Consider the following 115,343-nt stretch of genomic DNA (forward strand, 5'->3'; position numbering starts at 1 on the left):
GGGTTCTACCATTCTAAAGTGATACTGATTGATGATACAATCTGTGACATCGGTACGGCAAACTTTGATAAACGAAGTTGTTTTTTAAATGGGGAAATCAACTGTTTGATTTATGACCGGGCATTTATTGAAGATGTGGAAAAGGAATTGGCAGTGGATGTTGCTGAATCGAAGCTAATGAACGGGGACAAGCTTTCTTCCATGAATGTTGTTCGTGCAGCAAAAGAATCGCTGGCTTCCATCCTTTCTCCTTTTCTGTAACATCGATTAAGGAGAAATCAAAATGAAAATAAGATTTGGGTTTGTATCCAATGCAACCTGTTTATGGGAGGCATCACCAGCGAAGACGGTTACGTTCAAGCGTTATAGCGAACTAGGTCCGGAAGCGGGAATGGACCGGCTCTTGAGTGTGACAAGGCAAAACATTGAAAATACCTTAAGGGTGCTTCAATATAACACGGCTCACCAAATAGAAGTCTACCGGATGTCCAGCTCAATTGTTCCTTTAGCCACGCATCCAGACGTGGAATGGGATTTCGTCACTCCATTCAAAAAGGAGTGGAAGCAGCTTGGCGAATGGGTTACCGATCATAAGATGCGGGTGAGCTTTCATCCCAACCAGTTTACGCTATTCACGAGCCCCAAACCAGGGATTACACACAATGCCGTAAAAGATATGGAGTTCCATTACAACATGTTCGATGCAATGGGAATCGCGGACTCTTCATTCATCAATATCCATGTCGGCGGGGCTTACGGTGATAAGGATTCAGCGTTAATAAGGGTACATGATAATCTAAAGCTGCTTCCAGAGCACGTCAAAGCCAGGATGACCTTTGAGAATGACGATAAAACCTATACAGCATCAGAAACGCTATGTGTTTGCAAAAAGGAGGGCATCCCGCTTGTATTCGATTATCACCACCATCTGGCAAACCTGTCAGATGAGCCGCTTGATGAGCTGCTTACCGAGGTGTTCACGACTTGGATCAATGCCGGAGCGGTTCCAAAAATCCATATTTCTTCTCCGAAATCACCGGGTGAATTTCGCTCGCATGCCGATTATATCGATATGGAATTCATCATGCCCCTGTTCAAAGCACTCAGGGAGCTTAGGCAAGATGTCGATTTCATGATTGAAGCCAAGATGAAGGATCGAGCCATGCTGCAGCTTATTGATGATTTGGCTAAGGTGCGCGGTGTAAAAAGGGTGAGCGGCGGTTCCGTCGAATGCTGATGACAAAAAAGCGGCTGTTTCCTTGGAAACAGCCGCTTTCACTGATTACATTTTTTCCGGTGCTGAAACGCCGATTAGTTCCAACGCGTTCCTTAGAGTGATTTGGACGGATTTGACCAGTCCAAGACGTGCCTGACTTCTTTCCATCTTCTCGACATCGAGGACCTTATCCGCGTTGTAGAAGCTATGGAATGTAGAAGCTAGGTCGAAGATATAATTCGTCATGCGATGAGGCATCCGTTTTTCGGCTGCTTCAGCAATCGCCTGCGGAAACTCGCCCAGTTTCTTCAACAGCTCGACTTCTTTTTCCGTGGAAAGGGCCGAGAAGTCCGTGATTCCTTCATAGCTGACTCCTTGCTCCACACCTTGGCGCAAAATACTTGAAATGCGCGCATGTGCATATTGGGCATAGTAGACAGGGTTATCATTGGATTGTGACACGGCAAGATCCAAGTCGAAGTCCATATGCGTATCGGCGCTTCTCATCGCAAAGAAATAACGTGTGGCATCAAGGCCAACCTCATCGATAAGATCACGCATCGTGACGGCTTTACCGGTACGCTTGCTCATTTTCATCTTCTCGCCATCTTTGTACAGATGTACAAGCTGGATGATTTCCACTTCAAGCTGCTCGCGTTTGTAGCCTAATGCTTCGATTGCCGCTTTCATGCGCGGGATATAACCATGGTGGTCAGCACCCCATATATTGATCAATGTATCGAAGCCGCGCTCCAGTTTATTACGGTGATAGGCGATATCAGGTGTCAAGTAAGTGTAAGAACCATCTTGTTTGATGAGTACGCGGTCCTTATCATCACCCAATTCGGTTGAACGGAACCACGTTGCCCCATCTTGCTCATAAACATGGCCCCTCTCCCTCAATACATTGAGGGCTTCATCGATCTTGCCATCTTGATAAAGCGAAGTCTCGGAGTACCATACATCGAATCCGACACGGAAATTACCTAAGTCCGTTTTCAGTTTTTCCATCTCGCATTTCAACCCGTATTCACGGAAGAAATCAAAACGCTCTTTTTCATCGGCGTTTACATATTTATCGCCATATTCGTCGGCAAGCTTTTTACCGAAGCCCTTGATATCTTCCCCGTGATAACCGCCCTCCGGCATTTCCTTTTCAAGACCGAGTGCCTGAAAATAGCGTGCTTCTATCGAAAACGCCAAATTATTGATTTGGTTGCCTGCATCATTGATATAATATTCACGTGAAACATCATAGCCTGCTTTGGAAAGGACATTACATAATGTATCGCCTACTGCCGCACCGCGCGCATGACCAAGGTGAAGGTCACCTGTCGGGTTTGCGGAAACGAATTCCACTTGGATCTTCTCGCCTTTTCCAAAATCGCTTTCCCCATATGCTTCTTTGGCTTTTAAAATGGCAGGAATCAATTCCGTCAAATATGAATTATCCATATAGAAGTTGATGAAGCCTGGCCCTGCAATTTCAATCTTTTCAATCGATGCCTTTGAGTTGTCGAAGTTCTCAATGATCGCTTCCGCAATCATCTTCGGTGCTTTCTTGGCAATTTTCGTTAATTGCATCGCCATATTCGTCGAATAATCTCCATGCGACTTATCTCTTGGCAGTTCCAATACTACATTCGGGATCTGTTCTTCCGCTGCCAGGCCCGCTTTGATGACGGCAGCTTTGATTTCCTCTTTCAGCTTTTCCTGTACTTCATTAACTATGTTCATGTGCTATGCTTCCTCCTTGTAGGAAATCGTCATTTCATATTGACCGGGTTCGCTTCCCTGCATATGTAATGTATATTTAAGGACAAGCTTCCCTTGTTTGGCCTGCTCATCCCATTGGTGATCAATTTTTTTCGTCGTCGTCTGTAACCCTAACCTGCCATATATACTTTCATAATGTCCATTTGTCGCTCCCTGCAAGCGGAAAAGCTGCCTCATTTTAATGGCGCCATTTCGCAGCAGGATCGTTTCGTCCATCTTATGCTTGATGGTCGTTTGTATTTGACCAGCTTCATTTTCCTCTTTATATTGCAAATACAAATCGGCACCCTTGTACATTTTTGTACCGAATGTAACCATTTCATACGTTTCCGTATTAGAGCCATGCTTGATTTTCGTTTGCAAGGTCACTTTAATCGCTTGCTTATCTATATCATGAAGAGTCAACTCTACACTTCCTTCATCGCTTCGTCCTTAACTTCATAAGTATAAATATTCTTCAAGGAAGTTTCAACTTGCATCGGAAAATAAAGTGCAATTCCAGAAAACGGGAGGGAGGAATTTCCTGAAAAGTGATTTACTCTCGTGAAACATTCACTTTATGTATGGGGAATTTATCCTTTTTAGTAGAAATTCTAAAAAATCTAAAAGCAATCGGATTTTCACTTAGGTTCCATTGCCCTGGATTTCCTTCACCAACCCTTGATACGGAATTCGTATAGCGGCATGAAACGAATAATGGACAATCCTGCAAAATTGGTATCGGCACGCTATATTTTTTCATGCATGCACAGTTTCGTGCAAACAGGCTTCGGTCAAATTCAGCTACTTCCCACCAAGCTGTTTTGCTTCATATAAACAAAAGTACCCTACAGGATAGACTTTTTTGAAAGGGCCTATTCCATAGAGTACTTTTATGAATGTCAGGTGCTTAGCCTTTTTGAACCCAGCCTAAGATCATTTCGCGGATCAGCTTGCTTGCTGTGTTCGCTGTTTGCTCGGATGGATCATAAATCGGTGCCACTTCCACTAAATCACAGCCGACGACATTGATTTCCGAGCGAGCTATCTCATGTATTGAAGCCAGAAGCTCTTTTGATGTGATGCCGCCGCAATCTACCGTGCCCGTTCCCGGCGCATGTGCAGGGTCGAGGACATCGATGTCGATCGTTACATAGACAGGACGCCCTGCCAACTGTGGCAATATTTCTTTCAGCGGCTCCAGAACCTCGAATTTAGAGATGTGCATGCCATTTTCCTTTGCCCATTGGAACTCTTCTTTCAAACCGGAGCGAATGCCGAATGAGTATACATTCTTCGGACCGATAAGCTCTGCGGATTTACGGATGATCGAGGCGTGGGAAAGCGGTTCCCCCTCATAATCCTCACGTAAATCGGTGTGGGCATCCATATGGATGATGGCCATGTCGGGATATTTTTTGTACATGGCTTTTATGACAGGCCAAGTGACAAGATGCTCCCCGCCCATTCCCAATGGGAATTTACCGGCATCCAAGACGCCGTCGACAAACTTTTCAATCATATCGATGCTGCGCTGCGGATTGCCGAACGGCAGGGGAATATCGCCTGCATCGTAGAATTTAACTTCTTCTAGTTCACGATCCAGGTATGGGCTGTACTCCTCCAAACCGATCGAAACTTCGCGGATCCTGGTCGGGCCAAAACGGGAACCAGGACGGAAGCTTACTGTCCAGTCCATTGGCATGCCGTATAGTACGGCTTCCGATTCCTCGAAATCAGGATGGCTTTTAATGAATACATTGCCTGAATAGGCTTCATCGAATCTCATGGTCCAGGCCCCCTTATTTCACTAAATCTTGAACGAATTTAGGCAGAACGAAAGCTGCTTGATGAAGTTCTTTTGTATAATATTTCGTTTCGATTTCATGGAAGCGTTCTTCCGCCACTTCCAATGGATTATATTTTTTCGATCCGATCGTAAACGCCCAAAGGCCGCTCGGATACGTCGGGATATTCGCTAAGTAAAGGCTAGTGATCGGGAATATTTCTTTCACATCACGTTGTACATCACGGATTAGATCCGCCTTGAACCAAGGATTATCGGATTGTGCCACAAAAATCCCATCTTCTTTCAACGCTTTGGAAATTCCCGCGTAAAAACCTTTCGTGAACAAGTTGACAGCAGGTCCGACTGGTTCGGTCGAATCAACCATGATCACGTCATATTCATTTTCACTTTTGGCGATGTGCATGAAGCCATCCCCCACTTGGACGTCCACACGTGGATCTTCTAGCATGCCGGCAATCTCAGGCAAGAATTTCTTCGAGTATTCGATCACTTTTCCATCGATGTCCACTAAAGTCGCTTTTTTTACGCTTGGGTGTTTAAGGATCTCGCGGATGACTCCTCCATCCCCTCCGCCTACAACCAAGACGTTCTCTGGATTGGGATGGGTGAATAAAGGAACATGGGCTACCATTTCATGGTAAACGAATTCATCACGCTGTGAAGTCATGACCATGTCATCCAGCAATAGCATATTGCCCCACTCTTCCGTTTCAATCATATCCAGCTTTTGAAACTCAGTTTGCTCCGTATGTAAGGTACGATTCACTTTCATCGTAATGCCAAAATTCTCTGTTTGTTTTTCAGTAAACCAAATGCTCATTTATTAACTCTCCTTTTCCATTTCATATTGTCAGTCACCTAATAGGTTCCCCAAATTCGGTATAGTCATTAGCTAGAAAAATTATAGACGAATCTAGCAGAATTGCAAGATAAATTTCCTAATTGGCTTTCTTATGTTTAAAAAATTCTTTTTTTTCCATAATAGTAATAGATACTAAATTTTTCCTGATAAGAGAGGTGAAAGCAATGGAATTGATTCCAAGCGAACGATTTAAAAAGACGACCAAATATGTAAGGGCCATCATTTTCCTTGCCGCAATCGGGCTCACCATACTCTTTGTATTGCTTCTCTCTTTACTCGCTTATGCCAAAATATTAGGGCCGCCGCCATTGGCCGTGCCGCAATCCACCCTCTATTATAGCGAGGATGGGAATGTGATCGGTGAAACGGATAATGGCCAGAAGCGCTACTGGGCAGGGATGGATGCCATTTCACCCCAGCTCATCAAAGCGACTGTCGCTGTGGAGGACCGCCAATTTTACACTCATAATGGATTTGATATGAAGCGGATCGGCGGAGCCATTCTTGCGGACATCCGGGCAATGTCCAAGGTTCAGGGTGCAAGCACCATAACGCAGCAATATGCACGGAATCTGTTTCTTGGCCATGATAAAACATGGTCCCGCAAATTCAATGAGGCCTTCTATACAATCCGTTTGGAAATGAACTATTCCAAAAAGGAAATCCTCGAAGGCTATTTAAATACGATTTATTATGGCCATGGCGCATATGGGGCCCAGGCTGCAAGCCAGTATTACTTTGGCAAGGATGCCCTGGACCTTAATCTAGCTGAGGCCAGCATGCTGGCAGGGATACCTAAAGGGCCATCAAACTATTCGCCATTGGATAACCTCGAAAAGGCGAAATCAAGGCAAAGGGTTGTCCTGCAGGCCATGAAAAACAAAAGCTACGTTGCAGAAAAAAATATCACCGAAGCCCTGCAAGCCCCGCTTACATTAAAAGGCGAGCATGGAACGGTCACCAATAAAACCGCTCCCTATTTCCAGGATGCGGTCAAGCAGGCTTTGAAATCACAGCTACATTTGGATGACAGGACGATCGAGCTTGGCGGGCTTAAGGTGTATACGACTCTCGATGAAGCCCAGCAGAAGGTTGCCGAAAATGTTGTTTCCAGTACTATACCCGATTCGTCAGGCATTCAAGCGTCGATCGTGGCAATGGATCCAGCTACAGGAGAAGTGAGGGCATTGGTCGGTGGACGGGATTATGGGGAGTCGCCTTTCAATAGGGCTACACAAGCCGTCCGTCAGCCAGGCTCCACGATGAAGCCGCTGCTTTATTATTCTGCGCTGGAGAATGGCTTCACGCCCTCTACCACCTTAAAAAGCGAGACGACTACCTTCACGTTCGATGGTGGTCAATCATCCTATACACCGCATAATTACAATCATCAATATGCGGAAGGCGAAATCACGATGGCCCAGGCCATTGCTCTTTCAGATAATATTTTCGCCGTGAAAACACATTTGTTCCTTGGGGAACAAACCTTGGTCGATACGGCGCGCCGCTTTGGCATAACGGCAAAAATGGCTGCCGTGCCATCGCTGGCACTCGGCACCTCTGGTGTGCGGGCGATTGAAATGGTCAATGCCTACAGCATAATCGCTAACGGCGGCAAGAAGGTTAAGCCCATTTTCATTAAAAAGGTTGAAAACCAAAAAGGGGAAGTCATCTTTGCGCAAAATAAGAAGCCGGAACAGGTTCTCGATCCGGATAAAGCGTTCGTGATGACCCAGATGCTAACCGGGGTTTTCGATGAAACCTTAAATGGCTATACCAAGGTTACCGGCAGCACCATCAGCTCCCAGCTGAACCGCCCATACGCCGGCAAATCAGGCTCTACCCCGACTGATAGCTGGATGATCGGATACACACCGGAACTTGTCGCAGGAGTCTGGACTGGCTATGATCAAGGGAAAAAAATCGAGAATCCCGCAGAGAAAAGCTATGCAAAGAAAATCTGGGCGGCCTACATGGAAAAAGGCCTGCAGGGAACACCGGCCAAACCGTTTAAGGAAACGAAAAACGTAGTCGGGGTCAAAGTGAATCCAGCAAGCGGCAAATTGGCAACAAAGGATTGCCCCGTCTCAAGATTGACTTATTATGTGAAGGGAACGGAACCTATCGAATACTGTGCAGAGCATTTTAAAGGCGAACAGCCTGCACATGTCCCTGACGAATCAGAACAAAAAAAGAACCCCTGGTACAAAAGGATCCTGAAGCCTTGGCATTAACGAAAAAACCCGAAGCGGCTAGCGGCTTCGGGTTTTTTCTGTCCTAGTTCCACAGTGTCTAAACTGCTGTCTTTAAGTTTACTGATTTTATCCGTTTCCTACAAGTGCAATTTTCACTAAACTTCAATCACACATGCAAATCATATTCAAACCGCCAATGACTCCTTGAGTTTCGCCGAAGAACGCTCCCACATTCCTGCATCATGGTTTTTCAGGAAATCTGCCAGGATACGTTTTGATTTATCATCCATGTCCTCGACGATGATATGCCGTTTAAGCGATTTATCCATCCGGTTAACATGCTCCGGAAGGGATTTGTAGCCACGTCTGATCGAACGGTCGACCATCATCTCACAGGCAGTCACACCTGCATAATGCGGACCGTTTTGAGTGGCTTCGATCGTCACCCAAACAAGCCAGTAAGGCTTTGCATTCGGGACCTCTTCTTTCGTTTTCAGGAATTTGATCCCTTTTTCCACGACACTTCTTGCATGCATCGCACCGATATCCACTTCGGCTTCTCCTGCATCGACATCAATGATGATCGGTGAAATGTTATCAAGGGTCAAAACCCCGGCCCCGTATCCGCCATGACCCTCAGTAGGATCATTTTTGATGATATTGAAGCCTACCTTTTTCTTTGGTTGCTCTTCCATATTCATATCCTCCTTTATGTTTGTCATTCTTATCGGTTAAAAAAACAAAAGTGAAAAAAATTGACTCAATGTATCTCCTACAAATCTGATGCCCGTATCCAAAATCGGCCTGATTGTATAGTAGCTCAGCGGCGTGATGATCAAGATCAAAAAAATCAGCGACCCATATTGTTCATACTGGGTCATTTTTGCCCGCAGGTCCGCCGAAACAATATCCTGGATGATCCGGTATCCATCAAGCGGCGGCAGCGGTATCAGGTTGAATACAAACAATAGGACATTCAAGTTGATGAGCACATTCAAGAAGGGCTGGACGAAAAAAGGCAAATCAGGTCCAACGCCTGCTGCAAGCAATCCGTAAAAGATCACAAATCCCAAGATGGCAATGATCAGGTTACTGAACGGACCGGCAAAAGAGACAAGCACTCCCGCCAACTTCGGATTCTTGAAATGAAAACGATTGACCGGAACAGGCCTTGCCCAACCGAAACCGGCGATCAATATCAGCAACGTGCCGATCGGATCCAAATGGGAAACTGGATTCAACGTCACTCGTCCTTCATTCTTTGCAGTCGGGTCACCGAACTTATAGGCCACATACGCATGTGAAAACTCATGAACCGTAAATGCGATCAACAATGACACGATGACATAAGGAAGTTCTTCCAAATCGTAATGCAGAAACCGTTCTAATTGATCCAATAGCTTCTCCCCCAATATATATTACCGTTAGTATACATCAAAAGACCAAGAAGTGAAAAAAACTCTGACTTCCGTGTCTTGCAATTCTTTTTTTGTTGTGAAACACTTACAAGATAAGAACGAAAGGGGGGATCATGATGCCATATGTAACAGTCAAAATGCTTGAAGGACGCACGGATGAACAAAAAAAGGCTTTAGTCGAAAAGGTGACCGCGGCAGTTACGGAAACAACCGGAGCACCGGCAGAAGCCGTGACGATTTTCATTGAAGAAATGTCAAAAAACCACTTGGCAGTAGCCGGTGTCCGCAAAAGCGACCTATGAGTTTTACATAACGGGGAAAGCTAAGTCATTCATTTAAAATGTACCCTGCAGGATGGACCCTTTGAAAAAAGATCCATCCTGCAGGGCACTTTTGTTTAACATAGGGGAAAACACGTCGATTGGACTAGGAGAAGCTGTATATTGACCGTTCCTTTTCACTGCAGGCGGTCCCTTTCCGCGGGAGTCTCGCACCCTCCGTTCCAATCCACTCTGAGTGAAAATGATGATGGAGTCTCCATTGCCTTCAGTATTGCTGATTTAATCCACTCAGTTTTAACATGTAGATATAAATTCCATTTCCCGAAATGTTGAACAGACGATAAATTTTAGATTATCTTAATAGGCTACATGACAAAAACGGTTTCATTTACTTTATGAAAGACTCTTTAAATCATTCATATCAAAGATCCTCCTATACAACTCCGCAACAAAGGTCGGTGAAGATAGTTGAACCTAAAAAAGATGCCGCCTGCAAAATACAGACAGCTTTTTTTATGCCCTTAACAAGGGGTATGCCTCAATTGGGCTTGGCTTTTGTTTTTAACTGGTCAATATATGCATATGCTTCATCAATTTCTTCCAGTGTATATTTTTGTTTGCTTTTCAGTGTGAAAATCTTCTCGGTGACTTCCGCTTTTTCGAGCGTGTCGAAATATAACACCGTTGAAACCAGCTCCAAAAACCGGGCATTCTGCTCATTCATATCAAGTAAGCATGCCTCAAGGGCAGGCATCTCCACTTCCTGTATCGATAGGAAGTCCTGGCCCGCATCGGTTATTGAATAGCAATATTGATAATATCCTGCCTTTTTTTCCCTTACCTCATTCAAATAGCCCATCTCGCAAAGCTCTTCAATCCGTAAGGTCAGCTCCTCCGAATACGGCCCATAAAAATGAAACTGAAACTTCTCGTGGAAAGGAAACGAAAGCTTTTTCGCGATGTACACGATTTTTTGTAATTTTTTCCGACCCGAGATTTCACCGGCAGTAGAAATTGCATTGATAATATTTGCATGATCCTTAAACAAGGCTCGTCACTCCTCACCAAAAATGTACCACTTCAATCCGCTAGCTCCAAAAGCTCACGAATCTGTTTTTTTATATTTTTCTTCGTCGATTCATCACGCAATAGATCTGCTGGATAATACAGCTTATGGTCCGTTCTCCTTTTGCCTGAAATGGCGTCGACGATTTCGGATTCACGCGACAATTCACGGATTTCGCCATTATTTTTCAGCAAGTGAATCGGCAATCTTTCCTCTTCCTCACCCGGCCGGTAAAAATCATACGGCAGATCTGACGAGGAATCGACGACGAGATAATAATCCGGATCGATCCCTGCCTTTTTGAATAGCGTCCTCAATTCCATCAATCTGTTCATCTGATTGTTAGAAGGATGGAATTCGACATATTTAAATAGTTTCCGGTTAACGAAGCGCGTGCATAAATCTTTTAAAATCGCATCGTTCTCTTCTTCCCAAGCCTCGAAATAATAGAGCATCACCGCTTCGTCCATTTTCAAGTAGTCAGCTAAGGTCACTTCCCCCTTGAATAATGAATAAAAATGGTGCGGTTCCTGCGCAAACTCATAACCTGCTTCGTAAAGATGCTTTGCCCTATGCAGGATCTTGGTAAGAATGACCTCTGCACTTCTCGTGACCGGATGGAAATAAACCTGCCAATACATTTGATAGCGGCTCATGATATAATCTTCCACTGCATGCATCCCGCTTTGTTTAATCACGGCATGCTCTTCCCTCGGCCTCATGACACGAAGCAGCCTTTCCATATCGAAGTGTCCATAGCTCACGCCGGTAAAGTAAGCATCACGCTGTAAATAGTCCATCCTATCAGCATCGATCTGACTGGAGATCAGGCTGACCACCAATTTGCCTTTATAGGTTTTTGCAATGACCTCAGCCACTTTTTTAGGAAAATCACGGCCGACCTTAAGGAGGATCTTATTCACTTCCGTGTCGCCGACGATTATCTGTTGGGTGAATTGCTCATGGTCGAGGTCAAATACCTTTTCAAAAGAATGAGAGAATGGGCCGTGACCCAAATCATGCAGCAGGGCTGCACACAATGATAGTAAACGTTCCTCCGGCTTCCATTCCGGCCTTCCTTCGAAAACATCATCGACAATCCTCCGGACAATCTCATAAACTCCAAGCGAATGGCTGAGCCGGCTATGCTCAGCACCATGAAAGGTTAAATACGTCGTTCCCAGCTGCTTGATCCTTCTAAGGCGCTGGAATTCCTTCGTTCCGATCAAATCCCATATAACCCGGTCACGAACATGTATATACCGGTGCACCGGGTCCTTGAATACTTTTTCTTCTTGTAATTTTTCGCGGGAATATTCCATGAACTACCCTCTTTTTTCATAATCTCGATTCATCCATTATAGCGCGTTTTGACAAAAAACCCTAACATTCCCCTTACTAGCAAGCGGGGTCATTTTGTAAGAAAACGGAAGATTCCATTTGGTTTCGTCCTGAAAACAAGAAAATAAAAAATCACCGCAGTAAGTTTCAATCTGGGTGATACAGCCTGTTCCATTTATTAAAAAGCAATCCTGCATGGATATTACTTTAGTTTTTTAGTGATTTTTTCTAGTAACTCGTCTTCTGTCGGTGCTGCAACCGGACGTTTATTGACAAAGGCAAATGATTTCTTTCTGCCTGGACCGCAATAGGATTGGCAGCCCACTTCAATTTTCGCGTCGGGATCAAGCTTTTCAAGACGGGGGACCAGCGTCTTGATATTCACCGCCAAGCAATCGTCGCACACCCTGAATTCATTGGACATCCTCCGGTCACCATCCTTCCCATGACAAACTATTTTTCATCCAATTATATGGCTAAAAGGTATTTTACCGCTTCTACCTATGAATTTCAAGTGGACTTGCCGGGCGAAAGAGCATGGAAAAGATGTAATCAATCAAAAAACTAGTATCCTTTCAACCTTTTTGTATAAAAAATCCAGATTTTGTCCAGAATGCTAGTAGAACACAGCTTAAATCATGGCCACACGATATTTTATATAGTTATTCATTTTAAAAGTTACCAGAAAGGGAGTATGTAGAAATGAAGGTTCGTCAAGACGCCTGGACAGAAGAAGATGATTTACTTTTGGCAGAAACGGTATTGCGCCATGTGCGGGAAGGAAGCACACAGCTGAATGCATTCGAAGAAGTAGGAGATAAGCTGAACCGCACCTCTGCTGCCTGTGGATTCCGCTGGAATGCGGTGGTCCGCCATAATTACGATAAAGCGCTTTCCCTTGCCAAGAAACAGCGAAAGCAGCGGCAAAGGATCCTTGGAAAGGATCAAGCGGCGAAAAAGCGGCTGCTATATACACCGCCGACCCCTACCATTTCCGACATCATGGTTCCCCAAGTACAAGAAGGGGAGCTAGAGCCGGAAACGGAAGCGGTGGCTGGCAGTTATGAAACGGCTGAAGAATTCGTAGTGGCTGAAGCACTGGCGCCTAAGGTCCGGAGCACGCAGGCAGCGACGGACAGGGCCTTGAACCTCGATACCGTCATCGCCTATTTGGAATCTATGAATGGGCATACGGTTCAGACCGAGGTACTAAAAACCGAAAATGAAAGATTGAAGCTTGAAATCAAGGGGCTAAAAAAGCGGAATGAAGAACTGGAGAATAAAATCAGCCATCTCGAACAAAATAGCGGCTTGATGCAGGAAGATTATGAAACTCTGATGAATATCATGAACCGGGCAAGAAAACTCGTCTTGTTAGAGGAAGAAGAACGTCCGGCAACGAAATTCAAGATGGACCGGAATGGTAATTTGGAAAAAATGGCTGAGTGATATGAAGCGCTGGCTGTCTTACCGCAAGTTGAGCCAATTGCAAAAAGACGGATTGAAAAAGGGAGCCTTAAAAGAATGGGGCTCTTTTTCCTTATCAAAGTTTGGGTGAATGCTAAAATCGTATGAAATGAAAAAAGCCGTTCCTGCACGGATACGGCTTTCCACATTCAAACATTTAATAATGAAGCGAACACTTTATCGTTTCGTTCCAGCACTCTTGTCAAATATGCCTCATACAGCGGCCATTCCTCGGCGGTAAGCGTATCGGAGAATATCCGGCCGCTATGCTCCCTCAGCACTGTCAGGAACCTGAGCATCACGTCCTGGACACTCCATTGCACGCCCAGCAATTCTGAAAGAGATGCCATGACGGAAGGGACGATATCGGGATATGCGAACTTCGTTTCTGCATTAGCTTTGGCTGCTTTATAGAATCCTTTCACGAGATTCGCGCGTTCCGCCCCGCTTCCATTGACGCACAAATAGATTTGCACCGCTACCCCATTGCGGATCCTCCGTTGGGATATGCCGGCAAATTTTTGTCCATTGATGCTTAAATCGTAGCTTCCCGGACAATAGGAGCCGACGATCTCCCTTGCCTCCATCGTGACCGGAAAATCGGCAAACATCAATTGAACAAGCTCCCACATCGCATCATAGCCACGGTTGATTTCGATTTTTTGCTCGTTTTCAGGAAAAATAAGAGAGAGATTAAGGACCCCCTCGTCCAACACGACGGCCAGTCCCCCGGAATTGCGGACAATGGCCTTGAAACCGTGTTCCTCCAATTGATCCAAACCCTTTTTAAGGAAAGGCAGCCTCGTGTCCTGGATACCCATGACGACGGTTCTATGGTGCACCCACGCCCTTGCCACCGCCGCTGAGTTACCTGATCCCACGGATGCACATAATGTATCATCCATAGCAAAGGACTCCAGAGCTGGAAACTGGGGACCTACGGAAGATTGATCAATCACCCGCCACTTTTGCTGCATTAGTAATGAACCTGTTTCACTCATATGAATCTTCCTTTACATGTTCTCTCGCTGCCGTTATTGTTACTGGACGACAAACCCCTGCGCGGCAGTAATGATGGCCAGTTTGTACACATCCTCTTCATTACATCCCCTTGAAAGGTCATTTACAGGCCGGTTCAGACCTTGAAGGATCGGACCGACCGCTTCGAAGCCTCCCAAACGCTGAACCATCTTATAGCTGATGTTCCCTGCTTCAAGGCTTGGGAAAATGAATACATTGGCATCTCCTTGAATAAGGGAGTCAGGTGCTTTTTGTCTTGCCACCGAAGGTACGAACGCCGCATCAAACTGGAATTCACCGTCCAAGATAACCTCGGGATCGATTTCTTTCGCTATAGAGACAGCATCGACGACCTTCTGTGTCTCCGGCGAAACGGCAGATCCCTTCGTCGAAAAGCTAAGCAGCGCCACACGCGGATCGATATCGAACATTTGTGCAGTTTTTGCACTTTCGATGGCAATTTCCGCTAGATCCTGGGAATTGGGGTTTATATTAATCGCGCAGTCTGCAAAAACGAACCTTTCTTCCCCACGGACCATGATGAAGACCCCAGATGTTTTTTGGACACCCGGCTTTGTTTTAATGATCTGCAGTGCGGGACGAACCGTGTCTGCCGTGGAATGCGCCGCACCGCTCACCATTCCATGTGCCAGTTTCATGTGGACGAGCATCGTTCCAAAATAGTTCTCATCCTTTAACATTTCACGTGCCTGTTCGACTGTGGCCTTACCGGCACGGACCTTTACAAACGCTTCAACCATTTCATCCATCATGATATAATTCTTTGGATCATATATTTCGACTGCATCGAGGGCGATCTTCAGTTCCTTTGCCTTTTCGGAAATCAAACCGATATCCCCGATCAAGACGGGTGTCACAAGTTTTGCTTTTGCAAGCCTGCCTGCGGCTCCCAAAATCCTTTCATCCAATCCTTCTGGAAATACGATCTTTAAATGATGCCCCATAATTTTTGATTCCAACATTTCAAATAAATTGCTCACTGGCGCTTCCTCCTTTTTAGATACGTTTCCCCTGTTTGATATGTTTAATCATTTTACCATCTTCCCTACCCTATCTTTTTTAGAATACTCCAGCAGGCCGGTAAATTCCAGCCGCAGCTCAAAACGAAAAACAGTGATGACGTTTGCGGGTTGACCTAAATGTCCTTATACTGAAACTATGTTATAGTAAAGCTATATTAAGACTTAGGAGTGATCGTAATGAGTGAAGCAGCACAAACACTGGACGGCTGGTATTGTTTACATGATTTTCGTCTGATAGATTGGGCTTCTTGGAAAACGTTATCAAGTGACGAACGCCAACTAGCCATCTCGGAGTTCCAAGGTTTACTTGATAAATGGAATATGACACAGAGCGACAACGAAGGCAGCCATGCCCTCTATTCCATCGTTGGCCAGAAAGCGGACTTCATGCTTATGTTTGCCCGCCCGACAATGGAAGAATTGAATGCAATCGAAAACGAATTCAATAAAACGAAGCTTGCCGAATATTCGATTCCCGCTTATTCATACGTTTCAGTCGTGGAGCTAAGCAATTACTTGGCTGGAGGAGATGGGGATGACCCTTATCAGAACCCTCATGTACGTTCCAGATTGTATCCGATCCTGCCGAAGGCGAAACATGTTTGCTTCTATCCAATGGACAAGCGTCGGGATGGCGAGGATAACTGGTATATGCTTTCCATGGAAGAGCGCAAGGGTTTGATGCGTTCGCATGGCTTGATCGGCCGCAGCTATGCCGGCAAGGTAAAACAGATCATTTCCGGTTCGGTCGGTTTTGATGACTACGAATGGGGCGTTACACTCTTCGCGGATGATGTCCTTCAATTCAAGAAATTAGTGTATGAAATGCGCTTTGATGAAGTGAGCGCTCGTTACGCTGCGTTCGGCTCTTTCTTTGTAGGCAATATCCTGCCTGAAGAAAACATCGCCTCTTTCCTTTACGTATAAGACACTTTAGCTTCCGGCTTCCGGGAGCTTTTCTTTTTTTTTTTGCCCTCCTTTTTATTTTCCCCGGCCATGGAATAATTCCAGCACCCATCCCATACATTTTCAATAGTGATGAATGTAATTTTTTCCGTCCCATTCCGCATTACCGTCAAACGGACCAAGGCAGTACCTAAATCCAGCGAGGTGAAGGAGCTTTATTTTTATTTATTATTAGCCTTTAAGCGGATATGACTTTACCCGCGTAAGCCAGGAAAGGCAACGTTACGTATCGTTTAAAATTCATTGTGGGTTTTTAAGCCGCCGGGATTGGTACCGGCCGCTATAAATCGCACTGTTGCTTGGAATACCAGGATTTTTGCCACCAAGATCAAAAAAGCCTTGAATTTTAGGAGGGAATGCAATGTCACAAAATAATCCTTATGGTAACTACCCGTATGGAGGATATTACCCAAATGAAAACAGTGAGTCGAACGCACGGCAGCAGACACCTTACCAGCAGCCGCAACAGCAACAGTCCTTCCCGCAGCAAGCCTATCAACAGCCAGCATACCAGCCACAGCAGCCAACCATAGCCGGAACGCCGCAGCAGATCCCGATGCCGATGAATCAATCGACATCCGGACCACAGGTTCCGGGCATGCTTCCAGTCGAAGCATCATACATCGAAAACATCTTGCGGTTGAACAAAGGGAAATTGGCGACCGTTTATACAACATTTGAAAATAATAAGGAGTGGAATGCAAAGATCTTCAAAGGAATCATCGAAGCTGCAGGACGTGACCATCTGATCATAAGCGACCCGCAAACAGGCAAACGGTATTTGATTCCGATGGTCTATCTGGATTATATAACCTTCGATGAAGAAATCGAATATGACTACCCATATGGGGGCGCTGGGCTTGCCACCTATTCGCCAAGATGAATGGAAGGATAGAAAAAAAGGGCCTCAAGATCTTATTGATTTTGAGGCCCTTCTTCATGGAGATGTTTCGCGGTCCCGCCTTACAAGTACTTATAGGCAGCAATCACCATTAATACCCAAGCCGCCAGGAACGATACTCCGCCAAGCGGTGTGATGGCCCCTAATACCTTGATTTGCGTAACGCTTAGAACGAACAGGCTTCCCGAAAACAAGATGATCCCTATCAGCATAAGCCAACCGGACCAATTAACCAGCGGGCTAGAGATTTTACCAGCCAATAAACCGATCACCAATAAACCCACCGCATGAAACATTTGATATTGGACGGCCGTTTGCCATGTTTCCAAATATTTTTCGGGTATCTTCCCTTCGAGCCCATGTGCACCGAATGCACCGAGTGCCACAGCAATAAACCCATTGATTGCACCTAAAATGATGAATAGCTTCACTATTATTTCGCTTCCCTTCGTTATGGTTAAAAATCGAATAAAGACTCTCCGTTAGCTTCATCCATCTTGACCGGCTCTACATTCGGTGTAGCCGACATAATGGGCTGGGACACTGTGATCGGCTTCGAGATACCGGTACTTCCCGTTTTTTCATCCACCATCACTTCACATAAGGCTTTAATGGCAATGACATATCCCTGAACCTTTTCCTCTGAACCTGCCTGTTTTGCCTTTGAAGCAAGCTCTTCGATTTTATCTAGCATTTTTCTTGAATAAATATCCAAATTTACCACCTCGTCACTATACAGGTCAAAACTTTCATCACTAGCATAGCAAAAAACAAGCAAGAAAACATCTTTGCAAAACGATTTCAATCATATTTGCTTGGATGCAAATTCCAGGCATGATTTTCCCGATGAATGAAAAACATCAAGAGAAGGCAAATTTGTGGTTTTGAATTGAAAGGCACGGCACGCCATGCCATTCACCCGCTTCAGTTTTCCATGGGAATCAACGGTTTGTGATTTGCCAATCAATAGGTGTTTCCCCCATTTCAGCTAGAAATTGATTGGTTTTGGAAAACGGTTTGCTCCCAAAGAACCCACGGGATGCAGAAAGCGGACTCGGATGGACGGATGTAATGATTTTATGGCGGCTTTCATCAATTAAGGGGATTTTCGTTTGCGCCGGCTTCCCCCATAAGATGAAAATGATCGGTTTCTTCCGCTCATTGAGCAGGCGAATGACTTCATTCGTAAAAGTTTCCCATCCTTTGCCCCGATGTGAGTGCGCTTCTCCCTCACGGACAGTCAAGACGGTATTCAAGAGAAGCACCCCTTGTTCAGCCCACTCAACAAGGTGGCCATTATCTGGTATTTCAGAGCCTAAATCAGCATGCAGCTCCTTAAAGATGTTCCTTAATGAAGGCGGGATGCGTACCTCCGGCTTGACGGAAAAGCTGAGGCCATGCGCTTGATCAGGTCCATGGTAAGGGTCCTGACCGAGGATGACAACCTTTACTCCTTCATAAGGCGTAAAGTGAAGAGCATTGAAAATATCATTCTGATCGGGATGGATGACTTCTTTTGCGTATTCTTGTTTTATGAATTCCTTAAGCTCCCTGTAATAGGTTTTTTTGAACTCCTCTTTCAATAGAGGCCACCAATCATTTGTTAATATCTGCTTTGCCATATGCACAGCCCCTTTCTTCTTTTAAACTATATTATAACAAACGAAAAACCTTACCCTTTTTGATAGACCGCGATATATGTTTTTATACCCGTTAAGCGGGAAAACAGATAGTTAGCAAGCATTTTAACCATGTTGGAGGATTCCCTATGAAAAAATGGTACAAAAGAAAACGATTTTACCTGCTTGTCGGCATTTTGCTGATCACCACGGCAGTGATCGCCTATAACAGCTACAAGCCCCTTCCCAAGGGCATTTCCTATGAAGGAAAGGTTCATCATGTCGAGGATGTTGATTTCATCTATGACCTTTCCTATCACGATCAAGAAGGGAATCTTAAACATGAGCAGCGAATTTTCCAAACCATCGATAAAGCCATCGAAGAGGCAGATTCTTATATCGTAATCGATATGTTTTTGTTTAATGATTTTTATGATGAAAAGATAAATTTCCCTAAGTTAACCAAGACACTGACGGAAAAACTGGTTGCCCAAAAGAAAAAGAAACCCGGAATTCAAGTGATATTCATTACCGATGAAGTGAATACGACCTATAATGCATACCAGCTGGAGGCTCTCGAAACCATGAAACAAAATGGCATCGATGTCGTCGTGACCAATTTGGACCGGCTTCGCGACCCGAACCCTCTCTATTCCGGTGTATACAGGACGTTTTTCCAATGGTTCGGCGAACAGGGGAAAGGGTGGATCGTAAATCCGATGGCCAAGTCTGCTCCAAAGGTCACCATTCGCTCTTACCTTAGACTGATGAACATTAAAGCCAATCACAGAAAAGTGGTGGCCACCGAGAAAACGGCCATCATTTCTTCTGCCAATCCCCATGACGCAAGCGGATTTCACTCCAATATCGCATTTCAGATGAAAGGGAATATCATCGGCGATTTCGTTGAAGCGGAGGAAGCGGCTTCGAATTTCTCCGGCGGTCCAAAGAACTTCCCGAAATTCAGCGAGGCATCTGCGGAGGAAGGACCGATATCGGTACAATTGCTCACGGAAGGGAAAATCAATACGCATGTGCTTAAATCGATAAACGATACGGTGAAAGGCGACAAAATCCAACTCGCCATGTTCTACATCGCTGATCGTGAGGTGGTCGAAGCGTTAACGGATGCAGCGCAGCGGGGCGTGAAAATTCAAATGATCTTGGACCCGAATCAAAATGCCTTCGGAAGTGAAAAAATCGGCCTCCCCAATCTTCCCGTTGCCGCCGAATTTGAAAAGCTGGGCGATGAAAACATTTCGATCCGCTGGTACAAAACCGAAAAGGAACAGTTCCATACAAAGCTGATGATGATAAAAAAGGAAAAAGAAACGATCGTTCTTGGCGGATCCGCCAATTACACTTCACGCAATCTTGACGACTTCAACCTTGAAGCGAATATAGAAATCCATGCACCGCATGACGCAGACATTTCCTATGATGTCGCCGACTATTTTCAAAGACTTTGGACAAATCGCAACGGAGTATACACTGCCGATTATAGTGAATATCAGAAGGACCTTCCCGTGTTCAAATATTTAACATACCGCATCCAAAAGGTGTTTCGCTTCACCACCTATTGAATGAATTTGTCATGAGATGTTTACGTTCCCCTAAATAAGGTTATATACTACTATAGCTATTTAACAATCATGATAAACAAGATTCCATTTACCTATATTCAAGAGAATCTTACACTAAATTCAAGGAGGAGTTCATATGTATCAAGTACATGTAGTAGAAAACGGTTTACAAGCAAAGGAAAAAATCGACGAGTTAGTTACTTCAGGCTATACGAAGGACGATGTTTATTTGTTCGCTCATGATAAAACGCGTTCGAAGCACCTTACCGAGAATACGAATACGGAAGAAGTCGGAATGAAGGAACAAGGCTTCCTTGACACGGTTGGCAACCTCTTTAAATCACGCGGAGACGAGCTTCGCAATCGCATGAGCAACCTTGGCCTCAGCGACATGGAAGCGGAACGTTATGAAGAAGTGCTTGACGAAGGAAAAGTCGTCATCGTCGCTTCTAAATAATCCGGGACAAACCTTGCCCCATATATTAAAACGGGACCCATCGCTGGGTCCCTTTTTTCGCTATTCATTATCCTAGTATACTTTGGTAGGCAGCCTTTGCGTGAATCATATCCTTCGTACCGTGTATCAGCGCCCTGCCATCCTCGAAAATGACAATGCGCTCTCCATCCTTTTCGCAGGATAGGAGAAAAGGATTGAATCTCACTGCATAGCCGCTTCCATCCAGCTTTTTTGCCAGCTTATCAAGTTGCAGCTTAACTGGTCTTGGCGGCCTGACCTGCACAGTATCCCTCCCGCATAGGACAGCTGTTTTCGTTTCGTTTACCCCGTTTAAGAAAGGGTAAGTTCGCTGGTCGCCGCAAGAGAGGCAATCTTTCTTTTTCGCCTTTGTTAATTTGACGGATTGGTATTGATTCCGCCACAAATCAAACGTAACGAGCGCCGGGCGGACTGCCTCCCAATTCTCTGAAAGGATTTTCAAGGCCTCGGCAGTTTGGTGGGCCGCCACCATCGTGACTGCCGGTGAGATGATGCCACCTGTATCACAGGTCATGCCTTGAATAGGAATCGTTTTAAGCAAGCAGTGCAAGCAGGGCGTTTGACCGGGAAGGATCGTCAAGGTCATGCCGACGCTCCCGACACATGCCCCATATATCCATGGAATGTGAAGCTTTTGGGATAAATCATTAATGATCATCCGTGTTTCAAAATTATCGGTGGCATCCACTATCAAATCGACTTCACCTAGCAGCTGCTCCAGGTTTTGCGCGGTGGCATCTATGATGATTGCATCCACTTCCACCCCATGATCGATTTCAAGTAAATGACGCTTTGCCGCCTCAGCCTTTGGCAGCCTCGCTTCGACATCCCGTTCCGTATACAATTGCTGGCGCTGTAAATTACTGAGCTCCACATAATCCCGATCGACGAGGGTGATCTTCCCGACTCCCGCACGGGTAAGGGCCTCGGCGTTTGCAGTTCCCAATGCGCCTGCCCCAAGAAGCAGAATATGCTTCTTTCGGATGTTCCATTGGCCCCGCTCACCTATCGGGGCAAATAGCGTTTGCCTGGAATACCGTTCTTTCCTTTCCTCCTTCGTATCCAATTCCCTCAGCCTCCGCTTACAGGCGGAATGAAGGCCACTATATCCCCATCCGATAGGATCGTGTCATCATCAGCAAATTCTTCATTGACCGCCGTCATCACGGTTTCGAGGCTTGCCAATTGATAGTCCGCCGTCATTTTCTTTTTCAGCTCGGCCACACTCCAGCTGTTTCCTTCCAAGGAAATGGATTCTTTCCCCAGATCATCCCTTAATTGGGCAAATAAAAGCACTTTAATCATGGATATCTGTCTCCTTCGGTTTTCCTGATGGATACGGAACGGTTTCCAACTGATTCCCGACCCACTTTTCTCCATCTTCCCAATGTTCCTTTTTCCAAATCGGAACGATTTCCTTAATTCTTTCAATCGCATACCGATTTGCCTCATATGCATCATGTCGATGCGGCGTACTAACGGCAATGACGACTGCAATATCGGTAATGTCGAGTTTGCCGACGCGATGGGTGATCGCCGTGTCCGCTTCAGGCCAGCGCTCCTTGATTTCCGCTCCGATTTGCTCTAATTTCTTGATCGCCATTGGTTCATATGCTTCGTAAATTAGAAACAAAGTCTTTTTTCCCTTGGTCATTTCCCGCACCGTCCCAATAAAGGTGGTTACGGCTCCCGCATCTCGTTTAACGACCTTATCAATCACTTCCTGAATGACGATCGGCTCTTTTGAAAGTTTAAAATTCATCTATATCACCCTTTATATTCCCTTCCGTTTGCTTAATATGGACAGCTTCTTGATAATCTTCCCTCGTATTCATATTGAAGAATAGATGTTGAAAACGTTCAGGGTTTTCATGATATAGCTTAAAGTCTTTTTCCTTGATGATTTTCACCGACAGCTTTTCCAAAAAGCGGCTCATTTTCAATTCCCGCTTCATTAAACAGTCCGACAGTATAGGGAGACAGCTTTTGTGATAAACCGCAAAGAGAGGCTGAATCCTGCCCTTTATCTCCGGAATGACTGCATTGAATGCGGGATCATAATGAGAAATGATTTCTTTAATGGCCGCTGCACACACAAAGGGCATGTCACAGGCTGTAAGGAATTGGAGCTGTGTTGCCGATGCGGCCATCCCTGCATGCAATCCGCCAAGGGGGCCATGATCTTTATGTAAATCAGCAATTAGCGGAAGCTGCAAAAAACGATAGTCGTCGAATGCATTCGTGATGACCAACACCTTTTCGGACACCTTTTTCAGCTCGGATGCCACCCTGGAAATGTTCACATCGCCATCAATTTTCAATAATGCCTTATTCTCGCCCATCCGGCTTGATTTTCCGCCGGCTAGAAGCAACATCGTCGATTCCATCCCATTCACACTTCCCTTTTTTCGTTTAATATAGCATGCACCGGTAATGCTATAGCTACTAATTCTCTCAAAAAGCATCCATTGTATGTAAATAGTTTAAAGCAACTTCGAGAATAATGACACCATGGATTGAATGGAATGCATGGAGGAATTCCGTTTTTTCCATACATCGATAATGGAGGGAATCTTGAATAGCAGCCAATAGGGCCGCTTATAGGGGAGATGACTACGTTTTACATAAAATAAATTTTGGTATATTCTAAAAATGGGATATTACCTGGTATGATGATAATATCGATATTTAATTCTCCTGAGGAGGTCACATAATGACTATGAAAAAAGCTATGACGGTTGCTGGATCTGATTCCAGCGGCGGAGCAGGTCTTCAAGCTGATTTAAAGACATTTCAAGAATTCGGCATTTACGGTATGTCCGCACTAACGACAATCGTGTCGATGGACCCTAAAAATGGCTGGTCCCATAATGTTTTCCCTACACCAGTGAATGTTCTGGAGGCCCAAATCGAAACGATTCTATCAATCGGGATCGATGCCATGAAAACAGGAATGCTCGGTTCTGTGGAAATCATTGAACTTGTTGCCCGCAAAATTGACGAGTTGAAATTGGACAAAGTCGTAATCGACCCTGTCATGGTATGTAAAGGTGAAGATGAAGTATTGCATCCTGAAACAGCCGTGGCCCTGCGTGATTTACTCGTTCCGCGTGCAACCGTGGTTACCCCTAACCTTTTCGAGGCTGCCCAGTTAGCAGGGACGGCTCCAATCAAGACGATCGATGATATGAAGGCTGCCGCCGAGAAGATTCACGCTCTTGGTGCCAAATATGTCCTGATCAAGGGCGGAAATAAGCTTGATCTGGATAAAGCCATCGACCTTCTATATGATGGCACGGAATTTGAGATCCTTGAATCCGAGAAAATCGAAACAACCAATACACACGGTGCCGGCTGTTCATCATCAGCAGCCATCACAGCGCAGCTGGCTGAAGGGAAAAGCCCGCGCGAGGCCATCCACATCGCCAAGGACTTCATTACTGAAGCGGTTCGCCATTCCTGGAAGATGAATGACTATGTAGGTCCCGTCAACCATGGGGCATACCGTAAATACGGAATCGCGCAGAACACAGAAAAATAAACCAACACGTTAACTGGCCGCTCCAATTCATCGAGCGGCCTTTTTCGCTTTTTTCACGTTTATTTAGTAAAATGGAAAGCAGGAAAAGCTTATCTAGCCGCCCAGTTAAGGAGGAAAATTTAGAATGAAACCTATAGACCGTACAGAGGTGCAAAATGCCATTGATTCTTTCGCCGGAAAAGATGTATATCTTCACCTGGAAACGACAAATGGTGCCTATGCCACTCATGTAGATGAAGCTTTCTTTTCGGCAGGTGCTTATATTCGCAACGCATTTATCCAATATGAACATGGCAAGATTGTCGGGGACGGCCCCTATCGAATCGGCTTAAAGCTAAATATCGGCTGGGTATACGCTGAAGGCGTAAACCACTTCGAAGTGGATGAGCAGGGAAGATTGCTAGTCGCAGGCCTTGACTATTCCGGAAAGCTTGCCGTCTCCATGCAGCTCAGTCCCACTCCCTTTGAATGATCCTGACATACCATGAATCCCGATGAAAACTCCCATTTACCTTTAACCACACTCAATGTAAGTAGACGGAAGGAGAAATATACCTTGGAAAAAGAACGTCATGTTTTAGTCATTTTCCCACATCCCGATGATGAAGCCTTCTCGGTTTCCGGTACGCTTGCCATCCATAGAGAAGCGGGCACACCAGTCACCTATCTATGCTTAACGTTAGGAGAAATGGGACGTAATTTAGGAAATCCGCCATTTGCAACAAGAGAATCGCTCCCCAAGATCAGGAAAAAGGAATTGATCGATGCAGCAAATGCAATCGGCATCGAAGATTTACGCATGCTCGGCTTGCGCGACAAGACAATTGAATTCGAGGATGATGAAAAGCTGACCGGTATCTTCACAGATGCCATCAATGAATTGAATCCATCCTTGATCATTACGTTTTACCCCGGATACAGCGTCCATCCAGACCATGAAGCGACAGCAAGGGCCGTGGTTCGTGCCGTGGAACGAATCGAGAAAAATGAACGGCCAAAACTCCATTGTGTTGCATTCTCGAATAATTGCATCGAGGAGTTAGGACAGCCCGACATCATACATGACATTACTGCAGCCGAAAAGAAAAAAGTGGCAGCCTTTACGGCCCACCGTTCCCAAACGGAGGCAATGGTGCTTGATTGGAAGGAAAAATTCGAAAACCAGGATGCCGATTTCCTTGAATGGATCCGCAAGGAACGATTATGGACCTATAAATTTTGAAGAAGCCGCCAAATAGGCGGTTTCTTTGTTTATGGCATAGAAAAAACCGCCTGTTTTAGACAGACGGTGAAAAGGGGGATACTTTGGAATAATTCATATAATAAGCATTCCCCTTTTATTTACTATTATACGGTTTTTTTTGAAATTCAAGCGGACAAGTGCTCTTCCGTTTGCATTCTCTTTCTCATCGAGGCTTTTTTGCCATGTACCAAGAAGTAAATTCCAATTAGTATGAAAGCAAAGATCGACATTCCTATGAATAACCCTTTGAACCCGGTAAATGGTATCAGGAATCCCAATAGGAACGGGCCAACCCCTATCCCAAAATCATACATGGTGAAAAACGTGGAAGTGGCAAGCCCCATCCGATTTGACGGAGCCTCCTTGATCGAAATCGCTTGGGAGCTTGATTGGAACGTACCATAGCCCACCCCGATCAAAGCACCGGCTATCAATAGCGTTATTCCATGATGTGATTGACTTAGCAGGACCATGCCGACCGCGTAAAAGACCAAGGCCGGATAAATCACCGAATTTTCACCCTTCATATCAAACATCCGGCCCGTAAACGGACGTGACGCCAGCAGGAATACAGCAAATACCACGAAGAAAAAGCTCGCTGCATCCATTAAATCCATTTCCTTTGCAAAAGATGTTAAATAAGACAGGATGCTCGAATAGGTAAAGCCGGCAAAGCCGATGAAAATGGAGATGGGCAAAGCGCTCTTTTCAAAGTAATCACTGATCTTAAACCCTTTTTGTGATCCGACCCTGCCTTTTTCCCCTTCCGGCACATTCATGAATAACGAGGCGACCAAAGCAAACGCGGCAAATACCGAGGCAGCATAGAAGATGATCGAATAACTAAAATGCTGGGTAATTAGCAAACCAATAAACGGACCGAATGCCATGGCCAAGTTTGTACTCATGGCAAAGTACCCAGTCCCCTCCCCACGCCTTTCATTGGGAATGATATCTGCGGCAATCGTTCCGGTTGCAGTCGTCGCAAGACCAAAAGCGAAACCGTGAACGAGCCGGTCAATCAATAGAAGAAGCAAACCATTGACCATGAAATAGCCAATCGATGCTAACAAAAATAAAATCAAGGACCCAAAAAGCATTTTCCTGCGGCCAATCTGGTCGATTTTCTTCCCGGCAATCGGCCTGACAAGTACAGCCCCAAGGACAAAAATACTCGAAGCGAGTCCCGCCTGCGCCTGAGACGCATGGAATTGATCGATCGTGTAAATCGTCAAAGTCACCATCAACACATAAAAGGTTAAAAAGAGAAAAAAGTTCGCTGACGATACAATCAGAAAATCCTTCGTCCACAACTTCGGTTTGTGATTCATATTTAAATCCTTCTTCCTTACAATTGTTTTAATTTTTCCTTCAAGAACATCAAGGTTCGTTGCGTAACCTCAAGATCCTCTTGGGCCATCCCGCTCATTAACTGGCGCTCGAATTCCTCCACCACTTTCTTGGCCTCATGAAAAGTCCTAACGCCAGACTCCGTTAACTGGATTCTCCGTTCCCGCTTATCTTTCCCGGGTACTTGTTCAATCAAATCACGTTCCTCCAAACGGTTCACCGTCCGTGTCACCGTCGGCTTCTCGACATCGAGATAGTTGCTGATTTCCACAAGCGTCGAACACCCATATTGATTCAAGTAAAAAACAATCAACCACTGAGAATGAAAAAGATCAACCTTAGCCAATTGCTCATTCAACTTTTTGGTAAAAGACCTCGAGAACTGTAAATTATGATGAAAAAAACCATCATGGAAGGGCATAGCTGTTCCTCCTATAAAATAGTTACCTAGGTAACTATACAACATTTCATAAACAAAGTCCAGTCCACTATAGAAGCTTTCCCATTGCAGTCGCTTTACATCTGATATTCGTCGCTATCCTGTTTTTGAGGAATGTCACTCAAGTTTTATGCGGTTTTTCCGTAGTTTTGTGTTAATTATTGAGGATTTGGAGCATTACTTGGGGTTTTCGGATTTCCACTCGAGATTCCGGTGCATTACTCGCCAGTTTGGGACTTTTACTCGCCAATTTGAGGCTTTTACTCGCCAGTTTGGACACTTTACTCGCCAATTGGGATTTTGCACCGATTGTTAGCGGGATTCTTATTAATTTTGCGTTTTTCTTATGAAAATTGGGCCGTTCAGATCCATTTTTTGCTTTGCTCATGCATTCGGGGCGAGTTCTTCGCATAATTACTGCTTTCTTGCGCGATTCCGGTGCATTACTGGCCAATTTGGGACTTTTACTCGCCAATTCGATCACTTTACTCGCCAATTTGAGGCTTTTACTCGCCAGTTTGGACACTTTACTCGCCAATTGGGATTTTGCACCGATTGTTAGCGGGATTCTTATTAATTTTGCGTTTTTCTTATGAAAATTGGGCCGTTCAGATCCATTTTTTGCTTTGCTCATGCATTCGGGGCGAGTTCTTCGCATTATTACTGCTTTCTTGCGCGATTCCGGTGCATTACTCGCCAATTTGGGACTTTTACTCGCCAGTTTGGACACTTTACTCGCCAATTGGGATTTTGCTTCTAGCCGGGTTCTCTTTATTTTGGCATGAAAATAGCCTTGTCGCGGAAGCGCTAAGGAAGCCCTCGCCATTAGGCGGGGGCTTCCCTAGTAATAATAAAAACAGGTCACATGCTTCAGGGCATAATTCCTTTCAATTGCGCTAGAGGCAAACGATAGAGCTTGTCATCTTTGTCATCGGGGTTTCCTCGTCCGTCCGTATTGTTGCTTATGAAGTACAGGAATTCTTCATCGGCGAAGACGTCGCGAATGCGCCCGGCATCCGTAATGATATCCGTCATCTTGCCGCTCTGGATATCGTATCTCTTCAGCGATTCACCTCTTAAGGCCGCGATATATAGCTTGCCATCGAAATAAGCCAGTCCGGAGGGGGCCCAGGTATTTTCGCCTGAATGAATCATGGGTTTGACCATATCCGGTTTTTGCTCATTGCCTTGAATCTCCGGCCAGCCATAGTTTTTGCCTGCATCGATTTGATTTAGTTCATCGTGGGCGGATTCACCGTGCTCACTTTCATACAATTGCCCGGCATCATCCCAGGCCAGTCCCTGCGGATTGCGATGCCCGTACGAATAGACGTATGAATTCGTGAAAGGATTATCGTTCGGAATCGTCCCGTCTAGGTTCATGCGCAGCACCTTTCCGCCTAAAGAAGTAATATCTTGGGCGATTTCCGGTTTTTTCGCATCCCCTGTTGTTGCGTACAGCAAACCATCGGGGCCGAGCTTGAGACGGCCGCCGTGATGGTAGTCCCCGCTTGGTATTCCATCGATTAACGTTTCACGCTCGAGCCACATTTCCTCATTTTTTTGCAAGGAGACGATTCGGTTGACCGAATTCCCGCTTCCATCCTCGTACGTATAATAGGCATAAGCTCGTCTGCTTTCAGAAAAGTCGGGCGCCAATAGGAACCCAAGCAGCCCTGCCTCCGCTTTCGAGGATAATGTTTTCTTAAGCTCGACCGGTTGGCGTGTCAGCTTGCCCTTGTCCCATTCCATTATCGAGCCTGTCCGCTCTGAAACATACAGTGTACTTCCATCCTTCTGGATCGACCATGGCGAATGCAGATTCGTCACGAGCACCTCCGGATCTTCACCTAACGTGCCCGCGACTTCTTTATCAGGCTTGCGCTCGGTATTGCTGTCCTCTTCTTTCGCATTACAACCTGCCAGAGTCAATGCAGCCATAAGGCAATATAGAAGCCATCTTTTCAAACGCCCTTCCCCCTTCGTTTCATGAGTTTAATAGGCTGACTGTTTGAGTACCTTCAAAATTGCCTGCGCTACACCTGATTCATCATTCTTGCCTGTCACTTCATCACACAGTTTTTGGATGTCGAGCGGGGCATTTCCCATGGCAACAGCCAAGCCTACCCGTTCAAACATGGATACATCATTATAATTATCGCCGATGGCCATCGTTTCCTGCATGGAGCCGGATTTTTGCTTTACATATGCTTCAAGTGCCGTACCTTTTTGGGCTTCCGTACTCATGATTTCCACATTTTCACGTCCTGATGAGGTGACGGTGACTCCACCTTGCCCGTTCAATTTTTCAGCAACCCGATTCAATAAATCTAAATTTTTGGAGAAGCTGAGGATTTTATAATATTCCACGTTGGAATGGCTGAATAACTCGGAATAGTCGGAGATTGATGTTACCTGTCCAAGCTGCAATCGCTCTTCTGCGAATTTCCTCATTCTTTCGGCGTCCATCTCTGGATTGGCCGTCACGAAAATGTCCACCAAAACCGATATTGATTTTTCGTAATTTTTGGAATAAATCCCCTGACTCGTATATATTTCGAAATAAATCCCTTGTTCCTCAAGAATTTCAGCGACCATTTTTGCAGTGGCAACAGACATTGGATTCGAAGCGGCAATCTTTCCTTCCTTTGTGAACAAGGCCGCCCCATTCACAGATATCACAGGGCAATCGATATTCGCTTCATCTAAAGCGAACCTTGCTTCGACGTATGATCTCCCAGTGGCGATGATCACTTCCACCCCTTCTCTTTGTGCCTTCTGGATCGCCTCTTTATTTTCCGCACTTACCTTTTGCATTTTGTTTAATAATGTTCCGTCCATGTCAATCGCAATCGTCTTTATCAATTCAACCTGCTCCTTTTTTACAATATAATCCCTATTTTAACCGAAAGAGCGTGGATAAACACGTTTTACAAACTTGGAGCGAGTATCAATCAAAAAAATACAATAAACTGCACCTGATAGGGAGAGGTGCAGTTCATTTTGTTAATGCAGGATCGTTTGGCTGTCAATTTCCAGCGCCCGCTCAATGATCTGTTCATGAATGTCACTACGAATGTCATCTATCGCAGTAAAGTCCATGGCTTTCACATAAATTTTTTCAAGTTCGTCATGCAGCTCTTTTGCTTTGGCTAGGCTTGCCGTCGCTTCATTCATCTTCTCCCTGTACCTGGAGGAAACATCCTTGATCTGATCGGCATAAATTTCATCCGTTCCCGGCAGGATCGCCGTTTTATATATATCGATGATCTCATCACCTTCGCAGCTCGGGAAATATTCATGAGGAGCTGTGCTGTCGAATATGGCGATACCTACCTCCCGGACGATGACCATGTCCAGGCTATGCGGATCGAAACCGCAATGATACACTTCCACATCGAAGCCCCTTTGCTCCGCAGCCTTTGCAATCTTTTTCAGCATCGTCGATTTTCCCGAACCGGGACGCCCTTTTAAAAAGTAGCGTTTTTGTACGCCCTCCGTGATATTCGGTATGAAGTCGACCGCTCCCTTCGGTGTGGCGGCACCTAAAAAACGATGGCGGACATCCGCCTTCTTATTAAGGACGATATCTCGATAAAAGCCTTCTATCAATTTATTGGTCAGCCCATTCAATTTAGCGAAGTCGATGTTTGCCTTATAGATGTCCTCCCATTCATCATGTATTTTCAATGCTTCGGCGAAAAGGGCATAGGCCTTCTCGAAGCTTTTGCTTCTCGCATTCGTCAGCCTGATGATGGACGATCTTTCTGAAGCGAGCTGCTGTGAATTCCAGGCTGACCCCAAATTGACATATTCCTCAATCGCCCCAGGTGCCTTCGGTTCGATTACATGCGGAGCGGTCCCATCCACAAGCCCGATTTTCAAAGCCGGTATGATGACCCCATCGATGGAATCATTATCGGAAGAACAATGTAGATACTCGATATCATAGTTTTTATCCAGCCATTCCTGGCCGATTTTTTTCATGATGGTTGATTTACCCGAACCAGGCCCGCCTTTTAAAATGAATAATCTTTCCAATCCTGCCAAATTCGAATCATATAAGCTATAAAAACCTGCGGCGGTATTGCCGCCGGCGAAATAATGCATCACTTTTCCCGTCACTTTCACACTCTCCCTCACAATAAAAATGTGATCACAAAGACAGCGTATGCAAAAAATGAAAATAGGTGAATGCCCAAGGATTCCATTCCTATTTAATGAGGGCGACGGACTCCGCTTGCGTGACCTCGAGGAAATCTGCCGGCTTCAAGACAATCTGGCTGCCGATCTTACCGGCGCTCACGATGATTTCCGTCAGGTTAAACGCACTTTCGTCAATGAAGGTCGGATATTGTTTTTTCATGCCGATCGGTGAACAGCCTCCCCTTATGTAGCCTGTATTTTTTTGCAGGTCTTTGACGGCGAGCATTTCCATTTTTTTTGCCCCTGCCGCCTTCGCGGCTTTTTTCATATCAAGTTCGGTCTCTACAGGAATGACAAAAACATAAAGCTGCTGCGGGCTGCTATGGGTAACAAGCGTCTTAAAAACGGTTTCGGGCGCCTTTCCGATTTTTTCGGCGACTGTAACTCCATCGATCTTTCCATCACGTGCATCATAGCTCATCATTCCATATTCGATTGAATGGTTATCAAGAATTCGCATTGCATTCGTTTTACCGGCTCCCATATGACATTCCCCTTATCTTTTTTTATCATCTTACCAAAAACAAAGGCACAGTGCTCATGCAGCTGTGCCTTTCCCTCACGTTCATTCCAAATGGCGTCTTTGAAATTCAGCAATACGGCTGTAGTCAGCCTCCAATTGCCTGCTCACGGATAAATAGATCGACATCAGCTCTTCGTAAACTTCAACGTTAGCCTCGATCGGGACAAGCTCATCCGTATCGCCAATCATCCCTTCCACTTCATCGAGGCTTTCGATTTCCCCTAAAGCATAAAGCCCAAGCACGGCTGCGCCTAAGCTCGAACTTTCAAAGCTTTCCGGAATCGTCACATTCTGATTGAAAACATCAGCCATGATCTGACGCCACAGCTTCGAGCGGACAAACCCGCCGCTTGCATGGATCTTCTCGGGTGCACCAGCCAATTCTCTCACAGCAAGGAGGACACTATAAAGGTTATACATCACTCCTTCGAGGACCGCCCGGACCATATGATCACGAGTATGGTGAAGGGCCAGCCCGAAGAAGGAGCCCCTGGCGTCGGCAATCCATAATGGTGCACGCTCTCCAGCCATATACGGATGGAAAATCAGCCCGTCCGATCCAGGTGCAATAGTCGAGGCCATATCCGTCAAAATTTCATACGAGTCACGGCCTGTAGCCTTCGCTTTTTCGATTTCGACACGGCCAAATTGATCACGTGCCCAACGGAAGGTGATGCCCCCATTATTGACCGGACCGCCGATCACCCAATGATTCTCGGTAAGGGCGTAACAGAAGGTCCTGCCTTTTGGATCTGTAAGCGGTCGGTCACTGACCGTCCTTACGGCACCGCTCGTGCCGATCGTGACTGCCAGAACCCCTGGCTTGATGGCGTTTTGCCCTAAGTTGGCAAGTACGCCATCACTCGCACCGATCACAAACGGGGTGCTTGCCTCGATGTTCATGGCTGCTGCCAATTCAGGACTTAAGCCAGAAAGGACCTGTGTTGTCGGAACAAGCGCCGGCAGCCTGTCCGCATCGATCCCAGCAATGCTAAGTGCCTCTTCATCCCAATTCAACTCATTCAAGTTGAACAGACCCGTTGCGGAAGCGAGGGAATGATCCATCACATATTCATTAAAAAATTTATAGAAGATATATTCCTTGATTCCGATGAATTTGACCGTATCGCCAAAAATCCCAGGATGCTCTTGTTTTAACCACATGATTTTCGTGATCGGGGACATCGGGTGAATCGGGGTTCCCGTCCGATGATACAATTGCATCCCCTGTTCCGTAGCCTTCAATCGCTCTGCATGGGCAACACTTCGATTATCCGCCCATGTAATGCTATTCGTCAGCGGCCTGCCGTCCTTATCCATGGCGATCAAGCTATGCATCGCTGAACTGAATGATAAGAAGCCCACTTCATCCTTGCCCACTTCACTTGCTATCATCACTTCAGCTATCGCCATGATGACCGCTTTATATATTTCTTCTGGGTCTTGTTCAGCAACGGACGGTGTCGGGCTTTGGAGGGGATAGCCTTTTGAACAAGTTTGGACGACCTCCCCCGCTTTTGAAAAAAGAACGGCCTTCGTACTGGTCGTGCCAATATCGATTCCCATCATATAACCTGCCATACTAACATCATGCTCCTTCCTCTTAAACATTTGAATGCCATAGTAAGAATGGGATATGTGGAACGACCGATCCGATCGTATCCATGACCATTTGATTGATTAATACCATCATCTTAACACACGCTGCAGAGGAATGACCGGCATTGCACGGACCCTGCACTGCTTTACTAGACTATCCATATCTATCATTTTTTAGAGGCAGCATGTAATTCCAATGATAAATGGAGCATCGGGTTCATGATGAACTGAACCCGATGCTCCATCTATTCTTCACCAATAAGGAGTGACCCTGCTTGAAGCTTGATTTCTTCTTCCAAAGACAGTGGATAAGCAAGCAGAAAGCAGGTGGATGGACCGGATGATTTTTCGATATCGACTATATCGCTTATGTACACGGGAACGCCATCCCCGCTTCGGTCCAATTGCTTCCATTCATAGGCTATTCCTTTCGATCCGACTGGAAGCGCCTCGACTCCTTCCAGCTCACAAAGACCTTTATATAAGGATAGAGGGGCCACCCATTCTTGCTGTTTCAGCACTTCCTCCCCGACGAGCGGCCTGCCGACGAGAGAGATTTTTCGCGGGTGGTTTTGTTGCTTTTCCCGGTCAATCCTTCGCTTGCCAAGCACGATGAGCCCAAGTGCGGATTGAAGCAACGGCATGTTCGTTTCCGTGCTTCCCGTTATCGGAAGCTCCAGCCCCAATTCAGCCATGCCTTGCATGACACCTCTGCTCAGGCCCTCCCAGGCCTCATCGCCGCAAAAATTATGGAGAACGACCGATAACGGATTCCCGCCAGCACTTAAGCACTCCATGACGGCCACCCTGAAGGAAAAATAGCCGACGGTTTCATATGGAACCTGGACAAGATCGTTTTCCTTCAGTCCGATTCCGCCGCTATTGTCACTTGATATGACCAATGATTCCAATTCGGTGAAGGGCAAAATCAAGGAGTCACTCATTATATCGACCCATCCTTAAAAATCGTTTTTCTCAAAATCGGCTCCAAGCGGGGAATTAAAAGGGCCGCCAAAGCACTATTGATCGCCGATGCAGCAGTTAACCCCGGAACGAGCAGCATGTAAAACCCAGGACTGACGAGAAACACAAACGGCAGGCCCAAAATGAAGGAATTACCGATAAAAAAGAGGAAATATGCCGCCAGTTTTTTTCCTTGGAGGAATAAAACGCCAAACATCCATATGAGCACGGCCATTTCAACCATGATCAAAAAGTGAAACGGCCCCAATGGCAGTCCGCCGATGGACGCTGAAATGATATGTCCAAGCCCTGCAACGATCGCTCCTGATATCGGGCCGAGGATGACAGCTGCCAAAAGGGCCGGAAAACTGTCCAAGGCGATACTGCCGATCGGGGAAGGGATTTTGATCATCGCCCCCACGGCGGATATGGCTATGAAAAGAGCGGTTACACTGATTCTTCTTACGTCCATGTTCACTCTTTTTCCTTTCTTTTCCCTCCGCGGAATACATTTGCGCTGCGGATGTATTCCACATCTTTCACCCCAAGCCGGAAGTTGATGACACGTGCTACCGCAAAGAAGTAATCCGATAAACGGTTTAGATATTGAAGCGATAAAGGGGAGACGGCTGCGCCTGACTTGATCAAGGAAACGACCAATCGTTCCGCCCTTCTTGTAACCGTGCGGGCCATATGGATGGTTGCTGCCGCCTTCGATCCGCCTGGCAAAATGAACTTTTCCAATTCCGGCGCTTCGGCGATGAACGCGTCAATCCGTTCTTCCAAATACGTAATCGCCTCATCCGTCAGCTTTTGCGGGGCCTTCTCGGAAACTGTCGCCAGATCGCCGCCGCAGTCGAATAACTCATGCTGGATTTTCTCGAGATCTGCGAGTACATCGGCAAATATTGCGGCATCCAATTCAGTCACCGCAAGACCGATATAGCTATTCACCTCATCGACCGTTCCATAGGATTCGACCCGGATGTCGTCCTTATCAAGGCGCCCCCCGATAACGCTCGTTTGTCCTTTATCTCCTGTACGTGTATAGATTTTCATTCCAATTGCCTCCTTTATTTTATTCGCTGGTTGATTCCATACCAAATGATATCGACACGGCTCGATAAGGATGCCACATCTTGATAGACCCAGCCGCAGGCATCACGCCAGCGACGATTGGTTGCTTCCATCGGCACGATTCCCTTGGATAGGTCAGAGCCGATGACAATGAAGCGGTGGTCATTCCTTTCCTTCTCCCATATTCGCCAGCCGGCGATGATTTCCTGCCATTTTTCGCGAATTGCATCAGCCGCCATCTTTTTGGCATCCTCCTGGATCCATCCATCCAAGCCTTGCCATACGACGGTCTTGCCTTGGAAATCGATTCGTTGTGGCTCATCCTGTTGATAACCGGAAAGCCAAAGGACACCGCTCTCCAGATCATAGAACCGCTTTACCCAGTTTGATTTGCCATTGTAGGCACCGCCTGTAACAAAGTGCAACGCTCACCCCTCCTTAAACTGTTCAGGTCCTCCCAGATCAGCTCATATCCCTTGCCATGTGATACGCTCCAATCAAAAAATTCCTTTTCAAGCGGAGCAAAGCGGACCAATAAATCCCGGATCACCCCGGCATGAGTCATTAAAACATAGCGGTCTTTCTCATCGGCCATCCATTCGTTCCATCCATTTCGCACCCGTTCCGAAAATTCCGGGTAGCTTTCCCCCCCAGGCACCATCGCCTCCATAGGGTTTTCCAGCCAATCCATGTATTTGCCATCACGCTTTAATTCATCATATGTCCGTCCTTCCCAATGACCGAAGTTCATTTCACGGAAGGAGCGGTTTTTGACAAGTGCAGCATCCGGAAACAGAAGTCTTGCCGTTTCCACACACCGAGGCAGATCACTCGTATGAATTTTTTCGTACAAGGGGTAAAATCTCCTTAAAGCTAGAATTTGCTTCTCTCCTTCGACACTTAGAGGTGAATCGCTCCAGCCTAGATAGGCTCTTCGCTCATTGGCCATTGTCAGCCCATGGCGAAGTAATGTAACAGCCACAGTATCAGCCATAACCAAAGCTCAACTCCTTCCACCGATGCACCCAGTACATCTCCCGTAATTCCGCCAAACCAGCTGGTGATTTTACGTTTAATATAAAGCAGGAACAACAGCGCTGCCAGGCTCATAATAACAAATAGAGCGACAAGCTGAACATCGATGACCAAGGCAATCGCCAGGCTTGCAACAGGGTACAGCCCGTATATCGGCAAACTGCTTTTCTTTACCGCACGCTGAAAAAAAGCGCCGAGCCCTTCTTCTTTAGCAAGCGGCATCCGGATCAGTAAATAGCCCATTACGCATTTGCTTAAGAGCGGCAGGGTGATGATCAAGAAATAGGTCCACCCATTGGCCCGTGCGACAATTTCATAGATGAAAAGAAATCTCGCGGCCAACAGGACGATGACGGAGATGACCCCGAAGGCACCCGTTCGCGAATCTTTCATGATTTCCAACCGGCGCTCTTTATCCTGATAGGAAAAAAAAGCATCGCTGGCATCGATCCAGCCATCGAGGTGCAGGCCGCCCGATAACGCAATCGTCAGGAACCAAAGGAAAAAGGCAATCGCAAGCGATGAAAACGGCGTCCACTCCACTAGCACATATAAGGCTCCGCCCATGATCAGACCAAGCAATAGGCCAACCAACGGAAAGGTTTGAATGGCACGGTGTATATATTTCCTTTCCATCGGAAGCTGCTTTCTGATTGGAAAAACCGTAAAAAACTGCAGGTTGATTAAAAAGCCAATTACCACGTTCATGCCTGCTTTCATCCCTTCATCTTCAGTGGAATGCCCGACTCTACAAGATAGGCCTCATCCGCCTCACCGACAATCGTTTGATGGATCGTGCCGAGCATCCTTCCGTATATATGCAGCAATTGCTTTTGGAAAATCGGTTCCTGGGCCACTTCATTGCTGACGATGATCAAGCAGCCCGATTGTTGTCTTAGCTCATCAATGGCGCCGATGATTTTTGCCTGAATGCTATGTAAAAAATTCGCTTCAAGCGGGAGCCCAGAACCGAAAAGTTCATTATCGAGCAAGGTGGTGAGGCAATCGAGCAGGATGATCGAATTAGAATCGACTTTCGCCCCGACTCTCGTAATATCCGTTGCATATTCGGAGGTCTGCCAGGCGATTGGGCTTGTTTGCCTGTCTTTTTGATGCCTCAGGATGCGTTCCCCCATTTCGGCATCACTGACACGCCCGCAGGCGAGGTAATGCAGATTGCCCTCGGTCAGGAGCGCATATTCCAGTGCCTTCCTTTCTGCAAACCTGCTTTTCCCGCTGCGGACTCCGCCCGTTATGAAGCAGAGCCTTGCCTTTTCCACTGCTTCACCCCCTCCAGCAGCGCCTCATTATCACGTTCCCCCTTCACTGCAAACCGGAGCCAGAAGCCGTCCAAGCCGGGGAAATTGTGTGTATGACGCGGAACGATTCCTTTTTTCAATAAAAAAGGAAAAAGGGTTAGCGTTTCATCCTTCATTAAGTAAAAATTGACCGTGCTTGCGGAAACCGTCATTCCAAGCTCGCGATAGCAATGGAACAGTTTCTGCTTTTGTGATTGGATTAATGCTCTCGTTTCGTTTATATATACCTCTTCTTCTAGACAGATCCTGCCCACTTCCAAGGCGACTTGGTTGACGCTCCAATGCGGTTTATAGCTTTTCACGCGCCCTATGATATCCGGTTCTGCAAGTAAATAGCCCAGTCTCAAGCCCGGAATCGCAAAGATTTTCGTCATTGACCTTAGAACAAGCAAATGTGGAAATCGGTTGATTAATGACGCATACGTGAAGGCGTCCTCGGTAAAATCATAAAATGCCTCATCGATGACAGCCAGGCAATCCGCTTTTTGGCATTCGCTGATCAATTCCATCACAGCCCCACGTTCAAATGACACGCCAGTCGGGTTATTGGGAGTGCAGAGGAAAACCGCATCATATTCACGTAATCTCGGAATCAAGCGAGCCACATCCAGCTGCCAATCAGGAGCATCAAGCTGGTGGAAGTCGACCTCACAACCGGCTGCCAAACAAGCTTGCTCATATTCCGCAAAAGCCGGCTGGATGATCAGCACCTTTTGATTGGCCAGCCTGTTCGCCACCAGCATGATGATTTCTGCACCACCGTTGCCTACCAAAACCGAGGACTCGGGAAGTCCCTCTTTCTCTGCAATCGCTTTTGTCAGTTCAACGGCATGGGGGTCCGGGTAATCCATGACCCCTTCAAAAAATCCGGACCACCGTTCCTTGATTCGTAAAGGCGGGCCCAATGGGTTGATGTTTGCGCTGAAATCGATGACAGATCCAGGCATTTCGATTTTCAGCGCTTCGTAAAGATAATGTGGATTAGATCCATGAGATGGTAAAATCAATGGCAGCTCCCCCCAGCCAAAGCATCAGTAAAAATAGAAACGACGATCGATGCATGATGGCAATTGTTTTTGGTATATGTTTTGCCTCCAGCGGAATGAGAGGTACGCCCATGCGCGCCCGGTCAGAAACCACTCCTTTGTACATATTCAGTCCGCCAAGCTGCACACCCAGAATCGCCGCAACGGCTGCTTCACACCAGCCGCTATTCGGACTTGGATGCTTCCGCGCATCACGGAACAAGATTCTCCATCTGGCTTGAAAATCATGATGGCTAGATTTGGAGCATAACAGCATCAACATTCCCGTGAGGCGGCTGGGAAGATAGTTGGCGATATCATCAAGCTTGGCCGAAGCCCAGCCGAATTGGCCGTATTTATCATTTTTGTAGCCCACCATCGAATCGCATGTATTGATCGCTCGGTACACCATGGCAAGCGGCGCCCCGCCAACCGCAGCCCAAAACAGCGGGGCCGTAACACCATCACTCGTATTTTCAGCGACGGTTTCGACAGTGCCCCTGACAATTTCGGATTCACCAAGCTTGTCCGTATCGCGGCCGACGATATAGGAAAGCCTTAGCCGCGCTTCAGGAAAATCCCTTTCATTCAGCGGCTGGCACACTTCCATTCCAGCCTGCTTCAAGCCCTTTTGGGCAATCGTAGTGGAAATCACGACCGCTTCCCAAACGATTCCCGCCAACGGATGGATAAGATAGGCCAAATAGACGGACAAACCTGTTAGCAATATTACTGTCGTCAAGACGACCGCAAGCATGAACAGTCCCTTTCGTTTCTTATGTGTGCCTTCATTAAAGGTGCGATCCAGCTTGCTTATCATCGTTCCGATCCATTTGACTGGATGCGGCCAATTTGGCGGATCTCCTATCATCAAATCAAGGAAAAAAGCAAGCGTAATGGCAAAAAGGTGGTGATAAATCATAATGCCTCATTCCGTTTCCGACTATTCCTGATTGCTTCTGCCGTGCAATCATATACACCGCGGCTGATCAGCTTCCCGAGCGGGGTGATCGTTCCTCCATATTGAAGCGTCGTTCCCCTTTGTGTCGCTGCAACCAAAATGCTATCGGTCGATGTTCCTGTCGCATAGGTGTTCGTCACCTTATCCAGAACCTGCAAATCATGCAGCGCTTTTACTTTTGCCTCGGTCGCGGTCACGATGCTGTGAATGAAGGCTTCTTCTGCCAGGTGGCCATTTACGAATATCCATGTATTGATGGTCCCCGGCGCAGAACTCCAGGAGTGGCGGTCCGCTAATGAAGCGTCGATGGCATTGCCGACTCCAGCCGTCACGATGATGAAAACCGAGAAACCTTCCGCTTTTACTAATTTGAAGGCAGCCGTATCAAGGAAGACTGCCGTCATCATCCCTACCGTTTCCTGCGGATCGATGTTATGGGCTTTTAAATAATCCGCCATTTCCGCAAGATGATCGTCGCAATCATAATCGTGATGGACGTGCCTATTCACGAAATATCGATGCCAGCCCATCCCCGATCCAGTCACTCCAGAGGACATCGTTCTAAGGGGATGGGGGGCATTCAACCGGATCATCTCCCGCCCGACCGTCAAATGGGATTGATTGATTTCGAATGGGTCGTAATCGCCACCATGCTTTTGGGGAACGATGAACATTTGCGGCTTCGGAAGTGCAGGATGCGGATGCTTTTCGATCGTCGTACGATAGACTTCCTGGATCCGGTCCTGTTGAAGCACTTCATTAGGGGCAGCAATGGCTTGAATTTCCCCTTTTGCAAGCAGCAAGAGCCGATCACAATATAATCCAGCCAAATTCAAGTCATGAAAAATCGATATGACGGTCAATTCCTGCTCCTTTGCCATTTTTCTCATCAAATCAAGAAGTTCCTTTTGATACGATAGGTCCAAGTGGTTCGTCGGCTCATCCAGAAAAAGTACTTCAGGCTCCTGGGCCAGCGCCTGGGCAAGCAAGACCCGCTGTCTCTCCCCTCCTGACAGCCGTTCGAAATGAAGATCCTGAAATTCAGCCACTCCCGTTTGTTTCATCACCCGTTGGACAATTTCTTCATCCTCCGCAGACCAGCTGTGGAACCAGCCTGTTTGATGCGCGTACCGTCCAAGCGAGACCGTCTCCTTCACCGTATACGAAAATGCTAATGAAGAATGCTGAGGAAGCACCGCAATGACTCGTGCAAGCTGCTTCGCCGAATAATCCTGCAAATCTTTTCCCTTGATTCGTATGCTTCCGCGCTTGTAATCGAGCACCCCGCTGAGCATGCTCAACAGCGTCGTTTTCCCGCTGCCGTTTGGTCCAAGGATTCCGAACAATTCTCCTTTATGTACTTCGAAAGAGACGGAATCCAAAACGGCCTTGTTATCATATCCGCCTGTTAATCCTTTAACCTCAAGCATCCGTCCTACCCACTCTCCGTCTTTTTAATAAAATGAGGGCAAATGCAGGTGCCCCGATCAGCGAGGTGATGACCCCGATCGGCAGTTCCGATGGAGCGATGATCGTCCGTGCCACAAGGTCTGCCAAAATCAAGAACCCGCTTCCCACCAGCAAGGATAATGGAAGCAGATGTATATGATCCGGCCCCCAAATCCTCCGTACCAAGTGGGGAATCACCAGCCCTACAAAACCGATCGTCCCCGAAACGGCAACGGCCGCTCCCGTCAATATCGAGCCGGCTATCAGGATCGACAACTTCCGCCTCTGCACATCGACACCTAAATGTTTTGCCCGGTCCTCCCCGAAGGTCATCGCATTCAATTCCCTCGTATTCATGATCAAGATCAGCGTACCTATGATAAAAAACGGCAGAATGATTCCGATATAATTCCACCCGCGCATGGACACGCTGCCCATAAGCCAGCCGATGATTTGTCTTAATTCCTCCCCCGTCAACGCAATCATCAACGATATGAAGGCACTTAAAAACGAACTGAAGATGATTCCGGTCAAGATGATCGTTTCGACCTTCATCGAACGATCCATTTTCTTTGCGAATGCCAGCACACAAAAAATCGTGATTACGGAACATAAAATGCTTAATGCAGGAAGCGTGTATAAGCCGATGAACGGGAGTGATATATTCAAGAATAACGTCACTACTGCCCCGACCGATGCTCCTGACGATATCCCGAGTGTGTAGGGATCGGCAAGCGGATTCCGGAGCAGCCCCTGAAATGCCGCACCTGCGATCGCCAGCGATGCCCCGACCAAACCGGCAAGCAATACACGCGGCAAACGGATGTTCATTACAATATTCGTCAGCATCACATCCGGATCAGCGGAAATCGGCAAATGAAAAATCTCCTTGCCGATAATTTGCAAAAGCACGGGAATCGGCACGGACACCGAACCGAATGAGATGCCGATCGTACCGGCAAAAAGTAAAAACAACAACGCAAGCAGATAAGCAAGCGTCCATTTAGTTGTCAAAAATGTTCGGATAGATTGATTTGGCAAGCTCCTCCACTCCCTCTATTAAACGTGGACCGGAACGGGTCACCAAGTCGGAATGCACATCGAAGACCTTGGCATTCTTAACGGCCGTCACGTCTTGCCACCCTTTTCTGCCGATCACTTCATTTACCGGGTCTTTTGTGTAATACCCGTAAGTAGTAATGATGACATCCGGATTGGCTGCAATCATCGACTCTTCATCCATTTTGGCCCAGCCATCCACATCCGCGGCAGCATTATCTGCTGAGATCATAGCAAGCATTTCATTCATGAATGTATTTTTACCAGGTGTATAAATATCCGGTGACGGCGAAACCTCCACTAAAACGGTCTTCCTTTCCGATTGTTTTAGCGATTTGGCTTTCTCGGATATACCCTTCAGCTTCGTTTTCATGCCCGCAATGATGTCTTTTGCCTTAGCTTGCTCCCCTGTTGCCTTCCCGATCATATCGATGGACTCGTACACCTCACTGAAGCTTTGGGCATCATTGACTACAAGCACATCGATTCCGGCATCCTTAAGCTGCTGGAGCCCCGCTTCCGAATTATGGGCACTCGATGCATGGGCAAGAACAAGATCCGGTTTCAAGGAGACGATCAACTCCGTGTTCATTTCCATGCCGCCCACTTTTTCGATATCCTTCGTTTCTTCCGGGTAATTATCATTGTCGGACACGCCAATAACCTTATCACCTAAACCAAGCGCAAAGACCACTTCCGTATTGCTTGGTATCAACGTAACGATTTTCTTTGGTTTTTCTTCTATCGTCACCTTTTCGCCCGTTGCATCTTTAATCGTAACCGGGAAGGCTTGGTGTGTAGCCTGATTCGTCTGCTGTTTTTCTTTTCCTTCATTTGTCGTGCCGCTGCAGCCAACCATCATGCCTGCCGTCAGCAACATCACCAATATCAGGCCAAAAACCTTCTTCACGTTCATTCCCCACAATCGTTTCATATAGTTTTCCTCCACCTTAACCGAAGGGCAAGCTCATGACAAAAAGCATCCCCCGTCAAACGGAGGATGCTTGCATGGCAATATCATTACGGACTCTATACGGTCTGCCACACACCTCCCCATCCGCGTGGGTCACAGGTGTACGAATCTTGGCAGGTCTCCTGGCTCATGGTCATCGTCAACGGCACCTTCCATATCCCAAATAGGGGCATACAGCCGTCAGCTCCCATATACAGTGGCGGGACCGCGCTGGCATTGAACCAGCTTCCCTATTAAGTCATTACGACACCAAATCGTTTATATGTATATACTTTCACTGCTTATCATTATACACCATGAGAGAAGCGATTATTGGGCGATTTTTCGGAAATGCTTGTCCTGCTTCAGTGATTGGAAGCATTTTCAATCAGTGATGCAAATCCGCCGACGGATAAGCCCGGTGAAATCCGAACGCGATGCAGCCCATGCATCCCTTGGTCACTTGTCGCCCCGCCAGGCTCCGTTGTGACTGCCATCTTGTATCCCGCTTCTTCCGATAGCCTGAGGCTCTCCTCGTTATAACGGCCGACTGGATACGAAAGTACTGTCGTCTCCTGGTTCAGAATGCGATCGAATAAATCCTTGGACTGAACCATTTCAGCTTCCTGCTGCCCGGAAGTCATCCGGTTCAGCTCAAGATGGTTGATCGTATGACTCTCGATGGAAATCCCATCCGCACTCATCTCCATCATTTGCTCTTCCGTCAGGTGATGAGCTTTACCAATGGACTTCCCGATCATGAAGATGGTCGCCTTCAAATCATATTCCTTCAAGATAGGAAAAGCCTCCGTATAGTTATCTGTATAGCCATCATCAAAAGTAATCCAGACACACTTTTCACTTGGCATTATATTTTCGCTTAAAACGAGGAAGGCTTCATTAGGCGTTAAAGTCTGGTAGCCATTTTCCCGAAGCCAAGCCATTTGCAGCCGGAATTCCTCCTTCGGCACCCGAAGGTTATTTCCCTCCGAGATACTATGGTACATCAATATCGGAAGCCGAACCGCGGACTCGGCCCTTATCCAGCCACTCGTATCGATTCGCTCCGGACTAGCTCCACCCTCCAGATCTATTTCGGCCTCATTCTCCTCTGCCGCAGCCACCTCAATATTCTCTTCCGTAATCGGCGCAGCCGTCTTTTTACCTACATTCTCTAAAACTCCTTGTGAACAGCCAGCTAAAATGAAGACCCCAAGCAAAGCTGCCATCCATATAAGTCTGTATTTCCTCACTATCATTCTCCTATTTTTTTCTAGCATAATAGTACCAGAAAACCAATGAATTATAAAGTATTCCAATTAACGCAAAATAAGGGAAAATAAATGATTATATGCCCCTCTACGCACTTTTTTAAATAATTATAAGCTACTCACTTGAAAAGTTTGCCTATAACCAATATAATAAACAAGTCGTCGACCTTATAATATGTCCCAGTAGCTCAGCAGGATAGAGCGACAGCCTCCTAAGCTGTAGGTCGTAGGTTCGATTCCTATCTGGGACGCTCAATAAAAACAGGCAAAACCCCTTGTGTATTAAGGGGTTTTGCCTGTTTTTTAAAATATTTTTATTTAAAGTTCGAATTTGAAATTATTCATGATGAAAGTTTCACAAAATAGTTACTTTTTTACTATACATTTTTCTTGGCGTAAACCGCGTCTTTATACTACATTAATACGGCACCTATTAATCGGAAATTAGATTGGGTATTAGGAAAAATTCGGTTGACTATTTTACTTATGCGAACTTCTTGGTTTAAACGTCCCAGCGAGTTCGTACTGCGGATGTGCTGCCTTATTTTTTCTGGATGGTTCATGTATTGAATGTGTCTTCTAAACCCTTCATCCAAAATTTCAAGCACTTTTTCTTAGTTTAATTCCTCCCCGAATTTATCTTTAAACTCTGATTTGAATAGTCGACTATCCTCAATCGTGACGGCCTTCGAATACCCATTTATTCATTAAATGAATGTAGAAATCACTAGCTTGAAGGTCGCGGGATTTTAATTATTTAAGGAACTGGGTCTAGCATTGAAAAACTTCATTTTGCTACCTATTTACTTTCAAAGTGGTCGGGTACTTACAGCAATGAAGGCAGGATGGTTACTATTACCTGAATCAGTCACCAGTGCCATCCGTCACGCCAAGATAGTTATTAGACTATTCTTAATGCTTCTCGTATAGTATATTAATCCAATGGGTTTTCTTTTATTTAAGTAGTTTTCAATACCTTATACAATAGTTCATGAATGAATCGGGAGGAAGATGCAGCATGTCAAAAGAAATTGTGTTTAATCCACAGGTTACACCTCCGCGTGGTCCGTACGCACAGGCGATTAAAGCAGAACCACCATCTATACAGGGACGATCACAGCACTTGATGAGGATTGGAATGTTGTTGGTGCTGGAGATATTCGTGAACAGACGCGCAAAACGATCGAGAATTTGGAAAAAACCCTGGAAGCAGCAGGAGCTACCTTAGCAGATGTAGTAAAAACAACTTGGTATCTTACTGACATCACCCATATGCCTATCGTAGCGGAAATTCGCAATGAGATGTTTGGAGGCGCAATTCCTGCAAGTGATTCTTCTAAAATAGCTGCCTCATGTTTTAGGTTTTTTCTGATGCATTACCATCTTCCTTTTCCCTTCAAAAGTTGATATACCCTATCTACTTTCTCCCTTTTTTAAGAGATGCTATAAGGAGGTTTAAAAAGAAGTGTATGATTAACCCAACTACGAAACTAAGGATACACCCAAATATAGTTGCTTCAGATGAAAATGTTTGATTCTTTATCTCTATTATGTATAAGTACTCTCCGAACAAGGCAGGACTTGAAAAGATATTTGTATAACCCATTAGCATAAAAATTATTGGACTTACAAATACAATAAATAGATATAAAAACGCAAAAACAATCCCACTCGATATTGATTTCAAAATATTTATCATCTAATCCCCTTCCATTCTTTAACTGCATTAATTATATTTCTACCATCAGGAAATCTAGGATGAAGCATAGTTAAATTTACAAAGCTTAGTAATGTAAATATATTTGTAAATTGGTTGTTTATAATAAATATTAAAATGAGTGATAGCAATACAGGAAGCATCGGACCTGAAACTGCAACTAGAATATTTTTGGACTGTTTTGTGAATTTTTCATGAACAACGTAGAAGTATTTAATATTCCATTCGAATCTTAAATGATAAAAAGGTTTAGACTCTGTCACATTAAATATCATAATAGCAACAATATGACCTAGTTCATGTATAAGAAACACTAATAAAAAAGCACAGATAAACTCAATCATATAAGAATAGGTTTCCTTAAATAGAATCCCATAATAATCAAAAATATTATAATAGAAAATCCTGTATATACTAATTGAATATAAATTTCTAATATGAAAGTTTGCTGAATAATAAAGTCGAAAATATTTACACATGCTAATAAAAATATAACAATGAAAATTTTATTAAAATCGTCAATCTTGATAAGAAAACTTACTAGAATGGAGAACATTGTAATAAACATGATTGAAAAAAGGGCACCATATAGATTTCCCATTTCTACTCCAAATAGGAAATAGGATAATAATAGAAAAAGGTAATAGCTAAAGCAATTAACAATATAAATAATTATTACTCTTGTAGTAAAGTAAGGGTTTTTTTGGATATTTAAATTATATATTGCAATTTTATACTCTTTGAAGTGCATTCCAACCGTTAACGGTATCATAACCAAGATTTCTTTTAGCCCAAATTGTGTAATAAAAGAAAAAACCAAAAAGAAGTTATTTGCATCAAATATAAAGTAGGTACCCGTAGCCATCCCAATTAAGATACAAAATACCAATCCTTGTTCTTTAAAGATTTGATTGCGAGTAAAGTTTATCCATTCAACATTCATCTGAAGTGAGTACTCATTATTAGTAAAAATACTTTTACTTTTATAGTTTCTAACTAATCTACTTTCATTTTTTTGTTTTAAAATACTCATCAAATATCCAGTTGAAATCCTTCTAAATATAATTAGTAAGATAAAACTCAAGAATAATAAAAGAGAAAAATAAAAACCGAGATGTTCCTCAAGAAAATTTTTCAAATATTTTTCTCCTAGGCTTATAGAACCAAAAAGGATAGTAATTAATGCTATTGAACTTCCATATAAATTTTCTTTATCTTTATTTATATACTTCATTAATAAAAAATTAGCGAGCATCCAAACAGTCATAGCAAAAATAAATAAGAAGGATATTGTTAATAACAGTAATAATAGGGAAGAAAGATTTATTGTCATACCTTTAATCACCATAGCCAATAATAATGGAAAAAAGGAAAATAACATGATTAATATGGAGAAAAGATATGTATGCACTAAGCTGCCCAATACCAACTCATATGCTTTAATAGAAGTGTTCATATAAAAAAAGATATAATTTCCATGCTTCAATTTGTTTCTTGTAAATACCAAACAAAAACAAATAACGACTGTCCAAACCTTAATAACATTTATAAACATAGTTACTATATTAAAATCAATTTCTATTAATGTTTTTATAGTTAATGTAATATATACTGCATACATCAAAAGTAGGCCTATAATAATTGCCAAAATTAATGTGGTATACTTTTGTATTAACTCTTTTACCTTATGTATAATTCTTGGTGTTTCTATTTTCTGTACTACTTGAATGATCCATGTCATTTATTAACTCCTCTATATACTGATAGTATTCTTTATTAGCGCCTCTATATACTTCTTCTAAAGACAAACCTGTGAAACGTTCTTCAACTTCCTCCCTGTTCATGTTTATGATTATTTTTCCATCTCTTAAGATTATGAGCCTATTAAATAATTCTTGGCCGAAGTCCAAATTATGTGTAGAAAGAAGGATTCCAACACCTTGCGATTTTAGTTTTTCTAATACCCTCTTTAAAATAATAATCATATCTGGATCAAGTCCATTTGTAGGTTCATCGAATACAACATATTCGCTTTTTCTACACAGTTGAGATACTATCTGTATTTTCTTTTGATTTCCATGTGATAATTGGATAATGGGTATATGTAAATATTTATCTAGCTCAAATATTCTAATTAATTGATTCAAAAATTCTATGTTTTCACTTTGATTAAAAGAACTTTGTACTAAATCAAAATACTCCATTGGTGTTAAATAATTCAACAATGAAATATCATCGGGTATATAAGCCATATTCTTTTTAAAAAGATCTACATCACCTTGTGATTGAAAACAAATTTTGTGATCATCCAGTTTAACATTCCCATTAATATTTAATAATCCAAATAGAGATTTTATGATTGTTGTTTTTCCTGCACCATTATGACCTAAAAGAAGGGTTGCTTCTCCTTTTTTTATTTCAACAGGAATATCAATTAATTCAAATGATTCAAACCTTTTTTCTTTTATATATAATGAAATCATAAATTCTCCCCTATTTAGGCTATTGTTTCAACCTTAGGATTGTCAAACACTCGACAACCCTAAGGCTCCACTTAACCACATTTGATTTTAATATAAAGTCCTGACATTTTAAATTCACCTAAAAATTTCGAGCCACTTCCATAGGTTTTACACGCCCAGATTAATGCTGCCACACTAGCAACTCCTAAAATAATAAAAAGAACTGCAATCCAAAATGCATTTTTTTGAGTAGTCACAGATTTTTTTAACTCTTCTTGTGAATGAGCGACATTTTGAAAAAAATTCATAACCAAAAGATATAACTGCATAGATAAATTGTTAGCGAAATTTAGAGTAGATAACATTTTTTCCCTCCTTTCAATTAGGTTTGTTGTGACAGTTCATTAATTATTTTGGTAAGTACATTAATGAATAAATAAATTTAAAGACTCCAAAAATTATAAAGTCTTATGTTAGCAACATATATGAAACTACCAAAATATACATGTAACCACCCAACAGGTATATAGTATCATATTTTACAATAAATTGTTACATAAATGATATATTTTACCTAAATTTCAAATATAATTCCAATACAATTAACAGCTATTAATTTATTTGGTTTTCATAGATTTAGAGTATTCTTCAAATAAATATATCTGGAATGCTTTAGCGTTTTTATATCTCAAGCTTAAGAGAACTATTAATACATTCAACAGATCACGTAAGAGAATATACTGTTACTCGAAATATAATTAATAATTTATTGTTCAAAAATTTGTCCGGCACTTCAATTCTCATATTGTCTTGAAATCAGTTGGGGAAACTCATTACAGGCAGTATATGTTTATACTTTTTTAAAAAAAATGTTTCAACCTGTCCCACCCGGGTATATAAATACTGTAAGACATTCTCAACCAAAGGAGATGATGTGCATGAGTACAATCAGAAGCCAATGGAACAGGGAGAATGACGCAGCGGTGTTTAGTCCCCGTGATCAGCGTTAGAGTCAATTGAAGCGTTAGGTGCTATTCAAAATGGGAATGACTACTTTCTCATTCAAAGGAGGAGGATACTCATGAGTATTTACAACCTATGGAATCCAGAGAATGATGAAGCGATTTTCAGTCCAGGTGATTAGCAGCCATTCAGTACGCTCTAGATTAGGATAAACACCAAAAAATGGACAACAAACTATAAAAATAATTATACGGCAACGTACTGAATGAATTTTAGTCGAAGCAGTAATATGGAAAAAGGATGGAGCCAACGCTTCATCCTTTTTCTTTTATTCCTTGAAACTAGTTTTGCCAAGGTCCGTTTATTGTACAAGCGTTTCCATCTTTTTGTGACATTGTGGGCATTTGTTACACGTGAAACACCATTTTTGTGTTCACATTCAAGTACCTGACTGCTATCCACTTCAAGCATCAGCTTGCCTCAACCCAGGCATTTCGCTCCTGACACATTATCATCTATGAATTTTTGGTCACGATTTTCTAGGCGAAGGCGTACCTATTAATGAAAGCCTGTTTGGAAAGCTTCACTTTTCAAATCGCTGTTAGCATTTGCTCCCCTACCCTGAACCCGCCGGTTTCACCAAGATTCTTGATGAGGTTTCCTTGCTTTCCCAGCCATGAAGCGAGCACGGTTTCCATTGCCTTCATAGATTCGTTCAGAGGCTTTAAATGGAGTGCATGGTCCATTCCCTCCTTGAAATTATGTTATATTAGACGGTAAATAGTTAGTAAGGGAGTTTGAACAAATGTCAAAAAGTGTGGTAATTGCTGAAAAGCCTTCAGTTGCACGTGATATTGCGAATGTATTGAAGTGTAATAAAAAAGGCAATGGATTTTTAGAAGGCGATAAGTATATCGTTACGTGGGCATTAGGTCATCTGGTTACTCTAGCAGATCCAGAGGCATATGATATGAAATTTAAAACATGGAAGCTGGAAGACCTGCCCATGCTTCCCGAAAGCATGAAGCTAGTTGTCATGAAACAAACGGGAAAGCAATTCAATGCTGTCAAAACGCAATTGACTCGCAATGATGTGAATGAAATAATCGTGGCGACTGATGCAGGGAGAGAAGGAGAATTAGTTGCACGTTGGATCATCGAGAAAGCAAAAGTGAATAAGCCCATCAAACGTCTCTGGATTTCTTCCGTAACGGATAAAGCAATTAAGGATGGATTCAATAACTTAAAGCCTGGTAAAGCGTATGAAGACTTATATACTTCTGCAGTAGCACGTTCGGAAGCGGATTGGTATATCGGTCTGAATGCTACTCGTGCCTTAACGACAAAATTCAATGCGCAATTAAACTGTGGACGCGTTCAGACACCGACGGTTGCAATGGTTGCAGCGCGCGAAGAGGAAATTGCGAATTTCAAACCGCAAACCTATTATGGAATTGAAGCCCAAACGGATGGACTTAAGTTAACGTGGCAAGATGAAAATGGAAATAGCCGCAGCTTTAATAAAGAAAAGACCGATGCAATCGTGAAATCACTTGGAAGTAAGGATGCGACTGTTGTTTCCATTGACCGCAAAGCAAAGAAAACATTCGCACCTGGTCTATATGATTTAACAGAGTTACAACGTGATGGGAATAAACTCTTTGGCTATTCGGCTAAAGAAACATTGAACATCATGCAAAAATTGTATGAGCAACACAAGGTCTTGACTTATCCGCGTACGGATTCACGATATATATCATCCGATATCGTTGGTACGCTTCCGGAGCGTTTAAAAGCCTGTGCCATAGGTGAATATCGTCCTCTTGCAAATAAGGTGTTGAATAAGCCTATTAAAGCGTCAAAAGCATTTGTCGATGATAGTAAAGTCAGTGATCACCATGCCATTATTCCGACCGAGGGTTATGTGAATCTTTCAGCCTTCACTGACAAAGAACGCAAAATTTACGACCTTGTCGTGAAACGCTTCTTGGCAGTTTTATTTCCTGCGTTTGAATATGAGCAATTGACGGTGCAAACGAAAATTGGCGAGCAAACGTTTATCGCGAGAGGAAAATCCGTGATTCATTCGGGCTGGAAAGAAGTTTATGCAAACCACTTTGATGATGAAGAATCAGCAGAGGATGTAAAAGAGCAGCTATTGCCTCGTATTGAAAAAGGCGATGTATTAAAGACAAAATTAATCACTCAAACGTCTGGCCAAACAAAGCCACCAGCACGCTTTACGGAGGCGACTTTACTATCAGCGATGGAAAACCCTGCGAAATACATGGAAACAAACGATAAGAAGCTGGCAGACACGTTGAAATCAACGGGGGGACTTGGAACAGTCGCCACCCGTGCCGATATCATCGATAAGCTATTCAATTCATTCTTATTCGAAAAACGCGGCGGCAAGGACATCCATATTACATCCAAGGGACGTCAGCTTTTAGATTTAGTGCCAGAAAAACTAAAATCTCCTGCGACAACAGCTGAGTGGGAGCAAAAGCTCGAGCTAATCGCCAAAGGAAAGCTGAAAAAAGATGTGTTCATCAATGAAATGAAAAATTACACAAAAGAAATTGTCCGTGAAATCAAAGCGAGTGACAAAAAATATAAACACGACAATATCTCAACGAAATCCTGTCCAGACTGTGGGAAGCCAATGCTTGAAGTGAATAGTAAAAAAGGCAAAATGCTCGTCTGCCAAGATCGTGAATGCGGCCATAAAAAGAACGTCGCCCGTGTAACGAATGCACGCTGCCCACAATGTAAAAAGAAAATGGAACTACGTGGGGAAGGCGATGGTCAAATCTTCACATGTAAATGCGGATACCGCGAGAAACTGTCTGCTTTTGAAGCAAGACGTAAGAAAGAAACTGGCGGAAAAGTGGATAAACGTTCCGTACAAAAGTACTTAAAAGAGCAGGAAAAAGAAGCAGAACCGATTAATAATCCTTTTGCGGATTTATTAAAAGGATTTAAAGTGGATAAATGATCATGTTTTGCCCTCCTCTCCCATTTAGGGGAAGGGAGGGCAAAACATCCAATCAAGTTCACTCCGCCAAAAACGAGTCGATAACCAATCTTTCAAGGGATAAGGATGAAGATTAAATCAAAGCTTGCCTATTCTATTAAATGCATGTATTTAAATTACCAAGTCACGCCTATTTTACAGGTGTTAAAAAGAAAGAAACATTTTTATTAGTGGAAAATCCACTTTGGTTAAGTTCCAGCCATGTATTCTCCTTTAGATCAATTTCAAACTGATTAACATCTCCAAAGGAGTCCCCTCCTATAATTTTTTGCAAATCATCAGATATGATTTGGAACCATGGATCTTCCTTTAACACTTCATCATTCCTGGTTTCATAAGTGATGATATACTCTCCGGCTTGTATTTTGTTTACCGACTGTATAGAAACCGGAATGATGTATTTCATAGGAATCACCCTCTTTACTAACTGGCGAAAAAGCTGATTTTTTAAGCTTGATTGTTCCTTTCCCAGTAACTTGTGCTATATTGCCATCATAAAGTCTCAAACCTAAAAAATGATCACCATCGGAAAGTTCAGTCCCATTAAAATAATTATCACCATCGCTTGTCACGTCATAATATCCCACTGGAATATCGTTTCCTACATGGAAGTTGCCTTGTGTGAGTCTGTATTCGATACCTCCGCCCTTGATTTTTTTCATTTCAAGATGTTCGTTTGGCGTAAGAGATTTTATGAATTCCGGTATGGATATGATGGTGAGTAAACTTACAAATATGATAACCAAAAAAAGCATTTGAGATTTTCTCATTATATTAACCGTCCATTACTAATTTGTATAACTTCATCACAAATCGGGAAAACATCATCTTTATTATGAGTGGCAATAATGATGGTTGCTCCTCTCTCCCGTTCTTCTTTCAATATATCCAGTACTCGTTCCACACCTTTTTCATCGATGGCATTAGTCGGTTCATCCAATAAAATAATGTCAGGTTTTTCAAAAATGGCTTGTGCAATATTCAGTCGCTGCTTCATACCCAGAGAATATTTTCTTACTTTCAATGTACCGAACTGATCCAGCGCAAGTCTCATTATGGCGTGTTGTATATCTTCGAGCGACGCTGTTTTCTTAATCGCAGCAAGAATTTTCAAATTAGTCTCAGCATCGAACTGGGGAAGCAATTGGAGATTTTCAATAATAATACCGATACTTGGCGGAAACGAAATATCCTTATGCAATACTTTTTCATTAATGGTTACACTGCCTTCAGTTGGAATAATAAGTCCAGCTATCGCCCGAAGCAACATGGTCTTACCAGAACCATTTTTTCCAACCAAACCGTAGATTCTCCCTTTTTCGAAGGTGTAAGTGATGTTTTGTAAAACTTTATTTTTTTTTAACTTTTTTGATAAGTCATGGACTTCAATCATTTTAATTCCTCACATTAATTCTATTTTTTTTATTCTTATTACGGAAAGACAAAGCAGAAACAAAATAATAACAACTAAAAAAAGCCCCAACTCATGTAATTGGCCTATCGTTTCCTGCAAGGTAGGATTAGCCATCATGCCATTGCGAAAACTCATTGATAGGTTCGGGAAAAACACATGAAATAGTACTTTTTTTTGAACGAAACCTTCAACAATTGTTATCGATAGCAGCACATAACAATTGGTTAATATAAACGCCAATTGGGATTTCATATACAGTTCCAATATCATTTGTATGGATAAAATAGCCATGATTGTTAACACATAAAACAATATACCTTCAAACAGGTGTGTCAATTCAAGTACAGGATCAGAATCCAAGATTGTTTGAAAAAAAATTGTAGCGATTAATTGTGAAAAAACTAAAACCATTACAACCCTCCACATATGGATTACTTTAGACATTAGCCATGAAAACCTACTTTTTCCCCTTAAAATGATATATTTTCCGTAATCAACTAGTGAATCCGAGATGTGCCCTAATAAAATGAAGCTACTTGCAGCTATCGATATATACCAGCCCATTAAATAGGTAACTAAGTGAGGATAATTAACTGGTGTCGGTACCCCATCCAAAAACGGAAAGGAAGAATGAGCTAACCTATCATTCATGAAATATACATATTGGATGAGTGCAACAATAAACAAGATGAACGCTTCATTTCTAAAGTGAATCATTTTTCAGGTAATCCTTTCTTTGAAACATGTTCCACCCAAAAACAAGCAAGACTACGACAATCGTTATTTGCCGCAAATAAATCGTTACTATACTGTTCATATCACCAGAAGCAACTACTAATAAAACGATATTTGCTAGATCTCGAATCGGTGTATACAGCTCTTGATTGACTAACTTATTGAAAAAGAAAGTCAATGTCACAATAAAAAACACAAAAGAGTAAGATAATATATCTGAATTTAGGATCGTTTTAATCGCTATATAAAGAAGAGCTAGCGAGAAATAATAAAAAACAAGACCAAGAAACTCACATAATAGGATCTGAACAAAACTTACATCATTAAAAAAAACACTTCCCAAATAGAAAAAGTTATAGCCACTTAAAATGAAAAGATGGATGGTAACGAAAATAAGAACGGCATAGAAAGCATGTAGAACATCCTTCCGATATTTTGCACCACGCATTACATATCTAACTGTTGCTGCTGCATGACTTGGAGCTTTTTTTACGAACATCAAAAAAGGATAAGTGAAAAATAGCACATGTGCTTCAATTGAATTCGGCGAATACATATTAGAGTTTATTGAGAGAAACCTGTTATAAAGTGGTTGAAGATGAACAAAGTCACTTGTTTGTTTATACCAAAGCACCACCATGAATAGGAATAAACAGAGAGTTGAAAGCAACCATTTAGATTTCATTTATCTTCACCTCATGGAGGTACGTCAAAATATACAGAACAAGAAAGGCAAGAGTTGACGTAATGAAAATGGGTGTTAAAGTCTCTAACCCATATTCGGCAAACGGTTGAAATAGATACATCACCGTTCCCTCATGTGAAATAAGGATATACCAAAATGCAAACGTTACTGGATACGTTATTTTTTTATCGTAAGTCAGCATACTAAAGCATGTACCAGCAGCCCCTATCAAACCCGCAAAAAAAGAGGTTGTTAGGGAAAATAAAAAGATACTAAGATAAGGACTTTCCACTTGCATCTTTATAAATGCTTCCCCTGACACTCCATCATAATTATTTGCTGAACTAAATCCGGCCATATCAAAAAAAAGAGAGTTGATTAAAAAATTTATTGTTAAGGCTAAAAAAATTACAGAAAAAGACACAATGAACGAAGCTTTAAGCTTAACAAAGAAGTATTTCTTTTTTCCTAATTTAGAAATCCAAATGTCTCTAACGCCTGTCTTTTTGTCTTGGATAGGATCATCTGAGCAAATCACCAGTAAGTAAAGTGGGAGAAACCACAGTAAAATAATTTGTGTTACATGTCCAATCGTCGACCCTGAAAGAAAAAAGGCCTCCGCGAGATAGGAATCTTCATAAATATCAGCCGATAACTGAATGATCTCCATACAAGGAATCAGGATGATAGCTAAAATTCCAAAACGACTTAATTTATTTCTAAACACTCTACTAATTTGACTTTTCATCTTTTCTCCTTGTTATGCATTTTAAGGCTCATAAAGACCCCCTTCTTTCAAGTCTTTCATGTTGGTAAAAAGGGTGCGGCCTTTAACATACATGAATATTAAATATGGATATGCTATTATCCTGTTAACGCACTGCTGGATCCCAATATCCTTCTACTTTATGTGATTTTGTAGAAAGATTATTATTTTCAGCGCCAATACGCACTGAACCACTGGCAGCTTTTTTAACTTTAATGGTATATTTTTTTCCTTGATAATATTTGCTTGGATGTGAGTAGGAAGTACCGTTTTTATCAAGCCACATTATAGTAACTGTTCCTGCACCTTCTGAAGAATAGGCAAGATTCAAATACCATGGGGCACTCTTTTCTGCGGTCGATCTTGATTGCGTCTCGGAGTATCCATTCTCATAAGTAGTGCCCTTATCTGGATTGCTAGAAGCAGGAACAGTAAAACGAAAACTTTTATCATCACTCGTATTGTTAGCAGCAAAAACACTTGAACCAATACTAAAAACTGAGGCGATAATCAATACAAACATGAAAAAATTTGATTTTCTTGAAATAGTCATATTTTTCTCCTTAAATGTTTATTTTGTAATCAATGAATTTTTTTAGCACTCCATTGATTGCAATAATCTAGATTCACCTAAATAATAGTTCTCTAACGGCGCCATTAAAGAACCCATTCTTTAAGAAATATACGAATGAAGACCCACAAAGAACCGCCAGACCCGTTACACGCACAAACTGCCCTGTTCATTTTGATGATTTGTACAAAAAAAGACCTTTTAAAAAAGGCCTTTTTAATTGAATTCCCCATGAGCTTTTTTGAAGGTGGCTGCGAATAAATCTTCTTAAATTAAGCATGGGATATCTTCATTTTATAAAAATTATAGAAACAGGGAGTTTCTAATTTGAAACTCCCTGTTTCTTTTTAGAAATTTATTTGGGTCCTTTTTATGATATGCAGTAGAGAGGATCGACCACTCGCGGAGAAGGCAAGGGGTTCCATAGCACAATCGTTTGCCTCCACTTCTCAGTACCCACATATATGCAAATGAATAGATTAGATAGCAATCGCGGGCAGTTTTTAGTATGATGAAACGTAGGGATTTTTTCAAATTAACTGGGAGGTTCAACATACATGAGCTTACTTTCTATAGATAAATTAGCACATAGCTTTGGCGATCGCACCTTATTCAAGGATGTTTCCTTCCGCCTGATGGCCGGAGAACATGTAGGACTGGTCGGGGCGAATGGTGTCGGAAAATCAACGATGATGAATATCATCACAGGGCAGCTTATCCATGATGAAGGCCGGGTCGAATGGACTCCCGGCGTCGAATATGGCTACCTGGATCAACATACGATCCTTGCAAAAGGAAAATCGATTCGCGATGTCCTAAGGGATGCCTACTTACCGCTATTCGAGCAGGAGAAGGCACTTAATGAGGTAACGGAGAAAATGGGGACGGCCTCTCCCGAAGAGCTTGAAGAGCTTTTGGAGCAAATGGGGGAAATCCAGGACAAGCTTGAAGCGGGCGGCTTTTACAATCTCGATATTAAAATTGAAGAAGCGGCACGCGGACTGGGCTTGGATGCAATCGGGCTGGATCGCGATGTTTCGGCGCTGAGCGGCGGACAACGGACCAAGGTTTTACTGGCCAAGCTGCTTCTGGAACAGCCGCAAGTCCTCTTGCTGGATGAACCGACGAACTACTTGGATGTCGAGCATATCCGCTGGCTGAGCAGCTACTTAAAGGAATATCCGCATGCCTTTCTCTTGATTTCTCATGATACCGAGTTCATGAACGGTGTCGTTGACGTCATTTTCCACCTAGAATTCTCGAAGCTGACCCGTTATACGGCCACTTACGAAAAGTTCCTTGAGCTTGCTGAATTGAATAAGAACCAACATATCAACGCATACGAAAAACAGCGTGAATTCATTAAAAAGCAGGAAGATTTCATTGCGAAAAACAAAGCCCGCTACTCAACGACAGGCCGGGCAAAGAGCCGTCAAAAGCAATTGAATCGCATGGAGCGGATTGATCGTCCGGAAACGGCCATGAAACCGACCTTCGATTTCAAGGAATCACGTGCAAGCAGCCGTTATGTCTTTGAAGGGGAAGATTTGGAGATCGGCTATGACCGTCCATTGCTTCCGAAGCTGTCGATGACCATCGAGCGGGGAGAGAAAATCGCCGTGGTCGGCTGTAACGGAGTCGGGAAATCGACGCTTTTAAAAACGATTTTAGGTAAAATCGATCCTCTTGGCGGAAAACGATCCCTTGGCGATTTCCTCTTTTCTTCTTATTTCGAGCAGGAAGTGAAGGCAGGAAATACGACACCTATCGATGAGGTCTGGAACGCCTTCCCGCATCTTGACCAACCGCAGGTTCGTGCAATCCTTGCCCGTGTCGGTTTGAAAAACGAGCATATTACACGCCCAATGAGCCATTTAAGCGGTGGCGAGCAAGCAAAAGTAAGGTTGTGCAAGCTGATGCTTACCGAAAGCAACTGGCTATTGTTCGATGAACCGACGAACCATTTGGATGTCGTTGCCAAAGAAGAACTGAAGCGTGCATTGAAAGAGTATAAAGGGACGGTTCTCCTCGTATGCCATGAACCTGATTTCTATGAAGATTGGGTGACGAAGGTATGGGATGTTGAAGAGTGGTCGAGCAATAATTGATTCAATCCATATGGAAGGTGCCCAATAGAGACGGGCACCTTCTTTTTATGTCAAAAAAGACTGGAAGGGCAAATAAAAAATTGCCCTTCCAGTCAGAATCACCGTTTTATTCACTTCATTTGCACACGTTTTTGTTTTGCCAATTCAGATCCCAGGAACTTCGCTAATTCAAGCATGCCATATTGGCCCGCTGCAGCCTCAGCATCATGGTTATAATTCGTATTGGTATTGATGTCATACGTATAGATGTCACCAGCGCCGTTACGAATGAATTCGATTCCGGCAATCGAAATGCCATTTTCTTTTAAAAACGCTTCATATTTTTCAATGATTGGATCATGAAAATCTTGCACTATTTTAAATTTTGGTTTTTCTTTTTCCTCTTCACCGATCGGGCAGAATAAGTCACCGATTTGGCAGGCATCTGCCGGACAAAGCTCGAAGCCTTCGGATGTATCGACCTCTACCGCATAAATGAACTTGCCGCCCACGAATTCACAACGGGTGATGAATGGCTCCGGCGCTTTTATGTATTCCTGAATTAATGTAATCCCATCAACTGGCTCATCGAATTCCGGACCATCCACATATTGTTTCAACGCTTCTACTGATTGGAATAATTGAACACCGAGTCCTTTACCTGCACGGTTATGTTTCGTGATGAACGAAGCGACATTTAATTTCACTGCTGCCTTGATGATATTTTCCTTGCCTACAGCTGCAATCGTTTTCGGAGTCTGAATTCCAGCCTTTGTCAGTGCCGTGTATTGATTGACCTTGCTGACCTCCAGCCTTAGCGCCCGTGATCCATTGAAGACCGTACGATCATGCTGTTCAAGCCACGCTAGCACAGCTTCCGTCATTTCAGGCGCAAATCGATGCCCGCGAGTATGTGAGCTTGCACTCATACGGCTATAAAAAACGCCCTCTGGCGGCTCCTCCGTTAAATCGACCACACCCTGGTCAAGATGCCATTCTTCATAGGGAAGCTCCAACTCATTCATTCTTTTGGTTAAATGGGCCGTCCATTCCTCGTTTTCATGAATGATATACACTTTGCTCATAAAAGGTTCCTCCTGATTGTTTAACATTTTATGTCTTTAATTGTGACTGTACCCTTATACCCGTTCAGCCACCAATGTATAGGTCTTTGGAATGCCGATATCGTGAATTTTATGATTCGGTTCTTCCTCGAGCACTTTAATGACAAGACCTGATTGGCTAATTGCCGTGATAAGCTCGCCGATTGTCCATTTACGCTGGACAACCTTTGAAAGGCCCCCTTTTTCTTCATCCGGCATATGCTTGGAAAAAGCGACTACGTTGTTTTCGATTTCCGGAGCGAAATAGTTGCCTGCAATCTTATGCTTCTTACCATTGGAGGTAATCAGTTTGGTTGAAATCGGATGAAATTCATGGAGGATGAATCGGCCTCCCGGTTTCAGCATCTCTTTGATTTTTGCAAATAACGGCTGCAGATCAATCAAATAGTGCAGCACGCCCAGCTCCATCAATACCACATCCTGATTCCCTGCTGCATGCTCTTCCGTTAAGGAAAGGACGTCGGAAACGATATAATCGATGCTGACCCCTGCGCCGCCAGCAAGCTCATTGGCGAATGCCGCGTTTTCCCGGGAAAAGTCGACGACCTTCACGGAGGCACCCAATATCGCCAGGGCCACCGCTTTAACACCGTTCGATCCCATCAAATGTGTGATTTTTTTATCCTTGGCCTCACCTATATATTTATAAAATGGATGCAAACGCCATTTTGGATTTTGCTTGATTTTGGCTGCGACTTCGCCGGGCTCGCCATAGCGATTGACCAGCGCCAAATAATTATTCTGATTCCAGGCTTGTTCATTTTCGGCTGTGAAGCCCTGCTGCTCGGCAGCTAGGTAAGCATGGATCTCGGCACTGTATCTTTTCATTTCGTCATCATAGAAATAACTGTAAAGCGACCGGCACCAGACAACCGTATTTCCAAGCATTATCGACAAGCGATAGGGATCGGTTTTTATCGTCGTGTTATACCTGCAGCCCACCTTGACGGATACTCCCTCGACCTCCATGGTAAAGGAGGCACGGTCAGGACTCCTTTCAGGGGGTGTCGGAGAGTATGCGCCGAAATGGACCAAGACTTCATTGAAAACATCCCATTGCACATCCAGTTCGATGCCATCTGCCTCTGCATCGACTCCTTGGATAAATAAGGCGGACCGGCCTGTATATTGATAAGGAATATTGGCCTCGGCCAGCATGTTTGCCAATATGGTGATGGTATGATAATAGCTTGCTTCCATAGTAACCTCCTAATCATCAAAAGCACTTACCTGTTATTCTTCTATCGCCAATGCCAATCCTTTTTCCGTGATCGCGACCAGCTTTTCATCCTCGCGATCAATGCCATAGACGAGCAAGGTAATAAGCATATATACCGCCCTGAAGCGAGCTAGTTGCTCCGTTTCCTGATCAATGTCCCCATAGATTTCAAAAAAGGCTTGGCGTGCATTGCTTGGGAAATAACTGTATAAAAAGGCGATGTCGATGGCCGGGCTGCCGATATGGACATCTCCCCAATCAAGGATGCCAGCAAGAATGCCCTCGTCATCCAGTAAGACATTCCTGACGTGAATATCCCCATGAACGAGTGTTGAGGGCCGCGGCACCTCCATGTCGCCCAGCCTTTCAACAAAGCAGGTAACCGCTTGAGCTTGTTGGATATATCCGAGCTGTTCCAGTGTGGCAACATGCTCAAGCAGCGATTCTCGGCGAAAGGCTGCATCGAGCCTTCTCAACCCATCAGGCTCAACGCCTGACTGCCTGGCCTTATCGAGCGGAAAGCTATGGAGGATCTTCAGGAAACCGGCCAATCTTTTTGCCGATTCAACCTCGTTTGCAACAGATCCTTCTGCAGGCAAGTGTCCCTTTACCATTTTATAGCCGGTAAAGGGGTACGGATAGATGGCACTAGGCTCTCCAAAAAAGATCGGTTCAGGGATAGAGAGCGGTAAAGTTCCGGCAATGGAAGGCAAAAGGCGATTCTCCACCTGAATCAGCGTAACGGCGAGCGGACGGCGCGGGAAACGGAATACAAATTCACCATTGATTTGCATGACGGTGTTATCGAACCCTTCCCCTAGCTGCTTGATTTCTTTCCATTCAATTTCCGGAAACTGCTGCATGATCAATTTCCTTGCCAGCTCCAACGAAACTGGATATTCTGCCACCCAAGGCTTTTCCACTCCGTCTCCTCCTTTTACCGGTTTCTCCCTCTATTGGAGCTGCTGCCGGAACCGCCCCTTCGGCTGCTTGGTCCTTGTGCACGCACCCCTTTGGAACCGCGTCCTTCTTGGCGGCCGCCTCGTGGATTTTCGCGAGTTTGTGCATTCCCTTTTTCAGGGCGCCTCCCCCGTGAATCCTCACGCTCATGCCGGCCTCCACGTGGTTTCTCCTTGTCCAATTCCCGATTGTCCGCTTGGTTCACGGAACGGTGGCTGCCCCTGTTCGGCCCTCTCGTATCTATGCGCTCCCGGTGGCGTCTTCCCCCGCCAGTACGCGGCCGGCGGGCACCGTCTTCAGAGGAATCTTCATAACGCTTCTTTTTATGTGCCACTTCATCAGGCTGGAACATTTTCACGCCTTCAATCGTCCTTCTTTCGATTTTCATGGAAATCCCTTTTTCCACTTCACTTAAAAGCTGAAGATCCTTCGTCGCGATGAAGGTTACAGCAAGGCCATGCTCGCCGGCCCGGCCTGTACGGCCAATTCGATGGATGTAGCTCTCAGCGTCCTCTGGGACATCATAATTAAATACATGCGTCACGCCTTCTACATCAAGCCCACGGGCCGCAACATCTGTCGCCACCAAGTATTGAAGCTTGGCATCCCTAAAGTTTTTCATAACTCGTTCACGCTTCGCCTGGGAGAGGTCGCCGTGCAGTTCCTCGGAATTGAAACCAGCGGCCTTCAAAGCATCATTCAGTACGGAAACACGGCGTTTCGTGCGGCAAAATATAATAGCCAGATAGGGCTGTTCTTCCTTAAGCATGTTCATTAATGAAGACTGTTTGGCACGGTCGGTCGTCTCGATGACAAGCTGCCTGATTTGCTCGACCGTCACCTGCTCTGCCTTGACAGCGGCCGTCAACGGTTTATTCATGTAGCGTTTTGCCAGCTGATGCACTTGTTCAGGCATCGTGGCGGAAAACAGCAGGGTTTGGCGTTGCTCGGGAAGCTGACCCATGATCTCCTCCACCTCAGGTAAAAAGCCGATATGAAGCATTTGATCGGCCTCATCCAGCACGAGCGTCCGTGTTTCGGAAAGGTCGATGGTTCCTCTTCTTAGATGGTCCAATAGCCTGCCTGGTGTGGCGACGACCACCGAAATATTTCTTGTCAGCTTCTTCATTTGCTGCTCGACATCTTGTCCGCCATAAACGGCAAGCACTTGAAGCTCCTCGATTTCATTGGCGAATTTTTTCAATTCCGCAGTGATTTGCAAAGCCAGTTCCCTTGTTGGCGTGACGATCAGTGATTGGATGTGGGAGGCTGCCGGATCGACTTTTTCCAGGATTGGCAGCAGGAATGCCAAGGTTTTTCCCGTCCCTGTCTGCGCCTTCCCGATAACGTCCCTTCCTGCCAGGATATCGGGTATCGCCTTCTCCTGTATCGGAGTCGGATTGGCTATTCCTATTTGCTTTAATATCGTATTAATCGCCGGGCTGACGCCAAGATCGATGAAATGTTTCATGTTATGGCCTACTTTCTGAATTTCTTCATGTATTCAAAGGGAATCATCTTGGAAAAAGCGGATGTATCTTCCTTCGTTTTTGGTCATTTTTCTTATTCTAGGCTATTTGTAAGTATATCATTATCTAATTTCGAGAAAACCCGTCACATAAAATTTTTCATGCTATTGTACTTTAGTTATTTTTCTAATATAATTTATAAGATTTTATTATCGAATCATCTTTCGAGCTACTTACTTGAGAAAATGGTAAGCATCTCCTCCTTGTAGTGCTTTGCAAGGATTTTTTGTATATAAAAAGGGAGTGACCGCATGTTTAAATTAAAAGAACGGAATTCAAATATCAAGACGGAAGTGCTTGCGGGGCTTACAACCTTCTTGACGCTGGCTTATATCATCGTCGTGAACCCCATGATCCTTTCCGATGCCGGTGTTCCTTTCGACCAGGCATTCACGGCAACGATCATTGCGATAATTGTCGGGACCCTGTGCATGGCCCTTTTAGCCAATTATCCAATCGTGATAGCGCCGGCAATGGGATTGAATGCCTATTTTGCCTACTCTGTCCTCGGTACCCATGATATTTCATACACTGTCGCTTTTTCGGCAGTTTTTGTTACCGGGATCATCTTCATCCTTTTATCATTGACTTCTTTCCGGTCGAAATTGATCGAAGCCATTCCCAACAATTTAAAGCATGCAATCAGTGCCGGGATCGGCCTTTTCATCACGTTCATCGGGCTTCGTCTGTCAGGTGTCGTAACACAGCATGAATCAAACCTTGTAACGCTTGGAAGCTTCAGGGAGCCGAGTGTAGCGCTCACACTGATTGGTCTGGTCATCACCATCGTGCTGATCGTTCGTAATGTACAGGGAGCGATATTCATCGGCATGATCCTGACGGCCATCATCGCTTTCTTTACAGGTCAGCTGAAAATCGATGGGCTTGTGTCGACCCCTTCGCTGCCAGAAGGAATCATCGTCGCGAATCCCATCACTTCCATTGCGGATGTCATCAACTATGGGCTATACGGCGTCGTCTTCTCCATATTGCTTGTCATGCTTTTCGATACGACGGGAGCCTTATTGGGAATCGTGCGCCAGGCTGGATTGCTGAAGAACAATAAGCTTGAGAAATCGGGCAGTGCTTTTTTTGCGGATTCAGTCGGCACGACCGTCGGCGCCATGTTCGGTACTAGCCCGACGGCAGCATCCGTCGAATCCTCCGCTGGGGTGGGCGCCGGCGGCAAGACAGGTTTAACCGCACTTGTAGTGGCGATCCTTTTCTTGATAACCGCTTTTTTCAGCCCACTGATAGGGGCTGTTTCAAATGTAGCGGCCATCACGGCACCAAGCTTGATCATCGTCGGAAGCATGATGATCAAAAGCATAAATGAAATTGATTGGACACACTTTGATGAATCATTCCCAGCCTTTTTGGTCATTGTCGCCATGCCGTTAACTTCGAGCATCGCCAATGGGATAGCCCTAGGATTCATCGCCTATCCGATTTTAAAAATGGCCAGTGGGAAGTTTCGTGAAGTGCACCCCTTTGTGTACATCTTTGCCATCCTATTTCTTTATCAACTGATTTTCCTAGCTTGATCGTTTTCAATGGGGCCCAATGGGTCCCTTTTTTTAAAACAAAAAAGGATATCCAACTTGTCGTCGGATATCCTTCTCTATCATTCACTGATTCATTTGATCAAGGAAATCTCCTAGCAGATCGTCGAGATTCTCCTCTTCCTGCTCGGGTTCTTCCTCTTGCCGTTCAGGTTCGTTCAGGCTCCAATCAAAGTCATCCAGTTCCTTCCTGGGCAAGTCTTCCCGGACTTCCATGGGTTGCGCCTGTTCCTCCGGTTCGGCCTGTATATATGGTTCTTCATTCAATTCATTGCCGTTCAAGGATGCAAGCAAGGCTGTCGCGCGCAATGGATCGGATAAAAGGTGATACATGATCGTTCCGAGCATAGCTTCTGAATGGGAATGCTTGAGCCAATCACGCTGCGATTTGCTTAGTTTGTTCGGCATGGGCAGGGCAATCATTTCCCGATCCTGATGGGTGGCCTGCCCGACACCATCGAGAACATACTCGGCAATTTTACTGGAAAAATTCCTTCTTTCCGTTTCCTTCAATTTCTGCAGCAGCCTTAACGTATAGTCCGACACATCAGAAGGGATACGAAAAGTGATGGCTTGTCCTCTCTTGATTTCAGAAGAAGCTGTTTTTTTCATTCTCTCACCTATTTAATGGAACCTGTTCTTTGTTCTTTCCGCTTTGGATGGGCTTGATTTTGTTCCTTTTTTGCATTCCGGCGATTAAAGTCCGAAATCAATTTATAATAGGCGTTTGCCATCATCCAAACGCTTTCCCGCTCGTCTTCGAAAAAGTCGATATTGTAGCCATCGAAATTTTGGTTCAATGTTTTCAAATAATCTTTCAGGACAATCGAACCCCCGCCAACAAAATAGCAGATTTCCGTTTGGGAATTCTTTTGCCAGACGTTGCGCAAGTGGCGATATTGTTTCTTGGCAAGCTCACCTAAAATGCGATCGACGATATCATGCACGCTTGTCCTGCTTCCGCGGACCATGATATGATTGCGGTCATTTTTCTTCGTGATGATTTCGACGACGTCTCTCCTGCTGTCCAGCTCGACGCCATGTTTTTTCCTGATTTCCTCACGGATCGACTCCAACGCTTCTGCCACTCCCAAGTTGAAACCCTGTGCCTTATCATCATCAACCTTGCGATTTTTGATGACCGCGATATCCGTTGAAAGTCCGCCAATGTCCTGGATCAATATCCTTCTATCTATCAACTCACGGTTGATGATATTTAAGTCATTATCCATGACCAAGTTAATATATGCTGCAAAGCCCTCTGGATAGACCTTCACTTCATCGAATTTGATATTGACCTTCAGCCCTTGGTATTTTGGGGTAATCAGGAATTCCACCTGATGGACCGAACCTAAAAGCTTCGAGCGGTATCCGACGTCTTTCCCTTCTTTAACCTCTCGAAGGGGCAAGCCCGTTCCAAGTGTATAATTCGCCTCCACAACATTGTTCACTTTTTTGAACACATCATTGTTCCCCTGTTTGACAGCGTCCAATGCCAGGGCTGCAAAAAGCATGACCAACGTTTGATCTTCTTCCGATTTACTGCTCCCCATATCCAATTCTGAAGGGTTATCACTTTTTGTCGCCAAATTCCCGACGCGATAAATGGCATTATTATCTTGCAGGGCTGGCGAGTGAACTCTAATATGAATGCCTTCCAATGGGTTTTTTTCATCAAGTTCCTCAATCCCGATGACCGGGCGATCTTCTATATCCTTTGCTATGACGTTCGGTATATAAAGTTCTGACTCTAGCTTTCCAAAAATAGCTTTGATGGCATCATTGCCTACGTCCACTGCTGCGATTCTAGAACTCATCTAAAAACATCCCCTTTTTCATAGAAAAAATTTTAAGTGAAGCATTCCCTTAAAGGATAGAAAAAATTGCCACGATAGTCAATCCTCCTTAAGTTGTAGCTATATTTGTCGAAATGTTTTCAAATTGTTTACAATAGGGACAACTATGTACACAGCTTACACAGAGCCAAGTATACGCATTTGTAAACATGTATACATATTTGTGTACATTCTATCTATTTTTGTTTACAAGTATACGTTTTTGCAAACACCCAAATAATTCCTCTTTTAAGCACCGTTCTTTTCCAAAAACAAGCGTATAAAAAATGATTTTGGGTATGGTAATAACTGGACAATCATTATGAACTGTACGGGAGGCACATTATATGACTGAAAAAAATACAGATCTTCCACAATTCCCGGAACCTTTTTGGCGAAGTGCATTAACGTTCCCTTCATTCCCTAAGCTAGATGCAGATATTACCACTGATACCTTGATCGTAGGCGGCGGAATAACCGGGATCACCGCTGCTTATCTTTTGGCGAAACAGGGGGTTAAGGTCACACTGATTGATGCAGGCAAAATCCTTAACGGAACGACAGGACACACGACGGCAAAAATTACGGCCCAGCATGGCCTTGTATACGATCAATTGATTACGGACCATGGTCAAGAGAAGGCAAAGCTCTATTATGAAGCGAATGCTGAAGGTATGCAGCTGATCAGGGACCTGGTCGCCGAACATTCCATCGACTGTAACCTGATCGCACAGGACGCCTATATTTATGCGAATACCGAAGATTGCAAACACAAAATCCAGCAAGAACTAAAAGCCTATCAAAAGCTTGGCATTAGGGGTGATTATACAGATGAAATCCCCTTCTCCATCCCTTGTAAAGCTGCCGTGATCATGAAGGATCAAGCACAGTTCCACCCTTTGAAGTATTTAACGGCACTGATATCCAAATTCGAGGAGGCTGGGGGCACGGTCTATGAGTATACAACGGCAATGAAGATTGAAGACGGCGATCCACCGACCGTCTTGACTGATACGGGGCATACCATCAGGAGCAAGCGGGTAATCGTTGCTTCCCACTTCCCTTTCAATGACGAAACGGGCCTATATTTCGCCCGTGTGCATGTAAAAAGGTCATATGTATTGGCAATCAGGGCCAAGCAGGAATATCCGGGCGGCATGTATTATTGTGCCGACAGCCCTTCACGCTCCATCCGTTATACGGAGGGAGACGATGGCGAAAAGCTGATCCTTGTCGGCGGCGATGGCCATAAAACGGGGCAGGGAGTCTCGACGATTGAGCATTATGAAGCCCTGAAGGACTTCAGCTCCACCTATTTCGATGTTACGGATATTCCTTATCGCTGGTCGGCACAGGATATCGTGACACCGGATAAGATCCCTTACGTCGGTCCGGTGACTCCCAATCATCCAAACGTCCTGATTGCTACCGGTTATGCGAAATGGGGCATGACCAATGGATCGATCGCTGCAAAGATCATGACCGACCATATTTTGCAAAGGGACAATCGATATGCCGATTTGTATAACCCTTCCCGCTTAAAGGGATTGCTGAATATGGTCCAAGACAATGCCGATGTGGCGAAGCATATGATTAAGGGGAAATTGGCCGTCATCCATCAAACCCCAGAGGACTTGGGCATCGATGAAGGCGCCATCGTGAAGGTCGATGGAGACAAGGCTGGCTGTTACCGCGATCATGACGGCCAGCTTCATATTGTCGACTCCACCTGTACCCATATGGGCTGTGAGGTTGTCTGGAACAGCGGCGACCGGACATGGGACTGCCCATGCCACGCCTCCCGCTTCTCCATCACCGGAGAGGTATTAGATGGCCCGGCTGTCGAGCCGTTGAAGAAAATACGTTAACGGAACATTCACCTAATGGTCGACTATGCCCGCAGTTTTCCTTATACTGAAGTTACTGCATCAACGAATCGTTGCAAATAACTCAAAAAAAAAAGGATGGGATCGAGCATGAACGGTCAAAACCGGAAAGATATTACCCCAGGCACAGCTGTAGATATCGTACTGAAAGCAGACCAACGCTGCGGTAAACTGACAAGCGGAACGGTTAAGGATATTTTGACCAACTCCAGCAGTCACCCCCATGGAATCAAGGTACGATTGACCGATGGCCAGGTTGGCAGGGTCAAAGTCATCCATAAGTAAACTGCACTCGGTCCAGGCCGAGTGTTTTTTTGATTTTTCAAGCAAACGGGAACGACAGCGATATTTCAATCATGTTTCCCGCCCATACTTCGTACAATAGGGTTATGTATCTCTTTAAAAAGGCTGGTGTCATAATGAATCAACAATCTTTTGCCCGCAATGATGAACATACATTGAAGGTTTCCGGCTCGGAAACGCTGCAAGCAGCTCCCGATCAAGCCACCCTCACCCTTGGGGTCATGACGGAGAATGAAGACCCGCAGCAGGCACAGCAGGCCAATTCCCAAGCGATCGCGAATGTCATCGCCTCCCTTAAATCCGCGGGCATTCCCGAAGAACATATGAAAACGAGTGAATACAGAATCGATCCGCAATACGATTATATCGATGGAAAGGAATTGTTCAAGAATTATAAAGTCCAGCATATCATCCAGGTCCAGACGACCGACATCGAAAAAATTGGAATTTTACTTGACACAGCGGTCAAAAGCGGCGCCAATACGGTCACGAGCATTCGCTTTTCCTTATCAAATCCAGAAGCTTACTATAACCAAGCACTTTCGCTCGCATTAAATAATGCTTACGAAAAAGCGCTCTCCATGGCTCAAACGATAGGCATCTCATTGAATCCCATCCCCAACCAGGTTGACGAGGTATCCGAAACGGCCGCTCCCATGCTTTACCAAGCAAGCTCCTTTGCAAAAATGGCTGCCACCCCGATCCAGCCTGGGGAATTGAACATCACTGCATCGGTAAGGGTCGAGTATACGTACTGAATACTACACTTTCCATGCTAAAGCCCCCTTGGTTTGCCAAGGGGGCCCTTTCCACTTTAAAAGACTACCGTTTTATTTTCATGGACGAGGACACGATCCTCCAAATGCCATTTAACGGCACGGGCGAGCACCCTGCGTTCAGCCGAACGGCCGATTTTCTTCATATCCCCTGCCGAATCACGATGATCGACACGCTCGATATCCTGCTCGATGATCGGGCCTTCATCCAAGTCATTCGTCACATAATGGGAGGTCGCCCCAATCAGCTTGACACCCCGGTCATAAGCCCGCTCATAAGGCCGCGCCCCAATGAATGCAGGTAAAAAGGAATGATGGATATTGATGATTTTATTCGGATGGGCCGCTACGAAATCCGGCGTCAGGATCTGCATGTACCTCGCTAACACAATCAGGTCGATATTGAATTCCTCGAGAAGGCCAAGCTGCTTCGTCTCGACTTCCTTACGAATATCCTTGTTTGCAGGAATATAATAAAAAGGAATGCCCATCGATTCGACAATTTGTCTCGTATCTTCATGATTACTGATGACAAGAGCGATATCGGCCAACAAATCCCCGCTTTGCCATTCCCATAGCAGTTCAAGCAGGCAATGCGGCTCCTTGGAGACAAAAATGGCCGTCCGCTTCAAATCACTTACATGCGTAAGCGTCCATTCCATTGAAAAGGCTTCCGAAACCTCTTCAAAAGCCGATTCCATTTCCGCTGCCCTCTCCTTTAATCCCGGGCAATCGAATTCAATCCGCGTAAAAAAAGTACCACCCTCAGGATTCATCGAATACTGGCTTAACTCGACGATATTTGCATCATATTGTTTAAGAAACGCCGTAACTGTCGAAACGATTCCTGGCTGGTCCGGACATTGAATAATCAAACGGCCCCTATCTTGATTTTTTTCGCGAAATTCCTCTAATTGCCCTTGCACAAAGTTGCTCACCATTTTCCCAACTGCCCTTCTACTATTTTGCTACATTATACTTCATGTCATGGGCAGAATTAAAGTCGGTCATCAATATGGGTTTGAATGATGCTTCCCATTTCAAAGTATTCTGGCATTTTTCATAGAACAGCAGTATACCGTTCAGTTGAATATAGGAGGAAACTTGCATACAAATAGCTGATCAATTCTTCCTTTCAGCTTTTTCTCTCCTCTCCGAAATATATACCATATTTACTAAATGATATTGTTTCAAAATTGGAATTTATCATCTCTATATTGGAATTCAAAAAAGCAATATTCATGTTAATTTTAGTACAAGTTGAGGTTTTCATCGAAAAACTCAATCGGCCGAATAGTAGTATGAAATGAAAAAAGGAGAAGGAATAAATGAAATATTTATCAATAGTAGCAGTATTTTTATTTTCTTTTGGTTTTGCCACAGAAGGCTTTTCCGAGGAAAATGGTACAAATGTTAGCAAAGATAGACTAACACATACAGAGTTAGATTATCTTGTAAATGAAGTTGGTAATACTGAAGAAGAAGCCGAGGATTTACCTGTTGAAATTGCGAAACAATTAATTGAAGAGGAAGCTCAAGTTATTGATACTGGATCAGAAATCATGGATATATATGTGCCAGAATTTAACAAGCCTGGTCAAGTGCAAATTAGACCATTTGCAACTATCGCTGCTTCAACTTTAAAACTAGGCGGAACGGTATATAAAGTAACTAGTGATCGTAAAAAAGAAGATAAATTTTACATGTATGGTAACTTTCAATGGTTAAAGACACCTTCGTATACTTTAGTTGACAAGATGACTATTGGTTTCCCTTCAAGTTCAGGGCTCTATTTACCAACTAGCGGAGGAAAAGTAACACAACACCAACACAGATATTCCCAAGATCAACAAGGAAATGGGCGATGGATTGATTATGCCATCAAATATTCTCCAAGTAATTGGGAACCAAGTGCTGGTGTGGCTGGTTCGTATGATTTAAAAGCTTCTACTAGTAAAACTAAGCATAAAGGGTATATCGGACAATACGTATATGTTCCAACATCTAAAAATGGTAAAATAAACATAAAAATAGAGTATGGGCATAGAAGAGTTGGTGGTACACCTACTGTGTCCGTTTATCCAGCCGGTTTATCCATTACACCCACTAATACAACAGATACAAGGCCATATGGATTAACTCTGTCTTATTGATTGGTTGTTAGAAAGGGAGGGCCCATGAGGCAAATCATTATTAATTTCATTTTCATTCTAACCATTTCTGTAGGGTTATTTTTTATCCTTAGCTATGATGCATCGTTAGATAGTGATTATATGTTGTCTTTTTTAATTATCATTTCACTGCAGCTTTCTTTAATATTAGCTATTGTATTAAAAAGAAGATAACACAGGGGTTTGTCTAAAAAGACCATAATGAAGTACAAAAAGTAGAACGAAGGAATAAAAAGAAGCGGTCTTAAATCTCGCCTGTAATTCACAAAATAGGGCTTGCAGGTGAATTTTTTAAATTGTTTATAAGCATGTACTTATTTATCTACATTTCCCTTCCAGCTTGTTTAATTACTTAGAACAAATTGGCGCCCTTTGCGTACTTGACGTAAAATCTCAAAAAAATAGAGAATGTTACATTTACTTTTTTGTTCGCTTGTTTCCACAGCCTAGACTCCTCGTGATTACTTCTCTAGAAAACTAATAGGGTAAACGTTTATATCACCTACTCAATTGATTCTTGCTAAGGCAAACGCTTTGTAAATCTAAATATTAAGATAATTTGTGTATGATATCAAAGCTGGTAGGTTATTGAAAATGATTAAGGTGGCATTACATGAATGAAACACATGTGGTGAATTGGTTTGATGTAGGATATCAAGTTACTATATTTATATTATTTCTCCTATTAATTTCTTTCATTGTCGATTTTGTAAAACGAAAAAAGCGTAATAAATAATCTAACTTTTAATATCCAAGTTTAAAGACAGAGTGGCTCAAATAAACCAGGAACGTCTTTAAGGCGTTCTCTTTTAGAATGACAGCCGAACTAGCACCCATCGACTTTTTGTAAGTCTAAAGTCATTTCTGCATGACTCTTCCTTCTCTCGAGCTTAAATAATTTATATCATTTACTTTTCTTTTGATTTTTTTGTAGCAACCAAATAATTAGTAAGAAAAATAATGCCCAAACAATTCTAAAAAATAAATTTTGTATAATGTTGTACTGGTTGAAATGATCATCTTGAATAATGAAAGTCGATAAGATACCTATTATAAAAATAACTATGTACCGTAGCAGCATATATTTACCTCATCTTTATGTTATAAGAACATTTTTCATTTCTGTTTCTCATTACCTCTTAACTTTTTAAACACAAGAACTAATAAATAAAAAAATAACAAAAGTCCTCCAAAATTCAACAATTGCCAAGTAATATCTCCCACAAAAAGACCTCCCTTTTTTTCAAAACCAGTATGCCCCCAAAGCACCTCTGAAGTAGGCAATAACCCTAATAACACTTCAAAACTTTAGCCGACTAGCCTTCTATTCGGTGTCCATTATTCAAACAAACTTTATTAAACAAACAAAGTTCTGCTCATCACCGAAAATATAGACCCCTGTTATTGGAATTATCCTTTTTTCATTTAAAAGACATGCAATTTAGATTACATGCCTTTTAGGCTTACATCTTTAATGTTTGTAGCAATCATAAAGATGATGCTGACTAATACATAATAAATACCTAAAATGCCGAAGACATCACTAAAGAATAAAGAGAATTCTCTACCCTGTAGAAGATACGTTACAATAAATGAACTAACTAGATATAAAACAGGAAGTAATACGAATAATACGATATAAGTAAGTTTTAATTTGTTTGTCAATGTAACACTCCTTATTTACATACACATATTCCTTTATTCACTAATACAAGTCACAACTTACCATAATAAAATAGTATTGGGATGACTTCCAAATAAACTTAAAATCCAGAAAACGCTTAAATTACTTACTCAATTGATTCAGCTACGGCATATGCAGTGGAGATCCAAGCGATAAGGCAATTAATTGTGATATCAAAGCAAGGTTATTGTAAATGATTGAGAGGTGTTGGATATCAAATTAGGCAAAGGACATAAAATCAATATTTATAATACATGATGTATTAACAAAGAGAAAATAGACGTATTGCAGACATAGTTAATCAGTTTTATTCTTCTTCAATTACTTGAAATCCATCATAAGTTTTTAAACTAAATTTTACTTTATTCTTTTCGTCAATCGAATGGATTGTAACTTTAGCACCTAATTTGGTTGAATTTGCACCAGCATACATAATAATTTCTTCATAGTTTTTTCCATTTATTTCGTAGGAAATAGCTAAATTATAGTCCTGGTCAGGAATAAATTTCGTGTTGAAACTAAAAGTATTACTTTCTTTTAATTCAGGGAACTCGCTTAAGACTACCCTCTCTCCATCTCCGTTAACCAGATAGAGTTTAGACTCTGGGATTGTATCTTGGGAAGCATTGTAAACACTTATATTAATACCATCTGGTAAGGTTGAAAATTCTCCTTGTGAAATTTGCTTATAAACATAAAGGGTACCAACAACTAAAATAAATAAGCCCACAGGAATACTTATTAAAAATATTATTTTTTTATTTGTCATACTTTACACCTTTTTCTTTAAATAAAGGCTCTGTTAAAGTTAGTTATTGATACTAACCTAGAAAAAACTGATTAATTGATTCCTCAGACTTCAGTTGTTCCTGTATCAGGTTTTTTAAGTCCTGTTCATTTTCAAATCCATCCAACTTATTGTTGTACCAATCTTGTAATTTCTCTTTTGTTACAGAGAATCCATTGTCTGGAAATTTAAATGTAATCCAATCTACATTTTTGATTAAAGCAAAAAGAAATGTAGAGTTTGATATTACAGTTTCTTTCAGTTCTTTATCTACTTTTTCCGCTTCAATATCATTATATTCCAAAGTAATTCCATATGGTTCTTTCTTGGTTTCAAGTGAAATTTGATTCAACTTTTTGTTGTGTGCCAATTCTTTTACGATATTCCCAACTGCACTGTTATCACCAACATATGAATCCTTATATTGAAACAAATCAGTTTTTGAATCAGCATTTAGACTGCATCCACTTGATAATATCATTAGGGATAACAATGAAATGAAAAAAATGGGAATCCGCTTCACTATATCCTCTTCTTTCATCTAATATTTTCTATCTAATTTTTTCATATTCAACAAAATCCCTCCTAATAATTTCTTATCTTTGAATTTCAATAAAAATAAGATTAAGGAGAATTTAGAGAGACGTAAGCTATCATAAGTATCCGAGATTTTATATACAAAGGATGTTGGTATAAATTCCTTAATATGCTGTTTAGTGCTTTCGTTACTACGACTATCGACAAATAAGAACCGCCACTCCTTAAAATTAATTATATATATAAATAAACTTCTACGCGTTCCAAAAATGAAACACCAGGTTTCATTTTTGAGATAGTAAGAATATGAAATGAATTAAAATTCACTAGTCTCCCTTTAGTAACACTTCTAAAGTCATAGGCCGTCCCCTTCGGTCGCCCCCCTTCCTCCTACTCGTTTGATACCGTAAAATATTGAATATTCAGTTTATTTTTCCGATAAAATAAGGTTATTCACTATCTCGGAAGGGTATAGACCTTTCGATTAGTTTTTTTGAAGGGAGAAATGAGATTATCATGAAATCATCCGTTACATTCATTTTATCCATACTGGTTATTCTCGGGCTTTTGTCCGGCTGTGCTGAAAAGGATCAGCTAGAGGATGAGAGTAAGCTGATTGATAAGGACCAGTTTGTTTTCGCTGCCTCAGGTGAATTCAAGCCATTCAGTTATGTCAATGATGACATGACCGTAACAGGTTTCGATATTGAAGTGGGCGATGCCATTGCCAAGGAACTTAACCTTGAGCCAGTCCCTAAGCGGATTAAATTCAAAGGGATCGTCGAGGGTGTTAAAACCGGCCGGGCGGACGCCGCGGTTGCCAGCCATACGATCAATGAAGAACGAAGTAAACATGTTGCCTTCTCGACCCCCTATTATTACTCGGGGCCCCAAATCTTCGTCCGATCCGATAGCGATATTAAAACGGTTGATGATTTAAAGGGAAAGGAAGTTGCGGCTTCGAAAGGTTCTACATATGCAACCACTGCAGAAAAATATACAAATCATGTAAAAACGTATGACAGTGATATCACCGCGCTTAAAGCGTTGAGCGAAGGACGTCATGATGCCGTCATCACCGACTTCGTCACCGGCAAGGAAGCAGCCAAGGAAGGTTTCGATGTCAAGGGCCGGCAATTGATCGAACGCAGCGAGCAGGCGGTCGTCCTGCCAACCGACAATCCCCAGCTGCTAAAACGGATCAATGAAGCACTTGAGAACCTCCGGAAAGACGGAACGCTCGCGAGGATCAGCAAAAAGTACTTTGGTGAGGACATCACTACTAAGCCGGAATAAAGATTGATAGAAAGGGAGTCATTACATTGCCAAGTTTTTCACATTTTTTCGATACATTATTTAGCTCGTCGGACGTGTTCATCCGTGCCATGCTCCTCACATTGGAACTGACGGTAGTTTCCATTATTGTAGGGATCGTCATCGGTTTGCTTTTTGCCCTTTTAAAAATTTCCAATATAAAGATCCTTGCCTGGATTTCGGATGCTTACGTATTCCTCGTACGGGGAACACCGCTGATCGTCCAAATTTTCATCCTCTACTTCGGTATCAGCAATCTCTTCTTATTGCCTGACTTCTGGGCCGCATCACTCGCCCTTGCCTTCCATAACGGAGCGTATATCTCTGAAATATTGCGCGGTACGATTCAATCGATCGATAAAGGACAAATGGAAGCCGGCCGCTCCCTTGGCATGAGCAATTCACTCACATTGAGGAGAATCATCCTGCCACAGGCCTTCCGCCGTGCATTGCCGCCGCTGGGCAACCAATTCATCATCGGACTGAAGGATTCTTCTCTAGCAGCCTTCATCTCCATGAATGAGCTGTTTAACGTAGCCACTACGCTCGGCTCGAATAATTTCGATGAGATGACGTATTTATTGATCGTAGCGGTCTACTACTTGATTCTTGTGGCATTCCTGACCATTGTCGTCAATTTATTCGAAAAGAAACTGTCCATTAGTGATCGATAGGGGGAATTGAAATGGAACAAAAAGAAATGATTCGCATCAGGAATTTAAATAAATCTTACGGGGATCTGCATGTACTGAAAGATATTGATATGAAGGTATTGGATAGCGATGTGGTATGTCTGATCGGGCCAAGTGGTTCCGGTAAAAGCACCCTGCTTCGCTGCTTGAATTACTTGGAAAAGAAAGACAGCGGGCAAATTCTCATTGAGGGGACGGAGGTCAAGCCAGGCACCCATGATATCAATGAAATCCGCGCGAAAGTCGGAATGGTCTTTCAGCATTTCCATCTCTTCCCGCATATGACGGTCCTTGAAAATGTCATTGAAGCACCCACTCATGTTAAAAAGGTGCCTAAGGCCCAGGCGATTGAAGAAGCAAAGGCATTGCTTGCCAAAGTCGGCTTATCAGATAAGGCCGATGTTTATCCTAGCAAGCTCTCAGGCGGGCAGAAACAGCGTGTTGCCATCGCCCGTGCGCTTGCGATGAAGCCTGATATCCTGCTCTTTGATGAGCCTACCTCCGCCCTCGACCCCGAGCTGGTCGGCGAGGTTCTAACTACGATGAAGGAGCTTGCCCTGGAAGGGATGACGATGGTGGTCGTAACGCATGAAATGAGCTTTGCCCGTGATGTTGGCGACTGGATCGTTTTCATGCATGATGGCCGGGTTGTCGAAAGCGGCCCGCCAAAAGATTTCTTCACAAATCCAAAAGAAGAGCGGACGAAGGAATTCCTGCAAACGACAATCTTTTGATTAGGCAAGGATAATTCGTCCTTCATTGCCGGTTTTCCGTCCTAACACGGAAACAATTCGTCCTAAACAACCGTTATTCCGGCCATGATCGGGAATAATTCGTACTAAACCACCAATATACCGGCCTAGAGCCGACGTCATGATGAGAGCAATTCAGGGTACAATCCTGGATTGCTCATTTTTTTGCCAAGTAATGGTCCTCAACCCATAAACCCCGTGTTCCATGGATATTTCTAGGTTGAAGACGCAAACTATATACTTGATGAATAAACCCCGTTTCCGGCTCGAACATGGAAAAATATCTGTATTTATGGTATATATACAGGTAAAATTAAAAGAAGTATATAAATGAAAGAGGTCGAATTCAGTTGGAAAATAACGCTTCGAATTTTATTAAAACGATCATAAAAGATGATCTGGAGACCGGAAAACATGATCATATCATCACCCGCTTCCCTCCTGAGCCAAATGGATATTTACATATCGGGCACGCCAAATCGATCATTTTGAATTTTGGGGTGGCGGATGATTTCAACGGGAAAACGAACCTGCGCTTCGATGATACCAATCCATTGAAGGAGGACATCGAATATGTCAATTCCATCAAGGAAGACGTTAAATGGCTCGGCTACGATTGGGACAATCTTTTCTTCGCTTCCGACTATTTCGATGAAATGTTTAAAAGAGCTGTGCTGCTCATCAATAAAGGGTTGGCGTACGTGGACGACCTTAATGCCGATCAAATTCGGGAATTCCGCGGAACGCTGACAGAGCCTGGAAAAGACAGCCCCTACCGCAATCGAACGGTCGAGGAAAATCTTGATTTATTTGAAAAGATGCGTAACGGTGAGTTCGGGAACGGTGAAAAGGTGCTGCGTGCCAAAATCGATATGAGCTCGCCGAACATTAACCTGCGCGATCCGGTTATCTACCGCATTTCCCATATCGAGCACCATAACACGGGAAATAAGTGGTGCATTTACCCGATGTATGCCTTTGCCCACCCGATAGAAGACGCCATCGAAGGAGTCACACACTCGATTTGTACTCTTGAGTTCGAGGATCAACGTCCGCTTTATGACTGGATCGTCGAAAATTGTGAAATGGAAAGTAAACCGCAGCAATATGAATTTGGCCGCCTTAATCTGACCAATACCGTAATGAGCAAGCGAAAACTGAAACAACTGGTCGACGAACGCTTCGTGGACGGCTGGGACGATCCCCGGATGCCAACCATCTCAGGCTTGCGCAGGCGCGGGTATACCCCTGAAGCCATTCGGGCATTCTGCCAAGAGATTGGCGTCGCGAAAACAAGCGGTGTCGTGGACTCCCAAATGCTCGATCATTTCGTACGGGAGGATTTAAAGCTGAAGGCCCCACGGACGATGGCTGTGTTGAACCCGCTTAAGGTCGTCATCACCAATTATCCGGAAGGCGAGGTTGAATGGCTGGATGCTGAAATCAATCCGGAAGTTCCGGAAATGGGCATGCGCAAAATCCCATTCTCTCGTGAAATCTATATCGAACAAGACGATTTCATGGAAAATCCGCCAAAAAAATACTTCCGTCTTTTCCCGGGCAATGAAGTCCGTTTAAAGCACGCTTATTTCATTAAATGTGAAGAAGTGATAAAAGACGATGCTGGCAATGTCATTGAGCTTCACTGCACATATGACGTGGAAACGAAAAGCGGATCCGGCTTCACTGGACGCAAGGTAAAAGGGACATTGCACTGGGTCGAGGCTTCGCAAGCAATTCCAGCGGAATTCCGCAACTACCAACCCTTGATCTTGGATTCCGCAGCGGACGATGAAGAAGAAAAAACATTCCTGGAGCGGGTCAATCCGGAATCGATTGAAATTCTACAAGGCTTCGCCGAGCCCAATATGAAAGATGTACAGCCTCAGGATAAATTCCAATTTTTCAGGCATGGCTACTATAATGTCGATCCAAAGCTCACGAAGGCCGATCACCTGGTATTCAACCAAATTGTCGGATTGAAAAGTTCATTCAAGCTGTAACCAAAAAAGAGAACCAGGCCCCGCGGGCACTGGTTCTTTTTCCTGTTCATACATGCTCGTAAAGCTGGATTCCTTGCTTGGAAAGCGCCTGCTTTAACGTGCTATAGGTCGAAACCTGGCTGAAATCAAGCCCTAGCTGGATCGCCGTCTGGGCAACCTCCGGACGAATTCCGGATATGGTCGATTTTATGCCTAATAAATTCAGGGTGCTTATCAATTCAAAGACTTGTTGGGCAACCATCGTATCCAATAGCGTGACCCCCGACAAATCGATGAAAAGGTGAGATACATTTTTGCTGATGCACTTGCTGGGAGTCGTATCCAGGATTTCCTTAGCCCGGTAGGTGTCGATTTCCCCAATCAGCGGCAATACAGCCATGGCGTCAACAATCGGGATGATAGGCGATCCCAATTCATTGATCAAGTTCTGCTGAGCGAGCAGCCGTTTTTTGGTCAACAGATAATATTGCTCAGTGAACTCACGATTCAATTGATCGAATGCCTGGTTAAAAAGCCGGCTCCACCGAATGATCATATCCTTCGAAATGTTATTATCATCCTTAAGCATATGGTCCGTTATGAAGTCCCAGTAAGTTTCCCTTACTTTATTAAGCGCTTCCAGCACCTCGTATATGGGCGTGTCCGATTCAACCCTGCTTTTCGCGACCATTATGGCCCATTCCTCCATATTTTCAATAAAGGAACTTTTATCTTCAAGCAAAGCACTTGTCACGGTCTTGATCGTCAACGTATTCTGCTTCCTCAGAAGCTCCTCGACTTTTGCATCGGTATCCACGGAATAGATCGAACCAGCCTGCTTTTCCCTTAAAGACAGCCATTTTTCCGTAATCGTTGATGAATGATCAAGGATATAGCGATATAAAATTTCATCTACTTTTTCCATTTTTGTTCCCCTATCTCCAAAATTTATTTCACCTTAAAAAGCAACAATAAATCGCCATACCCCTCTTTTTCCATATCAACTCTTGGAATGAAGCGAAGGGCGGCGGAGTTCATGCAATACCTTGTCCCTTTTGGTCCTGGTCCGTCAGGGAATACGTGGCCAAGATGGGAATCGGCATCCCTGCTGCGCACCTCCGTGCGGGTCATTCGATGGCTGAGATCGACTTTTTCATGGACGCTTGCCGACATGATGGGCTTCGTGAAGCTTGGCCAGCCACATCCGCTATCATACTTGTCCCGAGAACAGAATAGAGGCTCCCCAGAAACGACATCGACATAGATGCCTTCTTTAAAGTGATTCCAATAGGCATTATCAAAAGGTGACTCCGTACCATTTTCCTGGGTGACATAAAACTGGATATCGGTCAAAATATCTCTAAGATGGGTGTTATCCTTAGGCCAATGTTGTTTCATGAAGGCTTCCCGTCCTGAGCCTTTGTGATATAAGGCATAGCGAAACTGATTTTTCCGGTGGAATTGTTGATGATACTCCTCTGCTGCGTAAAAAGTTCCTGCTGGTAAAATATTGGTGACGATCGGCTTTTTGAACCGCCCGCTCATCCTCAATTCTTCCTTTGATTGCATCGCTTCCCGTTTTTGGCGTTCATTATGATAGAATATGGCTGCCTTGTATGACTGCCCTCTATCGGAAAACTGGCCGCTGTCATCCGTTGGATCGATCTGGCGCCAAAATATCTCTACTAATTCTTTAAAGGAAATGATCGTTGGATCGAATACGACCTGAACCGCTTCAACATGATCAGTCGATCCGGCGATCACTTGTTTATAACTCGGGTTGGGCGCAACACCGCCCGTATAGCCTGATGTCACCTCGATGATTCCCTCTGTTTCATCAAAGGGAGCGACCATGCACCAAAAACAACCTCCTGCAAAGATAGCCGTTTCATTCTCATTCATTGTCCGCCAACACCCTCTCCGTGACAAGTCATTTTATGTATTATATACCAATACGCCGATACCCCTTCGATTTCGCTATACGAAAGAGGCACTTAGAAGTAATTCCAAGTGCCTCTCATGATAAATCCGCTTTCCATTCAAAAAATGTGGTACTTAAATAATCACACTGACGATGATCGCTGATAGGATGCTGACAAGCGTCGCACCATAAAGAAGCTTCAGGCCGAAACGAGCAACGACATTCCCTTGCTTTTCATGAAGGCCTTTAACTGCACCAGCAATGATTCCAATGGAAGAAAAATTCGCAAAGGAAACCAAGAAAACGGATACGATCCCAATTGTACGATCACTTAACGCCTTTGCGGCATCCCCTAAGCTCAGCATCGCAACGAATTCATTCGTCACTAGCTTTGTCGCCATGATTCCGCCAGCCGTCACGGCTTCTGAAATCGGAACACCCATAATGAAGGCAAATGGAGCAAAGATATAGCCGAGGATTTCCTGGAAGCTGATGCCGATGATCATATCGAATAAGCTGTTGATTCCTGCAATCAGGGCAACGAACCCGATAAGCATCGCTGCAACCGTCATGGCCACTTTAAAGCCATCCATGATATATTCCCCAAGCATTTCGAAGAAAGACTGCTTTTCCGCCCCTTCTTCAACGACAAGGATATCATCATCATCCGTTACCGTATAAGGGTTGATGATCGATGCAATGATGAATCCGCCAAACATATTGATGACAATTGCCGTCACGACATACTTCGGTTCAATCATCGTCATGTAAGCACCGACGATCGACATCGATACCGTTGACATTGCTGAGGCACAAAGTGTATACATCCGTGCTGGCGGAATGGCACCAAGCTGTTTTTTCAAGGTTATGAAAACCTCGGATTGTCCGACGATTGCGGATGCGACCGCATTGTAGGATTCCAATTTACCCATTCCATTTATCTTGCTTAACAGTAACCCGATCCACTTCATGATGAATGGCAGGATTTTAAAGTGCTGTAAGATCCCGATCAATGCCGAGATGAACACGATGGGAAGAAGAACATTTAAAAAGAACGGTGCTGCTCCATCATTTGCAATGCCGCCAAATACGAAGCTAATCCCTTCATTTGCCCATTCCAGAAGCTTTCCAAAGCCATCGGCAATCGAGTTAATGATCACTAACCCGAACTTCGTATTCAATAAAAGATAGGTCAAAATAAGCTGAATGATCACCATGAAGATAATCGGTTTAATTTTAACCTTCTTCCGGTCACTACTCACTAATAAAGCTAGTCCAAAAACAATAAGCAGTCCTAAAATAGCAATCAGAAATTTCATATTCTGCCTCCACTAAGGTGAATTTAATGTTCGTGCATTAATAGTAGGGTACCCTCAAAAAATTTATGCAAACGTTTTCTCTTTCATCCAAAATAGTTGTACGTACCTCTTTAGAACTATATATTAAACTAAAATATTTTGAAGTGCAATCATTATTTCTCTTTTAAAAATGGCAATTAGTTACAAGTTTGATTTTCCCATAAATAAGGAAGGTCCCTTCCTGAGGAACCTTCCCATTTTTTAAAAAGGCATGTAGGATTTTCAGGCTGTTGTCTTTCTCGCCATTAACGAAGTAACGATTCCAGCTCCTCCAATTAAAAGGAGGGTGATGGATGAAGCCAAGCCGCCTGCCCCTTGATAAAAATCAATGTATTTTCCAGCAAGAGAGCTGCCTCGTTGGAAGCCCCCGAAGTTTGGCATCTCTCCTGGCGTTCCGCTGCCATCTCCCCTAGCCTGAGGAGGAGTGCCGATATTGCCGCTCGCATCATTTGAGTCGGTTGCGGCACCCTCCCCTTCGGCTTCACCACCGTTTAACGAATTGTCTGCTGCCCCCGTGTCGCGATCTGCAGGCTGCCCCGCCATCGCTTGGTTTTTCATGGGTGCATCGTCGCTATCGACGAACATCATGATACCGATCACCGCTTGGACGATTAAAAGGACAAAAGCCACGGTCGCCATCAAAAAACGCATTTTACCAAGTTTATTCATCATTGATGATTCCCCTTCTCCAAAAAAATGTTTGTCTGATAATGATTATTAAAAAAACACCTTAATTTTTCCTTAAGCTGCTTGGGAAAAATTAAGGCATTTCAGCCAGACCTACATTTTCTTTTGGTTCCTCGGAAATACGATTTCAAATCGCGTTCGGACATTTTGTTCACTCGTAACCTTGATGTTCCCTTGATGCGCTTGTACAATCCATTTGGCTATCGATAGCCCTAAACCGGATCCTTCATTTGCTGAACGAGATTGTTCCACTTGATAAAATCGGTTGAAAATCAAAGGAAGTTCTTCCTGCGGGATACCCATTCCATTATCTTCGACAGAAAGAATGATCGATGATGCATTCTTGGCGCAGGATAGGGAAATCTCCCCGCCCGCATCCGTGAACTTCATCGCATTATCGACAAGAATCACCAAGAGCTGATGCATCCTTTCTTTGTCCCCATGAAACACCACCTGTTCAGGAGCATGGCTGATGATGGTTTTTTCTTGAAAAGAAGCTATATCAGTATACTGTTCCACGATATCCATAAGTAAGTCGTCGAGAAAAAAATTCGCTTTATTCACCTGGACCTGATTCGAATCGGTCCTGGTCAAGGTCAAAAGTCCGTTAACAAGCTTATTCAAGCGGCGGACTTCCTTTGAAATGATCGATATATCGACGGCTTTTTCCTCGATTGTCGCATTCGGTGATTGGAATAACAAATCAGCCCTTGATTGTATGACGGCAAGCGGTGTGCGGATTTCATGGGAAGCATCCGAAACAAACTGCTGCTGTTGATCCCATGAGCGTTTTACCGGAATAAGGGCCCGTCCTGCCAATAGATAGCCGGCTCCAACTGCCACCAAGCTGCCAATGCCCCCGCCAACGATCAATATGAGCAGCAGGCGATCGAGCATATCTTTTTCGGAATCGACATTCCTGATGAATTGTACGATCAACTCTCCATAATCGGTATCGACCTTGGTGGAAAGAGCGCGATACGTGTAGCCATTCACTGGTATTTCTTCAATCTCATCAAATTTACCAGGGTGAAATTTCGATTCATTGACCTTGAAGTAATCGTCCACGCTAAGTCTAGGCTCGATGATCGTATCTTCCGGTCCCCAAACGATGACACTCGGACCCGGTCCCAGGAGAAATTCACCCTGCGGTCGTCCTCCGGGCATGCCTCCACTGATGAAGCCCCTATAATCCTTTTTCAGTGAATCATTGACATCCCTATAGATTTGATTTTCCGTATAAAAGTAAATCGTGCGGCTTAATATGGCTATCAAGACAATAAAAACGATCGAATTCAATAAAGTTAGTTGAAGTCTTGTTTTTTGGAACATAATGATCCCCTTATGGTTGTTTTAGCATATAACCAATGCCCCTGACGGTTTGAATGTCCTTATGGTAATTGAAGGGTTCCAGCTTTTTCCTAAGATGATGGATGAACACTTCGACAATCGCAATCGTCGTATCCGAGTCGAATCCCCAAATACGGTCAAAAATTTGCTCACGGGTCAATATTTTCCCCTTGTTTTGAATGAGGTACTCTAATAGTTCGTACTGCTTCACGGTCATCTTGATGACCTTCCCATCGACCGAAATATCCTTTTCTTTTTCCAGCAATTCGATTCCACGGTACTTCACATGCTGGGAAAGCGTTATGATGCCGCTTCTGCGAAGAAGTGCGCGAATCCTTGCCTTAAGCTCCGGAGCCTGGAATGGTTTGACCAAGTAATCATCACCGCCCGTCTCAAGGCCCTTGACACGATCCTCCAAGCCGTCCTTTGCCGTCAAGAACAATACGCTTGTATCGATTTTTGCCTCCCTGATCTTCCGGACGATTTCGAATCCATCCATTCCCGGAAGCATCACGTCCAATAGGATGATATCGTAAATGCCTTGCAGGGCCATGAACAGCCCATCCTCCCCATTTGTCTCTGTATCGACTTCGTATTCATCCGCCAGAATTTGCCGGATCGATTCCAATAATGACGCATTATCTTCCACCACCAAAATCTTCATGAAGAGTTCCCCCTGACCGTTTCACATGCTATTTATGTTGATTTTATCCTTTTTCAAATACAAAAGAAAGCGGACATATCCATAGCCGCTTTCTTTAAAATTTGTATGCTATTCGTGGTGCAGTGCCTGGATCGGATTCAATTTCGATGCCTTATTGGCAGGGAACACACCAAAGATCACCCCGATCAATATCGAGAATAAGAAGGCAAGCAGAGTCACTGGCCATGAATAGCTTATCGATAATGTGGAAAAAGCTGAAATCGACTTTGCGATTCCCAACCCGATTGCCACTCCTGCCAATCCCCCAAAGCAGCTCAAGACGATCGCTTCTATTAAAAACTGGAGCAGGATCGATTTCTGGTTCGCCCCGATTGCCTTTCGAATCCCGATTTCCTTCGTCCTCTCAGAGACGGAAACCAACATGATGTTCATGATGCCAATGCCTCCCACTAGCAGCGAAATGCTGGCAATGCCGCCAAGCATCAATGTGAATGTACCGGACACGGAGCTCATCGTTTCCATCAAATCTTCTTGATTGGTTACGGAATAATTATCACTTTGACCAGGGAATGAAGTGGTCATCACACCTTGAACCTGGTACATCGCCCGTTCCACGATCTCCTCGTTCTTGGCTTTTAGATAGATGGTCCCGATCGTCGTGCTGCCCGTTGCCCGTTCGGCTGAGGTGATCGGCGCAATGATTACATCATCGCCGCTCGAGCCCATGGATGTGCCTACTGATTTCAGCACACCGATCACCCGATAGGAAACACCGCCGATGAGAATGTTTTGATCGATTGGGTTTTGATTTTCAAAAAGCGTGCTTGCCGTATCCGATCCAAGGATAACGACCTTGGATCGTAATTCCGTTTCCAGATCCGTCAAAAAGCGCCCTTGACCAAGCTCCAGATCCCGAACTGATAAATACGCTGAAGTGGCACCTGTCATGGAAACCTGTGCCGAATTTTGACCGTTTTTTGCATATACGCGCCCCGTGACGACAGGCGCGACATCGGTTATCCCGTCAAGCTTCTTAAATTGATTGATCGTCTTCTCCGTCAGCTCCACGGAATCCGTATCGGCTACGCTTACCGTCAATAGATTCGTACCCAGGCTATTGATCTCGTCTTGAACGGACTGTGAGGATCCTTGCCCGATCGAAACGAGGACAATGACGGAGGCAACGCCAATAATGATGCCAAGCATGGTTAAAAAAGCACGGACCTTATTGGTTTTGATAGAGCGTAAGGCCATCTTCATCGATTCGCTCAGGTTCAATCCAATCACCCCCATTTTCAAACAGCTGTCCATCCTGGATCCGAGCGACACGAGTGGCTTCCTTTGCCACTTCCAGGTCATGGGTGATAAGGATGATCGTTTGTCCGTTTTCGTGTAAACCTTTCAGCATCTGGAGCACTTCTTTACTTGTTTTACTATCAAGCGCCCCCGTCGGCTCGTCCGCCAATAAAACGGGAGGGTTGCCCGCCAGTGCCCTTGCGATTGCCACCCTTTGCTGCTGTCCGCCGGAAAGCTGATTCGGCAAATGATTCATCCGGTCGCCCAGGCCTACCCTATCAAGACAGGCAACGGCAGCTTCTCTTCTCTCCTTCACGCCCACGCCTCTATAGACAAGGGGAAGCTCGACATTTTCCAACGCCGTCAACTTCGCCAACAGATTGAAATTCTGAAAGATGAATCCGATTTTAATATTACGAATGGCAGCTAACTCATTGTCCTTCATTTTTTCGACTTCTTTTTCATCAAGAAGATATTTCCCTGTATCAGGTTTATCCAGGCAGCCTATCATATTCATGAACGTCGATTTCCCTGAACCGGATGGACCGATGATGGAAATGAAGTCGCCTTTATTGACGATAAGACATACGTCCTGGAGTGCCTTAACGGTTTCACCGCCCAGTTCATATGATTTGGACATGTTTTGGATGTTGATGATGGGTTTCGCCATTTTACTGACCTCCCCTGTCGCTCGGCATTCCGCCTCCGCTAGGCATTTGCATTCCTCCGCCGCTAGGCATTTGCATCCCTTGGCCGCCCCTCATTCCATTGGAGCCGCCGCCTGTCCGGTTTTCATTGGAGATCGTTATCGGTAACGAAATCTCCTGCCCCTCTTCCAGTCCAGAAGTTAATTCAATATATCTATCATTATTGATTCCGGTCTCGACCATGGTTTTCGTACCAGTACCGGCAGCCACATCCGTTACGCCTGCTTGCTGGACATTGACATATTTCTTTTCACCATCGCTCTGGACTGCTTCGATTGGTACGTACAGGACATCTTTCGCATGATTCGTCAAAATGCTCACCTCTGTCGACATCCCAATTTTTATATCGCGTGGTTTGTCGATTTGAATCGTGACATCGAATGAAGAGACGCCATTTTCATACGTGCCTTCCTTTGCTACAGTGGTCACCTTCCCCGTGAACGTTTCATCTTCGAAGGCACTCGCTTTTATATCGACCGTTTGTCCTTTTTTCACGCTTGGGATATCCAGTTCATCAACACTGACCGTTGTTTTCAACTTTTTATAATCCGTAACATGTGCCACCGCATCGCTGCCTGATATTCGGTCGCCCGCCTCAACATCCAATGTGGTTACCGTACCATCGAATGGGGCGGTTATCGGGTCACTTCCATCCGTGAAAGTAATCAGTTCATCACCCTTTTCCACCAATTCATTCTTCTCTACAAGCACCTCATCCACCTCTGCCGTTACCGAGGAAGTGATGTCCTCACTATTGACTGCAGCAACAGAGCCCGAACCGCTTATCTGGACTTCAAGATCTCCCTTTTCTACTTTGGCCGTCACTGACCTCGCAGCAGCGGGCTCCGCTTTTTCCTTCATGAAAAACCAAACCGATCCCCCAATGACGAGCACCAATACCGCAATAAGCATTAACCACTTTTTCATCTTTTTTCTCCTTTCAGATTTCCTTTGCTGAAAGCAGTATCGCCAACGAAGCTTAATTTTTCCTTAAGGGTCGTTTTAACGTATGCAAATTGGGCTTTGCGCTTGAAAGCCTACTCTCCGGTAATGTGGCCATTCGCCAATATTTATAATCCATTCGTGTCGAAGGAAAAAGGAACGATTTGTAAAATTTGAATTTACAATATATTCAGATAAATATATACTAAAGGCTGGTACCACAAAAATTGGAAATCTGCACCAAATTTGAATGAATGAAGGGGGAACCACTTTGGCAACAAACGATTCCATTGCAAAACAAGCGGAAGTAAGTGCTTCCGCAGACTACAGCAAAATCGTCCAAACCCATTCTTTTCAAGAGCTGCTGAGGAAAAAACGCAATTTCATCGTTCCGCTATCCATTTTTTTCATGGTCTTTTATTTCACCTTACCTATCCTTACTTCCTATTCGAAAGTTCTTAACTCCAATGCCTTTGGTGGCATCAGCTGGGCGTGGGTCTTTGCTTTTGCCCAGTTCATCATGACTTGGACCTTATGCATTCTATATTCGAAGAAAGCAGCACATTTTGACCAATTAGTTGAAAAAATCGTTAAAGAAGCGAAAGGGTAAGGGTGGAAAATCATGAATATGCTCGCTTTCATCTTATTTTTACTCATTGTTGGCTTAACATTGGTGATTACCTATTTTGCTTCACGGCGCACAAAAACGACCGCCGACTTTTATACGGCGGACAGCAGCCTCTCCGGTTGGCAGAATGGCTGGGCGATTGCAGGTGATTATATGTCTGCTGCCTCCTTTCTTGGCATCGCCGGGATGGTCGCACTATCCGGGTTCGATGGTTTTTTCTACAGCATCGGATTTCTTGTCGCCTACCTGGTCGTCCTCTATATCGTTGCCGAACCGCTGCGTAATCTTGGCAAATATACCTTGGCGGACATGATTGCTGCCCGCTTCAATGAGAAAAAGGTGCGCGGGGTCGCTGCGCTTAACACCATTTCCATATCCACTTTTTATATGATCGCCCAGCTTGTCGGTGCAGGTGCCCTCATAAAACTTTTACTCGGAATTGATTATCTGTACTCGGTCATCATCGTAGGGATTTTAATGACCGTTTACGTAGTTTTCGGCGGGATGACGGCAACCAGTTGGGTCCAGATCGTCAAAGCCGTGTTATTGATGGCTGGTACATTCATCATCTCCTTGATCGTGTTGGCAAAATTCGACTTTAGCGTGATCGAGATGTTCAAACAGATGAAAACCGCAACCCCTTTAGGCGGTGATTTCCTCAATCCGGGGAATAAATTCAAGGATCCATTGGATACCCTTTCGCTTAATTTGGCGCTCGTCCTCGGGACAGCGGGACTTCCTCATATTCTCATCCGGTTCTTCACGGTAAAAGACGCGATTACCGCCAGAAAGTCGGTCGTATATGCCACATGGATCATCGGCATCTTTTATATCATGACGATTTTCCTTGGATTCGGAGCGGCGGCTTTCGTTGGTTATGACAAAATCATTGCTGCGAATGCTGCAGGGAATATGGCCGCCCCGCTGCTTGCCGATGCCATCGGCGGCGACTTCCTGTTCGCCTTCGTTTCTGCAGTTGCCTTCGCCACCATCTTGGCCGTTGTCGCCGGACTCGTCCTATCGGCTGCCTCTGCCTTTGCCCATGACTTTTATGGCCATATCATTCGCAAAGGCCAGGCCACAGACAAAGAACAAGTCGTTGCAGCTCGTTGGGCATCGATTGGGGTATCGATCCTTTCCATCATCCTTGCGTTGTTTGCCCAAAACATGAATGTCGCTTTCCTTGTGTCCCTTGCCTTTGCAGTGGCTGCCAGTGCCAATCTGCCCATCATCATCTTCACGGTATTCTGGAAACGCTTTAACACGGCCGGAGCTGTCACAGGGATGATTGTCGGGCTGGCCAGTTCTTTAATTCTTGTTTTCCTTAGCCCCAATGTCTGGTCCCCTATAGAGGGTGCGGCCATATTCGTCGGCGAACCAATATTCCCGCTTGCCAATCCAGGCATCATTTCGATTCCCATCGGCTTCATTGCCGCCATAGCCGGAACATTGCTCTCTAGCAAGAAAGCCGATGCCAAAAAATATGACGAAATTTTGGTGACGGCCAACACGGGAATGAAAGATCCCTTGTAACGGTAAATCATTATTTTGAAATACAAAAAAAGAAAGGCGAACAGGCCTCAGCGCCTGCTCGCCTTTCTTTTTTGCCTAATTCCTCAATCTCATCTTTCTTCTATTGTACTTGATTACCAATTGGTTCATCACTTCCGCAAAAATCAGTCCCATCGCAATGGCACCCGCCAGCATGAAAACCTTGGCTGCCATTTGAACCGCTACATAAAAGTCATTGACGACAAAATGCTTCATTGCATTATATGACAGACCTCCAGGCACGAGGGGAATGATTCCCGATACATTGAATATCGTGATCGGCGTTTTGAATCTTTTAGCAAAATACTGGCTGATGACCGCCACGACAAAGGCCGCGGACAGCGTCGCCATGATGCTGTCTATCTCATTTTGAACCAAGACATAGTATAAGATCCATCCAATCATCCCAACACATCCACATTGGAACAAGGAGCTTTTCGGTACATTAAAGATGACTCCAAAGGCGGCTGAGGCAATGAAACTTGTTATAAGCTGTGCTAACATCCTTTCTCCTCCCTAAAATCATAAGAACACAAACGCAGCCGATATCCCTGCCCCGATCGCTAAAGCGGTCAAACCTGCATCCGCTCCCTTGGAAAGTCCCGAAACCAAATGCCCAGCAATCAAATCCCTGGCTGCATTCGTAATTAACAGCCCTGGAACAAGCGGCATCACTGCACCGATGATGATCGTGTCCAAGTGACTTCCTACGCCGATGTACACAAAGAACATGGCAACCAAGCCCACCACCAAAGAGGCGATGAATTCAGCAAAAAAACGAACCTCCAGCAGCCTATGTAAATAAAGCAGACAGGAAAAGCCCATGCCTCCCGCTATGCAGGACCAGATGAAATCATTCCATTGCCCTTGGAACATGATCAAAAAGCAACCGCTCGCTATGAAGGCAGCAAAAATCTGGACCCAGAGGGGATACCCCATTCCCGCATTTTCTATTTGCTTTAACCGTGAAAAAGCCTCTGCTGGTGTCATTTCCTTGCTCGAGATGCTCCGGGAAATGCTATTGACCAAGGTTACCTTGTGTAGATCCGTGGACCTCGTTGAAACCCGAATCAATTTGGAGGCTGGATGCATGCCGTCCAGGGAAAAAATAATTCCCGTCGGGGTCGAGAAGCTGTGTGAATCCGCGCACCCAAACGCTGCGGCAATCCGGACCATCGTATCTTCCACCCGTGAGGTTTCCGCTCCGTTCTGGAGCATGATTTTCCCCGCAAGTAAACATACATCTATAATTTCATTGTATGGTATCTGTTCATCCATATTATCCTCTCCATCACTTCCGCGTGAGTTTCTCTCATTCTAAGAATCACGAACTTATCCGCTTAAATCCACCTCATAATAGCCCAATTCCCGTGAAAAGGATATAAAAATGTTCATTCAGGCTCATCTTTATTCCAGTATTCCCTTTATTGCTGGCTAAAACCACTCATATCGAGGAATTTGTGAACGCCACTTTCCTAAAAAAACCATAATATTTGGATATTAGTGGTAGAATACGATTGGAACAGGAAGGTTTTAGTGGACTTGATTTCAGCTTTTCAATCCATTTGGGCTGCCGGCCATTTTTAAAGGAGGGAAATATGGAAATTCTAGTTGGATTGGCTCTTCTTCTTATCGTATATTTTTCTTCAAATATCATTGAGAAAAGATTGAAGAATATCGAAGAACAAAATACTCGTGTCATAAAGGTCTTAGAGGAAATCAGAGATAAGAAGTAGCACGGTTTTTATTCATATTGGGCAAGGCCATAATAGCCGGAAACCACGGCTATTAGTCCATGAAAATAAAAAAATAAATTCATTTTTTAAAAAAAGTGATCCAAACCCATCCCTCTCCCCGTTTATTAGGTGTAAAGAAAAACGGAGTTAAACAGAATGAATGAGGAGAGTGGATAAAATGAGATTCAGTAAAAAATTGATCATCCCTGTTTTAGGTGCTTCATTGTTAATGCCAACGATGGCAAATGTGAGTGCTGAGGAAATGAAGCCAACAGCCGTTACACCGGCAGCCGATTTACGGGCTGACCTGGACTACTTATTATCCGAACACTTCACATTGGCGGTAGCAGCCATGACAACGGCGTACGAGGGATCTAAAGATGCAGACGAAGCATTCAAAGCGCTGGATCAAAATGCCGTTGATATGGAACCGGCCATTGCCTCCATTTATGGAGAAAAAGGCGCTGCCGAATTCGAGAGGATTTTCCGGGAGCATAATAACTATACAGATGATTTCGTGAAAGCGACAAAGGATAAAGACGAAGCTGCCATGGCAGAAGTTGATAAAGAAGTTGAACAATTCGTAAATGAATTTGCGAAGTTTTTAAGTACAGCCACTGAAGGTAAACTCCCTGAAGCTGCAGCCAAAGAAGCGCTTCGCATGCATGAAGACCAAGTAAAAGAAACATTTGAAGACTACGTAGAAGGCGATTATGAAGGTGCTGCCAAAACATATCGTGAAGGCTTCCAGCATATGTTCGACATCAGTAAAGCGCTATCCACTTCTATTGTAACGCAAATGCCGGATAAATTTGAAAATTCAAAAGCGGACACACCTGCCGCTGATTTACGTTCTACATTGAACAGTTTGGCAGCTGAACACTTTGCTTTAGCCACAATGGGCATGCAAAAAGGCTTCGAAGGGGCAAAGGACTATGACTATATCGGTTGGTCCGAAAATGCCAATACAGCTGATTTCAAAGCGGCAATCGGTTCAGTGTATGGTGATGAAGGCGCTGCCCAATTCGAAAAAATCTGGCAGGGAGATCACATCAATGCACAAGCTGAATTCGTAAGTGCACAAATAAAGGGTGATGAAGCAGGCGAGCAGGCAGCAAAAGATAAGCTCCATAAGTTTGCACAAGAGTTTGGTACATTCCTAGGCAGTGCAACAGGAGAGAATCTGCCAACGAAGGCAGCTCAAGAAGCGGTTAAAGCACATGAAGATACTGTCATCAAAACATTTGAACAATACGTAGCGGGCGACTATGCCGGCAGCTATGACACATACCGTGAAGGGTACAAATTAATGTTTGGTGTCGGTCAAGCGCTTGGCGATGCCATCGTCAAACAAAACCCAGACAAGTTTGCCGGAACGGCGATGCCATCCGATATGCCGAAAACAGGCATGGGCGGTGCTTCCGAACAAACAACGAACCCACTGACAATCATGTGGACAGCGTTAGGTTCATTAGCAGCGTTAATGGCAGTCGTGGTCGTACGTAAAAGAAAACTGTCTAAATAAGAAATACCAAATTTTCCTTACACTATATAATAATGAAAAAAAGAGAGTTCATTCTCTCTTTTTTTTTTCAACTTGAGTGATAGAAGGGAGGTCATGATATGAATAAACTAATTCATGCCGCTTGCTTTATCTTGATTGCCATCATATTGGTCAGCGGAGCGACTTATGTGAAGCAATTTATAGTTCAAGCATCGGAAACGGAAGGGCAGGATAGGAAACAAGTTAAAGAAACAAAAAAAGAAGATGTCAAAAATCGTCTCACGCTTGCAGAGGAATTCACGGTACTAAAGGAGCATGATACAGAAAAGGAACAGCTCAATAAAAAATTCACCGGGATAATCCCGACACATGTAACCATACCTTCAATTGAAGTGGATGCTTCAATTGAGCAGGTCGGTTTATTGGAAACAGGTGAAATGGCTGCCCCTTCCACTGAAGACGGTGTCGCTTGGTTTGAGCCTGGTGCAAAACCAGGGGCGAAAGGCAATGCTATATTGGCTGGGCATGTGGATAGCAAGACAGGACCCGCCATTTTCTATCATTTGAAAGACCTCGAAACAGGCGATGAAATTACAGTTACAGACAAACAAGGAACAAAACTTACATTTGTGGTGAAAAAAAAGAAAAGCTACCCACGAGACAAAGCCCCCCTTAACGAAATCTTCGGATATAGCAAAGGGCGCCAATTGAATTTGATAACATGCACAGGCACCTTCGATCGATCGAAAGGGACGCATCAAGAACGATTGGTCGTTTATACAGAACTAAAATCGGACGAAGCAATGCAGCTTGAAAGGGAAGCGCAACTTCCTGATGCACCGGCGAATGTAAAGATAAGCGGTAATTTGTTAACCTGGTATGCCGTCCGGGAAGGGAATATCATTGGCTACCGGATTTACAAAAAAGAGCCTGGAGGGACCTTCACGCATATCGGGAGCATATCTGAGTATGAACGTAAAAGTTATGTAGATAAAAACGCCTCTAAAGCTCTTTACTATGTAACAGCAGTTAATGAATATGGCCAGGAATCCACTCCGTCCAGCATTGCCAAATGATAAAAAGCCCACTATTAAAAGTGAACTTTAGATACCTTTATCAAGGATTGTGTTCGGCATTGCACCGGACCGGTCCTTTTCCTTTTGCCGTCCTCCACTATGGTCAGCTCCCGTTCGCTAGAAGATGCGAGATCCCTGGATAAGGAGTCACTTAAGCGCACCTTCCGAGAGCCAACGCAAACAAGGAAAACGCTTATCCTCCCACCTTCCCCAACCCCTTTTGAATGAAGTCCTCCACGGTTTTATTAAACAAATCGCTTTCTTCCAAAAAAGGACAATGGCAGCTATCTTCGAAGATCACGAGTCGGGAATCCGGGATCTGTTCATGCAAATGCTCACCTGCAGCAACCGGGATCACCTTTTCTTGCCTGCCAAAACAAAGAAGGGTGGGAACATTGATTTGCGGCAGGAATTCACGATAATCGACGATTGATTGGTCGAACAGGATGCTGCTGGCAATCGATTCAGGCATTCTCGTCACTTCCTCGAGCATCCAGGCTGCATCAGCCTCGGTTAATTCGTTCTTAAACATCGAGGCCAGGAAAGCTCGTAAAAACGGGGTGCGATTCGTTTGGATCTCCGTCATGAAGGCTATCAATGTGCCAATATCAAATGCACCTATCTCGAAGTCAGGCCATTTAAAATCAGAGGCCAGCTCATCGACTATCACGGTTGAATGGACATTCCCCCCGCCGAATTGCTTCAAGTAATCCCAGACGACAAAAGCCCCCATCGACCAGCCTACAAGGATGACATCCTTCAAGCCCCGTTCAGTAAGGAACGCATGAAGGTCCTTGGCATAAACGGAGACGGTATTTCCATAATGAACCTGGTTTGACTGGCCATGGCTCCTTAAATCAAGTAAAATCGTGCGATGTTTTTGTGAGAAATATCGAAGCTGCTTTGTAAAGAAGCGGCTGCTCATCCACACTCCATGGATAAAAATGATTGGCCTCCCTTGCCCTTTTTCTTCATAAAACAGCCGGACATCCTTATCCACATCAAAAAATGGCATAATCCCCCTCCTCACCGCTATTTTTTAAATATCCTTCTTATTATGTATTGCGTATCGCCTTTTAACATTCCTTCCTTTAAAAATATATTGTCAAACCTCCAGCTAAAGTTGATAATGAAGTATATTTTCATTGTTATCTTCATCCTGAAAGGACGGAATTTTTCATGAAGAGCTTTTTTAAAAACTATCGATCCTCATTAATCCTACTCACTGCCATCATTATCGGTGGGATAGCGGGCGTCGTTTTCGGTGAGAAAACATCTGTCATCCAGCCGTTGGGAGACTTATTCCTAAATCTGATGTTCACAATCATCGTCCCCTTGGTGTTTTTTAGCATCGCTTCGGCCATTGCCAATATGAGCGGGATGAATCGCTTAGGCAAAATCATGGGCAGCATCGTGATCGTTTTCCTGACGACAGCCGCTTTGGCTGCCGTGATTGGTTTCATTGGGACAACCATCATCAACCCACTCGAAGGCACAGATACGTCAGCCATCAAAGAATTGATGGAAAACAGTTCCCCTGAGGAAAAGGTTGAAGAGGTTTCTTTCTTCAGTCAACTGGTCAACACTGTGACCGTTTCTGATTTTCCGGAACTATTCTCGAGAAGCAATATGCTCCAGCTTATCGTTTTCTCGGTGTTAATTGGACTTTCGACTGCACTTGTCGGCGAGAAGGCTAGACCGATCACTGAATTTTTGACAGCTGGTACGGCTGTCATGATGAAGGTCGTGAAGATCGTCATGTACTATGCACCTATTGGGCTTGGCGCTTATTTTGCGACGATCATCGGACAGCTCGGTCCGCAGATTTTGGAAGGCTATGCCCGTACCTTCGTTCTTTATCTCGTCTTAGCCTTGATTTATTATTTTGGCTTCTTCACTTTGTATGCCTTTATCGCAGGTGGGAAGGATGGCGTCAAACTCTTTTGGAAAAATGCCTTGGCACCTTCCATTACAGCCATCGCTACGTGCTCCAGTGCCGCATCCATTCCAGTCAACCTGGAATCAGTCAAGAAAATGGGCGTGCCAAAGGATATCGCGGAAACGGTCATTCCTCTCGGAGCCAACACTCATAAGGATGGATCCGTATTTGGCGGCATTCTGAAAATCGTATTCCTATTCAGCTTATTCGGTAAGGATATGACCAGTATTTCCAGCATATTAAGCATCCTTGCCGTTGCCTTTTTGGTTGGTGCTGTCATGGGTGCCATTCCTGGAGGAGGGATGATCGGGGAAATGCTGATTCTCAGTGTATTCGGCTTCCCGGTTGAAGTGTTGCCGATCATTGCGGTTATATCCACGATTATCGATGCACCTGCTACACTGCTGAACTCAACAGGAAACACAGTTTGTGCCATGCTCGTGTCCCGGCTCGTCGAGGGCAAGAACTGGTTAAAGCAAGCTTTTATTAAAGAAGATTCTGCCGTATGATTGAACGGACGCCTGGTTTTCCAGGCGTCTTTTTTTTTATGAGAAAGGGGTTCCTTCCGGTTGCATAGAATGTAACAGGGAAGAGAGGGGATATTATGTTCATGAAATGGTTGCCTGCGGCGATCCTTATAACGGGACTGGCTTATATTTTCGTCATACCTGAAGAACCCATGCTTTTGAAAATCCTCTGCAAAGTGATTCCGATGTTATTGATTTTGCTTTACGCCAGCAAAATAGGAGGAACAAGGAATATATACCAAACCTTAATACTCCTTGGTCTATTCTTTTGCATGCTTGGAGATGGCTTGTTGATTTGGTTTCTTATCGGTCTTTCCGCCTTCTTGATCGGCCATCTTTTCTATATTGCGGCCTTCCTGAAGTCATGGAGCTTTTCCTGGCTTCGATTCGCAACGATTTTGCCGATTACCCTTTACTCCACTGTGATAGGCCGTGAAATCATCTTTTCTTTAATTGAAACAGGTGACAATGGTCTCATCTTCCCTGTGATCGGTTATGTGACGGTCATCTCCCTCATGGGCTGGACGGCGATCATGACCAGAAATACCGCTGCAATCATCGGCGGGATTCTGTTCGTGATTTCCGATTCCATCTTAGCTTGGAACAAATTCATTGACGTTATTGCTTTTTCCGGTCCACTGATCATGCTTACCTATTATGCCGCCCAGTTTTTCATCGCTTCAAGCATTCGCAAAGACGCTTCATTCGGTTTTGTGAATGGTTTGAAAAATGAAACGCCCAGCCAATAGCATGACGATGTCGGTTCGTTCCACATGAAACAATGAAAAAGGCATTCACCGCTCGAATTGAGCGGTGAATGCCTTTTTTCAGCCTTTTATTTTCCTGATGAAGACCACTTTTAAATAGTTGCCTTCCTTATATTCCGGACGCGTTTTGAAATCGGAAGGCAATGAGAATTGCTCGATGATTTCATACGTCCCATTACTTTCCCTGAAGGCTGCATCGATGAAGCTCCTGAATTTTTTCATATCAAACGTGCTGCAATTAGTCGAAGCGATGATGACTCCGTTATCCTCTGTAATGGCAATGGTGTCCTTCAATAGATTCGTATAGTCTTTGCCGGCACTGAACGTAAACTTCTTCGATTTGGCAAAGCTCGGCGGATCGAGGATGACCAAGTCGAATTTCAACTCTTTCTTCACTGCATATTTAAAATACTTGAATACATCCATCACCACGATGTTCTGTGTTTCAGGATCTATTCCGTTCACGCTGAACTGTTCGATCGTCTTCGGTAAACTGCGGTTGGCAAGATCGACACTCGTTGTTTTTATCGCACCGCCCAAAGCGGCAAACACGGAAAATGCCCCCGTATAGGAAAACATATTCAGCACCGTTTTCCCTTTTGCGTATTCATCACGGATTTTGCGCCTGACCTCGCGCTGATCAAGGAAGACACCGACCATGGCCCCATCATTCAAATAAACAGCGAACTGGACTCCGTTTTCCTTTACAAGAAGCGGAAATTCCGGTTGCTCGCCCATGACGAAATCATCTTCATCGACATACTGACCCTTTGTATCAAAGCGTTTCTTCTGATAAATCGATTTGACCTCGACGGTATCCTGCAATGCCTTGATGATGTAATCTTTGAATGAATAAATCCCTTTGCTATACCAGCTGATGACATAGTGACCGTCATAATGATCGATGATCAAACCGCCAATTCCATCGCCCTCCCCGTTAAACACACGGAAAGCGGTCGTCTCAGGATCTTTGAAATAAGGGTTACGGAATTCAACGGCTGCCTGGATCTTCCCACTAAAAAAGGGTTGATCGATTTTTTCATTTTCACTTTTGGTCAATACCCAGCCATAGCCCTTATTTTGTTTCCCGTAATATCCCTTTGCGAGGAAGCGTTTATTCTCATCCACCAAACGCACTAAAGCCCCCTCTTCCTGAAGATCATGAAGATTGGATATCGACTCTTTAGCGATCAGCGGAAAGCCCTTGCCCATTTTGCTTGCATACTTGGCTTTCACTTTTATATCTATTTCTTTTCCCATCTATATCATCCTATCTATGCAAATGCTTACCTTCCCATTTTACCCTAATCCCTTTATAAATAAAAACCAGCCCGGTCACCCAGGCTGGTTCCTAAAAAAAATCTTGATTATGATACTTCCAAGTGAAGATCGCCCGGTTTCACTTTACCCATCAGCTTCAGCACTCGATGCAGGGCAAGGGTGATCAATGCCGGCAAAACCATGCCCACAGCTACATAAACCAAGAACGTATACAATCCTTGCCCTGTAATGATGGCTATCGGGGCAATCATTGAACTTAACCCCATGCCCCCAAGCTCATACGGTACCTGAAAATCAAATGCCAAGGTAGCGATGGGGGCACAAATGATTGCCGCCACAAAAGGAGGAATGACATATAACGGTTTTTTGATTAAATTAGGAAACTGAACTTTTGGCGTAACGACCATCTGTGCAAGGAACCCGCCCATATCATTATCTTTATAAGACATGACAGTGAACCCGACAAACTGAACGGTACAGCCGATCAGGGCTGCTGCGCTGGAAACGGGATCTAATTGCAGGGCGATCGCAAGCGCAGCGGACGAGGCCGGTGTCATCAACAAAATGCTCCATACCAAGGCAATGACCATGGAGCCGATTAAAGGCGATCCACCGACGGCAGCGGTGATTTGACCGCTTAACCATGTCAGGAATGGCGTCGTGACAAGAGCCAGTCCATATCCGGCCACTCCCCCGACTAGGACTGCACCCAACGGGATGGCCATAATATCCAACCTTGTCTTGCCGATCAGGCGCTTACCTACATACGTTGCCACGACGGCTGCCAGGACGGCACTTAACGGCTGCCCCGTAACGATCGTGAACGCCCCCTCGGCCGTCCTGTGAATTGCAGCTCCGCCAACGGCACTCGAGGCCATCGCGCTAAAAATAATTAATGAATTCCCCCCTAGCTGATAAGCGATGCCGGCCCCTAATGCAGGCGCAAGCAAAACCTTTGCGGCTCCCCCTATTGCGAGGAAGACCTCCCATCCTAAATACCCGCCTATCGATTCAAATAATAACCCGATCCCCAACGTAACCAAGACTGCGTTCGCTATACCTGTTGAGGCTTTGTACATCCGCTCGTTGATGTATGCTTTCCTGCTCAATTCATTCACTCCTTATCCTTTATCTATATTTTCCTCATTAATAAAAGTAAAAAAATTAAATTATGATCAATGATTCACAACTCACTGGCCAATCCTGATGCCTTTCCGTATAATAACATGAATTTTCAGACAATGTAAGATGTATTTATATACTAACAAAATAAAAACGCTTACAATAATACGATTTTTGTAGGGTTTTATCCAATAAATATCAAGAATTGTATTATTCCAGTATATGTTCGATGTGTTTTTTCCACTTAAAGCCTCATCTTTCATCTCAAAATAGGTAATAATTGATCTAATATTCAGATTGTTCGTTTCGGTTTTTAGGTATATCATGAAAGAATCATCCAAAAATAGATCGTTCCATTCATTTACACTATCAGATGTCCCAATCACCGATAAGGAGAGAAATCAATGACAACTTCACTAACAGTCGATCATGAAGAATTACAGGCAGCAAAAGAGTATGTAAGACACGTATACGCACAGGTTAAGGAGCGGAATCCGCATGAAAGTGAATTCCATCAAGCGGTCAAAGAAATATTCCTTTCACTTGTCCCCGTATTTGCAAAACACCCCATATATATGAAAAGCGGAATATTGCAAAGATTGGTTGAACCAGAAAGAATGATCAACTTCCGCGTTTCTTGGGTCGATGACCTGGGCAATGTCCAAGTCAATCGTGGTTTTCGTGTTCAATTCAACAGTGCAATCGGGCCATTCAAGGGCGGTCTGCGCTTCCACCCTACTGTCAATTCAAGTATCATAAAGTTTCTTGGTTTCGAGCAAATCTTTAAAAACTCCCTTACAGGCCAGCCGATTGGAGGAGGAAAAGGCGGATCGGACTTCGATCCGAAAGGCAAATCGGATGCGGAAATCATGCGTTTTTGCCAAAGCTTCATGTCGGAGCTCGGTCGCTATATCGGACCGGACACAGACGTACCAGCTGGAGATATCGGGGTTGGCGCCAGGGAAATCGGTTATCTTTTCGGGCAATATAAAAAGATGCAAGGCAGCTACCATGCTGGTGTTTTGACCGGTAAAGGATTAAGTTATGGCGGAAGCCTGGCCCGTACCGAGGCGACTGGTTATGGGACGGTTTACTTCGTCGAGGAGATGCTTAAGGACAAAGGCTTACAATTCCATGGCAGCACGGTTGTCGTTTCCGGATCTGGGAATGTCTCCATTTATGCAATGGAAAAAGCTGTACAATTGGGCGCTAAGGTTGTTGCTTGCAGTGATTCCAATGGCTACATTTATGATGAAAAAGGTCTGAACCTTGATACGATTAAACTCCTGAAGGAAGTGGGCCGAAAAAGGTTGAGTGAATATGTCCATGCACATCCGGAAGCTGAATACAATGAAGGCAGCTACGGCATTTGGTCCGTACCTTGTGATATCGCCCTTCCTTGTGCCACACAAAATGAAATTGATGAAGAAGCGGCAAAATTATTGATTAAAAATAATGTGAAAGCAGTCGGCGAAGGTGCCAACATGCCTTCAACGCTTGAGGCAATTGATGTATTCCTTAATAATGGCATTCTTTTTGGGCCTGCTAAGGCGGCAAATGCAGGCGGAGTAGCTGTGTCTGCCCTTGAAATGGCTCAAAACAGTGCGAGAATGCCCTGGACGTTTGAAGAAGTCGATACAAAATTACATGGCATCATGAAAAACATCTATAAAAACAGTATAGAAGCCGCAGAAGAATACGGTGAGCCTGGTAACTTGGTTGTTGGTGCCAATATTGCCGGATTCCTTAAAGTGGCGGATGCCATGCTTACTCAAGGGATACTCTAAATTCAGGCTAAATCATGAAGCGGTCCGACACACGGGCCGCTTTTCTTTTGCAATATCATGTTCGTATTTCCCCCGCGCCACCTCCTACGAAGGTACATTCAAATGATATGGCCTTTTGATGAAAATGATCCGCGACAGTCCCGCCAAGCAGTTTTCCGAAAGGCATGTGAAAGGCACGTACACAGTCAGATCATCCTCTCTTAAAAAACCATCTCCAATAATGCTTTTGAGACGCCCAAAACCTCTTAAAAAAGAGTGCCGGATAAGCTCCGGCACTCTCAAGATTTCTTTTTTTATTCTTTCGTGACCAATTTCAGCGGTACGGAAATGGTCTTGTCCACTTTGTCACCTTTCAAGATCTTTTCCGCTGCATTTACAGCCTCTTCACCGATAAGTGCCGGCTGCTGGGCAATTGTCGCTTGTAGTTCACCGCTCTCGACTGCTTTCAATGCATCATCATTGCCATCGAAGCCAACCACGATGATATCTTTGCCTGCTGCCTTGATCGCTTCAATGGCACCTAATGCCATTTCATCATTATGAGCGAATACCGCTTGGATATCTTTATTGCCTTGCAGGATGTTTTCCATGACGTTAAGGCCTTTTGTCCGGTCGAATTCTGCCGTCTGGCTTGTCACGACATCCAATTGCTTGTCCGCAAGATTATGGAAGCCTTTTCCGCGTTCGCGAGTTGCAGAAGCACCGGATACACCTTCAAGCTCCACTACCTTTGCTTTTTCGCCAAGCTCTTTGACTAGGTATTCCGCGGCCATTTCCCCACCAGCGACATTATCGGAGGCGATGAATGTTTCGATATCGCCTTCATCGGAGGAGCGGTCTATCGTAATGACAGGAATGCCTGCTTCATTTGCAGATTGGACGGCTGAAGATATTGCCGCAGAGTCCGTTGGATTCACAACAAGAACATCCACCTTTTGAAGGATCAGGTCTTCAATTCCGCTGATTTGTTTAGCCGTATCATCCTGTGCATCCACGACAGTCACTTTCATGCCTTTTTCTTTTGCCTCTTTTTCGATGCCATCCTTTAATGAAACGAAGAATGGATTGTTTAAAGTTGATATGCTGACACCGACCTTCACGCCTTTTACAGAGTCTTTCTTTTCTTTTTTATCATCTTTCAGACCCGAATCCATTGAGCATGCAGCCAAGACCATTAACGAAAGAATCATGATGATCGATACGATTTTTTTCATAAATTACACCCCTGCTTATGATTTTTTACGGTCAAGTAAGACCGCGATTAATATAACTGCACCTTTTACCACTTGCTGGTAGAAAGAGGATACACCAAGTAAATTCATTCCGTTATTCAAGGTACCGATGATCAGGACCCCCACGAGCGTGCCGAACAATCGGCCTTTACCGCCTGATAGGCTTGTCCCGCCGAGCACCACGGCTGCGATGGCATCCATTTCATAGGATTGCCCCGCCGTTGGCTGTGCCGAATTCAGGCGCGAGGTTAAAATGGCGCCGGCAATGGCTGCCATCGTACCTGCGAGCCCGTAAATGGCCACCTTCACGCGGTCCACTTTTATTCCCGAAATACGGGAAGCCTTTTCATTTCCGCCGATGGCATACGTTTTGCGGCCAAATGATGTTTTATGAAGCAAGAACCAAAGGACGAAAAATGCGATGACCATCACGACCGCCGGTACCGGCAAGCCCAGGAAATATCCTCGCCCAAGCATTTGGAACGCGACTGAATCGCCAATTCCCGTTATCGGCTTCCCGTCCGTATAGACAAGTGTCAAGCCACGGAAAATCGTCATCGTAGCCAGTGTAACGATGAAAGGAGCCATTTTCCCTTTTGAAACAAGAATTCCGTTGATGACACCCATTATTGCACCAAGCAGGATGCCTATCAAGATTGCAAGGATCGGGTCCATTCCCGAAACCATCATGCCAGCCATAAGCGCGCTGGACAGTGCCAGAATGGAACCGACGGACAAGTCGATGCCTCCTGTCAGTATGATGAAGGTCATTCCGAAGGCGATAAGCGCATTGATGGACGTTTGACGCAATAGATTCAAGATATTGTTCGGTTCCATGAAAGATGGATTTAAAACGGTTATTACGATAAATAATAGAACTAAGGCGAGTAATGGACCGAATTTTTGCCAGATCCCGCTTTTTCCTGTAGCCTCAAGTTTCATCCTAGTTCCCCCCTGTTGCCAATGCCATGATTTTTTCTTGTGTCGCTTCCTGCTTCAATAATTCCCCAGCGATTTCACCTTCGTGAACGACAAGGATCCTATCGCTCATTCCCACGATTTCCGGAAGCTCAGAGGAAACCATGATGATGGCGATTCCCCTCTCTGTCAATTCATTCATCAATTCATAAATTTCACGTTTTGCGCCAACATCGATCCCCCTGGTAGGCTCATCCATGATTAAAACCTTAGGGGAGGTGCCGATCCATTTTGCGATGACCACCTTTTGCTGATTACCCCCGGATAAGGTGCCGATGACCGTTTCCGCGGAAGATGTCTTCACGTGCAGCCTTTTAATCATCATATCTGCAAAATTTCTCTCATCCTCCGTTTTTACAAGCCCGTTTGGAGCAAAGCTCTTCAAATTCGGCAAACCGATATTTTCCCTTACTGAAAAGTCAAGGATCAGTCCCTCCTCCTTACGGTTTTCCGTAATGAAAGCCAGACCATGCCGAACCGCATCCGTCGGTTTCCGTATCGAAACCTTCTTGCCCTCAACGGTAATTTCACCTTGATCTGTTTGGTCGATACCGAAAAGGGCGCGCATGATTTCCGTTCTGCCTGCTCCCATCAATCCGGCTACACCTACAATCTCTCCCTGCCGGACCGCAAAATCGATACCTTCGAATATTCCTTTCTTCGTTAGTCCTTTTACATCAAGGACTACCTCGCCTAAATTCGCTTCACGGTGGGGAAACCGATCCTCCAGCTCCCGTCCGACCATTTTCTGTACGACTTCATCGAAGTTTGTATCAGCAATTCTTTTCGTATCGACGGTTCTTCCGTCACGCATAACGGTGATCCTGTCGCAAATAGTGAATATTTCTTCCATACGATGCGAGATATAAACGAGCGATACACCCTTTTTCGTAAGACCCTTCATCACTTCAAAAAGTTTTTCAATTTCCCTATCGGTCAACGCTGCGGTCGGTTCATCCATGATGATGACTTCCGCCTCCGTCATAAGCGCCTTGGCAATTTCAATCATTTGCTGTTCCCCTACGGAACAAAGTCCGGCTTCCTTATCGAAAGGAAGGGAAATATTCAATGTTTTAAAAACTTCTTTTGCACGCGCTTTCATTTGTTTCATCTTCAGGACACCAAATCCATTAACCATTTCCTTCCCGATGAATAGGTTCTCCAGTACGGTCATTTCCGGCCAAATATTCAATTCCTGACGGATGAAGGCCATCCCCGCTTCTTCTGCTTCCTTGGAATCCTTGAATGAGGTTTCATTGCCGTTAATCACGATCGTTCCTTGATCCTGCTTATGAAGACCAGTCAAAATGTTCATCAAGGTTGATTTCCCTGCTCCATTTTCCCCCATGAGCGCGTGTACCTCTCCAGCCTCCAACGAAAAATGAACGCCCTCCAATACCTTGTTTTGACCGAATGCCTTATATATGCCGTGCATTTCGATTTGCATGGCTCTTCACCTCTTTCTTTAAAAGAATACTCCAGACTGCAAAATGCAATTCGAATACGGTGTCGTCTCCCCCGTTCGAATGACGGCTTTCGCTTTACTTGATAGTTTCTTGAAATCTTCATGTGTAACATATTCGATCGCTTCGCCGAACTGCTGCTCCATATATTGGTGCTGGCCTGGATTTTTCTCTATCACCTCAGTGGCGGCGATGACCTTTTCAATGACCATATCTTCGTGAACGGCACGCACGACAGCTTGGAACGATGGTGTCCCGGGCGTCAAGGCCAAGTCTATCTTGATGACTCCCGGCGGCACCGGCAGACCGGCGTCACCTACAACTATATAATCCGTATGACCAAGGTCGGCAAGGACCTTGGCTATCGAACTATTGATGATTCCTTGCCTCTTCATGCTTCAAGGCCCCCTTCGACTTCCGCCCTAACCGGCATGCCGCCTTGGGCCCCCAACTTCGTCACGGAAATGGACGCTGCCCGGTTGGCGAATACCAGGCAATCGTCATACCCCTTACCTTCTGCAACAGCCACCGCAAAGGCGGCATTGAATGTATCGCCTGCACCTGTCGTATCCACCGCTTCCACCGCGAAGCTTGGAACGACCTTTTCTTCATGGCCGTCAAAATATCGGACGCCATTTTTTCCTTCGGTAATGAATAATTTATTCGGATGCTCAGTCAGGACCTCCGCTCGATCTCTCCCATTGAAAAGTATTTCGAACTCATGTTCATTCGGCGTCAGGAATGCTGCCTGTCGAATGACATCCTCGCTTAGCTTGCGGGCGGGTGCTGGGTTCAATAGCAGTCTTTTTTGGAGCTTTTTGCACAGCTTAGCCAGGTATTCTACCGTTTCCTCCGGTATTTCCTGCTGGACCATGACGATGTCCGCTTCCTCTATGGCTTTTTGGGCCTTTTGGACATATTCGGGAGTAATGAAATCATTTGCCCCTTTCACGACAATAATGCTGTTATCACCTTCAGAAAGGATGATATGTGCCGTACCTGAGGCAGAACCTGTAACCGGTTCCACATACTCCGTATTTACGCCGTTTTTTTTCAGGTTTTCCAAGATGATTTCCCCATAAAAATCATCTCCTACACATCCAATCATCGATACTTCCGCACCAAGGCGGGCTGCTGCCACTGCCTGATTCGCTCCCTTTCCTCCCGGGACCGTAATGAAGGATTCTCCTAAAACCGTTTCCCCTGCTTTTGGACGCTTTGCTGATGTCACCACCAGATCCATCGATGAACTTCCCACTACTGCCATTTTGATCACGGCTTTTCCACCTTTCTTCTCGTTGTTTGTCTTTCCACAAAAGAAACAGGCAGCTTCTTATGTGTTTCTTCTATTTTTTCCTGATTGATTTTCCTAATCAACATTTCCGCAGCTTGTGCCCCCATCTCATAGGCAGGCTGACGAATGGTCGATAACGGCGGATGCAATAAGGCCGTGAAGGCGATATCATCATAGCCGATCAATTGAATATCCTCCGGAATCCGGATTCCCCGTTTCAAGATTTCCTGAAGGGCCGCAGCTGCGACAATATCATTACAAGCGATGATTCCATCCGTTTCTGGATAGTGCTCGAATAGCTGACGCACACATACCTGTCCTCCTTGTAGAGTGAGGGATGAGTCCATGACCTGTACATTCACTTTCGCCTGTGCTAATTCCTCCATTGCAGCCGTGTACCGTTCATATACAGGCTTTATCTCCACGGGTCCCCTGATCAGGACGATATTTGTACTGCCCCTATCGAGCAATACCCGTGCTGCCAACCTGCCGCCCGTCTTTTGATCGGAATAAACGGCTGGCAAGTTCTCTGCCGTCCGATCGAGGAGGACGACGGGTATTTCCAGGTTGTCAAAATTTTCATTGGCTTCTTCGCTTGTCGAAGCAATGATGCCCACTACATTATTCTGTAGAAAGGTGTCGATATATTCTATTTCCTTATCTCTCTTCTCATCGCTATTTCCGAATATCAGCCGATAGCCAAATTGCTGCAGGTAATCCTCGACACCCCTTGCCATTTCCGGAAAGAAAGGATTCGTAATGTCCGGCAGGATCAAGCCCACCAATTTGGATTTACGGTTATAGAGGGACCTTGCCACTTCATTCGGTTTATAATTCAGCTTTTCAACAGCCGCCATGACGACCTTCTTTGTGTCTTCATGTGCGTACCCGCTGCCATTCATGACTCTAGAAACCGTTGCCACGGAAACGCCTGCTTCCTTTGCAACCTCCCGAATAGTTGCCACTATATCCACCTCAATAATTTTCTGTAACCGTTTACACAAATAGCTTATCACCAATTTATCTGCACGGCAAGCTTTATTCTTAAGATATTTTTTAGGTAATCGGAACCGTATCATAGGACTAACTCGAAGTTGGAGATCATCAGGCACGTCATGTTTGAACGATTCTTCTTCTTTCAATAAGCAGAACAAAGCTATCACCCTCTGCCAAAAAATAAAAAGCTGGCTCAATGAATTTGAGCCAGCTTAGCAAAAATCAAAGGGATTTGGCAGGTAGCTTTTCGTACAGAGCATTATTGACATATCCATACTCTGATGCGTGCGGTCGATCTTCGCCATCACTGTATCCATATTGAAGCATCCTGTTCCTGTTTAAACAGAGCTTTGTTAATTTCGGGGCGAAGAAGTTGAATAGGTCGAACCGGTCCTGCAGCTGAGGGAACTTTTGCTGATGTGCAAGGATTACTTTCGTGACGCCTTCCCAGAAGACATTTTCATTCAATAATTTCCTGTTCATCAGGAGCGTTGACAAATAACGGAAGTGACAAATGAACAGTCCCGTGAAAATGAATTGAACAAGGCCTTCGGGCGGCTCGCACCTTAAAACTTGTTTTAAGTCAGCAGGGAGCTCACTCAATTCAGGAAGCGGCTGATCACTTATATTTACGTCATCCACAAAATCCTTTATTGCCAGCCTATGCGGCTTGTAATCCTTCAATACTAAGATCGTATTTTGGCCATGGGGTGAAAAAACTACTCCATATTGATAAATGAAATGTAATAACGGAGAAAGAATGACCTCGAATAGTCGGTCTGTCCATTCTGCAGCGGTTAACCCTGATTTTTCGATCAGGCTTTCCACATACGGCTTGCCTTCTTGGTCCACATGCAGGAGCGACGCTAACGTAATGGGCTTCTCGTCTTTCTCCATATAACTGTATATGCTTTCCCGCCAAATGCCGCCCAGCATCTCTACATATTGATAGGGTACATTTTTCAACTTGGAGAAATAGGGATGATCGACATTCAGACTGGCGATTTCACCGGGAAGCACCACTTTGCATTCTTCTTTTAAATAACGATCATTGTCGTAAATATTCTTAATATACTCCGTGATCTTTGGTGCAATGACCGTACGTTCTGCTGGTAATCCGCGATAGACGAGCGTATTCAATATGCTCATTGGCAGCTTGACGTGGTGCTTATTCTTATTGGACAGATTAACGAAGGTCCGAATCGACTGCTGCGGCAGATATTCATCCTGGCCATTACCTAATGCCACGATCAGCCCCTTGGCCAAATCATCGGTGAAATTCTGGATGATGACATTCTTCCATTGCCATTCATGAATCGGCAGGTAATAATAGTCGTTCTCTTCTAAACCTTTCTCTGCCAATCTATCGGAAAAATCCTTTCGGGTTTCCAAATCCAGTTCATTTTCCATCAATTGTTTGTAGTTCAAGGTTTTGATGGAATTGAAAGCGGCTCTTGTTTTATGGACGGCGATCCATGATAGCTGAATCTTTTCCTGGTTTTCCGGAGCAAACTTCAAATAATCATCATAACCGAATCCAATTCTCCCCTTATTATAAGCAATCCAAGGGTGCCCGCTCATTTCTCCCTCAAGCCATGCATAGTCCAGCTCGACCAACTCATCAGCGCTTTTTCCTGGTTTGGCTAGCAATTGCAGGTCGGCCAGCAATGTATGATTGAATTCCTTAATCAAATGGCCCGTTGTTTCTGCCGTCATTCCAATGAGCGGCTGAAGATCCAAAATGAATTGAATGGCATCATCTGCTTGTTCAGCTTCTCCAGTTGCGGTTTCATAGACTGAAATCGAATCAGCCTGGACTTCATAGCTATCGAATAGGCGCGGCCATGCTAAAAATCGATACGATAGATCTTCATTTATTTTCAACTCATATAAGTTTCCAGCTGCATCCTCGATCAAGAGAGCTGGATGGATCATATCCTCATACATATATTCAGAAATCATTTTGGCGAGCAGGTTTCGGTTTACGATCGACCAATTTTTTTTCGTAGCCGCCTTTTCCACTTCATTTATGAATTGCATACACTAACTCCCCTTCACTCTATTTAATAGGCCGTAACCGGTGTTTTTACACGGAATGATTGAAAAGCTCCTTTTGGTTCGGACGGATAGACGTCCCTGCCTGCAATTTGGTTAATGATAATCGAATTCCTGAAAGCCCCCAGCCCTAAATCCGGTGCACCTACACCATGCGTATGTATCTCTCCGTTTTGAATGAAAAGGTGATTGGAAGTCGGGACAGTCGTACCAATCCGGTAGTCCTTGGTTATGTCCAGACGGCCCAGCTCATCTCGGACAAGAAGGTCTTCCATGCCTTCAAGAAAGGTCGGGACGGTTGATTTATACCCTGTTCCGAATACGATGGCATCAGTATCCACATTAAAATCGCTACCCTCGACCCATTGGTGACATTTCAATGTCCAGCCACGATCGGAAGGTTTTAATGCGGATACTTCTGTCATGGCCCTAAGTTCAATGGCAAGTTCGGCATTTCCAATCGATTTCTCATATATTTTGTCGAAGATCGATGCAATCGTCGTCGCACTGATCCCTTTATATAAGAGGTCCTGCTTTGGCAGGATTTCATCCTTCTTCTCCTGGGGCAGGCGATAAAAGAAATCGAGATAATCCGGCGTGAAGTATTCCAAACCAAGTTTTGAATATTCCATGGGGAAAAAGCCTTTTGACCTTGTATACCAATTCAGTTGGTACCCATGACTTTCTTGTTCATTCAACAGGTCTTCAAACACCTCTGCTGCACTTTGACCCGACCCTACAACCGTTATTGATTTTTTATTCAAGATATTTTCCTTATTCCGCAAGTAATCGGCAGAATGCAGGATACTTTCTCCGATGAATGGACTGAATGCAGCCGGCACCGCAGGAGCGCTTCCGATTCCCAGTACCACATGACGGCTATGGAACACCTCCACTTGCCGGGTTTGTTCATCCCTTACGTGTATCCGGTATACAGACTCGTCTTGAACGTTTCCATACTCTATCATTTCAACCGTTTTCCCAAAGCAGCAGCTATCGAGCTGATTGGCAGTCCAGCGACAATAGTCGTTATATTCTTTCCGTGGAATCAGGAACTTTTCAAGAAAGTAAAAATGATAAAGCCTGTCATGCTGCTGTAGATAATTTAAATAGCTATATTTGCTTGTCACATCGGCCATGCTGACCAGGTCAGCGAAGAATGGGACTTGCAGCGTCGTCCCCTCAAGCAGCATCCCTTCATGCCAATTGAACTCCTGCTTCCTTTCAAAAAAGAGAGCATTCAGTTCTGGAGTTTTCTCCAATAGGGCGGCTAGCCCAAGATTGAAAGGACCGATCCCGATCCCGATCACATCATAGGTAAATCGTTGCTTCTCCATATTTCCACTTCCTTTCGAAGTTCTCACGCGTGCAAGCCATAAGCAAGCCGGTCTTATCTGGAAGTTCGACTTCTTTCATTGGAGTGAACCCGCATTTTTCAAACAGATGAATCATCTTTTCGTTTCTGACATCCGGTTCGGCCATCACCTTTTTGGTATTGGCAGTCAGGAACTGGTATTTCACCATCGATCGTAAAAATGGCAAAGCAAGTCCCTTTCCAAGATAATCAGGATTGCCAATGAGCAAATGAATGCCCTGGTCACCCTCCTCGGCCTCATAATAATCTTCGATGACATCTCCCTTCACCCAATACGACTCCCAATAGCTCATGGGTGTTTCATCGAGGCAGCCTAAATAGAGTGTTTGATGTGAATCAGCCAATGCCTTTTGTAAATGGAGCGCAAATTTTTCCTTAGTGAAATTCAAATTCCAATACGGTATCACATGTTCTTCGTGCATCCAACCATGTAACATATCGATATCCCTATCCCATTCAACTTTGACAAATGATAGTAATTGCTTATGGTCTTTCAGCATTTCTTCATAACTATTTTTCATTGGCAGCCAAGACCCCTTGCGCAAAAGGATTATCGATGATCGTATAGACAGATTGTGTCTCAAGTGAGCCCACAAGCTCGTCCAAGTCATGAAAACGTGTCAGTAAATTCGCTTTACAAGGCAGTCTTCGTTCTTGGAGCAGCCTGGAAACAACTCGATTCAGCCCCTCATCATCGCTCATTGCGTTGATCGATTCCAATTGTTCCTGAACGATTTGCAATAGTGCCTTTTCGGATACCAATCCCTCCGTACCGAAATTGTTAATCAATCCCAATAAGTGATTGAAGAAAAAATAGTATTGCAGTCTTTCTTCGGCAACTTCATCGGAACATATGGTGAAGCTTTTTTTGCTAAGCTCGGGAAGGATGCTAAATAAGCGGTCCACCTTGGATTGGCAATAGTAATATCCTTGGTTATCACGGTAATGGAATGTGGAAGGGTACCCGTTTTGAAGCTGGATGATGGAATTTTGCTGATGGGCCTCCAGAACGATTCCATACTTTTCAAATAACCAAAGCATTGGTTTTACGGTCATGGACAGATAACTAGTGAACCAATCGATGCTCACCTCTTCTGTCGTCCGGTTTTCATCTATGGCTAATTTATGGATGATGGCTGAGAGCCTGGAAGGTGCTCCAAAGGCATTATCCTGGCAAAGGCCGGCAATCAGGCTGGCTTGTTTACCGTCTTCATGGAATGGATTTTCCCTGATATCTACATCGAACCCCGAGTCCTGTTCTGCTGTTTTAATTGTTAAGTAGGCGGGGTCCTTTATAATACGGAAGGCAGGATGGTGTGTTTTGAGATCATCGCCCAATTTTGAATCCATCAATCTAGCTATTTCCACACCGCGATCCAATTCTTTTTGCAGATTCGCTCGTAATGAATTCGTGATTTTGACCGGTACTGAAAACTTATACATATACCGTGATGAGGCATTATAGACCGTCCTGAATGAAGATGTAGCCGTGAACTTTTTCCCAAGCGGACCTGCATGGATAAGCTGTCCCGACTCGATCAGCTCCTTTACCTCATCTTTTTCGATAAGATTCTTTGCCTGAAGCGGATGTGCCGGAATGATGATATATTGGCTATCTTCATGGCAGTACTTTTCACGGAATTCATGTGGAACTTCGTTATCTGTCCTTAATTCGCTTTTGATGATTTCACTAGCAGACAAGCTTTCACTCGAGTCCTGAATGACGATTGCCGGATCGGCCAAAAAGTAATGAAGCTGAAACTCGCCTTTTAATTCAGGTGAATAAATCAATTCATCGCGTTCTGATATGCCTTGCTTACTTTTTGGGGTAGGATGGAGCAGATGACCGAATAAAAGCGACTGTTCCGCCTCAATATATGTAAAGTCACAGCTTTGAAGGGCTTCAAAATCTTCAAACCTGGCTTCGACATAGCGTTGGATATTCTGGCTGCTGAGGATGACGCGAAGCATCAGCTCTTCTTCGCTATCCGTCCTGCCCTGTTCGTTCAATAATTCCTTGGATATCGCAGAAACCATCGTCACGTAGTCCAACTCTCGTACCTGATTGGATGATGTTCGGTAATAGGCAGGGAAGGCAAATATATGGCGTCCCGTTTCCGACCAATACTTAATTGGAACAAGCAAGTCAATACCTTGGGATGCAAGGCTGCAGACGATTAACGAATCAGGAGCCGTCCCCTCCAATTCTGGCCAGCTCTTCGATTCTTCCAATCTGCCATTCCCGGTTTCCCTGAAATAACAATTCAGAAAGCTTTGCATCGTCGCCCTTTGGGCTATTTGCTTACTATTCATCTTCATTCCTCCATCATATTGAACATTTCACCTAGTACACGGATCTCATCTAGTATTTCTTCTATATGCTCAAGCCTTGTCATCGGATTCAGCAGGGTCATTTTTAAATAAACCTGTCCCTCGAAACGTGTTTTTGCTAAAAATGCTCGGCCGCTATTCAATAATTCCTGTTGAATCTGCTTATTTAGCTGGT

General features: G+C 44.2%; 116 protein-coding genes, 1 tRNA gene, 2 pseudogenes and 1 riboswitch (2 of these 120 only partly in view). Of the genes and pseudogenes, 33 read left to right on the top strand and 86 right to left on the bottom strand.

The window, feature by feature from the left end; genetic code table 11:
- Window positions 1–261, top strand: the 3' end of a protein-coding gene (gene cls / locus QNI08_RS13595; RefSeq protein WP_285767954.1) for a cardiolipin synthase. The gene continues 942 nt to the left of window position 1, outside the view; only the last 261 of its 1,203 coding nucleotides appear in the window; the start codon falls outside the window, past its left edge; the stop codon is at window positions 259–261.
- 22 nt (window positions 262–283) lie between these two features.
- The gene (gene uvsE / locus QNI08_RS13600; RefSeq protein WP_285767955.1) at window positions 284–1,237 is read left to right on the top strand and encodes a UV DNA damage repair endonuclease UvsE; all 954 of its coding nucleotides are present in this window, start codon (window positions 284–286) and stop codon (window positions 1,235–1,237) included.
- Window positions 1,238–1,282: 45 nt separating this feature from the next.
- On the opposite strand, the gene argS is transcribed toward uvsE, so the two are convergent.
- The 4 genes from argS to speE all read right to left on the bottom strand — a co-directional run bounded on the left by argS (window position 1,283) and on the right by speE (window position 5,601).
- The gene (gene argS / locus QNI08_RS13605; protein ID WP_285767956.1) at window positions 1,283–2,953 is read right to left on the bottom strand and encodes an arginine--tRNA ligase; all 1,671 of its coding nucleotides are present in this window, start codon (window positions 2,951–2,953) and stop codon (window positions 1,283–1,285) included.
- 3 nt (window positions 2,954–2,956) lie between these two features.
- Entirely contained in the window at window positions 2,957–3,397 is a 441-nt protein-coding gene (locus tag QNI08_RS13610) for a YwiB family protein (RefSeq protein WP_285767957.1), read from the bottom strand.
- A gap of 484 nt (window positions 3,398–3,881) precedes the next feature.
- Window positions 3,882–4,760, bottom strand: coding sequence for an agmatinase (gene speB, locus QNI08_RS13615; protein ID WP_285767958.1), 879 nt, complete (start codon window positions 4,758–4,760; stop codon window positions 3,882–3,884).
- Window positions 4,761–4,773: 13 nt separating this feature from the next.
- Complete coding sequence (speE, locus tag QNI08_RS13620; RefSeq protein ID WP_061141311.1) at window positions 4,774–5,601, bottom strand: spermidine synthase; 828 nt, start codon at window positions 5,599–5,601, stop codon at window positions 4,774–4,776.
- 206 nt (window positions 5,602–5,807) lie between these two features.
- Here speE and QNI08_RS13625 point away from each other — a divergent pair, with 206 nt between their 5' ends.
- A complete protein-coding gene (locus QNI08_RS13625; RefSeq protein ID WP_285767959.1) occupies window positions 5,808–7,877 on the top strand; it encodes a transglycosylase domain-containing protein in 2,070 nt (689 codons plus the stop codon).
- A gap of 146 nt (window positions 7,878–8,023) precedes the next feature.
- Here the strand turns inward: QNI08_RS13625 and QNI08_RS13630 are convergent, their stop codons facing one another.
- Complete coding sequence (locus QNI08_RS13630) at window positions 8,024–8,533, bottom strand: YwhD family protein (RefSeq protein WP_285767960.1); 510 nt, start codon at window positions 8,531–8,533, stop codon at window positions 8,024–8,026.
- Window positions 8,534–8,569: 36 nt separating this feature from the next.
- On the bottom strand, window positions 8,570–9,235 hold the full coding sequence (locus QNI08_RS13635) for a site-2 protease family protein (RefSeq protein ID WP_285767961.1): 666 nt from the start codon (window positions 9,233–9,235) through the stop codon (window positions 8,570–8,572).
- Between the two features lie 137 nt (window positions 9,236–9,372).
- Between QNI08_RS13635 and QNI08_RS13640 the strand changes: the two genes are divergently transcribed.
- The gene (locus tag QNI08_RS13640; protein WP_034315897.1) at window positions 9,373–9,558 is read left to right on the top strand and encodes a 2-hydroxymuconate tautomerase; all 186 of its coding nucleotides are present in this window, start codon (window positions 9,373–9,375) and stop codon (window positions 9,556–9,558) included.
- 517 nt (window positions 9,559–10,075) lie between these two features.
- On the opposite strand, the gene QNI08_RS13645 is transcribed toward QNI08_RS13640, so the two are convergent.
- The 3 genes from QNI08_RS13645 to QNI08_RS13655 all read right to left on the bottom strand — a co-directional run bounded on the left by QNI08_RS13645 (window position 10,076) and on the right by QNI08_RS13655 (window position 12,368).
- Window positions 10,076–10,585 (bottom strand): YwgA family protein, encoded by a 510-nt coding sequence (locus QNI08_RS13645; RefSeq protein ID WP_285767962.1) that lies wholly within the window; start codon window positions 10,583–10,585, stop codon window positions 10,076–10,078.
- A gap of 32 nt (window positions 10,586–10,617) precedes the next feature.
- A complete protein-coding gene (locus QNI08_RS13650; protein ID WP_285767963.1) occupies window positions 10,618–11,925 on the bottom strand; it encodes an HD domain-containing protein in 1,308 nt (435 codons plus the stop codon).
- Between the two features lie 221 nt (window positions 11,926–12,146).
- Complete coding sequence (locus QNI08_RS13655) at window positions 12,147–12,368, bottom strand: YuzB family protein (protein ID WP_285767964.1); 222 nt, start codon at window positions 12,366–12,368, stop codon at window positions 12,147–12,149.
- 278 nt (window positions 12,369–12,646) lie between these two features.
- Between QNI08_RS13655 and QNI08_RS13660 the strand changes: the two genes are divergently transcribed.
- Window positions 12,647–13,393, top strand: a complete 747-nt coding sequence (locus QNI08_RS13660; RefSeq protein ID WP_285767965.1) for an RsfA family transcriptional regulator — start codon at window positions 12,647–12,649, stop codon at window positions 13,391–13,393.
- A 167-nt stretch (window positions 13,394–13,560) separates the two neighbouring features.
- Here QNI08_RS13660 and lipL read toward each other — a convergent pair whose 3' ends face one another.
- Entirely contained in the window at window positions 13,561–14,412 is an 852-nt protein-coding gene (gene lipL, locus QNI08_RS13665) for an octanoyl-[GcvH]:protein N-octanoyltransferase (RefSeq protein WP_285767966.1), read from the bottom strand.
- 39 nt (window positions 14,413–14,451) lie between these two features.
- Window positions 14,452–15,432, bottom strand: a complete 981-nt coding sequence (gene pta, locus QNI08_RS13670; protein ID WP_285767967.1) for a phosphate acetyltransferase — start codon at window positions 15,430–15,432, stop codon at window positions 14,452–14,454.
- Window positions 15,433–15,651: 219 nt separating this feature from the next.
- Between pta and hemQ the strand changes: the two genes are divergently transcribed.
- Window positions 15,652–16,401 (top strand): hydrogen peroxide-dependent heme synthase, encoded by a 750-nt coding sequence (gene hemQ, locus QNI08_RS13675; protein ID WP_285767968.1) that lies wholly within the window; start codon window positions 15,652–15,654, stop codon window positions 16,399–16,401.
- A gap of 400 nt (window positions 16,402–16,801) precedes the next feature.
- The gene (gene gerQ / locus QNI08_RS13680) at window positions 16,802–17,323 is read left to right on the top strand and encodes a spore coat protein GerQ (RefSeq protein ID WP_285767969.1); all 522 of its coding nucleotides are present in this window, start codon (window positions 16,802–16,804) and stop codon (window positions 17,321–17,323) included.
- A gap of 80 nt (window positions 17,324–17,403) precedes the next feature.
- Here the strand turns inward: gerQ and QNI08_RS13685 are convergent, their stop codons facing one another.
- The 3 genes from QNI08_RS13685 to QNI08_RS13695 form a co-directional block, all read right to left on the bottom strand.
- Window positions 17,404–17,772 carry a DUF423 domain-containing protein gene (locus tag QNI08_RS13685; RefSeq protein WP_285767970.1) on the bottom strand — a complete coding sequence of 123 codons (369 nt, stop codon included), beginning with the start codon at window positions 17,770–17,772 and terminating at the stop codon, window positions 17,404–17,406.
- 26 nt (window positions 17,773–17,798) lie between these two features.
- Window positions 17,799–18,056, bottom strand: a complete 258-nt coding sequence (locus QNI08_RS13690; protein ID WP_285767971.1) for a YwdI family protein — start codon at window positions 18,054–18,056, stop codon at window positions 17,799–17,801.
- A 226-nt stretch (window positions 18,057–18,282) separates the two neighbouring features.
- Window positions 18,283–18,963, bottom strand: a complete 681-nt coding sequence (locus QNI08_RS13695) for a uracil-DNA glycosylase (RefSeq protein ID WP_285767972.1) — start codon at window positions 18,961–18,963, stop codon at window positions 18,283–18,285.
- Between the two features lie 146 nt (window positions 18,964–19,109).
- On the opposite strand from QNI08_RS13695, the gene QNI08_RS13700 reads away from it, so the two are divergent.
- Both QNI08_RS13700 and QNI08_RS13705 read left to right on the top strand, forming a co-directional pair.
- Complete coding sequence (locus QNI08_RS13700; RefSeq protein WP_285767973.1) at window positions 19,110–20,543, top strand: phospholipase D family protein; 1,434 nt, start codon at window positions 19,110–19,112, stop codon at window positions 20,541–20,543.
- A gap of 136 nt (window positions 20,544–20,679) precedes the next feature.
- On the top strand, window positions 20,680–21,000 hold the full coding sequence (locus QNI08_RS13705; protein ID WP_285767974.1) for a YflT domain-containing protein: 321 nt from the start codon (window positions 20,680–20,682) through the stop codon (window positions 20,998–21,000).
- A gap of 67 nt (window positions 21,001–21,067) precedes the next feature.
- On the opposite strand, the gene QNI08_RS13710 is transcribed toward QNI08_RS13705, so the two are convergent.
- The 4 genes from QNI08_RS13710 to mobA are packed head-to-tail and all read right to left on the bottom strand — an operon-like array spanning window position 21,068 to window position 23,426.
- Window positions 21,068–22,105: a MoeB/ThiF family adenylyltransferase gene (locus QNI08_RS13710; RefSeq protein WP_285767975.1), complete on the bottom strand. Its 1,038-nt coding sequence runs from the start codon at window positions 22,103–22,105 to the stop codon at window positions 21,068–21,070.
- Window positions 22,106–22,110: 5 nt separating this feature from the next.
- Complete coding sequence (gene moaD, locus QNI08_RS13715; RefSeq protein ID WP_285767976.1) at window positions 22,111–22,344, bottom strand: molybdopterin converting factor subunit 1; 234 nt, start codon at window positions 22,342–22,344, stop codon at window positions 22,111–22,113.
- Window positions 22,337–22,801: a molybdenum cofactor biosynthesis protein MoaE gene (locus tag QNI08_RS13720; protein WP_285767977.1), complete on the bottom strand. Its 465-nt coding sequence runs from the start codon at window positions 22,799–22,801 to the stop codon at window positions 22,337–22,339. Before QNI08_RS13720 ends, moaD begins: the two co-directional genes overlap by 8 nt.
- Window positions 22,791–23,426, bottom strand: coding sequence for a molybdenum cofactor guanylyltransferase (gene mobA, locus QNI08_RS13725; RefSeq protein WP_285767978.1), 636 nt, complete (start codon window positions 23,424–23,426; stop codon window positions 22,791–22,793). Before mobA ends, QNI08_RS13720 begins: the two co-directional genes overlap by 11 nt.
- A 326-nt stretch (window positions 23,427–23,752) precedes the next feature.
- Here mobA and pdxK point away from each other — a divergent pair, with 326 nt between their 5' ends.
- From pdxK to bshB2, 3 genes are all read left to right on the top strand, one after another.
- Window positions 23,753–24,580 carry a pyridoxine/pyridoxal/pyridoxamine kinase gene (pdxK, locus tag QNI08_RS13730; RefSeq protein ID WP_285767979.1) on the top strand — a complete coding sequence of 276 codons (828 nt, stop codon included), beginning with the start codon at window positions 23,753–23,755 and terminating at the stop codon, window positions 24,578–24,580.
- A gap of 124 nt (window positions 24,581–24,704) precedes the next feature.
- Window positions 24,705–25,052 (top strand): YojF family protein, encoded by a 348-nt coding sequence (locus QNI08_RS13735; RefSeq protein ID WP_285767980.1) that lies wholly within the window; start codon window positions 24,705–24,707, stop codon window positions 25,050–25,052.
- A gap of 84 nt (window positions 25,053–25,136) precedes the next feature.
- Window positions 25,137–25,802: a bacillithiol biosynthesis deacetylase BshB2 gene (bshB2, locus tag QNI08_RS13740; protein ID WP_285767981.1), complete on the top strand. Its 666-nt coding sequence runs from the start codon at window positions 25,137–25,139 to the stop codon at window positions 25,800–25,802.
- A gap of 146 nt (window positions 25,803–25,948) precedes the next feature.
- Here the strand turns inward: bshB2 and QNI08_RS13745 are convergent, their stop codons facing one another.
- The 21 genes from QNI08_RS13745 to QNI08_RS13845 all read right to left on the bottom strand — a co-directional run bounded on the left by QNI08_RS13745 (window position 25,949) and on the right by QNI08_RS13845 (window position 45,009).
- A complete protein-coding gene (locus tag QNI08_RS13745; RefSeq protein WP_285767982.1) occupies window positions 25,949–27,154 on the bottom strand; it encodes an MFS transporter in 1,206 nt (401 codons plus the stop codon).
- 17 nt (window positions 27,155–27,171) lie between these two features.
- Entirely contained in the window at window positions 27,172–27,594 is a 423-nt protein-coding gene (locus QNI08_RS13750; protein ID WP_285767983.1) for a MarR family winged helix-turn-helix transcriptional regulator, read from the bottom strand.
- 172 nt (window positions 27,595–27,766) lie between these two features.
- Entirely contained in the window at window positions 27,767–28,438 is a 672-nt protein-coding gene (locus tag QNI08_RS13755) for a hypothetical protein (RefSeq protein WP_285767984.1), read from the bottom strand.
- Between the two features lie 44 nt (window positions 28,439–28,482).
- Window positions 28,483–29,580 (bottom strand): PQQ-dependent sugar dehydrogenase, encoded by a 1,098-nt coding sequence (locus QNI08_RS13760; protein ID WP_285767985.1) that lies wholly within the window; start codon window positions 29,578–29,580, stop codon window positions 28,483–28,485.
- Between the two features lie 27 nt (window positions 29,581–29,607).
- Window positions 29,608–30,477 carry a Cof-type HAD-IIB family hydrolase gene (locus tag QNI08_RS13765; protein WP_285767986.1) on the bottom strand — a complete coding sequence of 290 codons (870 nt, stop codon included), beginning with the start codon at window positions 30,475–30,477 and terminating at the stop codon, window positions 29,608–29,610.
- A gap of 141 nt (window positions 30,478–30,618) precedes the next feature.
- The gene (locus tag QNI08_RS13770) at window positions 30,619–31,737 is read right to left on the bottom strand and encodes a PRK06851 family protein (RefSeq protein WP_285767987.1); all 1,119 of its coding nucleotides are present in this window, start codon (window positions 31,735–31,737) and stop codon (window positions 30,619–30,621) included.
- A gap of 88 nt (window positions 31,738–31,825) precedes the next feature.
- Entirely contained in the window at window positions 31,826–32,302 is a 477-nt protein-coding gene (ybaK, locus tag QNI08_RS13775) for a Cys-tRNA(Pro) deacylase (RefSeq protein ID WP_285767988.1), read from the bottom strand.
- 81 nt (window positions 32,303–32,383) lie between these two features.
- Entirely contained in the window at window positions 32,384–33,922 is a 1,539-nt protein-coding gene (gene gntK, locus QNI08_RS13780) for a gluconokinase (RefSeq protein WP_285767989.1), read from the bottom strand.
- 263 nt (window positions 33,923–34,185) lie between these two features.
- Window positions 34,186–34,884, bottom strand: a complete 699-nt coding sequence (locus tag QNI08_RS13785) for an ATP-binding protein (RefSeq protein WP_285767990.1) — start codon at window positions 34,882–34,884, stop codon at window positions 34,186–34,188.
- Window positions 34,884–35,375 (bottom strand): ECF transporter S component, encoded by a 492-nt coding sequence (locus QNI08_RS13790; RefSeq protein ID WP_285767991.1) that lies wholly within the window; start codon window positions 35,373–35,375, stop codon window positions 34,884–34,886. The genes QNI08_RS13785 and QNI08_RS13790 overlap by 1 nt, the downstream gene beginning before the upstream one ends.
- A gap of 2 nt (window positions 35,376–35,377) precedes the next feature.
- Window positions 35,378–35,962, bottom strand: coding sequence for a cob(I)yrinic acid a,c-diamide adenosyltransferase (locus QNI08_RS13795; RefSeq protein WP_285767992.1), 585 nt, complete (start codon window positions 35,960–35,962; stop codon window positions 35,378–35,380).
- A 14-nt stretch (window positions 35,963–35,976) separates the two neighbouring features.
- A complete protein-coding gene (locus tag QNI08_RS13800) occupies window positions 35,977–36,405 on the bottom strand; it encodes a bifunctional adenosylcobinamide kinase/adenosylcobinamide-phosphate guanylyltransferase (protein WP_285767993.1) in 429 nt (142 codons plus the stop codon).
- On the bottom strand, window positions 36,357–36,974 hold the full coding sequence (locus QNI08_RS13805) for a histidine phosphatase family protein (RefSeq protein WP_285767994.1): 618 nt from the start codon (window positions 36,972–36,974) through the stop codon (window positions 36,357–36,359). The genes QNI08_RS13800 and QNI08_RS13805 overlap by 49 nt, the downstream gene beginning before the upstream one ends.
- On the bottom strand, window positions 36,932–37,723 hold the full coding sequence (gene cobS, locus QNI08_RS13810) for an adenosylcobinamide-GDP ribazoletransferase (RefSeq protein WP_285767995.1): 792 nt from the start codon (window positions 37,721–37,723) through the stop codon (window positions 36,932–36,934). Before cobS ends, QNI08_RS13805 begins: the two co-directional genes overlap by 43 nt.
- A gap of 8 nt (window positions 37,724–37,731) precedes the next feature.
- On the bottom strand, window positions 37,732–38,295 hold the full coding sequence (locus tag QNI08_RS13815; RefSeq protein WP_285767996.1) for a bifunctional adenosylcobinamide kinase/adenosylcobinamide-phosphate guanylyltransferase: 564 nt from the start codon (window positions 38,293–38,295) through the stop codon (window positions 37,732–37,734).
- Complete coding sequence (cobD, locus tag QNI08_RS13820; protein WP_285767997.1) at window positions 38,268–39,341, bottom strand: threonine-phosphate decarboxylase CobD; 1,074 nt, start codon at window positions 39,339–39,341, stop codon at window positions 38,268–38,270. Before cobD ends, QNI08_RS13815 begins: the two co-directional genes overlap by 28 nt.
- Entirely contained in the window at window positions 39,316–40,281 is a 966-nt protein-coding gene (cbiB, locus tag QNI08_RS13825; protein ID WP_285767998.1) for an adenosylcobinamide-phosphate synthase CbiB, read from the bottom strand. Before cbiB ends, cobD begins: the two co-directional genes overlap by 26 nt.
- Window positions 40,278–41,750 carry a heme ABC transporter ATP-binding protein gene (locus tag QNI08_RS13830; protein ID WP_285767999.1) on the bottom strand — a complete coding sequence of 491 codons (1,473 nt, stop codon included), beginning with the start codon at window positions 41,748–41,750 and terminating at the stop codon, window positions 40,278–40,280. The genes cbiB and QNI08_RS13830 overlap by 4 nt, the downstream gene beginning before the upstream one ends.
- Complete coding sequence (locus tag QNI08_RS13835) at window positions 41,743–42,810, bottom strand: FecCD family ABC transporter permease (protein ID WP_285768000.1); 1,068 nt, start codon at window positions 42,808–42,810, stop codon at window positions 41,743–41,745. Before QNI08_RS13835 ends, QNI08_RS13830 begins: the two co-directional genes overlap by 8 nt.
- Window positions 42,773–43,738, bottom strand: a complete 966-nt coding sequence (locus QNI08_RS13840; RefSeq protein WP_483313778.1) for an ABC transporter substrate-binding protein — start codon at window positions 43,736–43,738, stop codon at window positions 42,773–42,775. The genes QNI08_RS13835 and QNI08_RS13840 overlap by 38 nt, the downstream gene beginning before the upstream one ends.
- Before the next feature lie 158 nt (window positions 43,739–43,896).
- A riboswitch (cobalamin riboswitch) is annotated at window positions 43,897–44,070 on the bottom strand.
- Between the two features lie 75 nt (window positions 44,071–44,145).
- Window positions 44,146–45,009, bottom strand: a complete 864-nt coding sequence (locus QNI08_RS13845; protein ID WP_285768119.1) for a polysaccharide deacetylase family protein — start codon at window positions 45,007–45,009, stop codon at window positions 44,146–44,148.
- Between the two features lie 219 nt (window positions 45,010–45,228).
- Here QNI08_RS13845 and QNI08_RS13850 point away from each other — a divergent pair.
- Window positions 45,229–45,302 (top strand) — tRNA-Arg (locus tag QNI08_RS13850).
- A 162-nt stretch (window positions 45,303–45,464) separates the two neighbouring features.
- Here QNI08_RS13850 and QNI08_RS13855 read toward each other — a convergent pair.
- Window positions 45,465–45,740, bottom strand: a pseudogene (locus QNI08_RS13855) (transposase); the annotation flags it as partial.
- Between the two features lie 409 nt (window positions 45,741–46,149).
- Between QNI08_RS13855 and QNI08_RS22530 the strand changes: the two are divergent.
- The gene (locus QNI08_RS22530; protein WP_352231223.1) at window positions 46,150–46,458 is read left to right on the top strand and encodes a RidA family protein; all 309 of its coding nucleotides are present in this window, start codon (window positions 46,150–46,152) and stop codon (window positions 46,456–46,458) included.
- A gap of 650 nt (window positions 46,459–47,108) precedes the next feature.
- Here QNI08_RS22530 and QNI08_RS13860 read toward each other — a convergent pair.
- The 4 genes from QNI08_RS13860 to QNI08_RS13875 all read right to left on the bottom strand — a co-directional run bounded on the left by QNI08_RS13860 (window position 47,109) and on the right by QNI08_RS13875 (window position 50,939).
- Complete coding sequence (locus QNI08_RS13860) at window positions 47,109–48,509, bottom strand: hypothetical protein (protein ID WP_285768002.1); 1,401 nt, start codon at window positions 48,507–48,509, stop codon at window positions 47,109–47,111.
- Entirely contained in the window at window positions 48,454–49,251 is a 798-nt protein-coding gene (locus tag QNI08_RS13865) for an ATP-binding cassette domain-containing protein (protein WP_285768003.1), read from the bottom strand. Before QNI08_RS13865 ends, QNI08_RS13860 begins: the two co-directional genes overlap by 56 nt.
- A gap of 71 nt (window positions 49,252–49,322) precedes the next feature.
- On the bottom strand, window positions 49,323–49,595 hold the full coding sequence (locus tag QNI08_RS13870) for a hypothetical protein (RefSeq protein ID WP_285768004.1): 273 nt from the start codon (window positions 49,593–49,595) through the stop codon (window positions 49,323–49,325).
- A 1,188-nt stretch (window positions 49,596–50,783) separates the two neighbouring features.
- Complete coding sequence (locus QNI08_RS13875; protein WP_285768005.1) at window positions 50,784–50,939, bottom strand: hypothetical protein; 156 nt, start codon at window positions 50,937–50,939, stop codon at window positions 50,784–50,786.
- A gap of 59 nt (window positions 50,940–50,998) precedes the next feature.
- Here QNI08_RS13875 and QNI08_RS13880 point away from each other — a divergent pair, with 59 nt between their 5' ends.
- Window positions 50,999–53,191: a DNA topoisomerase III gene (locus QNI08_RS13880; RefSeq protein WP_285768006.1), complete on the top strand. Its 2,193-nt coding sequence runs from the start codon at window positions 50,999–51,001 to the stop codon at window positions 53,189–53,191.
- 169 nt (window positions 53,192–53,360) lie between these two features.
- On the opposite strand, the gene QNI08_RS13885 is transcribed toward QNI08_RS13880, so the two are convergent.
- From QNI08_RS13885 to QNI08_RS13915, 7 genes are all read right to left on the bottom strand, one after another.
- Window positions 53,361–53,636, bottom strand: coding sequence for a hypothetical protein (locus QNI08_RS13885; protein ID WP_285768007.1), 276 nt, complete (start codon window positions 53,634–53,636; stop codon window positions 53,361–53,363).
- Window positions 53,563–54,000 (bottom strand): hypothetical protein, encoded by a 438-nt coding sequence (locus QNI08_RS13890; RefSeq protein WP_285768008.1) that lies wholly within the window; start codon window positions 53,998–54,000, stop codon window positions 53,563–53,565. The genes QNI08_RS13885 and QNI08_RS13890 overlap by 74 nt, the downstream gene beginning before the upstream one ends.
- Entirely contained in the window at window positions 54,000–54,623 is a 624-nt protein-coding gene (locus tag QNI08_RS13895; protein ID WP_285768009.1) for an ABC transporter ATP-binding protein, read from the bottom strand. Before QNI08_RS13895 ends, QNI08_RS13890 begins: the two co-directional genes overlap by 1 nt.
- 9 nt (window positions 54,624–54,632) lie before the next feature.
- Window positions 54,633–55,361, bottom strand: coding sequence for a DUF2705 family protein (locus QNI08_RS13900; RefSeq protein WP_285768010.1), 729 nt, complete (start codon window positions 55,359–55,361; stop codon window positions 54,633–54,635).
- A complete protein-coding gene (locus QNI08_RS13905; RefSeq protein WP_285768011.1) occupies window positions 55,348–56,064 on the bottom strand; it encodes a WxPxxD family membrane protein in 717 nt (238 codons plus the stop codon). The genes QNI08_RS13900 and QNI08_RS13905 overlap by 14 nt, the downstream gene beginning before the upstream one ends.
- The gene (locus tag QNI08_RS13910; RefSeq protein WP_285768012.1) at window positions 56,054–56,812 is read right to left on the bottom strand and encodes a hypothetical protein; all 759 of its coding nucleotides are present in this window, start codon (window positions 56,810–56,812) and stop codon (window positions 56,054–56,056) included. Before QNI08_RS13910 ends, QNI08_RS13905 begins: the two co-directional genes overlap by 11 nt.
- A gap of 124 nt (window positions 56,813–56,936) precedes the next feature.
- Window positions 56,937–57,383, bottom strand: coding sequence for a DUF2712 domain-containing protein (locus tag QNI08_RS13915; RefSeq protein WP_285768013.1), 447 nt, complete (start codon window positions 57,381–57,383; stop codon window positions 56,937–56,939).
- Window positions 57,384–57,958: 575 nt separating this feature from the next.
- On the opposite strand from QNI08_RS13915, the gene QNI08_RS13920 reads away from it, so the two are divergent.
- Window positions 57,959–59,509 (top strand): ABC-F family ATP-binding cassette domain-containing protein, encoded by a 1,551-nt coding sequence (locus QNI08_RS13920; protein ID WP_285768014.1) that lies wholly within the window; start codon window positions 57,959–57,961, stop codon window positions 59,507–59,509.
- A gap of 110 nt (window positions 59,510–59,619) precedes the next feature.
- On the opposite strand, the gene QNI08_RS13925 is transcribed toward QNI08_RS13920, so the two are convergent.
- Genes QNI08_RS13925 through QNI08_RS13940 form a run of 4 tightly spaced genes read right to left on the bottom strand, consistent with a single transcriptional unit; the run spans window position 59,620 to window position 64,262 of the window.
- On the bottom strand, window positions 59,620–60,573 hold the full coding sequence (locus QNI08_RS13925; RefSeq protein WP_285768015.1) for an ATP-grasp domain-containing protein: 954 nt from the start codon (window positions 60,571–60,573) through the stop codon (window positions 59,620–59,622).
- Window positions 60,574–60,627: 54 nt separating this feature from the next.
- Window positions 60,628–61,812 carry a class I SAM-dependent methyltransferase gene (locus QNI08_RS13930; protein WP_285768016.1) on the bottom strand — a complete coding sequence of 395 codons (1,185 nt, stop codon included), beginning with the start codon at window positions 61,810–61,812 and terminating at the stop codon, window positions 60,628–60,630.
- Between the two features lie 33 nt (window positions 61,813–61,845).
- Window positions 61,846–62,754, bottom strand: a complete 909-nt coding sequence (locus tag QNI08_RS13935; RefSeq protein WP_285768017.1) for a phosphotransferase — start codon at window positions 62,752–62,754, stop codon at window positions 61,846–61,848.
- Window positions 62,755–62,768: 14 nt separating this feature from the next.
- Window positions 62,769–64,262, bottom strand: a complete 1,494-nt coding sequence (locus QNI08_RS13940) for a DEAD/DEAH box helicase (protein ID WP_285768018.1) — start codon at window positions 64,260–64,262, stop codon at window positions 62,769–62,771.
- A gap of 309 nt (window positions 64,263–64,571) precedes the next feature.
- Here QNI08_RS13940 and QNI08_RS13945 point away from each other — a divergent pair, with 309 nt between their 5' ends.
- Window positions 64,572–65,864 (top strand): NCS2 family permease, encoded by a 1,293-nt coding sequence (locus QNI08_RS13945; protein WP_285768019.1) that lies wholly within the window; start codon window positions 64,572–64,574, stop codon window positions 65,862–65,864.
- Between the two features lie 84 nt (window positions 65,865–65,948).
- Here the strand turns inward: QNI08_RS13945 and QNI08_RS13950 are convergent, their stop codons facing one another.
- Together QNI08_RS13950 and QNI08_RS13955 are read right to left on the bottom strand one after the other, a co-directional pair.
- Window positions 65,949–66,494 carry a hypothetical protein gene (locus QNI08_RS13950; RefSeq protein ID WP_285768020.1) on the bottom strand — a complete coding sequence of 182 codons (546 nt, stop codon included), beginning with the start codon at window positions 66,492–66,494 and terminating at the stop codon, window positions 65,949–65,951.
- 8 nt (window positions 66,495–66,502) lie between these two features.
- A complete protein-coding gene (locus tag QNI08_RS13955; protein ID WP_285768021.1) occupies window positions 66,503–67,699 on the bottom strand; it encodes a ParM/StbA family protein in 1,197 nt (398 codons plus the stop codon).
- A 365-nt stretch (window positions 67,700–68,064) separates the two neighbouring features.
- Here QNI08_RS13955 and QNI08_RS13960 point away from each other — a divergent pair, with 365 nt between their 5' ends.
- From QNI08_RS13960 to QNI08_RS13970, 3 genes are all read left to right on the top strand, one after another.
- Window positions 68,065–69,585, top strand: coding sequence for an FAD-dependent oxidoreductase (locus QNI08_RS13960; RefSeq protein WP_285768022.1), 1,521 nt, complete (start codon window positions 68,065–68,067; stop codon window positions 69,583–69,585).
- 108 nt (window positions 69,586–69,693) lie between these two features.
- Window positions 69,694–69,888: a YwbE family protein gene (locus tag QNI08_RS13965; protein ID WP_285768023.1), complete on the top strand. Its 195-nt coding sequence runs from the start codon at window positions 69,694–69,696 to the stop codon at window positions 69,886–69,888.
- A 134-nt stretch (window positions 69,889–70,022) separates the two neighbouring features.
- Window positions 70,023–70,664, top strand: a complete 642-nt coding sequence (locus QNI08_RS13970) for an SIMPL domain-containing protein (protein WP_285768024.1) — start codon at window positions 70,023–70,025, stop codon at window positions 70,662–70,664.
- Window positions 70,665–70,720: 56 nt separating this feature from the next.
- Here the strand turns inward: QNI08_RS13970 and purU are convergent, their stop codons facing one another.
- Window positions 70,721–71,623 carry a formyltetrahydrofolate deformylase gene (gene purU / locus QNI08_RS13975; RefSeq protein ID WP_445260755.1) on the bottom strand — a complete coding sequence of 301 codons (903 nt, stop codon included), beginning with the start codon at window positions 71,621–71,623 and terminating at the stop codon, window positions 70,721–70,723.
- A gap of 387 nt (window positions 71,624–72,010) precedes the next feature.
- Here purU and QNI08_RS13980 point away from each other — a divergent pair, with 387 nt between their 5' ends.
- Window positions 72,011–72,835, top strand: a complete 825-nt coding sequence (locus tag QNI08_RS13980) for a hypothetical protein (protein ID WP_285768025.1) — start codon at window positions 72,011–72,013, stop codon at window positions 72,833–72,835.
- A gap of 2,009 nt (window positions 72,836–74,844) precedes the next feature.
- Here the strand turns inward: QNI08_RS13980 and QNI08_RS13985 are convergent.
- The 3 genes and pseudogenes from QNI08_RS13985 to QNI08_RS13995 all read right to left on the bottom strand — a co-directional run.
- Window positions 74,845–75,306, bottom strand: coding sequence for a hypothetical protein (locus QNI08_RS13985; protein WP_285768026.1), 462 nt, complete (start codon window positions 75,304–75,306; stop codon window positions 74,845–74,847).
- A gap of 52 nt (window positions 75,307–75,358) precedes the next feature.
- Window positions 75,359–75,865, bottom strand: a complete 507-nt coding sequence (locus QNI08_RS13990; protein ID WP_352231222.1) for a DUF4825 domain-containing protein — start codon at window positions 75,863–75,865, stop codon at window positions 75,359–75,361.
- 84 nt (window positions 75,866–75,949) lie between these two features.
- Window positions 75,950–76,075, bottom strand: a pseudogene (locus QNI08_RS13995) (IS1595 family transposase); the annotation flags it as partial.
- Window positions 76,076–76,377: 302 nt separating this feature from the next.
- Between QNI08_RS13995 and QNI08_RS14000 the strand changes: the two are divergent.
- The 4 genes from QNI08_RS14000 to QNI08_RS14015 all read left to right on the top strand — a co-directional run bounded on the left by QNI08_RS14000 (window position 76,378) and on the right by QNI08_RS14015 (window position 80,622).
- Entirely contained in the window at window positions 76,378–77,157 is a 780-nt protein-coding gene (locus tag QNI08_RS14000; protein WP_285768027.1) for a transporter substrate-binding domain-containing protein, read from the top strand.
- A 26-nt stretch (window positions 77,158–77,183) separates the two neighbouring features.
- Window positions 77,184–77,849, top strand: coding sequence for an amino acid ABC transporter permease (locus tag QNI08_RS14005; RefSeq protein ID WP_285768028.1), 666 nt, complete (start codon window positions 77,184–77,186; stop codon window positions 77,847–77,849).
- Window positions 77,850–77,860: 11 nt separating this feature from the next.
- A complete protein-coding gene (locus tag QNI08_RS14010; RefSeq protein ID WP_285768029.1) occupies window positions 77,861–78,601 on the top strand; it encodes an amino acid ABC transporter ATP-binding protein in 741 nt (246 codons plus the stop codon).
- A 368-nt stretch (window positions 78,602–78,969) separates the two neighbouring features.
- Complete coding sequence (locus QNI08_RS14015) at window positions 78,970–80,622, top strand: glutamine--tRNA ligase/YqeY domain fusion protein (RefSeq protein WP_285768030.1); 1,653 nt, start codon at window positions 78,970–78,972, stop codon at window positions 80,620–80,622.
- Between the two features lie 46 nt (window positions 80,623–80,668).
- Here the strand turns inward: QNI08_RS14015 and QNI08_RS14020 are convergent, their stop codons facing one another.
- From QNI08_RS14020 to QNI08_RS14060, 9 genes are all read right to left on the bottom strand, one after another.
- Window positions 80,669–81,526 (bottom strand): STAS domain-containing protein, encoded by an 858-nt coding sequence (locus QNI08_RS14020; protein WP_285768031.1) that lies wholly within the window; start codon window positions 81,524–81,526, stop codon window positions 80,669–80,671.
- 23 nt (window positions 81,527–81,549) lie between these two features.
- Window positions 81,550–82,503: a peptide-methionine (R)-S-oxide reductase MsrB gene (gene msrB, locus QNI08_RS14025; protein WP_285768032.1), complete on the bottom strand. Its 954-nt coding sequence runs from the start codon at window positions 82,501–82,503 to the stop codon at window positions 81,550–81,552.
- Window positions 82,504–82,656: 153 nt separating this feature from the next.
- A complete protein-coding gene (locus QNI08_RS14030; protein ID WP_285768033.1) occupies window positions 82,657–83,841 on the bottom strand; it encodes a NupC/NupG family nucleoside CNT transporter in 1,185 nt (394 codons plus the stop codon).
- A gap of 261 nt (window positions 83,842–84,102) precedes the next feature.
- Window positions 84,103–84,552, bottom strand: a complete 450-nt coding sequence (locus tag QNI08_RS14035) for a hypothetical protein (protein ID WP_285768034.1) — start codon at window positions 84,550–84,552, stop codon at window positions 84,103–84,105.
- 108 nt (window positions 84,553–84,660) lie between these two features.
- Window positions 84,661–85,899: a sensor histidine kinase gene (locus QNI08_RS14040; RefSeq protein WP_285768035.1), complete on the bottom strand. Its 1,239-nt coding sequence runs from the start codon at window positions 85,897–85,899 to the stop codon at window positions 84,661–84,663.
- Window positions 85,900–85,909: 10 nt separating this feature from the next.
- A complete protein-coding gene (locus tag QNI08_RS14045) occupies window positions 85,910–86,581 on the bottom strand; it encodes a response regulator transcription factor (RefSeq protein ID WP_285768036.1) in 672 nt (223 codons plus the stop codon).
- Window positions 86,582–86,689: 108 nt separating this feature from the next.
- Window positions 86,690–87,874 (bottom strand): ABC transporter permease, encoded by a 1,185-nt coding sequence (locus tag QNI08_RS14050; protein ID WP_285768122.1) that lies wholly within the window; start codon window positions 87,872–87,874, stop codon window positions 86,690–86,692.
- A complete protein-coding gene (locus QNI08_RS14055; RefSeq protein WP_285768037.1) occupies window positions 87,807–88,547 on the bottom strand; it encodes an ABC transporter ATP-binding protein in 741 nt (246 codons plus the stop codon). Before QNI08_RS14055 ends, QNI08_RS14050 begins: the two co-directional genes overlap by 68 nt.
- Before the next feature lies 1 nt (window position 88,548).
- The gene (locus tag QNI08_RS14060) at window positions 88,549–89,511 is read right to left on the bottom strand and encodes an HlyD family efflux transporter periplasmic adaptor subunit (RefSeq protein WP_285768038.1); all 963 of its coding nucleotides are present in this window, start codon (window positions 89,509–89,511) and stop codon (window positions 88,549–88,551) included.
- Between the two features lie 265 nt (window positions 89,512–89,776).
- On the opposite strand from QNI08_RS14060, the gene QNI08_RS14065 reads away from it, so the two are divergent.
- Both QNI08_RS14065 and QNI08_RS14070 read left to right on the top strand, forming a co-directional pair.
- Window positions 89,777–90,136, top strand: a complete 360-nt coding sequence (locus tag QNI08_RS14065; protein ID WP_483313777.1) for a DUF485 domain-containing protein — start codon at window positions 89,777–89,779, stop codon at window positions 90,134–90,136.
- Window positions 90,137–90,148: 12 nt separating this feature from the next.
- Window positions 90,149–91,687: a solute symporter family protein gene (locus tag QNI08_RS14070; RefSeq protein ID WP_285768040.1), complete on the top strand. Its 1,539-nt coding sequence runs from the start codon at window positions 90,149–90,151 to the stop codon at window positions 91,685–91,687.
- A 75-nt stretch (window positions 91,688–91,762) separates the two neighbouring features.
- On the opposite strand, the gene QNI08_RS14075 is transcribed toward QNI08_RS14070, so the two are convergent.
- Both QNI08_RS14075 and QNI08_RS14080 read right to left on the bottom strand, forming a co-directional pair.
- On the bottom strand, window positions 91,763–92,209 hold the full coding sequence (locus QNI08_RS14075) for a threonine/serine exporter family protein (RefSeq protein WP_285768041.1): 447 nt from the start codon (window positions 92,207–92,209) through the stop codon (window positions 91,763–91,765).
- Window positions 92,210–92,227: 18 nt separating this feature from the next.
- Window positions 92,228–92,983 (bottom strand): threonine/serine exporter family protein, encoded by a 756-nt coding sequence (locus tag QNI08_RS14080; protein WP_285768042.1) that lies wholly within the window; start codon window positions 92,981–92,983, stop codon window positions 92,228–92,230.
- A 320-nt stretch (window positions 92,984–93,303) separates the two neighbouring features.
- Here QNI08_RS14080 and QNI08_RS14085 point away from each other — a divergent pair, with 320 nt between their 5' ends.
- The 3 genes from QNI08_RS14085 (at window position 93,304) to QNI08_RS14095 (ending at window position 96,021) form a co-directional block, all read left to right on the top strand.
- Window positions 93,304–93,441, top strand: a complete 138-nt coding sequence (locus QNI08_RS14085; protein ID WP_285768043.1) for a hypothetical protein — start codon at window positions 93,304–93,306, stop codon at window positions 93,439–93,441.
- Between the two features lie 178 nt (window positions 93,442–93,619).
- Window positions 93,620–94,966: a copper amine oxidase gene (locus QNI08_RS14090; protein WP_285768044.1), complete on the top strand. Its 1,347-nt coding sequence runs from the start codon at window positions 93,620–93,622 to the stop codon at window positions 94,964–94,966.
- Window positions 94,967–95,064: 98 nt separating this feature from the next.
- On the top strand, window positions 95,065–96,021 hold the full coding sequence (locus QNI08_RS14095) for a class F sortase (protein WP_285768045.1): 957 nt from the start codon (window positions 95,065–95,067) through the stop codon (window positions 96,019–96,021).
- A 193-nt stretch (window positions 96,022–96,214) separates the two neighbouring features.
- Here QNI08_RS14095 and QNI08_RS14100 read toward each other — a convergent pair whose 3' ends face one another.
- The gene (locus tag QNI08_RS14100) at window positions 96,215–97,036 is read right to left on the bottom strand and encodes an alpha/beta fold hydrolase (RefSeq protein WP_285768046.1); all 822 of its coding nucleotides are present in this window, start codon (window positions 97,034–97,036) and stop codon (window positions 96,215–96,217) included.
- Window positions 97,037–97,200: 164 nt separating this feature from the next.
- Between QNI08_RS14100 and QNI08_RS14105 the strand changes: the two genes are divergently transcribed.
- A complete protein-coding gene (locus QNI08_RS14105; RefSeq protein ID WP_285768047.1) occupies window positions 97,201–98,469 on the top strand; it encodes a dicarboxylate/amino acid:cation symporter in 1,269 nt (422 codons plus the stop codon).
- Between the two features lie 95 nt (window positions 98,470–98,564).
- Window positions 98,565–99,236 (top strand): lysoplasmalogenase, encoded by a 672-nt coding sequence (locus tag QNI08_RS14110; RefSeq protein WP_285768048.1) that lies wholly within the window; start codon window positions 98,565–98,567, stop codon window positions 99,234–99,236.
- 78 nt (window positions 99,237–99,314) lie between these two features.
- On the opposite strand, the gene QNI08_RS14115 is transcribed toward QNI08_RS14110, so the two are convergent.
- Together QNI08_RS14115 and QNI08_RS14120 are read right to left on the bottom strand one after the other, a co-directional pair.
- Window positions 99,315–100,514: a class I SAM-dependent rRNA methyltransferase gene (locus QNI08_RS14115; RefSeq protein WP_285768049.1), complete on the bottom strand. Its 1,200-nt coding sequence runs from the start codon at window positions 100,512–100,514 to the stop codon at window positions 99,315–99,317.
- 107 nt (window positions 100,515–100,621) lie between these two features.
- Complete coding sequence (locus QNI08_RS14120) at window positions 100,622–101,614, bottom strand: PTS sugar transporter subunit IIC (RefSeq protein ID WP_285768123.1); 993 nt, start codon at window positions 101,612–101,614, stop codon at window positions 100,622–100,624.
- Between the two features lie 447 nt (window positions 101,615–102,061).
- Between QNI08_RS14120 and gdhA the strand changes: the two genes are divergently transcribed.
- On the top strand, window positions 102,062–103,444 hold the full coding sequence (gene gdhA, locus QNI08_RS14125; protein ID WP_285768050.1) for an NADP-specific glutamate dehydrogenase: 1,383 nt from the start codon (window positions 102,062–102,064) through the stop codon (window positions 103,442–103,444).
- Between the two features lie 293 nt (window positions 103,445–103,737).
- Here gdhA and rbsB read toward each other — a convergent pair whose 3' ends face one another.
- From rbsB to QNI08_RS14180, 11 genes are all read right to left on the bottom strand, one after another.
- Entirely contained in the window at window positions 103,738–104,658 is a 921-nt protein-coding gene (gene rbsB, locus QNI08_RS14130; protein ID WP_285768051.1) for a ribose ABC transporter substrate-binding protein RbsB, read from the bottom strand.
- 15 nt (window positions 104,659–104,673) lie between these two features.
- Window positions 104,674–105,618, bottom strand: coding sequence for an ABC transporter permease (locus QNI08_RS14135; RefSeq protein ID WP_285768052.1), 945 nt, complete (start codon window positions 105,616–105,618; stop codon window positions 104,674–104,676).
- A gap of 1 nt (window position 105,619) precedes the next feature.
- Window positions 105,620–107,101 carry a sugar ABC transporter ATP-binding protein gene (locus QNI08_RS14140; protein WP_285768053.1) on the bottom strand — a complete coding sequence of 494 codons (1,482 nt, stop codon included), beginning with the start codon at window positions 107,099–107,101 and terminating at the stop codon, window positions 105,620–105,622.
- Window positions 107,102–107,119: 18 nt separating this feature from the next.
- Complete coding sequence (gene rbsD, locus QNI08_RS14145) at window positions 107,120–107,512, bottom strand: D-ribose pyranase (protein ID WP_285768054.1); 393 nt, start codon at window positions 107,510–107,512, stop codon at window positions 107,120–107,122.
- Window positions 107,509–108,384, bottom strand: coding sequence for a ribokinase (rbsK, locus tag QNI08_RS14150; protein WP_483313779.1), 876 nt, complete (start codon window positions 108,382–108,384; stop codon window positions 107,509–107,511). The genes rbsD and rbsK overlap by 4 nt, the downstream gene beginning before the upstream one ends.
- Window positions 108,385–108,389: 5 nt before the next feature.
- The gene (locus QNI08_RS14155; RefSeq protein WP_285768056.1) at window positions 108,390–109,376 is read right to left on the bottom strand and encodes a LacI family DNA-binding transcriptional regulator; all 987 of its coding nucleotides are present in this window, start codon (window positions 109,374–109,376) and stop codon (window positions 108,390–108,392) included.
- A 253-nt stretch (window positions 109,377–109,629) separates the two neighbouring features.
- The gene (locus QNI08_RS14160; protein WP_285768057.1) at window positions 109,630–111,447 is read right to left on the bottom strand and encodes an IucA/IucC family protein; all 1,818 of its coding nucleotides are present in this window, start codon (window positions 111,445–111,447) and stop codon (window positions 109,630–109,632) included.
- Between the two features lie 23 nt (window positions 111,448–111,470).
- Window positions 111,471–112,799 carry a lysine N(6)-hydroxylase/L-ornithine N(5)-oxygenase family protein gene (locus QNI08_RS14165; RefSeq protein ID WP_285768058.1) on the bottom strand — a complete coding sequence of 443 codons (1,329 nt, stop codon included), beginning with the start codon at window positions 112,797–112,799 and terminating at the stop codon, window positions 111,471–111,473.
- Window positions 112,774–113,358, bottom strand: coding sequence for a GNAT family N-acetyltransferase (locus QNI08_RS14170; RefSeq protein ID WP_285768059.1), 585 nt, complete (start codon window positions 113,356–113,358; stop codon window positions 112,774–112,776). Before QNI08_RS14170 ends, QNI08_RS14165 begins: the two co-directional genes overlap by 26 nt.
- Entirely contained in the window at window positions 113,348–115,150 is a 1,803-nt protein-coding gene (locus QNI08_RS14175; RefSeq protein WP_285768060.1) for an IucA/IucC family protein, read from the bottom strand. Before QNI08_RS14175 ends, QNI08_RS14170 begins: the two co-directional genes overlap by 11 nt.
- Before the next feature lie 2 nt (window positions 115,151–115,152).
- Window positions 115,153–115,343: the final stretch of a pyridoxal phosphate-dependent decarboxylase family protein gene (locus QNI08_RS14180; RefSeq protein ID WP_285768061.1), read on the bottom strand. The gene runs 1,318 nt beyond the window's last position; 191 of the gene's 1,509 nt are visible here — the last part of the coding sequence; the start codon falls outside the window, past its right edge; it ends in the stop codon at window positions 115,153–115,155.

Origin of the sequence: Peribacillus folii, from assembly GCF_030271255.1 — a bacterium.
Taxonomy (GTDB): Bacteria; Bacillota; Bacilli; order Bacillales; family DSM-1321; genus Peribacillus.

Coding starts and splice junctions, on each gene's coding strand:
- uvsE (WP_285767955.1), top strand. CDS start 284: ATGAAAATAAGATTTGGGTTTGTATCCAATGCAACCTGTTTATGGGAG.
- argS (WP_285767956.1), bottom strand. CDS start 2,953: ATGAACATAGTTAATGAAGTACAGGAAAAGCTGAAAGAGGAAATCAAA.
- speB (WP_285767958.1), bottom strand. CDS start 4,760: ATGAGATTCGATGAAGCCTATTCAGGCAATGTATTCATTAAAAGCCAT.
- speE (WP_061141311.1), bottom strand. CDS start 5,601: ATGAGCATTTGGTTTACTGAAAAACAAACAGAGAATTTTGGCATTACG.
- QNI08_RS13625 (WP_285767959.1), top strand. CDS start 5,808: ATGGAATTGATTCCAAGCGAACGATTTAAAAAGACGACCAAATATGTA.
- QNI08_RS13630 (WP_285767960.1), bottom strand. CDS start 8,533: ATGGAAGAGCAACCAAAGAAAAAGGTAGGCTTCAATATCATCAAAAAT.
- QNI08_RS13640 (WP_034315897.1), top strand. CDS start 9,373: ATGCCATATGTAACAGTCAAAATGCTTGAAGGACGCACGGATGAACAA.
- QNI08_RS13650 (WP_285767963.1), bottom strand. CDS start 11,925: ATGGAATATTCCCGCGAAAAATTACAAGAAGAAAAAGTATTCAAGGAC.
- QNI08_RS13655 (WP_285767964.1), bottom strand. CDS start 12,368: ATGTCCAATGAATTCAGGGTGTGCGACGATTGCTTGGCGGTGAATATC.
- QNI08_RS13660 (WP_285767965.1), top strand. CDS start 12,647: ATGAAGGTTCGTCAAGACGCCTGGACAGAAGAAGATGATTTACTTTTG.
- lipL (WP_285767966.1), bottom strand. CDS start 14,412: ATGAGTGAAACAGGTTCATTACTAATGCAGCAAAAGTGGCGGGTGATT.
- hemQ (WP_285767968.1), top strand. CDS start 15,652: ATGAGTGAAGCAGCACAAACACTGGACGGCTGGTATTGTTTACATGAT.
- gerQ (WP_285767969.1), top strand. CDS start 16,802: ATGTCACAAAATAATCCTTATGGTAACTACCCGTATGGAGGATATTAC.
- QNI08_RS13695 (WP_285767972.1), bottom strand. CDS start 18,963: ATGGCAAAGCAGATATTAACAAATGATTGGTGGCCTCTATTGAAAGAG.
- QNI08_RS13700 (WP_285767973.1), top strand. CDS start 19,110: ATGAAAAAATGGTACAAAAGAAAACGATTTTACCTGCTTGTCGGCATT.
- QNI08_RS13705 (WP_285767974.1), top strand. CDS start 20,680: ATGTATCAAGTACATGTAGTAGAAAACGGTTTACAAGCAAAGGAAAAA.
- moaD (WP_285767976.1), bottom strand. CDS start 22,344: ATGATTAAAGTGCTTTTATTTGCCCAATTAAGGGATGATCTGGGGAAA.
- QNI08_RS13720 (WP_285767977.1), bottom strand. CDS start 22,801: ATGAATTTTAAACTTTCAAAAGAGCCGATCGTCATTCAGGAAGTGATT.
- mobA (WP_285767978.1), bottom strand. CDS start 23,426: ATGGAATCGACGATGTTGCTTCTAGCCGGCGGAAAATCAAGCCGGATG.
- pdxK (WP_285767979.1), top strand. CDS start 23,753: ATGACTATGAAAAAAGCTATGACGGTTGCTGGATCTGATTCCAGCGGC.
- QNI08_RS13735 (WP_285767980.1), top strand. CDS start 24,705: ATGAAACCTATAGACCGTACAGAGGTGCAAAATGCCATTGATTCTTTC.
- QNI08_RS13745 (WP_285767982.1), bottom strand. CDS start 27,154: ATGAATCACAAACCGAAGTTGTGGACGAAGGATTTTCTGATTGTATCG.
- QNI08_RS13750 (WP_285767983.1), bottom strand. CDS start 27,594: ATGCCCTTCCATGATGGTTTTTTTCATCATAATTTACAGTTCTCGAGG.
- QNI08_RS13755 (WP_285767984.1), bottom strand. CDS start 28,438: ATGGCGAGGGCTTCCTTAGCGCTTCCGCGACAAGGCTATTTTCATGCC.
- ybaK (WP_285767988.1), bottom strand. CDS start 32,302: ATGGGAGCCGGTAAAACGAATGCAATGCGAATTCTTGATAACCATTCA.
- gntK (WP_285767989.1), bottom strand. CDS start 33,922: ATGGCAGGTTATATGATGGGAATCGATATTGGCACGACCAGTACGAAG.
- QNI08_RS13785 (WP_285767990.1), bottom strand. CDS start 34,884: ATGAGTGACTCCTTGATTTTGCCCTTCACCGAATTGGAATCATTGGTC.
- QNI08_RS13790 (WP_285767991.1), bottom strand. CDS start 35,375: ATGGACGTAAGAAGAATCAGTGTAACCGCTCTTTTCATAGCCATATCC.
- QNI08_RS13795 (WP_285767992.1), bottom strand. CDS start 35,962: ATGAAAATCTATACACGTACAGGAGATAAAGGACAAACGAGCGTTATC.
- QNI08_RS13805 (WP_285767994.1), bottom strand. CDS start 36,974: ATGGCTGATACTGTGGCTGTTACATTACTTCGCCATGGGCTGACAATG.
- cobS (WP_285767995.1), bottom strand. CDS start 37,723: ATGAACGTGGTAATTGGCTTTTTAATCAACCTGCAGTTTTTTACGGTT.
- cbiB (WP_285767998.1), bottom strand. CDS start 40,281: ATGATTTATCACCACCTTTTTGCCATTACGCTTGCTTTTTTCCTTGAT.
- QNI08_RS13830 (WP_285767999.1), bottom strand. CDS start 41,750: ATGCTTGAGGTTAAAGGATTAACAGGCGGATATGATAACAAGGCCGTT.
- QNI08_RS13845 (WP_285768119.1), bottom strand. CDS start 45,009: ATGGCAGCTTTGCTTGGGGTCTTCATTTTAGCTGGCTGTTCACAAGGA.
- QNI08_RS13860 (WP_285768002.1), bottom strand. CDS start 48,509: ATGACATGGATCATTCAAGTAGTACAGAAAATAGAAACACCAAGAATT.
- QNI08_RS13865 (WP_285768003.1), bottom strand. CDS start 49,251: ATGATTTCATTATATATAAAAGAAAAAAGGTTTGAATCATTTGAATTA.
- QNI08_RS13870 (WP_285768004.1), bottom strand. CDS start 49,595: ATGTTATCTACTCTAAATTTCGCTAACAATTTATCTATGCAGTTATAT.
- QNI08_RS13875 (WP_285768005.1), bottom strand. CDS start 50,939: ATGGACCATGCACTCCATTTAAAGCCTCTGAACGAATCTATGAAGGCA.
- QNI08_RS13880 (WP_285768006.1), top strand. CDS start 50,999: ATGTCAAAAAGTGTGGTAATTGCTGAAAAGCCTTCAGTTGCACGTGAT.
- QNI08_RS13885 (WP_285768007.1), bottom strand. CDS start 53,636: ATGAAATACATCATTCCGGTTTCTATACAGTCGGTAAACAAAATACAA.
- QNI08_RS13890 (WP_285768008.1), bottom strand. CDS start 54,000: ATGAGAAAATCTCAAATGCTTTTTTTGGTTATCATATTTGTAAGTTTA.
- QNI08_RS13895 (WP_285768009.1), bottom strand. CDS start 54,623: ATGATTGAAGTCCATGACTTATCAAAAAAGTTAAAAAAAAATAAAGTT.
- QNI08_RS13900 (WP_285768010.1), bottom strand. CDS start 55,361: ATGATTCACTTTAGAAATGAAGCGTTCATCTTGTTTATTGTTGCACTC.
- QNI08_RS13905 (WP_285768011.1), bottom strand. CDS start 56,064: ATGAAATCTAAATGGTTGCTTTCAACTCTCTGTTTATTCCTATTCATG.
- QNI08_RS13910 (WP_285768012.1), bottom strand. CDS start 56,812: ATGAAAAGTCAAATTAGTAGAGTGTTTAGAAATAAATTAAGTCGTTTT.
- QNI08_RS13915 (WP_285768013.1), bottom strand. CDS start 57,383: ATGACTATTTCAAGAAAATCAAATTTTTTCATGTTTGTATTGATTATC.
- QNI08_RS13920 (WP_285768014.1), top strand. CDS start 57,959: ATGAGCTTACTTTCTATAGATAAATTAGCACATAGCTTTGGCGATCGC.
- QNI08_RS13925 (WP_285768015.1), bottom strand. CDS start 60,573: ATGAGCAAAGTGTATATCATTCATGAAAACGAGGAATGGACGGCCCAT.
- QNI08_RS13930 (WP_285768016.1), bottom strand. CDS start 61,812: ATGGAAGCAAGCTATTATCATACCATCACCATATTGGCAAACATGCTG.
- QNI08_RS13940 (WP_285768018.1), bottom strand. CDS start 64,262: ATGAAACATTTCATCGATCTTGGCGTCAGCCCGGCGATTAATACGATA.
- QNI08_RS13945 (WP_285768019.1), top strand. CDS start 64,572: ATGTTTAAATTAAAAGAACGGAATTCAAATATCAAGACGGAAGTGCTT.
- QNI08_RS13950 (WP_285768020.1), bottom strand. CDS start 66,494: ATGAAAAAAACAGCTTCTTCTGAAATCAAGAGAGGACAAGCCATCACT.
- QNI08_RS13955 (WP_285768021.1), bottom strand. CDS start 67,699: ATGAGTTCTAGAATCGCAGCAGTGGACGTAGGCAATGATGCCATCAAA.
- QNI08_RS13960 (WP_285768022.1), top strand. CDS start 68,065: ATGACTGAAAAAAATACAGATCTTCCACAATTCCCGGAACCTTTTTGG.
- QNI08_RS13965 (WP_285768023.1), top strand. CDS start 69,694: ATGAACGGTCAAAACCGGAAAGATATTACCCCAGGCACAGCTGTAGAT.
- QNI08_RS13970 (WP_285768024.1), top strand. CDS start 70,023: ATGAATCAACAATCTTTTGCCCGCAATGATGAACATACATTGAAGGTT.
- purU (WP_445260755.1), bottom strand. CDS start 71,623: ATGGTGAGCAACTTTGTGCAAGGGCAATTAGAGGAATTTCGCGAAAAA.
- QNI08_RS13980 (WP_285768025.1), top strand. CDS start 72,011: ATGAAATATTTATCAATAGTAGCAGTATTTTTATTTTCTTTTGGTTTT.
- QNI08_RS13985 (WP_285768026.1), bottom strand. CDS start 75,306: ATGACAAATAAAAAAATAATATTTTTAATAAGTATTCCTGTGGGCTTA.
- QNI08_RS13990 (WP_352231222.1), bottom strand. CDS start 75,865: ATGAAAGAAGAGGATATAGTGAAGCGGATTCCCATTTTTTTCATTTCA.
- QNI08_RS14000 (WP_285768027.1), top strand. CDS start 76,378: ATGAAATCATCCGTTACATTCATTTTATCCATACTGGTTATTCTCGGG.
- QNI08_RS14010 (WP_285768029.1), top strand. CDS start 77,861: ATGGAACAAAAAGAAATGATTCGCATCAGGAATTTAAATAAATCTTAC.
- QNI08_RS14020 (WP_285768031.1), bottom strand. CDS start 81,526: ATGGAAAAAGTAGATGAAATTTTATATCGCTATATCCTTGATCATTCA.
- msrB (WP_285768032.1), bottom strand. CDS start 82,503: ATGAATGAGAATGAAACGGCTATCTTTGCAGGAGGTTGTTTTTGGTGC.
- QNI08_RS14030 (WP_285768033.1), bottom strand. CDS start 83,841: ATGAAATTTCTGATTGCTATTTTAGGACTGCTTATTGTTTTTGGACTA.
- QNI08_RS14035 (WP_285768034.1), bottom strand. CDS start 84,552: ATGATGAATAAACTTGGTAAAATGCGTTTTTTGATGGCGACCGTGGCT.
- QNI08_RS14040 (WP_285768035.1), bottom strand. CDS start 85,899: ATGTTCCAAAAAACAAGACTTCAACTAACTTTATTGAATTCGATCGTT.
- QNI08_RS14045 (WP_285768036.1), bottom strand. CDS start 86,581: ATGAAGATTTTGGTGGTGGAAGATAATGCGTCATTATTGGAATCGATC.
- QNI08_RS14050 (WP_285768122.1), bottom strand. CDS start 87,874: ATGGGGGTGATTGGATTGAACCTGAGCGAATCGATGAAGATGGCCTTA.
- QNI08_RS14055 (WP_285768037.1), bottom strand. CDS start 88,547: ATGGCGAAACCCATCATCAACATCCAAAACATGTCCAAATCATATGAA.
- QNI08_RS14060 (WP_285768038.1), bottom strand. CDS start 89,511: ATGAAAAAGTGGTTAATGCTTATTGCGGTATTGGTGCTCGTCATTGGG.
- QNI08_RS14065 (WP_483313777.1), top strand. CDS start 89,777: ATGAATGAAGGGGGAACCACTTTGGCAACAAACGATTCCATTGCAAAA.
- QNI08_RS14070 (WP_285768040.1), top strand. CDS start 90,149: ATGAATATGCTCGCTTTCATCTTATTTTTACTCATTGTTGGCTTAACA.
- QNI08_RS14075 (WP_285768041.1), bottom strand. CDS start 92,209: ATGTTAGCACAGCTTATAACAAGTTTCATTGCCTCAGCCGCCTTTGGA.
- QNI08_RS14080 (WP_285768042.1), bottom strand. CDS start 92,983: ATGGATGAACAGATACCATACAATGAAATTATAGATGTATGTTTACTT.
- QNI08_RS14085 (WP_285768043.1), top strand. CDS start 93,304: ATGGAAATTCTAGTTGGATTGGCTCTTCTTCTTATCGTATATTTTTCT.
- QNI08_RS14090 (WP_285768044.1), top strand. CDS start 93,620: ATGAGATTCAGTAAAAAATTGATCATCCCTGTTTTAGGTGCTTCATTG.
- QNI08_RS14095 (WP_285768045.1), top strand. CDS start 95,065: ATGAATAAACTAATTCATGCCGCTTGCTTTATCTTGATTGCCATCATA.
- QNI08_RS14100 (WP_285768046.1), bottom strand. CDS start 97,036: ATGCCATTTTTTGATGTGGATAAGGATGTCCGGCTGTTTTATGAAGAA.
- QNI08_RS14105 (WP_285768047.1), top strand. CDS start 97,201: ATGAAGAGCTTTTTTAAAAACTATCGATCCTCATTAATCCTACTCACT.
- QNI08_RS14110 (WP_285768048.1), top strand. CDS start 98,565: ATGTTCATGAAATGGTTGCCTGCGGCGATCCTTATAACGGGACTGGCT.
- QNI08_RS14115 (WP_285768049.1), bottom strand. CDS start 100,514: ATGGGAAAAGAAATAGATATAAAAGTGAAAGCCAAGTATGCAAGCAAA.
- QNI08_RS14120 (WP_285768123.1), bottom strand. CDS start 101,614: ATGTACAAAGCCTCAACAGGTATAGCGAACGCAGTCTTGGTTACGTTG.
- gdhA (WP_285768050.1), top strand. CDS start 102,062: ATGACAACTTCACTAACAGTCGATCATGAAGAATTACAGGCAGCAAAA.
- rbsB (WP_285768051.1), bottom strand. CDS start 104,658: ATGAAAAAAATCGTATCGATCATCATGATTCTTTCGTTAATGGTCTTG.
- QNI08_RS14135 (WP_285768052.1), bottom strand. CDS start 105,618: ATGAAACTTGAGGCTACAGGAAAAAGCGGGATCTGGCAAAAATTCGGT.
- QNI08_RS14140 (WP_285768053.1), bottom strand. CDS start 107,101: ATGCAAATCGAAATGCACGGCATATATAAGGCATTCGGTCAAAACAAG.
- rbsD (WP_285768054.1), bottom strand. CDS start 107,512: ATGAAGAGGCAAGGAATCATCAATAGTTCGATAGCCAAGGTCCTTGCC.
- rbsK (WP_483313779.1), bottom strand. CDS start 108,384: ATGGCAGTAGTGGGAAGTTCATCGATGGATCTGGTGGTGACATCAGCA.
- QNI08_RS14160 (WP_285768057.1), bottom strand. CDS start 111,447: ATGCAATTCATAAATGAAGTGGAAAAGGCGGCTACGAAAAAAAATTGG.
- QNI08_RS14165 (WP_285768058.1), bottom strand. CDS start 112,799: ATGGAGAAGCAACGATTTACCTATGATGTGATCGGGATCGGGATCGGT.
- QNI08_RS14170 (WP_285768059.1), bottom strand. CDS start 113,358: ATGAAAAATAGTTATGAAGAAATGCTGAAAGACCATAAGCAATTACTA.
- QNI08_RS14175 (WP_285768060.1), bottom strand. CDS start 115,150: ATGAATAGTAAGCAAATAGCCCAAAGGGCGACGATGCAAAGCTTTCTG.